The following is an 86,795-nucleotide window of genomic DNA, read 5'->3' as shown; positions in this document are numbered from 1 at the left end:
CGGCCCAGCCGGTCGGATCGGGGGCTGATCATCGGTGCCAGTGTCGCGTTTCTAACTGGCCGACAGCGTCGCAGCCCTATTCGGCTTTGACACATAACATTACATGGATACATTCTATTTCCAAGTGCGACATGCCAGAAAAAACAATGGCTTCCCTTTGGAGATTTTGGAATGTCCCGATGCTATTAGCAATTGACCCTCGCCGACCGACGTCGGCTGCACCAACTTGTGGAGCGCAAGGTTTCCACTCGGTGAACGAGCCGCCGACGCCGGGTGTCCGCGACTGGCAAGATATCACGTTGCTGGATTTGCACATCCGACGTCGGACGCATTGGAGTGGAGATAAGGCGTAGATTTCATCACCAAATGGTGCGATCTTAATGCCATAAGCAGGAAACTCAAACGATGCGATCGACTATCAATCTCGACGATACCCTCATGGAAAAGGCTAGGTCCCTAACCGGCACGAAAGAAACCGCCGCTCTGGTCCGCCAAGCGTTGGAGACGCTTGTTCGTGTGGAGTCGGGAAAACGTCTCATCGCGCTTGGCGGAACTATGCCGGACGCGGAGGCAGCCCCACGCCGCCGGAGCGCAGTTGCCAAGTGATACTTGCCGACACTTCCATCTGGATCGATCATTTCCGGCATGCCGATTCAGAGCTGCGTAGGATTATTGAGGACGATCGTCTCTTATGCCATCCAGCCGTGATCGGAGAGCTCGCACTTGGCAGCCTTCGGGATCGCAGTAGCGTGATAGCTTTCCTGGCGGCCCAGCGCGAAGCGTTCGTCGCGACCCACGACGAAGTCATGATGATGATTGATCGCCACGCCATTTTCAGTATGGGCATTGGCTACACAGATGCCCACTTGATGGCCTCAGTTCTCCTCGATCAACGAGCAGCCTTATGGACAAGAGACAAGCGCCTGCGGGCAGCAGCCGAAAAGGCGGGCGCTTCACTGCACACCCCTGCCAACGCGTGAAACTAAATACTGTATCGAAGCGCTCATGCTGGTCGTGAGCCGACTGAGCGCGGAGTTCCGATCGATCCATTACGCCACAATGACCTCCAAAGTTATCTATGAAGGCGTAACGGCAATCGTCATCATTGGCTTCGGAGCTCATCCAAGGCTTAGGCTTTTCATCCTCAGAGGTTAAACCAACCGTTCAAGCGAAGCCTTGAGCTTGGTGTTCTTTGCTTGTTCGTAATTCCTGAGACGCTTCTTCCTTTTCCTTTGTAATTTCCGACATACATTAAATATTATGTACGTTCCGCAGATTGTCGCGCGGGGATTAAGGTGTTGGCGATGGCAACCGCCAATCTTCACTTTGTTGTTTTTGCTGCTCTCAGCTTTTGGCTTCGCCGCACCGTCGGCGTCCAACCGCGCCGCTGTCGTCCTGAAGGTGAACGGCGCCATTGGGCCCGCGATCGCTGACTACGCAATACGAGGCATTCAGCGTGCTGGCGAACGCGGAGCGGTCTTGATCATTCTGCAAATGGACACACCAGGTGGCCTTGATACCTCCATGCGGGAAATCATTCGGGCGATCCTTGCCTCGCCGGTGCCTGTCGCGGGCTTCGTCGCACCAAGCGGGGCACGGGCTGCCAGCGCCGGCACCTATATTCTCTACGCAAGCCACATTGCGGTAATGGCGCCTGGGACCAATCTGGGTGCGGCGACACCAATCGCGCTCGGCGTCAAGCCTTTCGGCGGCGATGAGGAACCCGAAAAGAAGCCAAGCGAACCGAGCGGCAAGCAGCCAGAAGCTCCAGGCAATGCCAGCGAGGCAAAAGCCGTTAACGACGCAGTCGCTTACATTCGCGGGCTTGCGGAATTGCGCAGTCGCAACGCCGACTGGGCAGAGCGCGCTGTCCGCGAAGCTGCGAGCCTTTCATCCACTGCGGCAGTGCGCGAACGTGCCATCGATTTCATCGCCGTTGATGTCAACGACCTCCTTGCAAAGGCACAAGGACAGATGGTGCGGGTCGGTCAAACGGACGTCCGGCTCGATACCGCCGGTTTGGCCGTGCAGGAATTCGAGCCTGACTGGCGCACCCGCCTGCTTTCCGTCATTACCGATCCGAACATCGCAATCATCCTGATGATGGTCGGCATCTATGGCCTGGTCTTCGAATTTCTCGCACCTGGGACAATGCTTCCTGGCACGATCGGCGGCATCTGCCTCCTCCTCGGTCTCTATGCCCTGGCATTGCTGCCAGTGAGTTTTGCCGGCCTTGGGCTTATTTTCCTCGGCGTGGGATTGACTGTGGCCGAGGCGCATTCGCCAAGCTTCGGCGCTTTGGGCATTGGCGGCGGGATAGCCGTGATCCTGGGAGCAACCATTTTGTTTGATACCGACATACCCGGCCTGGAAGTGTCGCGACCCCTACTGGGCGCAATTGCATTTGCGACTCTTGCCTTTAGCCTTGTCGTTGCTCGCCTGGCATTCACCTCGCGCTTGCGCCAGGTTGCCACCGGCGCAGAGGAGATGATCGGCATTTCCGGTAAAGTTGAGAGTTGGACGGGGCTCACGGGGTACGTCATTGCGCATGGCGAACGCTGGAAGGCTGTTTCCGCCGAACCACTTGTTGCTGGTGACCCTGTCAGAGTGACCGGCCGCAATGGGCTGGCGCTCGAGGTCGCCAGCCGTCCTAAGGACACTTAACGGCACTCCGGAAGCAGGAGGAGAAGTCATGGATATGTTTGCAGATCTTGCCTTCTATTTGGTGGCCATTGTCATTTTGGTCGCCATCCTCGCATCCGCGGTTAAGATCCTGAGGGAATATGAACGCGGCGTCGTGTTCACACTTGGCCGCTTTACCGGAGTCAAGGGACCCGGCTTGATTCTGCTCATCCCCTATGTCCAGCAGATGATGCGGGTCGACTTGCGCACGCGCGTACTCGATGTCCCTAGCCAGGATGTCATCTCACATGACAATGTCTCGGTTCGTGTCAGCGCGGTGATCTATTTCAGGGTTATTGACCCCGAGAAGTCGACAATCCAGGTCGAGGATTTCATGATGGCAACAAGCCAGCTTGCCCAGACGACGTTGCGCTCCGTGCTCGGTAAGCACGACCTCGATGAGATGCTGGCAGAACGTGACAGACTCAACTCGGATATTCAGGAAATCCTTGACACTCAGACGGATGCTTGGGGAATTAAAGTAGCCACTGTCGAGATTAAACATGTGGATATCAACGAGTCGATGATTCGCGCAATTGCTCGCCAAGCGGAAGCCGAACGCGAACGCCGCGCAAAGGTCATTAATGCCGAAGGCGAACAGCAAGCTGCAGCGAAGCTACTGGAAGCGGCCGAAATTCTGGCCAGGCAGCCGGAGGCGATGCAACTTCGTTATTTGAGCACTTTGAACGTCATCGCCAGCGAAAAGACTTCGACGATTTTATTCCCCTTCCCGATGGAGTTCGGCAATCTGATGACCATTAAGCCGAAGTGATCGAACGGCACTGGCATTGATGATTGATCCAGGCTTAGCTGCGCGTTATTTCGGGCCTGATGAACAATTGCTCTTTGCGGCCCTCAAGGGCGGGCATCCTGCTGAACTCCGAAGGCGGCCGTCAAGGTCACACAACCCAATTCCCCGCAATGCCATTGCCGCTAACATCCGCCCACCACCAATGTTGAGCGCTTCGGCAATGGTGCGCTTGCGAGGAACTATGTTGATGCCAAGTCACTGCAGCTGCTGTCGGATAATCGGCAAAGCCAAGGTGAGGAGCACGGCGAAAACCATGACGACGCCATAAGGCACCTTCCGGCTCGCCCGGATTTCCGCGATGCGCATGAAAAAAGCGAGATGTGCGACGGGCAACGGCACCGGCAGCCGCAGGACCAGGAGCGTCACGATGCCGAGGACGAGGAGGAAAAACGAAAACGGCAGCATTCCGTGCCATCCGACAAAAAGGCCGATCGGCAGGAAAAGCTTGGCATCTCCTGCGCCGAACAGCCGGAGTGCCCAGAGCACCACCCCAAGCATGAACATCAGCAGGCCTGCCCCGACATCGCCGCCAATTCCGCTCGAAGCAAACAGCGCAGCGCCGACATCTTCGGAGCTGAGAATCACAGCCACCGCGCGCAATACATAGAGTGTTACGAGCGCAAGAACGACCGTGTTCGGGATCTTCCAAGTGCGGAAATCTGTCCAGGCGGCGTAGAGAAAAAGTAATACTGAAAGATAATTAATAACGACGACCAGTTTCAGCATGGATTGCAACCTCTTTGGGCTATTTAATCTACTTTCGCGTTCATTTTCATTCGTCGTCCGCGACGCTGGTTGGTATTTACTGCGAACTATTCGGACTTTGGTCTTAACCATAAAAGTATAGATGTATATCGTCCATGTATAAAACAATTGACTAATTTAGACTTAACAGATTATTAATACAACCAGTCGAAGGGGCGGTCTCGACGACAACGCCGCCGGGGGAAATACGGCGCACAACTTACCTGGGAGGTAATTCTCGATGAAAGCATTTGTAAACTGCGTACGCGCTTTCGCGCGGGAAGAAGACGGCGTCGCACTTACCGAATACCTCATTCTGCTTGCCTTGCTGGTCGGCGGCGTGATCGGGGCGGTGACATTGGCCGGCACCAATCTGGCAACCGTCTGGAACGGCTGGGCAGGCTGGTTTACGGCTAACCTGACCGCCCCAGCCGCAGCAGGCTGATATCGGTGTACGAAGAAGCGAGGGGTTTTGTTAACCCCTCTCTTCTAAATTAGAAGCAATGAATGGATGCGTTCCGTCCAGTGTAGCGAGTAACTGCGATGCGTTCTTCAACGATTTTAAGTCTCGTTATTGCGTTTGTCCTCGCAGCAGCAGCAGTTTTCGGCATGCGCGAGTATCTCTCCGATCAGAAGGCCCGGCTCCTGGCGATGAGCGGCGTGAAGGCCGAGGAGCGGACGCTCATCGTCGCCGCCAAACCGATGCGCTTCGGCGACCGGATCCGGCCCGAAAATCTCAGGGCCATCCCATGGCCCTCCAATGAAACACCCGCAGGCTCATTCGTCAGCATCGAGACGGTCGTCGGCAGCGATGCCCAGCCGCGTTATGCGATGGCGGCGATCGATCCCGGCGAGCCGGTACTCTCCTCGAAAATCACCGGCGCCGGCGAACGCGCCACGCTGTCGGCGGCCCTCGACCAGGGCATGAAGGCCGTTTCCATCCGTGTCAACGACGTGCTCGGCGTTGCCGGCTTCGTCAGGCCTTCCGACCGCGTCGATGTGCTTCTGACGCGGGTCGTGCGCGGGCCGGCCGGCAACGATCAGACCTTCGTCGACGTGCTGCTGCAAGGCGTCAAGGTGCTGGCGGTGGACCAGACGGCAGACGAGCGCAAGGACGAACCATCCGTCGTCAAAACCGTGACCTTCGAGGTCACCACCGATGAGGCCCAGCGCCTTACCCTCGGCTCCAGCATCGGCACGCTCTCGCTGGCGCTTCGCAATATTGCCTCTGCCTCCGTCGAGCAGACCCGGCCGATTACCGTCGCCGACCTCGGTGGCGGGGCGATGGCGACGGAGCTCGGCAATGATTTGGAAAAGAATAAGTTGCCAGAACCTGAAAAACAAGTGCAGATTGTAGAACAAAAGGTCGAACCGGTGTTGCCGGTTGAGCCGAAATGGGTGACGGTGGGGGTCTGGAACACGACGAAGCGCGAGGAGCACCGAGTCGGCCTGGTCCAGTGATGTTGTTTAGCCGGCATGCCGCAGATGCGGCCAGCCGAACGAGGGGGCTAAAGCAGGCATGGCGAATGGCAAGAGAAGAATCGCAGGGACGAAAAGCCTTGCGGCACTGGCGGCAGTATTTTCGGCCTGTGTGTGTCTAGGGCCCGGATTTGCAGGCTGCGCCAACGCACAGGAAAAATCGGTCACCTTAGGCAAATCGGTCCAGCGCGTGACCTTGCCTCCGAATGCGACGCTGACGCTCAATACCGGCCAGGCCTTCGGCGATCTCGTCATCGGCAGCGCCGATATGATCGACGTGGTGCCGCTTTCCGACAAGTCGCTGTTCATCCGCGGCAAGAAGATCGGCGCCACCAATATCTCGGTCTATGGCGACGACAAGTCGCTTCTCGGTGTCATCGATGTCCGGGTTGCCAGCGATTTCAGTGAGGTCGCTGCCGCCATTCGTTCTGCCGCGCCCTCGGCCCGGGTTATCGTGGCGAATTCCAGCGACCGCATTCGCCTGACAGGCATAGTCCGTGACGGCGTCGAATTGCAGCGGGTGATGGACATCGCCCAGTCCTATTCCGACCAGCCGGTGCTGAACCAGTTGCGCGTCAGCGACAGTCAACAGGTGATGCTGGAGGTCCGTGTCATCGAAGCCTCGCGCCAGACGGGTCGTGACCTGGGGATCGGTTGGTCCGGGTACGGCAATAACAACCGCATCGGCAAGGCAACGACCAGCCAGGGTATCACCGTGGACGATAGCGGCAACCTGGTCCGTACCCTCGTCGACCCCAAGGGTGCGGCAACGGGGGCGCTGCCCTTCGGTCAGTTGATCGCAAAGGTTCTGGAAATCTCGGGCGGCCACATCGACGTGGTCATCAACGCGCTCGAGCAGAAGGGACTGGTGCGTCGCCTGGCGCAGCCGAACCTCATCGCCATGAGCGGCTCGACGGCGAGCTTCCATGCCGGCGGCGAAGTGCCGATCCTGAAGACGACCAACAACGGCACGACAGTCGCCACCGAGACGGACTATCGCCCCTTCGGTGTGCGGCTGACCTTCAAGCCCGTGGTTCTCGATGATGGGCTCATCAATCTGGAGATCGAGCCTGAGGTTTCCGAGCTTGATCCGTCGATCAATGTCAACGGCAATCCGGGTTTCATCTCGCGCGCGGCCAGCACCACGGTCGCGCTTCGCGACGGCCAGAGCTTTGCCTTGGCGGGCCTGCTGCAGTCGATCAATGCCAAAGACATCCAGCAATTGCCGGGCCTCGGGAAGATACCGATCCTCGGTGCACTGTTCCGTTCGACGAGTTTCCAGAAGAAGGAATCCGACCTGGTGATCGTCGTCACCCCGCACATCGTGCGTCCGGCCCGTCCGGGGGAGGACCTCTACAGTCCGCTCGATCAGACGCGGTCGTCCAACGATGTCGAGCTTTTTGCGCTCGGCGTCCTGGAAGTCGACAAGGACATGCTCCGGCGCTTTCGCAACGGCGAAGGTGTGACCGGGCCTTATGGCCATCGTCTCGACCTGAACCAGGGAGGCCAGGTTGTTGCTACAAAACGCTAAGCGCGTCCTTCTCGTCCTTGCGGCCGCCGGCCTGGTTTCCGGCTGCGCCGACTACATGAACCATCGCGACACGATCACCTTCGGGGCCGGGAACGCCATGGAAGCAAACAAGGCCATCCATACCGAGGATCCGTTCCCGCCGGAAGCCCAGCGAACCCATATCGCAAGCGACGGCAAGGTGGTCCGCAGGGTGATGACTGAGTACCAGAACGGCGGGGTGGGGGTCATCGAGCCGTCGCCGGTCATGGGGGCTAATGGGGCGACCAACGGGGCGACCGTCAGCCAGTAGCTATTTGCAAGGCATGAACGGCGGCAGCGCGCCGGAAGGGAAAATGCACGAAACGGGGTCGTCACGGCGAAAGCCGTGATGGGGGTAGGTCAATGCTGAGCAGGGTTGTCAGACGATTCTGGAATGATCATCGTGGTTATGTCATCGCCTTGACGCTCATCGCCATGCCCATGCTTCTCGGCTTTTCGCTGCTGGTCATCGATGTCGGCCGCAGCAGCAACCTGCACACCGATCTCCAGAACGCGGTCGATGCGATGGCGCTGGCCGGAGCCCGCGAACTCGATGGCCGCGACGATGCCATTACGAGGGCGCAGACCGCGATCGAGAAAATCGCCAATAGCGCGGCTTTTTCCGGAGGCGGGGCCGGCATGTCGCTCGGCTCGCACATCAGCGTCACCTATAAGGCCGGAAACGACGCCGGCAGCACGGTCACCGTGTTTTTTCTGAAGAACATCCCGGCCAACGACGATACGCCGATCCCGGCTTCGATGAAAACGACGGTGGCCAGCGAAGCGTCCTACGCCTGGGTCATCGCCAAGCCGCAGGCGATGCAGACGATCTTTCCGGTCCCGGTCGGCTTCACCCGCAGCACGATCAACATCGCTGCCGATGCCGTGGCGGTATACCACGCCAGCGCCTGCGACGTGACGCCGATCTTTATCTGCAATCCCTACGAGCCGGCGGGCAATACGAACGAGGCCGCCAGCCAGCAGGCGGCGACGGATCTCCACACCAACTTCGCGGCTGGCAATCTCTACGGCCGGCAGATCGAAATGTACAGCACGTCCTCCGCCAATCCCGGGCCTGGCAATTTCGGATTCCTGCGGACACCGCTGGGCAATGGCGCGAACGTGATGGCAGAAGCTCTGGCCACCGGCAATCCGGGGGCCTGTTATACCCAGGACAGCCTCGATACCAAGACGGGTGCCATGGCCGGACCCGTTGAAGCTGGCGTCAATACGCGCTTCGGTATTTATGAGGGGTCGTTCAAGGGCTCGCGCGGGGACAGCCGCTATCGCCCGGCCCAGAACGTCCGCTCCGCGCAAAAGCAAACAGGGCAGAACGGCTGCAAAGGCTACGACCCGGCAATGGTCGGCAGCACGGTCGGCGATGTCACCAAGGCGGTGCCTTTGGGTTACGGCGCAACCATGGGCCCCCTCGGCGGCGGCAAGATCAGCACCGGCAACAATTGGAACTACGCAAACTACTGGAGTGTCGCCCAGGGAGGCACGGCGCCGTCGGTCAGCGCGATCCTCGGCAACTATTCCAGCTATCCCCCGGGGGCCACCGGAACGCCGAGCCGGCCCTCTGCCTATGATGTCTATCGTTACGAGCTCAATACCGCGGCGCTGCTCAACCATGCCTCTGCGAACGGCGAGGTCGGTACGCCGACGACGGGCGGCGGTCAGTGCTATTCGGGACCTGCTCTCTCGAACTACACGGGTAGCGAGTACAGTGATCGCCGAGAGATTTTCGCCGCAATCGTCAATTGCGGCTACGAGGCATCGGTCGGCCATCTGAATGGTCAGAAACAGACGCAGGCGGTTGCCTTTGCGCGCATGTTCATGACCAAACCGGCGATCAAGGCCGGTAGCGAGCGCTATCTTTCGCTCGAGGTGATCGACATATCAGGCAAGGGTGGTCGCGGTACGCTGGACGAATTCCTGCGGGAAGAAGCGGAACTTGTGAGATGATGGCGCTCCGCAACTTTATCCGGCATCGGCTTTCCCCAGGCTTCCGGCAGCAGGAGGAAGGCGCGGTGCTTGCCGAAGCGCTGCTCGCCATCCCCTTCGTGACGCTCTTTGCAGCTGGAATACTGGAGTTCGGCAGCATCTTCTGGGAGCGTATGCAGATCGACGCAGGCTTGCGCGATGCGGGGCGTTACCTCTCGCGATGCCGGCCGCTGTCGGGAACCTATGTGCCGACCTGTAATCAGGCGACTGCGAAGACGATCGCCTTTTACGGAACGCAAACGCCTGCGGCCGGCGCCACACCCCGCGTCCCCGGCTGGACCAACCCTGCCGACATCACCATCACCGCACCCGATGCGGATGGAAACATCACCATTTCCACCGCCCATCTCTACCGGAGCTCGCCGGTGTTCGGCTTTCTCGGAATCAACGCCATCACCATCAGTTCCTTCCATGAAGAGAGGTACATCGGATGGTGATCTCCAGGGCAATCAAGGCATTCTGGCAGGATAGCAGCGGCGTCAGCCTTGTCGAAGCATTGCTGACCTTTCCGATCGTCATGCTGGTGTTCGCCGCCTTCATCGAGTTCGGCTATGCCATGTCGCAGTGGAACCAGACGGTCAAGGCGCTGCAATATGGTGCTCGCCTGGCGGCCGTATCCGATCCGTTGACGACGAATTTCAATGCCGTTTTCCCAACCGACGCTGCCGATCCGCTCAACAACGGCAAAGCGGCGCCGAACGATGCCACGATATCCTCGACCTGCGGACCGGCTCTTGCGAACTGCAGCACGGCGGCATTGAACCGGATCGTGCTCGGAAGCGACGGCGTCTGCAACGCGGGAACCGATCCTCACCCCGGCATTTGCGACCTCAACTGGCGCATCACCCCGGATAAGCTGATGGTCACCTATCAGCGATCGGGGCTCGGCTATTGGGGCCGGCCGGACGGGCCTGTGCTGACGATGCGGCTGGAGGTGCGCAACATCACCTTCGATCTGCCGGTCCTCGGTGGCCTGTTGGGGCTGAACGACGTCACCATCCCGGCCCATCCGGTGACGATTACGACGGAAGATCTGAAGACGTGCTCCACCTGCTGACTCCTTAATTTACGCGTAGGAAAGCGAAAATGACAGCGCACATGAACATTGCCGCATCTACCAAGATCCTGGTCCTTTCCGACGACGCGGCTGCAGCGAGCTTCATGCTCGATACGTTCGGGTCGCTGTCGCGTTACGATGTCCGCCATCTCGCGCTGAAAGCGCTCGCGGAAAAGGGCCGGTTCGATCCGGCGCAGTTCGACCTGATCGTTCTCGACGTCGACAATGGGAAATTGCTGCAGCAGCCGGAGCTTTTCACGTTTCGCACCAGCTATCGGGACATTCCGCTGGTCGTCGTTTCCGAAGATCTGCCGGACGATATGATGCGGCTGCTCTTTCGCCTGAACGGCAAAGACTGGCTGAAGAAGCCGCTCGAGCGCCGCGCACTGATCGACATGATCTCGACCCATGCACCGGGCACCGGGGCGAGCGACAGCCGGGTGCATGCCGTGGTCTCGGCCGTCGGCGGCGCGGGCGCCAGCGTGATCGCCTCGTCGCTTGCGCATGTGCTGGCCCAGCCGACCAAGAATTACACGCCGCGCATCGACTTGTTCGACACGGATTTCTGCTCCGGAACGCTTGGCTATTACCTCAACCTCGTCAACGACTACGACTTGAAACCGGTCATCGCCAATCCGTCCCGGGTCGATCTGGAATTCATCGATCTGGTCAGAAAGCGGCATTCGGGCGGCTTTTCGCTGCTGTCCTTCAAGCAGCCATCCGTCCTTCTGGCGCCGAAGGGCCGTGAACTCGTGCTGCGCATGCTCGACGTCGCCGCCTTCGAGAGCGACCACACGATCATCGACGTTCCCTATTATGACACGCCGTGGAAATACGAGGTGCTCACGTCGGTCAACAGCGTCTGCATCGTCACTGAAATGACGGTGCCCGCGCTTTCTCAAGCCAAGGATCTGTTTGCCAATCTGGTGCGGCTGCGGGGCAGTGCGGATCAGATATTCATCGTCATCAACAAATACCGCTCCAAACTTTTCGGCCTCGGCCTGCGCCGGCAACAAACGGAAAAGATATTCAAGGAGATCCCGACGCATGTCATCGGGGATGACTGGGAGACTTTGAGCGAGGCGGTCAATCGCGGCGTGCTGCCATTTCAGGTGAATTCCCGGGCGCGCTTCTGCGGCGCGGTCGGCAAACTTGGAGCGCTGGTGCGATGAAGGCGATCGACCGTGGGCGTATAAGATCCCGTGCCGCCGGTGCCGGCCTTGCCGTTCTGACAATTCTGGCCGCTGCCGGAAATGCCGCGGCAGCCGGGCTTGTGCCACGCAGCCTCGGGCCGACGACAAGCGCCGTGGTGACGATCGAAAAAAGCTACGCGGCCGGGACGATCGTCATCGTCAGCAGCAACCGCACGCTGGACCTCGTCATCTCCGAAGGACGCGCTATTCGGTACAAGATCGGCGTCGGACGAGACGGGTTTCGCTGGAGCGGTACCGTCAAGGTCGGGCGCAAGGCAGAGTGGCCCGACTGGCGCCCGCCTGCCGAGATGAAGGCGCGCGCAGCCGGACTTCCGGATCTGGTGCCCGCCGGGCCGCTCAATCCTTTGGGTGCTCGCGGGATCTATCTCTACAAGGGCGGGGCCGACACGCTCTACCGCATTCATGGAACGAACGAGCAGTCGACGGTCGGCGGTTTCGCCTCATCGGGCTGTTTTCGCATGAGCAATGCCGACGTCATCGATCTCTATGAGAGGGTGAAGGTCGGTTCCACGGTCATTGTAAAATAGTTCAGGGGTGGGACGCATGGCGAGCGGTATCATGGGGCGTTTCTACAGGCAGGAGCCGGAAAAGCGGGAACATCCGGAGGCGGCCGAACTGTCTTTGATCGGCTCGGCTCAGGCCATGCCCGCCCAGCCGGCCTCCGAGGGGGCCATGGCGAGTGAGGAAGAGGCTTCGCTCGGGCCGGACATGGTTTCCGAGCGGGTCAATCTGCACCGTTACCTGCTCGATCGCATCAATCTCGGGATCCTCGACACACTCGACAACGAGGAGATCGCCACCGAGATCCGGCCATTGGTCAAGGATTATATCCGGACCAACAATTTTCCGCTGAATGCCAAGGAAATCAATGATCTGATCCGCGATATCACCGACGAGATGCTGGGGCTCGGACCGATCGAGCCGCTGCTGGCCGACGACACCATCGCGGATATTCTTATCAACGGCTATAACAGCGTCTATGTCGAGCGGAGCGGCAAGCTCGAGAGCACCGCCGTGCGGTTCAAAGACGAGGACCATCTGCTTCGGGTGATCAACAAGATCGTCTCGGCGGTCGGCCGCCGCGTCGACGAGTCGACGCCGATGGTCGACGCCCGCCTCAAGGATGGCTCGCGTGTCAACGTCGCCATCCGGCCGATCTCGGTCGATGGACCGCTCGTTTCCATCCGCAAATTCACGCGCAAGCCGCTGACGATGGAGCGCCTCGTGCAATATGGCGCCATGGCCGATGCGATGCGCATTCTTCTCAGCGCCGCGGTCAAGGGCAAGGTGTCGATGGTCATCTCGGGCGGCACCGGTTCCGGCAAGACCACGCTTCTCAACGCGCTTTCGTCGCAGATTTCTCCGAAGGAGCGCCTGATCACCATCGAGGATGCGGCCGAGCTTCAACTGCAGCAGCCGCATGTCGGGCGTTTGGAGACCCGGCCGCCGACGCTCGACGGACGCAACGAGATCCGGCAACGCGAACTTTTGAAAAACGCCCTGCGCATGCGTCCCGATCGCATCATCGTCGGCGAAGTCCGCGGCGACGAAGCCTTCGACATGCTGCAGGCGATGAATACCGGTCACGAGGGGTCGATGACGACCATTCACGCCAATACGCCGCGCGACGCCGTCGGCCGGCTTGAGCAGATGGTCGGCATGGCCGGGATGCCGATGTCGCAGGTCAGCATTCGCTCGCAGATCTCGTCGGCCATCACCATGATCGTGCAGGTCCAGCGCCTGAGTGACGGCACCCGCAAAGTTGTCTCGATTTCCGAGATCACCGGCATGGAAGGTGAAGTCGTGCAGATGCAGGAGATTATGAAATTCAAGAAAATCGGCACCGATGAAGGCGGGCGGATCCATGGAGAATTCCGCGCCACCGGCATCCGGCCGCGCTTCGTCGAGGAATTTGCCGAACTCGGGATCGAGATCCCCTCGACGATTTTCGATCCCGGCAAACCGCTGCAGACGGGACCTGTTCAATGATCCTGCTTCTCCTTTACGCTGCCGTTTTCACCGCCGCCCTGATAGCTGTCGACGCGGTACTGCGCGGCTACTTCAAGACATCCGAACGCCATCGCGCCGTGAACCATCGGCTGAGCTTGCTCGAGGTCAGCGATGATCATCGCAAGACCTATAGCGATATGCTGAAGGAACGCGGCGCTGCAACCAGTTGGCGGCAAACCCCGGTGATGCAGCGGCTGCTGCGGTTCTACGCCCAGTCGGGGATCAAGTTCGATGCCAGGCGATTTGCTCTCTTCGCGATCGCGGGCGCACTTTTGACCTGGCTGGTCGTTCAGTTCCTCGTGCCGAGCACGCTGTTCAGGATCCCTGTCTTTCTCCTCGTCGGCCTCCTCGTCCCTGCACTCGTCGTCTGGCGTGCCCGGGCACGCCGCATGAGGAAATTCGAACAGAAGCTTCCCGAAGCGCTCGATGTCGCCAATCGCAGCCTGGCCGCCGGCCACCCGCTGCCGGCGGCGATTTCTCTGGTGGCGCGCGAGATGCCCGATCCGATCGGCACCGAGTTCGGTCTGCTCTCGGATGAACTCACCTACGGCGTGACGCTGGACGATGCGCTGGTCAATCTGGCGGACCGGGTCGGCGTCGAGGATCTGAACCTGCTTGCGATATCGCTGAGCGTCCAGGCGGGAACCGGCGGAAACCTCGTGGAGATCCTGCAGAATCTCTCGAAGACGCTGCGAGACCGGTCGATGCTGAAGGCAAAGGTCAAGGCGATTTCCTCGGAAGGGCGCATCACGGCGATCTTCATGTCGATGTATCCGTTTCTGCTCTACGCGATGATCAAGGCGTTGTCTCCGACCTACTTCGATCCCGTTTGGGAGAGCGGCCACGGAACCGTCGTGGTGACCGTCCTGCTGGCCGTCATGGCGATCGGGAATGTCATTCTCTACAAGATGGTCAACTTCGAGTACTGAGGCGGTCATGTCGAGTGAGTATGGAATTTATCTCATCGTCTTCTTCGCAGTGCTGATCTTTACCGCGGCCGCCTCGGAATTGTTTTTTCGCCAGCGCGAGGTCTCGGTTCGGGTGTCGAAAAGCTCGGTGGCAGCCCGCGAGGAGCTCCACCTTGGCGATACGACGATTGCCGATCTCGGCGAAGCGGAAAACCGCCTGATCCGTCGCTATTTCGAGATTACCCGACGTGACACCAATGTGAACTCCACCCAGAACCGGCTGATCCGGGCGGGCTATTTTGCCGCCGGCGCCGTGACCACCTTCCAGGTGGTTCGCGCCGCGGTCTGCATCGGCGTGATGGTCGCGACGGTCTGGGTTCTCAATTGGGCCGTGCCTAATATGTCGGGGGTGGCGACATTGATCGCCGCCATGTTTGCCGCGGGCTCCACCTTTATTCTGGTCAACATCTATATCGACCGGCGCGGCACCGCCAAGGAGAGGGAGTACCGCCGCCTCTTTCCCGATTTCATGGATATGCTGATCGTCTGTCTCGATGCGGGGATGAGCATTGAGGCGGCGGCGAACCGTGTTGCCCGGGAATTCGTCGACAAGCGCCAGGATTTCGGCCTGCATCTGTCGATCATGATGCTGGAAGTGCGGGGCGGCCGGCGACTGCGCGAGGCGCTCGCCAACCTTGCCATCCGCCTGAGGATTGACGAAGCCCGAGCCCTATCCGTTTTGTTTCGCCAATCGGAGGAGCTTGGGACCAGCGTCACGCAGACGTTGCGGGTCTACTGCAAGGAAATGCGCGATATCCGTATTGTTCGCGCCGAGGAAAAGGCAAACGCCCTGCCGGTCAAAATGCTGCTGCCGCTCGGCGCCTTCCTTTTTCCGGTCAGCCTCATCATCGTTCTCGTTCCCGTCGTTATGCGTGTCATCAGTCTTCTCATCAGTATGAATCCCGGCGGTTGAGCCAAGCGAGGTCGTATGCAGTATCCGCTCGAACAGAACCGAAACGACGCCATCATTTCCCTCGATCCGCGTATGCCGATAGCGCCGGCAAGCATGGAGCAAGCCGGACTGGATCCGTCTTTCCTGCTTCGGCTGGCGGCCAAATGCGCGGCCGAGCAGGATACGACTACGGCCTCTCACCTGGCTGAGCGCATGAAATTGCCGAAAGTGATCGCCAATATCCTGATCAAGGAATTGGTGAAACTCGCATATCTCGAGGCGCGCGGCCTGGCTGGCGAGGATGTGAGATCCGATATTCGATATGCGCTTTCCATGAAGGGGCTTGAATATGCCCATACGGCGTCGCGTCAATGCCAATATGTCGGGCCGGCGCCGGTGTCGCTGGACGCTTTCTGCCGGCAAGTCGGTCTGCAGTCCATCCACGACGAGCGCGTGACCCCGGAGCGGCTGACCGACAGCCTTGCCGGGCTGGTGCTCTCGCACACCCTGGTCGAAAAGCTCGGCCCCGCCATCAATTCCGGCCGCTCCATCCTGCTTTACGGCCCACCCGGAAACGGAAAGACCAGCATCGCCGAGCGGACGTCGCAACTGTTTTGCCAAACGATCTGGGTGCCTTACGCCATCGAGGTCGGCGGCCATGTCATCGGTTTCTATGACGAGGCCGTGCATCAGCCCATATCGGAGACTGGTACGGAATCCCATCCGAAGGCCGATCAGCGATGGATCGAATGCCGCCGTCCGGTGATCAAGACGGGTGGGGAATTGACCCTCGATCAGCTCGATCTCACCTTCAACGGCGGACCGAATGTCTATGAAGCGCCCATACACTTGAAGGCGTCCGGCGGCGTTTTCATCATCGACGACTTCGGCCGCCAGCAAGTGGCGCCGCAGGCGCTGATCAATCGCTGGATCGTGCCGCTTGAGCGCGGATATGATTTCCTGACGCTGCACACCGGCAAGAAGTTCAAGGTTCCCTTTGACGAACTTGTGGTATTTTCGACCAATATCGCCCCGAAGGACCTTTCCGACGAGGCCGGCTTGCGGCGCTTGAAATACAAGATCTTCGTGAACACGCCGTCGCGCGACGAATATATCAGGATCTTCAAATCCTATGCCAGCGGCAACGGATTGGCTGTCTGCGATCCAGACCTGAACCTGTTCTACGATCGCAAGTATAACGGCGATATGCCGGCCTCTTGCTATCATCCGAAATATCTTTTGGATTTCGTCGGTTCTTACTGCGATTTCAACGGAATAGCCAAAAACGCATCGCTCGACATGCTCGAACGGGCATGGGAAGGTGTGTTTACATCGGAATGATTTGCGGGCCTGGCGCCAATCACGGCCAAGGCAGATTGAATGACTTACGGGGGAGTAAACGAATGACCAGCATTCCGAGCATCGAGGTCGAAGCAGAACGCCCAAAACCAGGCAATGTGCGAACCGTAGAACAGAAAGGCTCAAAAAGCCCGCTGCTCGTCGGTTTGCTCCTGATGCTCCTGCCTGTGAATGCCGGCGTTCTCATCTATACCGCCAAAAACTCGGCGGATGTTCGTGAGAGCCGCGAGACCATCGCCGCACTGAAAAGGTCCATCGACGGCCTGAGAGGACAGATGGAAAAGCAGTCCGGCAAGATCGACGACAATGCCAAGGCCGACGACGTCGCAGTGATTCGCCAGCAGATGGATGAGCTGCAAAAGGCTGTGGTGAACGAACGGCAGAACGACACAAGCAATCTTCGGATGGGTTCGGCTTTGGTCCTGCGCGCGCCCGGCAAGGAACCGGCACAATTTTTCGCACCCCGTGCCGCGTCGGTGGAAACTCAAATGCCGGACAGCAGTCTTGCGTCGATCGCAGCCGGGGGCATTGCCGTCAACGACCTGCCGCGTTACGAACGAACGCTCTCGCCGGAAGGCCAGCTCATCCTTCGGAAGGCACGTTAGAGCATGTCGCGCAAAAGTGTGCCGCGGTTTTGCGATAACGACATGCGTAAAAACAAAAACCTAAAGCGCGAGGAGCGAATCTGAAAGATCGCGACGCGCTTTAGATAAAGGCTTCACCTGCAAAGCACGTCGCATCAGACGTGCTTCATGTGACGGGCTTTGGGTCTTTGCATTTACGCGATGTCCCTGCCGCAAAACCGCTGGACAATTTTGTGCGACACATGCTTGAAAGCAATCGCTGGACGCTGCCAAGGGGCGTCGCGCCGATGCTCGCAACGCGGCAACGGCCCTCTCATCCCCACGCAGATCGCTGAAAGGCTTATCAGCGCTGAGCGTAATTTACGCTATTCTTCATCAATTCGAGATTGCGGGCTGTGACTTCGTTTCCGGGATCAAGCTCATAGGCTTTCAAGAAATACCGTCTGGCAGTGCGCAAATCACCGCGTAAAAGGTGAGAATATCCAATATTGTTGTAGTAAACCGGGGTGTTGCCGATCATGCGCGAGAGCTGCTGGTAGGCGCGGTCGGATGTGTCGAAGCGGGCAACCATGTCGGCGGAGGCTGCAAAACCCAGCCAGGCGGCCGGATCTTCCGGAAAAACGTCAACCGCCCGCTTGTAAATGGCGTAGGATTTTCCGTAGTTCTTTTCCTGAAACTGCAGTTTTCCGGTGGTTATCAACTCGTCGTTCTTATAGAAGGCGACGGCTGAGTCATCCTCGAGCGTCTTTGCGCTGTCCCCATAGGCAGCCAGGCCATCAGTGGCTGACTGGCAACCGGCTAAAATTGCTCCAGTCGCTATCAAAAACGCAATGCATTTAGTCCCAGCTCTGATTTGCAACATTCAACTTGATCCCCCATCAGACATTCTTGCCTAAAATTCGGATGCGTTCACCCGAAATCATCGTCAAAAAAAGCTAACAACTCAAGAATTTGAGCAAATAGCCGCAAAAAAGCGACAAACCCGGTCTTCGCCGGAATGCGCCGGAGCGATGAACGCCACCTATTCACGGTAGTAACATGCACCCGGCGATTCTTAGAGTGGAAATGTTGCGCAACGGAACATTGTGACGGTGGCATGTGCTAACGATCGCCGACTCCGACGTGGAGACCAGCCAGGGGCATTTCACTTCAAACCTTATCGAACTTTCAACGATAACACCAAGGTCATGGGGTTCGCCGGCGAGGCCGTAAATCCATAATGCTCATAGAAGGCCTTGGCCTCGTCGGAGATCGCGTGAACCAGAAGGCCGCGGATACCCATGATATGGGCTGCCTGTCCGGTGCGCAGCACGGCGTCCTGCAACAGCGCGGCTCCGATGCCTTTTCCCTGCCAATTGCGGTCGATGGCCAGACGGCCCAGTACCGCCATGGGAACGGGGTCCGGCATATTGCGCCGGATTGCGCCCGGCGCATCCGCGACGGCGAGCGCTCCCGAGGACAGACAATTATAACCGACAACGCGCTCGCCTTCACAAACCACATAGGTTCGCGATGCGCCGCTGACCTGATTGGCCCGCGCCCGGCGGCGCAGCCATTGATCGAGACTGTCGTGCCCGCTGTCGAAGAGCTGGAGATCATGCGCTTCGCCGAGAAGCGCCGGCGCTGACAACATTACGGCTGCCAGGGTTTAGGAGCGTTCATCAGCCGCTCGAAACCTTCGCCGCTCGGCGGCTGGTCGAGGACGGAGAGATAATGTTTATAGCTGTCGGGATCGACCTGCACCAATGTCTGATCGAGAAGCGCGTCTTCGGCGGCGCGTCGCGCCGCGTCGATCATGAAATCCGAACGGGTTTTGCCCTGGGCCTTGGCGGCCCGGTCGATCAGGACGCGAATATCCTCACGAACCTTCAAATTGACAGGGCGTTTATGGCTATCGGCGGTATTTTTACTGACCATGGTATTTTTCCTTCAAGATCAGCATACCACGGGCGCATACACAATGTGTATCCATTAATTGATGTATCGCGGGTCAATGGCTTAAGCCGCCCTTTCAGCTTCGGCCTCGCAGAAGAGTGTCGAAACCAAGCTGATTTGGGTCGGCTGGAAGGGATCGGCGTTTCATGGCTTGGTCCCTCCCCATGCCGCTACTGATACGAGAGCTCGGCTCAGATATGCAGGGCACTCCCCAAAGCCTTCAGCGCCGCCTCCATGATCGCCTCGCTGCGGGTCGGATGCGCGTGGATGGTGCCGGCGATGTCTTCGAGGCGCGCACCCATCTCGATCGCCAGCGCAAAGGCTGCCGAGAGTTCGGAGACACCTGCCCCAACCGCCTGCAGGCCGAGAACGAGGTTGGTGTCGGCGCGGGCGACGACGCGCACGAAGCCCTCTTCGGACAGCATCGTCATCGCCCGCCCATTGGCGCTGAAGGGAAACTGGCCGGTGCGGATTTCATAACCTTGCGCCCGGGCTTCGGCCGGCGAAAGGCCGGCGCTGACGATCTCCGGATCGGTGAAGCAGATGGCGGGAATGCAGCGCTTGTCCCAGGCCCGTTTCTTGCCGGCGATGATCTCAGCCACCATCTCGCCTTGCGCCATGGCCCGGTGGGCCAGCATCGGTTCGCCGGTCACGTCGCCGATCGCATAGATGCCGCGCATGGAGGTGCGGCAGCGATCGTCGATCCTCAGATAAGGGCCGGCGCGATCGAGATCGAGCTCTTCGAGACCGGAGCCTGCCGTCCGCGGGCGGCGGCCGACCGTGACGAGGATACGGTCGGCCGGCAGGGTCTCCCGCCGGCCGTCGGAGGTTTCGACGAGCAATGCCTCGCCACTGTCGGCAAGACCCATGGCCTTCGCGCCTGTAAGCACCCGGATCCCGCTTTCGGTGAGCCTGCGCAGGACGGGCCGCACCAGCTCGGCGTCATAGAGCGGCAGCACCTGTTGCGTCGCCTCGACGACCGTGACTTCCGATCCCATTTTGGCGAAAGCCGTGCCGAGCTCCAGGCCGATATAACCGCCGCCGACCACGACCAGCTTTTTCGGCAGCTCCTTCAGCGACAGCGCCTCGGTCGAGGAAATGACGGAGCCACCGAATGGCAGGTTGGAAAGCTCCACCGGATCGGAGCCGGTGGCGATGACCACGGTCTCGGCGCGGATGATCTGCTGGCCGGTTTCCGTCTCGACCTCCACCGTCTTGCCGTCGCGAAAGTGCGCCCGGCCATGGACGATCTTGACCCGTGCCTTCTGCAAGAGCCCGGAGACGCCGCCCGTCAGCCGGCCGACGATGCCGTCCTTCCAGGCGATCGTCCTGCCAAGATCGATCGAGGCCGCTTCGACGCGGATGCCCATTGGGTTCCTGCCGGCGAGCATCTTCTGCGTCGCGTCGAATTCGTCGGCCGCATGGATCAGCGCCTTGGAGGGAATGCAGCCGACCGTCAGGCAGGTGCCGCCCGGCTTTCCCGCCTCGACGATGACGGTATCGATGCCGAGCTGTCCGGCGCGGATGGCGCAGACGTAACCGCCCGGGCCGGCGCCGATGACGAGGAGCTTGCAGAGAATTTCTTTCATGGCTCAGCCTTCGATGAAAATGAGCGCCGGCGTTTCGAGCAGCGTGCGGATGCGCTGCACGAAGGTCGCCGCGTCCCAGCCGTCGATGATGCGATGATCGAAGCTGGAGGAGAGGTTCATCATCTTGCGCGGCACGAACTGCGCGCCGTCCCAGACCGGCCGCGTGGCGATCTTGTTGACGCCGATGATCGCCACTTCGGGATGATTGATGACGGGCGTCGAGACGATGCCGCCGAGAGCGCCCAGCGAGCTGATGGTGATGGTCGAACCCAAAAGCTCGTCGCGCGTCGCCGTGCCCGCGCGCGCCGCGTCCGCCAGCCGGCTCATCTCCGTCGCGCAATCCCAGATGCCGCGCGCCTCCGCATGCCGTACCACCGGCACGGTCAAACCGGCCGGCGTCTGGGTGGCGATGCCGATATGCACGGCGCTGTGACGGGTGATGATGCCGGCATCGTCGTCGAAGGTGGCGTTGACGTCGGGCTGCTCGGCAATCGCCTTGACCAGCGCCCGCATCAGGAAGGGCAGAACCGTCAGCTTCGGATGATCCAGCCGGCGGTCGCCGTTCATGGTGGCGCGCAGTTCCTCGAGCGCCGTCATATCGACTTCCTCCACATAGGTGATGTGGGGAATGCGCGAGGTGGACAGCACCATCTTCTCGGCGATGCGGCGGCGCAGGCCGGTGAGCTTGATCTCTTCGGTCGCCGTCTTCCTGGCGAGACCATTCTTTACCGTTGCGGGCGCTGCTCCCTGAGACAGAAACTGCTCGACATCCTCGCGCAGGACGCGCCCGGCCGGTCCCGTCGCCTGCACTTGCCGGAGATCGACGCCGCTTTCCCTGGCGAAGAGCCGCACGGAAGGCGCGGCGAGCGGCTTTTCGGCCGGTGCAGCCGTGAAAGTCGGCGCTGCCGCGGCAGGCTTCGCAGTCTCGACTTTCGTCGTTTCCGCAACCGGCGCCTGCGAGATCTGCACGGGCTGAGCCTCGCCGACATCGCCCGCCGTCTCGATCCGCACCAGCGGCGCCTTGACCGCGATACGGTCTCCGACCTCGCCGGCGAGCCAGATAACGGTGCCGTCGACAGGAGAGGGAATTTCAACCGTTGCCTTGTCGGTCATGACGGCGGCGATCACCATGTCCTCGCGGACCGGATCTCCCGCCTTCACGTGCCATTCCACCAACTCGGCCTCGGCGACCCCTTCCCCGACATCCGGCATCTTGATGATGAATTCGCCCACGGCTCAGGCCTCCATGACTTCGGCAAGCGCCCGCCCGACCCGGCCGGGACCGGGGAAGTAGTCCCACTCCTGCGCATGCGGATAGGGCGTGTCCCAGCCGGCGACGCGCACAACCGGCGCTTCGAGATGATAGAAGCAATGTTCCTGCACCAGCGACACGACCTCGGCACCGAAGCCCGACGTCAGGGTCGCCTCATGGACGACGACGCAGCGTCCCGTCTTGGAGACCGATTTGACGATCGTATCGAGATCGAGCGGCAGCAGGCTTCTCAAATCGATCACCTCGGCGTCGATGCCGGCATCCTCGGCCGCGGCAAGCGCCACATGCACCATGGTGCCGTAGGCGACGACGGTCACCGCCGACCCCTCGCGCCGCAGTTCGGCCTTGCCGATCGGGATGGTGTAGTGGCCGTCGGGCACCTCTCCCAGAGCATGTTTCGACCAGGGTGTGACCGGCCGCTCGTGATGGCCGTCGAAGGGACCGTTATAAAGCCGCTTCGGCTCCAGGAACATCACCGGGTCGGGATCCTCGATCGCCGCGATCAGCAGGCCCTTGGCGTCGTAAGGATTGGAGGGAACAATCACCTTCAGCCCGCAGACATGGGTGAAGAGCGCTTCCGGGCTCTGGCTGTGCGTCTGGCCGCCGAAGATGCCGCCGCCTGTGGGCATGCGCACGACGATCGGGCAGGTGAAATCGCCGTTGGAGCGGTAGCGGATACGCGCCGCCTCCTGTGTCAGCTGGTCATAGGCCGGATACATGTAATCGGCGAACTGGATTTCGACACAGGGCTTCAGCCCATAGGCCGCCATGCCGATCGCCGTGCCGACGATGCCGGATTCGCTGATCGGCGTGTCGAAGCAGCGTGTCCTGCCATATTTCGCCTGCAGGCCCTGTGTGCTGCGGAAGACGCCGCCGAAGTAACCGACATCCTCGCCGAAAACCACGACATTGTCGTCCTTCGCCATCGAGACGTCCATGGCGCTGCGCACCGCCTCGATCATCGTCATTCTGGCCATGTCAGTACCCCGCCTTCTGCCGCTGACGGCGGATATGCGCCGGCATCTCGGCATAGACGCCCTCGAAAATATCGCGCACCGAAGGCTTACCGCCCGCATGCAAGGTGCCGTGCGTCTCGGCCTGGCGCTGGGCCTCGATCACCTCATCCATGATTTCGGCTTCCGCCTGCACGTGCCGCTCCTCCGACCATGCGCCCTTGACGATCAGGTGTTTCTTCAGCCGCAACACAGGGTCGCCGAGCGGCCAGGCCTCCGATTCCGTCTTCGGCCGATAGGCGCTCGGATCGTCGGAGGTCGAATGGGCGCCGACGCGATAGGTGACATATTCGATCAGCGTCGGGCCGAGATTGCGCCGCGCCCGCTCGGCCGCCCAGCGGGCGACGGCGTGCACGGCGAGATAGTCGTTTCCGTCGACCCTGAGCGCCGGAATGCCAAAGCCGAGGCCGCGGGCGGCAAAAGTGCCGGAGCCGCCGCGGGCAATGCCCTGGAAGGTGGAGATCGCCCATTGATTGTTGACGATGTTGAGAATGACAGGCGCCTTATAGGTCGAGGCGAAGACGAGTGCGGAGTGGAAATCCGATTCCGCCGTCGATCCGTCGCCGATCCAGGCGGCGGCGATGCGGCTGTCGTTCTTGATCGCCGAGGCCATCGCCCAGCCGACGGCCTGCACATATTGGGTGGCGAGATTACCTGATATCGTGAAGAAGCCGTGCTCCTTGGAGGAATACATGATCGGCAGCTGCCGGCCGCGCAAGGGATCACTCTCATTCGAGTAGATCTGGTTCATCATCTCGACCATCGGATAGTCGTCGGCGATCAAAAGGCCCGCCTGGCGATAGGTCGGAAAGTTCATGTCTCCCTTATTGAGCGCCTTGCGGAAGGCGCAGCTGACGGCTTCTTCGCCGAGATGCTGCATGTAGAAGGAGGTCTTGCCCTGGCGCTGCGCCATCAGCATGCGGGCGTCGAAAGCGCGCAGCTTCATCATGTTGCGCAGCCCGGTCAGCAGTTGCTCGTCGGAGAGCGACCCCGCCCAGGGGCCGACCGCCTCGCCATCACGGTTCAAGACGCGGATGATCGAATAGGCGAGATCGCGGATGTCCTCCGAAGCGACATCCACCTCCGGCCGCGGCACGGCGCCGGCCTTGGCGATCTTGACGTTGGAGAAATCAGGCTGACCGCCCGGACGGACGGCGGGTTCGGGGACGTGCAGGCTCAAACGAGCGGAATCCACCATATTTTTCTTTCCTCCCTTTGCCGGCCACACCCCTCTCCCCGGGAGCGGGCCGGATATGATTCTTATAGATTGCGGGCGATCACCATGCGCTGCACGTCACTCGTTCCCTCATAGATCTGGCAGATGCGCACATCGCGATAGATGCGCTCGACCGGATAATCGGCCATGTAGCCGTAACCGCCATGGATCTGGATCGCATCGGAGCAGACGCGCTCCGCCATTTCGGAGGCAAAAAGCTTTGCCATCGAGGCTTCCGACAGACACGGCAGTCCGGCCTCTCTCAAAGCGGCGGCATGAAATACGAGCTGGCGGGCCGCCTCGATTCGCACCGCCATATCGGCAAGGCGGAAGGCGACGGCCTGATGCTCGAAAATCGGCTTGCCGAAGGCCGTGCGCTCCTTGGCGTAATCGCGCGCCGCCTCGAAAGCCGCCCGCGCCATGCCGACAGCCTGTGCGGCGATGCCGATCCGCCCGCCCTCGAGATTGGCAAGCGCGATGCGATAGCCTTCGCCTTCCGCACCCAATCTCAAATCCGCAGAAATGCGCATGGCGTTGAAGGCGATCTGGCAGGTATCGGTGGAATGCAGCCCGAGCTTTTCCTCGACGCGGATCACCTCGTAGCCCGGCGTGTCCGTCGGCACGATGAAAGCGGTGATACCCTTCTTGCCAGCGTCAGGATCGGTGACGGCAAAGACGATGATGACATTGCCGTTCTTTCCCGAGGTGATGAACTGCTTGGCGCCGTCGATCACGTAGTGGTCGCCGTCGCGGCGCGCCCGGGTTTTCAGGTTCGAGGCATCGGAACCCGCCTGTGGCTCGGTGAGCGCGAAGCCGCCGATCCATTCGCCGCTTGCTAGTTTCGGCAGGAAGCGCTGCCGCTGTTCTTCCGTACCGAATTTCAGGATCGGTACGCAGCCGACGGAGGAGTGCACGCTCATGATCGTCGAACACGGCCCGTCGCCGGCGGCAATCTCTTCCAGGGCGGCGGCATAGGCGGTGACACCGGTATCCGAGCCGCCATAGGCCTCCGGCACCAGCATGCCGAGCAGACCGAGCTCGCCCATTTCCTTCAATTCCTCGCGCGGGAAGAGATGCTCCCGATCGCGCTTGGCCGCCCCCGGCGCCAAGCGGTCGCGGGCAAAGTCGCGGGCGAGATCGGCGATCTGCTGCTGAAGGTCGGAAAGGATCATCTGTTTTCCTCCCCTAGTGCCGCTCGATGGCGACGGCCGTCGCTTCGCCGCCGCCGATGCAGAGTGCTGCCATGCCGCGTTTCAGGCCGTAGCGCTCCAGCGCCGAAAGCAATGTCACCAGGATCCGGGCGCCCGACGCGCCGATCGGATGGCCGAGCGCGCAGGCGCCGCCATGCACGTTCACCTTTTCATGCGGCAGGTCGAGATCGCGCATCGCCGCCATGGCGACGACAGCGAAGGCCTCGTTGATTTCGAAGAGGTCGACATCCGAAAGCGCCAGGCCGGTCCGATCGGAGAGCTTCTGCAGTGCGCCGATCGGCGCGGTGGCGAAAAGATTAGGCGCCTGCGAATGGGTGGCATGGCCGAGGATGGTGGCGAGCGGCGTCAGGCCGCGATGCTCGGCCTCGGAACGGCGCATCAGCACCAGCGCTGCCGCGCCGTCGGAGATCGAGCTGGAATTGGCGGCCGTCACCGTACCGCCGTCGCGGAAAGCGGGTTTCAGCGTCGGAATCTTGTCGAGCCTGGCCTTTTCAGGCTGTTCGTCGCGGCTCGCCACCTGCTCTGATTTGCCCGATTTCACCGTGACCGGCACGATCTCGCTGTCGAAACAACCGTCCGTGATCGCCTTCTGCGCCCGCGTCAGCGAGGCGATGGCGTAATCATCCTGCGCCTCGCGCGTGAATTGATAGGCCTCGGCGCAATCCTCCGCGAAGCTGCCCATCAAGCGTCCCTTGTCATAAGCATCCTCCAGCCCGTCGAGGAACATGTGATCCACGACCCGCCCATGGCCGAGCCTGTAGCCGGCACGGGCTCGATCAAGGAGATAGGGCGCATTCGTCATGCTTTCCATGCCGCCTGCAACGGCTATCGAGCCACTGCCGGCGGCAATCAGGTCATGCGCCATCATGACAGCCTTCATGCCGGAGCCGCACATCTTGTTGACTGTGCTTGCCGCTGTCGCGAAGGGCAGGCCGGCATGGATCGCCGCCTGACGTGCCGGCGCCTGCCCCTGCCCTGCCGGCAGTACGCAGCCGAAGACCACTTCCTCGATTGCCTCCCTCTCGACGCGGCTGCGTTCAAGGGCTGCGCGGATCGCCGCTGCTCCGAGCTCGGGTGCCGCCGCCGCCTTCAGCTCTCCCTGAAAGCTGCCGATCGGGGTGCGCGCCGCACCGGTGATGACGATGGGATCCTGCAAAACCATTTTTCCTCCTCGGGCGACGCTCACCGCGCGCCCATCCGCAATGCGCCGTCGAGGCGAATGACCTCGCCGTTCAACATGTTGTTTTCAAAGATATGGCGCACCAGCCCGGCAAATTCCGCCGGCCGGCCGAGCCGCGGTGGAAAGGGTACGCTCTTGCCGAGCGCTTCCCGCACCTCGGCCGGCATGTCAGCCATCATCGGCGTCTCGAAAATGCCGGGCGCGATCGACACGACGCGGATGCCGTAGCGGGCAAGCTCGCGGGCCACAGGCAAGGTCATCGCCGCCACGCCGCCCTTGGAGGCGGCATAGGCCGCCTGGCCGATCTGTCCGTCGAAAGCAGCGACCGAAGCCGTATTGACGATGACGCCGCGTTCACCTTCCGCATCCGCCTCCGCATTCTGGATGGCGGCGGCAGCAAGCCGGATCATGTTGAACGTGCCGATGAGATTGATGCCGATGGTGCGGGCAAAACTCTCCAGCCGATGCGGCCCGTCGCGGCCGATCACCTTTTCAGCCGGCGCCACGCCGGCGCAATTGACCAGCCCGCGCAGGCTGCCGAAAGCTTCCACCGCTGCGGCAACGACGGCAGCTCCCGCTTCGCCATCGGTGACATCCGCCTGGACGAAGCGGACATCGCGCCCGTATTGCCGGGCAATCTCTTCGCCCGCCTGCGGATTGAGATCGGCGATCGTCACGCGCCCGCCCGCCTCGACCAGCGCGCGCGCCGTTGCCGCGCCGAGCCCGGAGCCGCCGCCGGTGACGATGAAACTTGCACCCGGGATTAGCATGAACCTGTTCCTCCCGCCGCCGCGCCGTCCTCCAGGCACAACCGGCAGCCGCGATTCTATGCGCTCCACCTATTGCAAGCGATGACAGAACTGCTCCATTATCTCGGCCAGTTTTGCCATAGCGGGGATTGATATGGCCGAGATCGAGCGACGCATGATCGCGCCGGGTTTCGTGGAGGAGGCACTCGACAGCCTGCGGCGGTTGGGCAAGCCGACGGCGCCGATCCTTGCCCGCGTCAAGCTTCCGCCTGTCATCGACCAGCCGGTTTCGGCGGAGACCTATGGCGCGCTTTGGCTAGCGATCGCTGCCGAGCTCGACGACGAATTCTTCGGCATGGGCGCACGGCCGATGCGCAGCGGCAGCTTCACCCTGCTTTGCCATTGCGTGCTGCATGCGCCGACGCTCGGTCACGCGCTACGCCGGGCGCTGCGCTTCCTCGATGTCGTCCTCGACGATCCCCGAGGGCAGCTCGTCGTCCGCGAGGGCCTTGCGGAGATCGAACTCCGCGATGCCCGCGATCCGCGTTCGGCCTTCGCCTACCGCACCTACTGGATCATCCTGCATGGCATCATTTGCTGGCTGGTCGGCCGGCGCATCCCGATCAAGCTCGTCGATTTCCGCTGCGCCGAGCCCCGCCAAGGCGCCGACTACCAGCTATTCTTCGGGGCACCCGTGCGGTTTTCTCAAGCCATCAGCCGGCTCGGCTTCGACAGCGCCCTGCTCGACCTGCCGATATCACGCAGCGAGCAGGCGCTGAAACAATTCCTGCGCGGCGCGCCCGCCAATATTCTGGTGCGCTACCGTTACGATGCCGGCATCGCCGCCGCCGTCCGCCGGCGCTTGAACCTTGCAACGCCCAATGCCTGGACGAACTTCGCCAAGCTCGCCGCCGATATGCGCATGCCGCCCTCGACGCTCCGCCACCGTCTGCACGATGAGGGGCAAAGCTATGCGGCCATCAAGGACGACATCCGCCGCGACCTTGCCGTCGAACTGCTGCTGAGCACATCGAACACCATCGGCGAGATCGCCGTGCAGCTTGGCTATTCCGAACCCAGCGCCTTCTTCCGGGCTTTCCGGAAATGGATGGGCAAGAGCCCGGAGGTTTTCCGGCGGGAGGAAGCGGAAAATCGAAGCTAAGTCAGTCGAACCGCTTGACGCGACCCGACTGGCTTCGCGCTTCTGCGAACGTCGCGGCAATCTTCATCACGAAGGATTTGCTGAAGCGACCAAGAATCTCTTGATGCGACTCAATCTACCATGAGTGACACCACGTCCCCGGGGCGAAACTCATGGCTCATCGCCGTAGCCTTCACCCTTCGCCAGCCGCTCGATCGCCTCGCCGAACAACTTGGCATCTCCGAGATTTGATGGGCACGACGCGGATCCATGCCGCTGCGCATGCGCTCGTAATGTTCATAGCTCATCAGCACGAAACGCGGCTTGTTATGTCGAGTGAGAACGATCGGTTCCCGGCTTGCAGCATCGGTGACGTCGCCGACCTGCTTGTTGAGATCCCCTGTCGTGAAATGTCGCATGATATAATCTCCGGCTTTGTTTCCATATATTCCATATTTTCCAGAAACCGGCACCGCTTCGATCGAAGGCTCTCACCCGCATCCAAATCAGAGACACTTTGAACCTGCCGCAACCCGCGCTACATATTTCAGCGGGAGGAGTGCCATGTTTGATTTTTCGCTCGGCGACACCGCGGACGCGATCCGTGAAACGACGGCGCGGTTTGCGGCCGATCATATTACTCCGCTGGCTGCGGAGATCGACGAAAGCAACACGTTTCCGCGCCAGCTCTGGCCCCGGATGGGCGCGCTCGGCCTGCATGGCATCACCGTCGAGGAGGAATTCGGTGGCGCGGGTCTCGGTTACCTCGAGCATGTCGTCGCCATGGAGGAAGTTTCACGCGCTTCGGCCTCGGTGGGCTTGAGCTACGGCGCCCACTCCAATCTCTGCGTCAACCAGATCCGCCGCTGGGCCTCGCCGGAGCAGAAACACCGCCATCTGCCGAAGCTGATCTCCGGCGAGCATGTCGGCTCGCTTGCCATGTCCGAGGCCGGCGCCGGTTCCGATGTCGTATCCATGCGCCTGCGGGCCGAGAAAAAGGGCGGCCGCTATCTCCTGAACGGCACCAAATTCTGGATCACCAATGCGCCGCATGCCGACGTGCTCGTCGTCTATGCCAAGACCGATCCCGCCGCCGGCGCGAAAGGCATTTCCGCGCTCATCATCGAAAAAGGCATGCCCGGCTTCAGCGTCTCGAAAAAGCTCTCCAAGCTCGGCATGCGCGGCAGCGACACGGCCGAACTGGTCTTTGAGGATTGCGAGGTGCCGGCCGAGGCGCTGATGGGCCGGGAGGGGGAAGGCGTGAAGATCCTGATGTCCGGCCTCGATTACGAACGCGCCGTGCTTGCCGGCGGTCCGCTCGGCATCATGCAGGCATGCCTCGACGTCGTGCTGTCCTATGTGCGCGATCGCAGGCAGTTCGGCAAACCGATCGGCGATTTCCAGCTGATGCAGGCAAAGATCGCCGACATGTATGTCGCGCTGAATTCGGCGCGCGCCTATGTCTATTCCGTCGCCCGCGCCTGCGATGCCGGCCGCGCCACCCGCACCGACGCGGCCGCCGCGATCCTTTTTGCCAGCGAGAACGCCGTGAAGGTCTCGCTGGAAGCGATCCAGGCGCTCGGCGGCGCCGGCTATACCAAGGAATGGCCGGTCGAGCGTTTCCTGCGCGACGCCAAGCTCTACGATATCGGCGCCGGCACCAATGAGATTCGCCGCTATCTGATCGGCCGGGAGCTCATCGCGTCATGACGGTGATTTCGACTGCGATCGACCGCGAGAGCGACAGCTACAAGGCCAATGCCGGCAAGAACAGAGCCCTGATCGACGAACTCCGCACCCGTTCGGCGAAAACGCGCGAGGGCGGATCGCAAGCGGCGCGCGAGCGCCACACGGCCAAGGGCAAGCTTCTGCCGCGTGACCGCATCCAGCTGCTTCTCGATGCCGGCAGCCCTTTCCTTGAGATCGGCACGCTGGCCGCCAACGGCATGTATGGCGACGAGGCGCCGGGCGCCGGCATCATCGCTGGCATCGGCCGCGTATCCGGTCGCGAGGTGATGATCGTCGCCAATGACGCGACCGTGAAGGGCGGCGCCTATTACCCCCTGACGGTGAAGAAACATCTGAGGGCGCAGGAAATCGCCCTGCAGAACCGGCTGCCCTGCCTCTATCTGGTTGACAGCGGCGGCGCCAATCTGCCGCACCAGGCCGAGGTCTTTCCCGACCGCGACCATTTCGGCGCGATCTTCTACAACCAGGCGCAGATGTCGGCCGAAGGCATTCCGCAGATCGCCTGCGTCATGGGAAGCTGCACGGCCGGCGGCGCCTACGTGCCCGCCATGTCCGACGAAACGGTCATCGTGCGCAATCAGGGCACGATCTTTCTGGCCGGCCCGCCGCTGGTCAAAGCCGCAACCGGCGAAATCATCTCGGCCGAAGAGCTCGGCGGCGCCGAAACCCATGGCCGCCGCTCCGGCGTCGTCGACCATGTCGCCGAAAACGACGAACATGCGCTGCTGCTGGTGCGCGATATCGTCGCCAGCCTCAACAGCGTCAAATCGGTCGATATCGACATTCAGCCTCCGCGTCCCCCGAAGCTCGACGTCGAGGACCTTCACGGCATCATTCCCGAGGACGTGCGCTCGCCCTATGATGTGCGCGAGGTGATCGGCCGCATCGTCGACGGCTCGGAACTGCATGAGTTCAAGCCGCTCTACGGTTCGACGCTCGTCTGCGGCTTCGCCCGCATCTGGGGCATGCCCGTCGCCGTCATCGCCAATAACGGCGTGCTCTTTTCCGAAAGCGCGTTGAAGGGCGCGCATTTCATCGAGCTCGCCTGCCAGCGCCGCGTGCCGCTGCTCTTCCTGCAAAACATTTCCGGCTTCATGGTCGGCGGCCGCTACGAGGCCGGCGGCATCGCCAAGGATGGGGCAAAGCTGGTGACGGCGGTGGCGACCGCCACCGTGCCGAAAGTCACCGTCATCATCGGCGGCAGCTTCGGCGCCGGCAATTACGGCATGTGCGGGCGCGCCTATCGCCCGCGCTTCCTGTTCACCTGGCCGAACAGCCGCATCAGCGTCATGGGCGGCGAACAGGCGGCTTCTGTGCTCGCCACCATCCGGCGCGACGCGATGGAGGCGCGCGGCGAGGATTGGCCGGCCGACGCGGAAGAGGCCTTCAAGGCGCCGATCCGCGCCGGCTACGAGGCCGAGGGCAATCCCTATTATGCCACCGCCCGCCTCTGGGACGACGGCATCATCGACCCGCGCCAGACGCGGGATGCGCTGGGCCTTGCCTTTTCCGCCTGCCTGAATGCGCCAATCCCGAAAGGGCCGCGCTTCGGCCTGTTCAGGATGTGAGGCGCGCTATGATGGAAAGTCTTCTCATCGCCAACAGGGGCGAAATCGCACGCCGCATCATCCGCACGGCAAAGACGCTCGGCATCCGCACCATCGCCGTCTATTCCGAGGCCGATGCCGGCCTGCCCTTCGTCAGGGAATCCGACGAGGCAATCGCCATCGGCCCGCCCCCGGCGCGCGACAGCTATCTCTCGCAGGAACGCATCCTGGAGGCTGCCCGCAAGTCAGGTGCTGCCGCCATCCATCCCGGCTACGGTTTCCTGTCGGAAAATGCCGATTTTGCCGAAACGGTGGAAAGGGCCGGTCTGATCTGGGTCGGCGCGCCGCCGGCCGCCATCCGCGCCATGGGGCTGAAGGACGCCGCCAAGGAATTGATGCAGGCGGCGGGCGTGCCCGTCACCCCCGGTTATCTCGGGCCGGACCAGAGCGAAGCAAGGCTTGCGGCCGAGGCCGATACGATCGGCTATCCCGTGCTGATCAAGGCCGTTGCCGGCGGCGGCGGCAAGGGCATGCGCCGCGTCGACCACGCGCAGGATTTCGCCGAGCTTCTCGCCTCTTGTCGCCGCGAGGCAACTGCCTCCTTCGGCGATGACCGCGTTCTGATCGAACGTTATATCGCCAATCCGCGCCATATCGAGGTGCAGATCTTCGCCGACAAATCAGGCAATTGCGTTCATCTCTTCGAACGCGATTGTTCGCTGCAGCGCCGCCACCAGAAGGTCATCGAGGAGGCTCCTGCCCCCGGGCTTGATACCGCCACCCGCGCTGCGATCTGCGATGCCGCGGTGAAGGCCGCGAGAGCGGTGGATTATGTCGGCGCCGGCACGATCGAATTCATCGCCGATGCGTCCCATGGGCTGCATCCCGACCGCATCTGGTTCATGGAAATGAATACGCGCCTGCAGGTCGAACACCCTGTCACCGAGGCAATCACAGGCGAGGATCTGGTGCTATGGCAGTTGAAGGTCGCGAGCGGCGAGCCGCTGCCGAAAAGCCAGGATGAGATCGCCATGAACGGCTGGGCCTTCGAAGCCCGGCTCTATGCCGAAAACCCCGCAGCCGGCTACTTGCCCTCGACCGGCCGGCTCGACCATCTCAAGCTACCGAAGACCGTCCGCGTCGACAGCGGCGTCGTTGAGGGTGATGAGATCACCGCCTTCTACGACCCGATGATCGCCAAGATCATCGCGCATGGGCAAAACCGCGAGGCTGCCCTCTCGAAGCTCGCCGTCGCCTGTGCCGGCATCGAGGTCTGGCCGGTCAGATCCAATGCCGGTCTTCTGACCCGCGTCGCCACTGACCCGGATTTTCGCGCGGCCCGGATCGATACCGGTTTCCTCGACCGCCACGGCGAAAGCCTCGTGGCCAGCGAACCTGATGAAACCGTCATCGACAAAGCAGCCACGGCACTGTCGAAGGACGTGGATGGCGATCCGTGGTCTGCGCTGACAGGCTTCCGCATCGCTGGGCCAAGCGATAGCCGCGTACGTGTGCGCATCGACGGTCATATCTATTGGGGACGCGCCCGCACCGAACTCGAAGCGAATGCCGTCGGGATGGACGAGGCGACGGTGCTTTTCGATGCGGGCAATGCCTGGTCGATCGGGTTGCCCCATGCGGGCGAGGTTGAAGCAGATCACGGCGTGGGCGACGGCGCAATTCTTTCACCCATGCCGGGCCTCGTCATTTCGGTGGATATCGCCGAAGGCGATCGGGTAGCCAAGGGGGACCGTCTGCTGACGGTCGAAGCGATGAAGATGGAGCATACGCTGCGGGCGCCCTTCGACGGCATCGTCGGCAAACTACAAGTCGCTCCCGGTGTCAGGGTCTCCGAAAACCAGCTCGTCGTCACCGTCATGAAGGGAGAGGAGTGATGGTCGGCCGCTATTTCGACGAATGGGCAATCGGCGACCGGATCGCCCACGACATCCGCCGCACGGTCACCGAGACCGACAACCTGCTCTTTACGACGCTCTCCCACAATCCGCAGCCGCTGCATCTCGATGCCGAATATGCGGCCGGCACCGAGTTCGGCCGGATCGTCGTCAACGGCACTTTCACCTTCGCGCTGACCGTCGGCCTTTCGGTCGGCGACACCACGCTCGGCACGCTCGTCGCCAATCTCGGTTATGACAAGGTGACGATGCCGAAACCGGTCTTCATCGGCGATACGCTGCGGGTGGAAACCGAGGTGACGGAGCTGCGCCGCTCGAACTCCCGCCCCGATGCCGGCATCGTCACGTTTCGTCATATCACGCTGAACCAGCGCGACGAGATAGTCTGCCAGTGCCTGCGCACCGCCATGCTGAAGGTGAAGCCGTCATGAGGCTGCGCTCCCTGCTCTTCGTGCCCGGCGACCGGCCGGAACGTTTCGAAAAAGCGCTCGCCTCGGGCGCCGATGCCGTCATTCTCGATCTGGAAGATTCGGTTTCGCCTGTGAATAAACCAATCGCGCGCGCGAGTGTGCACGAATTCGCCCTAAGCCATTCCAACGAAACCGCTCTCCTAATCCGCATTAATCCCCTCACCTCTCCTGAATTCGAGGACGACCTTGCCGCTCTGAGCGGCCTTCACCCTTTCGCGATCGTGCTGCCGAAAGCCGAGGGCGCGGCTTCCGTGCTGACGCTTGCAGCCTCTCTCGCCTCTGCCATTCCCATTCTGCCGATCGCGACGGAAACGCCGTCCGCGATCTTCGAGATCGGCAGCTACCGGCAGGTTTCGGCCCATCTCTGCGGGCTGACCTGGGGTGCCGAGGATCTGCCGGCTGCGATCGGGGCTTCGACCGCGCGCAGGACGGACGGCCGTTATACGCCGCCTTACGAGCTTGCCCGCTCGCTCACCCTGTTCGGGGCGCAGGCCGCTACCGTTCCGGCCATCGAAACCGTCTATCCGGATTTCCGCGATCTGATCGGTCTGAGGGCCTATGCCGGCCGCGGCCGGCGCGACGGCTTTTCCGGCATGATGGCCATCCATCCAAGTCAGGTCGAAGTGATCAATCAGACCTTCACGCCGGATGCATCGGAAATCGCCTGGGCCGAGAAAGTCGCGGCCGCCTTTGCGGCCAGCCCCGCCGCCGGCGTCATCCAGCTGGACGGTCACATGCTCGACCTGCCGCATTTGAAGCTCGCGCTCCGCATTCTGGCGAGCGCCGGACGATAGGTCAATCAGCCCGACTTTGCGGTTGGCTTGGAGGCGACCTGCTCCGGCTCGAGGTAACCGGCACCGATGGCGACATAGAGGTCGACATAGTCCTTGGCGACCTGCTGCACGGTGGCGGCAAGGCTCGCCTCAGCATCGGAGACCGTACGCTGCGCGTCGAGGATATCGAGCAGCGACGAAGCGCCATCCCTGTAGCTTGTCGTCGAAAGCGCCAGCGATTCCTGCGCCGTCTCTACCTGCCGGCGCAGCGGCTCCAGCGTCTGTGTGTCGCGACGAACGGCCGTCAGGGCGTTTTCGACCTCTTCGACGCCGTTCAGCACCGCCGCTTTCCAGGCAAGATACTGGGTCTTCGCGTCGGATTTTTCGATATCGACATTCGCCCGCAATGTACCGCCATCGAAGATCGGCAGGCTGAGGGACGGGCCGAAAGACCAGCTGGTCAGGCTTGCGCCGCTGGCGCCCGACGATTTGACCCAGCTCGGCGAGATCGAGCCGGAAAGCGAGATCGACGGATAAAGCTGGGCTTCGGCGGCGCCGATATTGGCAACGGCCGCCGCCAGCTCGCGCTCGGCCTTGCGGATATCGGGACGGTTGCGGATCAGATCGGCCGGAATGCCGGCGCGAAGATCGCCGCGGAACACCGGCTGGCCCGCACTCTTCTGCAGCTCACCCATCAGCGCAGACGCCGGCATCCCGATGAGCGTGGCGATGTGATGAGCCGATTCCGTGAAGCTCTTTTCGAGGCCGGGAATGTCGGACTTTGTCGATTGCACCAGGCCTTCGGCCTGCACGACGTCGAGGCGGGAGGCCGCACCGGCTTTCAGCTGCAGCTGCGTCAGTTCGTAAGTCTGCTGGCGGGATTTCAAACTCGCCTGCGACAGAGCGATGCGCTCCTGATAATAGCGGGCGTCGATATAGCTCTCGACGAGGTCCTTGAGGAAAGTGAGCTTGGCATTGTCGGCCGTCGCATAGGCGGCCCCAAGCGAGGCGATCGCGCTCTCCCTGGAGCGGCGATACTGGCCGAAAAAGTCGAGCAGCCAGGAAAGGCTGGCGTCGCCGCCTGATGTGTTGGTGGTGCCGACCGTCGTGCGGAGCTTGCCTTTCTCGCCGGACAATGTGTGCGACGCGCCGACAGTCAGGCTCGGCAGGCCGCCGGCGCCAGCGACCGTGACGTTGGCCGCAGCCGAGTTGATGCTTTCGAGCGCCTGCAGCACATCGAGGTTCTCGCTGAGGCCATGCGCCACCAGGCCATCGAGCCGCTTGTCGCGATAGGCCGTCCACCACTCCGCTGTCACGACATTGCCATTGCTCTTGCTGCCCCCTTCTTCGAATTTGGCGGGAAGCGGCATTTGCGGGGGAACGTGATCCGGACCGCTGACGCAGCCTGCGAGCAGCAGTGTGAATCCGGATGCGGCGTAACGGAGGAACGATAATCTTGTGCGAAGCGACGTATTCACGGGCGAGCCTTCTGAACCGGGATCATGCGTTCAGGCTTAGCGGCGCCAGCGTTAATGGCGGTTAAGAAACTGTAAAGTTAGGTAAAGTCCGGCCCGCCCCTGCAGAGGTCGGGATCAGGTTTCTCCACCGGCCGCACCATAGGGCGTCGGCCTCCTCGGAAGCTCCAGGGTGATCGCCAGGCCGCCGGCATCCGGCAATGACGCATGCACGCGCCCGCCATGGCGTTCGATCGCCTGCCGGGTGATGGCGAGACCGAGGCCGTACCCGCCTCTCGGCACGGCGTCCTTTCCGCGTGAGAACGGCTGGAAGATCCGTTCGAGTTCGTCCCGCCCCACGCCTGGTCCCTGATCCGCGACGCCGATCGTCAGACGGTCGGCCATCGCCTCGCAGGAAACCGATATTTGCGAATGCTCCGCCGTATGTTTGACGGCGTTGCGGACGACGTTTTCGAGCGCCCTATAGATCAATTCGCCTTCCACCTCGGCACGGAAGATGCCGTCGACGCCCGTCGTGATCGAGACCTCCCGCGCCTGGGCTTCGAACGCCGCGTCGCCGAGGATTTCGTTGAGGAGTTCGATGACGTCGAGGGTCTGCGTCTTCAGCGGCAGGCTGGATCCCGCCGTCAGCCTGGCAAGGGTCAGAACCTCACCCACCAGCGTATCGAGCCGTTCGACCTCACGGTCCATGCGGTCCAGCATGGCAGCGAGTTTGGCCGGGTTCTGCCGGAGCACGCCGACGGCCGCCTGCAGGCGGGACAAGGGTGAACGCAGCTCGTGGGAGACGTCATGGAACAGCCTCTGCTGCGCATCCTGAAGTTCCTGAAGCCGGGCGGCGCTCGCATCGAAATCATAGGCAAGTGCCGTGACTTCATCCTTTCGCCCGGCCATTTTATCGCCGATGCGGAAGTCGAAGCGGCCATGGGCAAGCGCGCTCAGGCCGTCACGCAGATGCACGACGGGGCGAATGAGGTATCGGGCGAGCGCGCCCGCCGCGATCGTGCTCGCAACCAGGATGGTGAACCATGGTAGGAATGGGCCAAGATTGTCGAAGGTGGAACCGGCCGGAGCCGACACGGAAAGCCGATAGCAGATCCCATCCTTCGACACGGACCGGGTGGTGATCGTGTTCTTCTCAGCGCAGGCGTCGGCCTCCGCAGGCTTCGCCAGGGTGAGGCCGAGCGGCTGTGTCTTTTCGCTCGTGGTCACGAAACGCGCGGCGGCGGCTTCGCCGTCCGCGACCAGAATGTTTGCTGTCAGGTTCAACACAAGGGTGCGCCGCTCCTGCTCCAGCTCGCTTGCGAAGGGAACCGCCTGAAGGAGTTTGACGATAAGGATAATGACGGCGAGGCTTGCCGCCAGCGTCAGCCAGATGATCCTGAAGAATTTCCAGAAAAGCCGGGGCATGGTCAGTCCACGAGAAGTTGATAGCCCTGGCCGCGAACGGACTGGATCCAGGATTGCCCGTCCTCCCGCAGCCCGAGCTTCTGGCGAACACTGCTGATATGGACGTCGATGCGGCGGTCGAACGGCGTGAGCGGCTTGCCGAAGGCCCGCTTCGAAATCTCCTGCTTCGACACCAGTTGGCCGGCACTGCGGGCGAGAACCTCGAGCAGGCTGAATTCGGTGCCGGTCAGCTCCAGGGTCTCGCCGCGCCATTCGGCGCTTCTGCTGCCGGAATGGATCACGAGCTGCCCTGCCCTGATCGTATCGGTCGACACACCCGCCGCCGGCTGGCCCGCGCGGCGCAGAATGGCGCGCAGCCTCGCCGCCAGTTCGCCCGGCGAGCAGGGTTTCGGCACATAGTCGTCGGCGCCGAGATTGAGGCCCGATATCCTGTCCACGTCATCGCCTCTTGCCGTCAGCATCAACACGGGGACCTGGCTCAGCTTCCTGATCCTCTGCAGGACCTCGATGCCGTTCATGCGGGGCATCATGATGTCGAGCACGATGATATCGACCGTATTGCCGGCAGCCGCGGCAATAGCGGCGCGGCCGTCCGTATCCGTGACGACATCATATCCTTCCTCGACCAGATATTCCTGCAGAAGCGTCGTCAGCTCGGCATCGTCATCGATGAGGAGAACCTTGTTCATTCGCATTATCCGTCATTAGAACAGGATGATTTTAGACCGGGCCGGCCTAAAATCTGATTCCTGTTCTAGATTAAGAGTTAGAGCATGATGTCATGAGAAAACCGCTCACATTTTTCGGCATCATGCTCGAATCCGGGCCGGCCATACAGCACAACCATGCTCACGCCGCCAAGTTTTACCTAACTTAACACTAACTTGACCGCGCTTAACGTTCGCCCCGTTACTTATCCTGCCATGACATGGACGCGCCAGGACCGGCCGCCTCGACATGAGCGGCAGTCCTTCGTCGCGTTCGCGCGGATCGCAAAGGCACCGATGCCTTTGACCACAAGGAATGCTTTGTTGAGAAAACCCTCCAGAATACTTACCGCGGCGCTTGTTGCGGCAGCGCTAGTTTCCCCCGCTAATTTTGCCATGGCGGAACAGGCCGCTGCAACCGCTCTGACAGTCTCTCTGACGGCGCCGGCGCAGCGGGACTGGCCGGAGACCGTTCCCGCGAGCGGCTGGCTGAAGCCCTGGCAGGAAGCAATCATCGCCTCCGAAACGAGCGGCCTGAGGATAACCGACATCCTGGTCGACGTCGGCTCCGTGGTCACGAAGGGACAGACGCTCGTCCGGCTTTCCCAGGAAAGCGTACTCGCCGATCTCCGCAAGCAGGAGGCCGCCGTCGAGAACGCCAAGGCAAGTCTTTCGAAGGCCAAGGCCAATGCCGACCGGGCGCGGCAGTTGCGTCCTTCCGGCGCGCTGTCCGACGAGAAGATCGTCGAATATCTGGCCGACGAGCAGACGGCGACGGCAAGCCTTGCATCCGAAGAGGCCGCACTCGACAGCGAAAAGATCAAGCTTGCGCAGACCACGATCACGGCCGTCGACGACGGCCTCATAACCTCCCGTTCCGCCGATCTCGGCGCCGTCGTCTCCGCCGGCACCGAGCTGTTCCGCATGGTCCGCCAGCAGCGTGTCGAATGGCAGGCCGAGATTTCGGCGCGCTATCTCCTGCGCATTTCGGAAGGCTTGAGCGTGAGGATCAACGGGCCGGACGGCAAGGTCATCGACGGCAAGGTGAGGCTTGTCGGGCCTTCGGTCAGCACCGATACCAGCCGGGCAATCGTCTATGTCGCGCTTCCCGCGGACGTGCGTCCGCGCACCGGCCTTTACGTCACCGGCAACATCGAACTGCAGACCTCTCCGGCGCTGACCGTTCCCGAGACCGCGATCGTGTTCCGGGACGGCATCAGCTACCTCTTCACTTCAGGCGAGGATCAGCGGGTGCAAAGGGTCCGGGTGGAAACGGGCCGCCGCAACAATGGCGAAGTGGAAATCGTCTCCGGCATCGACCGCTCGTCGAAAGTGGTGACCACGGGCGGCGCATTCCTGTCGGACAACGACCTCGTGAAGATTGCGGAGAAAAGCTGATGAACTTCTCAGCCTGGTCGATCCGCAATCCCGTACCGGCGATACTGCTGTTTGTGATGCTGACCGTCGGCGGCCTCCTGGCCTTCAAGCAGCTGCCGATCCAGAACTTCCCCGATATGGACCTTCCCACCATCAACGTCACCGCTACGCTCGAGGGCGCCGCCCCGGCACAGCTCGAAACCGAGGTCGCCCGCAAGATCGAGGATAGTCTTGCAGCACTCAGCTATCTCGACCATATCACCACGACGATCACGGACGGCAGCGTTTCGATCAAGGTGTCCTTCAAGCTGGAAAAAGACAGCGAAACGGCCCTGAACGAAGTCCGCAATGCCGTCGACAGCGTCAAGGGCGACCTGCCGGCGCAGATGGAAACACCCAGCGTCAGCAAGGTCACCGTACAGAGTTCCCCGCTGGTCACCTATGCCGTCCGCTCGACCGCTCTCAACGAGACGGAACTTTCCTGGTTTGCCGACAATGACCTGACCAAGGCGCTGCTGTCGGTGCCCGGTGTCGGGCAGGTCAACCGCATCGGCGGGATCGACCGCGAGGTTCATGTGGATCTCGACCCCTCGACGATGGCGTCGCTGGGCGTCAACGCGGCCACCGTATCGTCGCAGCTGAAGGCCGTGCAGACGGATACGTCTGGCGGCCTCGGCGAAATCGGCGGCACCCGCCAGACCTTGCGCACGCTCGGCGCCCTGCCGTCGGTCGAGGCGCTGAAGGGGCTGAAAATCCCGCTGGCAAACGGCCAGCAGGTTCGCCTCGACGACGTCGCATCCATCACCGACAGCTTCGCCGAACGCTCCTCGATGGCCTATCTCGACGGCAAGCCGGTGATCGCGGTCGAGATCAAGCGCTCGAACGGCTTTTCCGACAGCGGTGTTGCCGCCGCCGTCGACCAGGCGATCAAGGCGTTCGCAGCCAAGCATTCCAATGCTCAGATCGACGAGGCTTACAGCACGATCGGACCGATCATCGGCAATTACGATGGTTCGATGCATATGCTCTACGAAGGCGCGATCCTGGCGATCATCGTCGTCTGGCTCTTCCTCCGGGACTGGCGGGCGACGATCCTGTCGGCCGTGGCGCTGCCTCTGTCCGTCATACCGACCTTCCTTGTGATGTATTTCGCCGGCTTCAGCCTGAACATCGTCACGCTGCTTGCGCTGTCGCTGGTGGTCGGCATCCTCGTCGACGATGCCATCGTCGAGATCGAGAACATCGCCCGCCACCTGCAGATGGGCAAGCGGCCGCTCGACGCCGCCCTCGAAGCAGCCAACGAGATCGGACTTGCCGTCATCGCGACCACCTTCACGCTGGTCTCGGTCTTCCTGCCGACGGCCTTCATGAGCGGCATACCGGGCCTCATATTCCGCCAGTTCGGCATCACCGCCGCTGTCGCCGTGCTTGCCTCGCTCGTGGTCGCGCGCTTGCTGACGCCGATGATGGCCGCCTATTTCATGAAAGCCCATCCGACCGAGGAGAAGGATGGCCGGATCATGCGCGCCTATATATCAATCGTGAAGGCCGCCATGAACCGCAGAAAGACGACCGCGGCCGTCACCGCCGTCGTCGTGGCGCTCTCGCTTTCGACCATCCCCCTGTTGAAATCGGGCTTCCTGCCCGCTTCCGACGATGCACGGACCCAGATCACCCTCACCATGCAGCCGGGCGCCACCATCGAGCAGACGGATGCCACGGCCAGGAAGGCCGCGGATATTATCGGCAAGCTTCCCGACGTCAGGCATGTCTTCTCGGCCGTCGGTTCGACCTCCTCGGGCGGCGGCCCCGACGCCAGCACTACGAGCGATGTCGGATCGGCGACGATCGTGGCCGTGCTGCCGCCCATCGACGAGCGCGACCGCAAGCAATCGGAAATCGAAAACGACATCCGGCAGGCGCTCTCCGTCCTCCCGGGCGTGCGCGTGGAGGTCGGCGGCGGCGGCAATGGCACGAAGCTCGAGATCACACTCGCAAGTGACGATGCCAACGTGCTCGACAGCGCAAGCACGGCGCTTGAGGAACAGCTCCGCTCGCTGCAGGGCATCGGAGCGGTGACGTCGACCGCGGCCCGACAGGCGCCCGAGATCCAGATCACACCCGACTTTGCGCGCAGCGCCGCGCTCGGGGTCACGTCGAGCGCCATCGCCGAGGCCGTGCGCGTGGCGACGAACGGGGAATATTCCTCCGATCTGCCGAAGCTCAACCTGCCGCAGCGGCAGATTCCCATCGTCGTCCGCTTCTCGCCTGAGGCGCGCACCAATCTGGACGATATCAAGAACATGCGGGTGGCGGGAACCAACGGCAACGTCGATCTCGGATCGATCGCCGATGTCAGGATCGGCGGCAGCCCGTCTGAAATCGACCGCATCGATCGGATGCGCAACGTCACCCTGTCCGTCGAACTCAACGGCCGCATCCTCGGCGACGTCAACCGCGAGGCGCAAGCGCTGCCGGCGCTCCGGCATCTGCCGTCGGGCATCACCCTGGTCAGCCAGGGCGAACTTCAGCGCAGCTCGGAACTGTTCCAGAGCTTTGCGCTGGCAATGGCGATCGGCGTCTTCTGCATCTACGCGGTTCTCGTCGTGCTCTTCCACGATTTCCTGCAGCCGCTGACCCTTCTGATGGCTCTGCCGCTCTCGCTCGGCGGCGCGTTGGTGCCGCTCGTGCTGACCGGAACGAGCTTCTCCATGCCTGTCGTCATCGGCCTGCTCATGCTGATGGGCGTCGTGACGAAGAACTCCATCCTGCTCATCGAATATGCGATCATGTCGCGCCAGCAGGGCATGGCCAGGTTCGACGCCCTGGTGGATGCCTGCCACAAACGGGCTCGGCCGATCGTCATGACCACCATCGCCATGGCCTCAGGCATGCTGCCGGCCGCGCTCAGCCTGATGGGCGGCGATTCGAGCTTCCGCCAACCGATGGCGATCGTCGTGATCGGCGGCGTGGTGATGTCGACGCTGCTGAGCCTCATCGTCATCCCCGTCATCTTCACCTTCGTCGACGATCTCGAACAGCTCCTCATAGGGTTGCTGCGCCGGATCGGGCTGGCTGAGGAAACCGCTGGTGACAAGCCGAATGCATCCAACGATCACGCGGCGATCGCCTTCCACCCCGAGCAATCACGGCGGGGGCACGGTCAGAGATGATCTTTGCTGCCCTCCCGTCAGCAGCCGGTGACGGCAACCTCTTCGGTCGTGCTCCCTCCCCCACGGGAACAAGACCGCGGGACGTGTTCCCCCGCAGGCGGCCTCAAGCCGCCTGCGCGTCCTGCACCCAATCAGGAGCTACAAAAATGGTTCGGAAAGAGCGTGATACTCTGCCGGAAGACATTTCCATTGGTGGAACGGGGTGATCGACGACATGCCTCGGTGATCAGATCGAACAGTTCAACAGAGCAACACTGCTATCCACGCGGAATGTTGGCAGCTCTCACGACAATGGCTTCATCGATCCGAAATCGGGCAAAGCCCCGCTCGCGTAGCCGACGGCCCCGAGCGAAGCGATGGCGATCCGGCCGTCGCGGATCGACAGGAGCGGCCCGTCCCGCCCCTGCTCGTAGAGATCGGGATGGGCGGCGGCAAAGCGCGCTTTCTCCACCTGCGGCGCGCCCTGCATGCCGGCCACATAGTGATGGCCATTGCGCTCGACATGGGAGAGGCCGAGAAGCGAGACCAGCGCCAGATCCTGCTGCACGGCAAGCCCGGCCTGGCAGGTCAGATCCTCACCGGAGAGGAACAATCCCGACACGCCTGTCGTCCTGATGCGGATCGCCTTGAGGAGCGAGCGGTAAATGCCCTTGCAGGTTTTCGAGGAGACGCCGGTATAGCCGAGCTCGCGGGCGTCGGCGAAAGCCTCGTCGCCATCGTCGCTCTCATCGATCAGGAAGGGCAATTGCGTCGCCAGATCCCCGAGCGGCGTCTGCATGGTGATCGCGCGCGAGAACGGCTGTTCGACGAAGGCAATGGCCGCGCGTAGCCGCGCCAGCCGCGGCATGGCCGCGATCCGCGCCAGCAGAGCGGCAAACTCGGCGGCGGCGGCGAATTGTTCGTTGCCATCAACCGTCACCCGGTAGTCTGGCAGACGGTCCAATACCGCGGCGATCCGCGACAGCCTGTCAATATCGGCATCGACCGCGCCCGAAAGCTTGATCTTGAACCAACGGTTGCCATAGCGCGCGATCACGGCCTCGAGGCTCTGCGGCAGGCCGTCTCCGACGGGATCGACGATCTCGCTCTCGGCGATCGGATCGAGAAGCCCGATCGTATGCCGGGCTGCAATAGAACCGGCGGGGCGAAGGCCGGCGAGCACAGCTGACGCCGCATCCGCATTGATATCGCCGGGCAACATCGAACCGCCGATGCCGACGAGATTGCCACGCACCGCATCGAAGAAGGAAATTCCGGCGAGACGGCAATAGGCATCCAGCGCGGCACGGGCGATCAGCGAAGGGCCGAAACCGACGGCCAACGGATTTCCAGGCAGGCGGCGGGCGGTTTCCATCTCGTTCAGCCTGGCGGCGGCAAACAATGTCGTCGGGGTGGGCGCTTCGAACGACGCAGCGGCCGCGGCGCGGATCGAGCCGCGCAGTTGATCGACATTCTGCGCCGGCGTCAGCGCGGGATTTTTGTCGAACCATTTCGGCACCATCATTTCGGCGGCAGCACCGATAGCGGTTTTCCCCTGTCCATCCTCGACGCGCACTCTGAGGAAGGCCTGCGGCGCCTTTTCGAGCGTTGCCGCACCGAAGCGGAATGGCAGGCGCAGGCTGATATCGCGCTCGAAGGCATCGATCTCGACAATTCTGATGCGCGGCGCCGTCACGGAACCTCCAATGCTTCTGCCCGTATTCATGCCATCCGCTCCAGCATGGCACGCGACACTTCGTGATGGAGCGGTTCTTCGCGCAGCAGCCGGCCGATCTCGTCCACCATGGCCTGCCCCTGGGCAAAATGCGCCTCTTCGGTGTGGCCGGCGGCATGCGGCGAAATAGTGACATTGGTGAGCCCGGGATCGCGGAACGGACTGTCCTGAGGCAGCGGTTCACTGTCGAAGACATCGAGAGCCGCCTCGATACGGCCGGACCGGATCTCGGCAAGCAATGCGGCTTCGTCGACCAGCTCGGCCCGTGCGGTGTTGATGAACAATGCGCCGGGGCGAAGCAGCGCCAACTCCTGGGTGCCGATCATGCGGCGCGTTTCGGCCAGGACGGGCGCATGCAGGGAAATTACATCGCTTTGCGCCAGTGCGTCGTCCAGTCCTGTCCTGACGACGCCGAGTGCTGCGGCCTCGCTGTCATTGAGATAGGGATCGACAACAAGCACGCGGCAGCCGAATGGCACGAGCAGGCGCATGACTGCCCGCCCGACATATCCGGCGCCGACGATGCCGACCGTTCTGGCGCCGAGCAATCTTTGCGGCACGGCAGCGCGGACGTCGAGCCATTCACCGCCGCCACGCAATTGATGATGCAGCCGGTGAATGCCGCGCATCGCGAGAAGCGCTTCGGCGACGACGAACTCGGCAACCGAGGCCGCAATTTTCGAGGCGGCGTGGCTGACGCGAAGGCCGTCATCGAACAGGCGCGCCGGAACGAGCGTGCGGATGCTGCCTGCTGAATGAGCCACGAGAGAAAGGCGCGGATGCCGCTGACGCAGGACGGGATCGAAGGGCGGCGTACCCCATCCGGTGAGGCAGGCCGTGGCGCCTTGCAGCAGCCGGTCGACATCGGCAGCGTCGATCGTGGCGCCGGCCGGCCAGCGCACCTCGCCGAGGCCGTTCAACCGGGCGGTCGCCGCATCGTCCAGCATCATGCGGCGGGTCTTTTCGGTCAAAAGGACGGCAATGACGGGAGCCCGTTTGCTCATGGTTCTACTCTTTCGCTGCGGCGACGAGGCGCCTGAGATGGGCAAGATCGGCGCGGGCCTTGTCGAGCGCCTGGTCCCGGGGAAGGCGGTATTGCGAATGCACTGAGAGCACGCCGGCAAATCCGGTGGCAACCAGATGCGGGACGACGTCGTTCCAGGGCACCATGCCTTCGTCGAGCCCGTACCAGTCCGAATGCCATGCACGCTGGCCGCAAGCGCCGTAAGCGCCGGGAAACCAGCCACAATTCTTGACACCCATGCAGCAGAACCAGGGATCGAGAAGGTCGAGGGTCAGACGCCAGTCCTCGCTGCCCTCACGAATGAGCTGATTGGCCGGGTCGGGATAGGCGCCGATCCTTGAGGGGTCGCGCCCGGCCAGCAATTGCATCGCCAGCGCGCCGGAGCTGTGCAGGGTCCCGCCGTGCAGCTGGATCGTCAGCTTCATGCCGACCCGTTCTGCGAGGCCTTCAAAACCGTCGAGGTCACGCCGCGCCTCATCCATCTGCACCTTCCAGCGCCGCGACGGATCATAACGCCAGAAACCGAGCCGGACCTGGCCGATGCCGGCCTCGCCGCAAAAGCCGAGAAGACGCGACGCAGCATCGTCGGGCCGGATGGCGTCGATGGTCGCCATCGGAATGCGGAGCCCGGCTGCGGCAAAGAGCTTTGCGGCCTTGACGATTTGGTCAGGCCGGTCGGGAGAAACGGCATGGCCGTCGCGAACGAGAAGATCGGCACAGTCGAACCCGAGGCCCGCCGTGGTCTCCGCCGCCGTCTCCATCGGCAGGCCTTCCAGGGTCTTGGTGAAATAGGCGATATCCATGATGTCATTGCTCATCGACTGGAAATACAGAGCTCGCTTCCGCGACCGAAGGCGTCGCGGGCGCGCACCGCATATTGCGCACCCGCAGGCGACGACATGTGCAGGAATGCCGTCGAGATCAGCGGCACCGGACTGACCTTTTGAAAGGTCTTGCCGTCGGTGCTTATGAGGACATCGTAGAAGATGGCGGGGCTGGTATCGCCGGCCGCCCAGAACAGCATGCGCTCCTCCCGACCGCTGAGACCGCGGTACCGCTCGATGACGAGACCGGTGGGGACGGCCGGCGGCGCGCCGATATCGGGGACGACGAGCACCTGCGTCAGCGACGGCAACGGCACATCGAGATCGACACTGATCCGGCCCTCGTCGCATTCGACGACGCTGATCGGATGCAGCAGGGCAGGCTCCTGGGCGCGGCGCAATTCGGCAAACTGTGCTTCATCAGGCACAGGCGGCGCGCCGACCGGCTCGAAGGGTCCGCGCGGGTTGCTTTCGTCGCGCTGGGCCTCCCAGACCTCCATCGGATTGGTGAATTCCTCATCGATGCGCAGCAGGCACAGCGCGTGGCGGCCGGGAGCGAGCCCGCTGACCTCAAGGCGCACGGCGGTCCGGCCCGAGCGGTTGATGGCATCGACGCTGTGGATGAGGCTGATCGAAACACCGCCGCCCGGCAGCCGCGTCGGCAGGATCGCCAACCCATCCTGATCCGGGGCCAGCGGCGGCTCGGCCGTCACCTTGCAGACGGTGTCGCCGAGCGTCGCCAAGAGTTCCATCGATGTGAAACCAGGCTTCTTGATGATGTCGAAGGGCGGCGCGCTGTCGATGTCGGTCACCAGCCTGTCCAGATCGGTCTTGTGCTCCCATTGCGCCTTGGTGAAATTGCGCGGGCCGAAATAGGCGAAGATCGTGCGCTGGCTCCAGCCGCCGATAAAGGCGTGGTCATTGCTGAGGAAGGTGAAATTCGCCGCTTTCGAGCCGATGATGCGCCGGTCGTGCTGCTCGATGATGCGGGCGATGATCCCGGCATAATAGGCCTTGCCGTGCCAGCTGTGATGATCGCTCCAGCCGAGCTGCGGATCGCATTCGTCGTTGACGATCGGCAGGCCGGCAAGCCTGGGATGGTGCTCTTTGAGATAATCGACGACGAGCAGCGTGCGGTCGACGATGGCGTTGGTCTTCGGCGTCAGGTCGTCCTTGCTGCCGTTGACGCCTTTTTCGTGGATCGAGATGTAATCGATACGCGGCGGGCCGTCCCCGGTCAGGCAGCTCGTGCCGCTGTCGCAATGGGCCATCAGGGCGCGAAAGATCGGCGAGAGCGTGCGGGCGGTACCTGGGCCACCCATCGGCAGGCTGGGATCGACCGCATCGAGCCCTGCGACGCAGGCGTCGTAATAGTTGGTGTAGCCCTTGATCCCATAGGTCCACCAGCCGGAATCGGCCTCGTTCGTCGTTTCGAAGTACCAGGTGCGCAATTCGTCCATGCCGTAGCGCGCGCCGTAGCGATCAGCCGTCACCGTCACCAGATCCCGCCAGCGCTTGACCTGATCCATGTCCTCATAGTCGTTGAAGAGGCCCGAGGGATTGCCCATCAGCTCGAAGAACGGCTTCAGGCGGTGTTCGATCATCACGTCGAGCGCCCGGTCGAGCAGGGACCAGTCATAACCCGCGCCGCCGGTCGAGCGCAGCAGATTGTAGAGATAATGGACGCGCAGATATCGGATGCCCTCGTTCGGCAGGCCGCCGATATATGCGAGCATCTGGCGCATTTCGGGTTCGAGCAGCAGCTCGGCCGGCGAAAATCCGGTGCCGCGCCAGAACCGGTTGAACGGGCGCACGGCCTGGCCGGCATCAACGTTTATTCGCGTACGCTCGCGCATGGATCGTCTCTCCTAGGACGGAAATCTGGCGGTGCCGACCGAGCCGGCACAGGCGGCCAATGGCCTGACTATTTGAATTTGTCGCGCATCGCATCGATGCCGGGGATGGTTTTGGTCAGATGCTGATGGGCGGGATCGAGCGCTGGATCAGTCCGCGGCGATGTTTGCCGACGAGGATGGTGAAGATGTAGCCGCGATGGCCGGGCGAGGTGACGGTCGGGTGGTAACCGCGATCGACCAGGACGGTATCGCCATCACGGGTCATGAGGATCTTGACCGGACCGTTATCGTCATAGGTGATTTGGCTGCCGAAGCCGGTCTCGGGCTGGAAGCGGTAGTGATAGAGTTCCTCGTGCAGGGTCTCGGCATCGCCGTCTTCGGTGTCGTGCTTATGCGGAGGATAACCCGACCAGCAGCCCTCGCCGGCATAGAGCTCGCTGACCAGCAGATTGCCGCAGCGCCCGTTCTGCCCTTGGCCGAGCAGGTGGACGATCCGCCGCTGGCTATGCGTATCGGGCGAGCCGACATTGACCGCGTCGACCTCGTCTGGCGTGACCCGGAACGGAGCGAAGCGCGTCTCGCACAGGCCGCCGGCGATGGCGACTTCCGCCGGGCCGCCACGAGCCGATACCCGGACGTTGGCGTTGACGGGCGCGTAAACCGAGTCCGCATCACCTTCCCAGATATCGGCTCGCCGGCCCACCGCCCCGAAGCTGACGTCATCCACCTCGATATCCACCTGCCCCGACAGCACGACGTAGAGGCTTTCGTGCAAGGGCAGCCGCCGCGTCTCCCGGCCATCCAACGGAAGCGCGAGGAGATCGAAGTAGATGAGATCGAGCGTCCTGGAGGAGGTATCCACAATGGGACGCTGCTCGGAGCGTGGAATGAATTCGGGCATCAATTGAACTCCGGAACGATACGGTCGGCGAAAGGATTGAGGGTCAGGGATTCGGCGTGATGGCAGGCCACTTCGTGTCCATCGGCGGTGACGCTGCGCAGCGCCGGCACCTCCTGCTTGCACAGCGCGGTGGCGTAGCGGCAGCGCGGATGAAAGGCGCAGCCGGGAGGCGGATGCGCGGGGTCGGCGACTTCGCCCGCCAGCCGGATGCGCCGGCCGTGGCGACGCAGCCTCGGATCGGCGATCGGCACGGCCGAAAGCAGCGCTTCGGTATAGGGATGGCGCGGGCACGAAAAGATCTGCTCGGTCGGCGCCTTTTCGACGACGCGGCCGACATACATGACGGCGATATTGTCGGAGATGTGCCTGACGACCGAGAGGTCGTGGGCGACGAAGAGATAGGTCAGACCGAACTGCTCCTGCAGATCCTGCAGCAGGTTGATGGTTTGCGCCTGCACGCTGACATCGAGCGCCGAGACGGCCTCGTCGGCGATGACAAGGCGCGGATCGGATGCCAGCGCCCGGGCAATGCCGATACGCTGGCGTTCGCCGCCGGAAAAAGCATGCGGATAGCGGCGCATATATTCGGGCCGCAGGCCCACACTCTGCATCAGCTCGGCGACCCGGTGCTCGAGCTCCCGGCCCTTGGCGATGCCGTTGACACCAAGCACCTCGCCGATGATGTCGATGACGGGAAGGCGCGGGTTGAGCGAGGATTGCGGATCCTGAAACACGATGCGCAGGTCGCGGTGGATTTCCTTGAGGGCGGGACCGGACAAAGCCGCGAGATCGACCGTGCCGCCGCTGCGGTCGCGATAGCGGATCGCGCCGCCGGTCGGCTGGTAGATTCGCAGTATCGTGCGGGCGAGTGTGGACTTGCCGCAGCCGGATTCCCCGACAATGCCGAGCGTCTCGCCGTCCTCGACGCGAAGCGAAACGCCGTCGACCGCCTTGACATGCCCAACGACCCGTCGGAACGCACCCTTGCGGATGGGAAAGTGCATCTTAAGATCGTTGAGTTCCAGCAGCGGGCTTGGCTGCATCACCGGATCGGCCATCACTGTCTCTCCTCGTAAAGCAGGCAGCTGGCGACGTGCCCGTCACCGATAACGACGGATCCGGGGTCCTTCCGATCGCAGAGGCCTGCTCTCGCCTCTCTGCATCGGGGATGAAAGCTGCAACCCTCCGGCCGCTCGAAACGCGAGGGCACCATGCCCTCGATGGTCGCGAGCCGTTCGCTCGGTTGCCCGTGCATACGCGGCACCGATTGCAGCAGGGCCTTGGTGTAGGGATGCACGGGCGCGTGGAAGATCGTGTCGACATCACCCGCCTCCACCACCCGGCCGACATACATGACGACGACCTCGTCGGCGATCTCCGCCACGACGCCGAGATCATGGGTGACGAACAGCACCGAGAGCCCGAATTCCGCCTGCAGCGAGGCGAGCAGGTCGAGGATATTGGCCTGGGTGGTCACATCGAGCGCCGTGGTCGGCTCGTCGGCGATCAGCAGTTTCGGACGACAGGCGAGCGCCAGCGCGATGCAGACGCGCTGGCGCATGCCGCCGGAAAACTGGAAGGCGTAACTTTCCATGCGCTCGGCCGGCCGGGGAATGCCGACCAGGGCGAGCGTCTCGATCGCATGCTCGCGCGCTTCCTTCTTTCCCATCTTCAGATGCAGGCGGATCACCTCCACCATCTGGTTGCCGATCGTATGGACGGGTGACAGGGCTGCCATCGGCTCCTGACTGATCAGGCCGATCTGGGCGCCGCGGATCGCCCGCATGTCGCGGCCACGCGGGTCGAGCGCCGCGAGATCGATGGCGGCGGCTGCCGGTTCGGGCCGGTAGCGGATCGCGCCCGAGACGATCCGCCCGCCGCGCGGCACCTGGTTGAGAATCGAGCGTCCGGTGATGCTCTTGCCCGAACCGGATTCGCCGACGACGCAAACCGTCTTGCCGCGCGGGATGGAAAAGGAGACGCCGTCGACCGCCCGCACTGTGCCCGCGCCGCCGAAGAAATGCGTCCTGAGCTCATCGACCTCGATCAGCGCGTCGCGATGCGGGGTCCGGCCGCCGGCGGCGGCGAAATTGGCGTCAGTATTCATAGGGATCTGCAGCATCGCGTAATCCATCACCAAGGAAATTGAGGGCAAGCACCGTGACGATCACCGCCAGGCCCGGGAGAAACAGCCAGGGCGCGCTCGAGACCGCGAGAATGTTCTGCGCCTCCTGCAGCAGCACGCCCCAGCTGACCACCGGCGGCCGCAGGCCGATGCCGAGGAAGGAGAGCGCGGTTTCGGCGAGAATCATCGTCGGAATGGCGAGCGTCACCGAGGCGATGATGTGGCTCATGAAGGACGGGACCATGTGCCGCCAGATGATGCGCATCCTGGAGCAGCCATCGAGATGGGCGGCGATGACGAAGTCCTCGGTCTTCAGCGACAGGAAGCGTCCGCGCACCACGCGCGCCAGATCGGTCCAGCCGATCAGCGACAGGATGATCGTGATCCAGAGATAGACGAGGATCGGATCGGCGCTGATCGGAACGGCAGCCGCTAGGCCCATCCATAGCGGGATGGTCGGGATCGAGTTGATGAGCTCGATGCAGCGCTGGATGACATCATCCACCCAGCCGCCGTAAAGACCGGAGATGCCCCCCAGGATGATGCCGAGGACGAGGCTGATCGCCACGCCGATCAGGCCCACGGACATCGAAACACGCGTGCCATGCACCGTCCGGCTGAAGACGTCGCGGCCCAGCCGATCGGCGCCGAACAGATAGAAGGGTTTGCCCGCCTCGACCGGGCCGATCAGGTGACGGTCGAAATCGAACAGTCCCCAGAACCGATAGGGCTCGCCTTTGACGAAAAAGCCGACGGGAATGACGACGGCCGGATCGGGCACGTAGGTGCGGCTGAGCGCGATCGGATCGACCTTCATCGAATAGCCGTTGACGTAGAGCGCATGAAACTGCCCCGCCGCGTCGTAACCGGCGACCTTGAGCCGCTGGGGCGGTGCATAGGTGTAGCGGGAATCGTAGGTCTGCGATGAAACCGGGGCGATCACCTCGGCAAACAGGGCGACCAGGTAAATCAGCAGGATGACGACCCCTGCCCCAAGCGCCAGCCGGTGGCGGCGGAAGCGGCGCCAGATCAGTTTCCACTGGCCGGCGATCGCATCGGAATTGCGAACACGTTCAGGTATCAGTGCGATGGCTTGATCGGTCATTGGGTTGGTCCTTCAGCCATTGCGAATGCGTGGATCGAGCCAGGCGAGCAGCAGATCGGAGATCAGGGTGCCGATCAGCGTCAGCATGCTCATCAGCAGGATGAACGTGCCGGCGAGATACATGTCCTGGGCAAACAGGGCGTTGAGCAGCAGCGGTCCCGTGATCGGCAGGCTGAGGACGATGGAGACCACCACCGAACCCGAGACGAGGTGCGGCAGCACCCAGCCGACCGTCGAGACGAAGGGGTTGAGCGCCACCCGCACCGGATATTTGAGCAGCAGCCGGATTTCGCTCAGGCCCCGGGCGCGCGCCATGTCGACATAGGGCTTGTTGAGTTCGTCGAGCAGATTGGCGCGCATGATGCGGATCAGCGCCGCCGTCGCACCCGTGCCGAGCACGACGACCGGGATCCACATATGCGAGATGAGATCTCCGAGCTTGGCCCAGCTCCAGGCGGCGTTGATATAGAGAGGCGAAAACAGCCCGCCGACGCTCTGGCCGAAATACTGCGCGGAGACGAACATCAGCACCAGCGCCAGCAGGAAGTTCGGGATGGCAAGCCCGAGAAAGCCGAAGAAAGTGGCGACGTAATCGCCCACCGAATACTGCCGCACCGCCGAATAGATGCCGATCGGAAAGGCCACCGCCCAGACGAAGAGCAGCGTGGTGACCGAAACCACCATCGTCAGGCCCATGCGCGCCCAGATCAATTCGCTGACCGGCTTGTTCCAATCGAGGGACTGGCCGAAATCGCCACGCAGCAGGATGCCGCTGATCCATTTCCAATACTGAACCGCCCAGGGCTGGTCGAGGCCGTAGCGCTCGCGCAGGCCGGCGATGACGCCGGGATCGATGGTCTCGTTCTGCGAGGCCAGACGTGCCGTCATCGCGGTCAGGAAATCGCCCGGCGGCAGCTGGATGATGATGAAGGTCACGACCGAGATCGCGACCATCATCGGGATCATGTAAAGCAGACGCCTGATGATGAAGCCGGCCATGTTCAAGCTCCTTCGACCGGCGATCGCCGCTCGGTCCGGGTGATGGGGCGGGGCTGCTGCCGGAATGGCGCCACGGACGCCATTCCGCCGATCGGATGTCTTATTGCTGGTAGTAGAAGGTCTCGGGCTTCGCCGGTCCCGGGGTCATGTAGAAGGACGTGCTGGGAATGACCTTCGGAACGTTGTGCATGTTGGTCTTGACGATGCCGACGCGGTCCGGCTCGAGATTGGTGCCGATCACGTAGAATTCGTCACGGGTGATGGCCAGCAGTTCCTTCATGGCTTCAAGCTGCTTTTCGAGCGTCGGGGCTTCCTGCACCTGCCGGTAGAGGTCCATCTGTTTCTTGGCGGCCGGGCTCGGCTCCTGAGCGTTCGGATCCTTGGGGTTCTGGTAGTAAAGACCCCATGCGGTGGCGAAGCTCGACTCGTATTCGTGCGGGAAATACCATTTGGGATCGAGCAGGCCGAGGAAGTCGTAGCCGCCGCCGCCGACCCATCCCAGGCCGTCATTGTCGTTGTTCTGCAGGCGGGAGAAGATCAGCGACCGTTCGGCCGGGCGGGGCTGCATGTCGATACCGACCGCCCGCCAGTAGCGTTGGATCATTTCCAGCGCGTCGACCTGGATCGGGCTGCCGGTCAGCGCATCGATCGCGAAGGTGATCCGCTTGCCGTCCTGACCGAGACGAAAACCTTCGGCGTCTTTTTTGGTCAGGCCGGCCTTGTCGAGATACTGGTTGGCGAGGTCGACATTATATTCGAGATACTGCGTCGCCATCTTTTCGTCGTAGAGGGCGCTGCCTTCGCGGGGTGCCGCCTGATAGGGCTTGGCCTGTCCGGCATAGATCAGCTGGTTGAGCTCCTCACGGTTGATGGCATGGCTGAGGCCGATGCGGAAATCCTTGTTGGAGAAGACGGCACGCAGGGCCGGGTTCTTGTGGGTCTGGTTCAGCGTGATCAGCAGCGCGTTCGACCAGGCCGGCCGAGCGATGAACAGGCCGTAGCCGCCCTTCTGCTGGTTCTGCACGATGACCGTGCGGGCGTCCGTCGTCTCGATGAAGCGGTTCTGCATGTCGATTTCGCCGCTGATCGCCTTCAGGATGATCGCCTGCGTATCCTGCATCACGTCGATGGTGATGCGATCGAAGTAAGGCAGCTGGTTTCCTGCCGTATCCACCTTGGCATAATAGGGATTGCGTTCGGCGACGACCTGGGTCGTGCCGTTATAGGGCGCGGTCAGCACCCAGGCATCGAGCGTCGGCCGGCCGAGATCGCGCCAGCGGCCGGGAAACCCGACCTTGTTGTTGAAGAGCTGGACCCAGTCGGTCGCCCCGGCCGCCTTCACCAGGGCATCGATGCCATCGGGATTGAAATCCTTGTGAAACTGCTTGAGATAGTGCGCGGGTGCCGCCGCCAGGATGTCGGAGCCGCGCACGGTCGCCATGTTCATCAGGAACAGGCCGTTCGGCGCGGCGAATTTGAAGACGACCTTGTCGTCGGCAAGCTTTTCGACCTTGACGGTCTCTCCACCGGCCGTCAGCCAGTCGGGCGCCGCCGGCGTGATCTTGGTGTTGCGCAGCACATTCTCGTTCCACCACACCAGATCGTCGGCGGTGAAGGGCTCGCCGTCCGACCAGCGCGTACCCTCGCGCAGGGTGAAGGTATATTCGGTGGCATTCGCGTTGACCTCGACGCCCTTGGCGATGTCGGGGATCACTTCGGTCCACTCAGGATTCCAGCGGACCAGCCTCGTATAGCCGATCGAGCGCTCGATCTCGCTGTCGCCGCCGCCAAAGGTCGCCGTACGCCAGGTGCCGCCATAGGTGCCGACCGATTCAAGCGGCGTCAGCACCAGCGGCTCTTTGGGCAGCCGCTTTTCCACCGGCGGCAGCTTGCCGGCATCGACCAGCGCCTTCAATTCCGGCGCCTCCTGAAAACCGAACGCAGCCCCGGCCCAACCGGCGCCCATGAGGATCGCCGCGGCAACGGTCAAAACAACCTGCCGCCGTAGAATTCTGACGTGTTGCATTTTGTCCTCCCTACATTTTGCTTAGGTTATCGTTAACGTATTCTCCTCAATTCCGAACGTTAACGTTATCGTTCTATCTTGTCAAAAAGATTCGCAACGATCCGATGAATGCCCATAAAGGCTTGGCTTTCACCTGATTTATGTTAGTTATCGTTATCGTAAATTTCTTGCCCTCTCAGAGACAGCCCTTGAGCAGCCCCAAAGAACCGGACTCCAAAATAACCATCGCCGATGTCGCCCATGCCGCAGGCGTGTCGCCGATGACGGTCTCGCGCGTGCTCAACGGCCGGGGCGGCGCCAGCGCCCAAACCAGTCAACGCATTCTCTCAGCGGCGAACGAGCTCAATTACCGCCCCAATCCTTTTGCGCGCGGATTGCGGTCCGACCGGTCGAAGACCATCGGCCTTCTTGTTCCCGACATCACCAACCCATTCTTTCCCGAGGTCATAAGGGGTGCCGAGGATGCGGCGAGTGCGGCCGGCTACAACCTGCTGCTGTCCAACGTCGTCGAAAACAGCAGACGGGAAGAGGAACTCATCGAAGCGCTGCTCAGGCATCGGGTCGACGGGATCATCGTCTGCAGCGCCCGGCTGCCCGATGCAGCACTTCACAAGGCGCTCGCACCCCACCGCGCCGTCGTGCTCATCAACCGCGAGGCGCCTCCCGAAATCGCCGGAACCATCGTCACGGACTACGAGACCGGCGCGTCGCGGGCCATCGACCATCTGGTCGAGCGCGGGCGCCGCAAAATCGCGATCGTCGGCGGGCCGCGCAGCTCCTTCGGCGGCAAGAGCCGCCTCGTCGGCTTCCGCAAGACGCTAGCAGCCCACGGGCTGAAGGCGCATGGCATCGTCTACTGTGACCCGACCGCGGCGGGCGGACAGACGGCGGCGGCGCAATTGCTGGCGGAAACGCCCGATATCGATGCCCTTATCTGCTACAACGACCTCAATGCGATCGGCGCCATGAAGGCCTGCCGAGCCGCCGGCATTGCGATCCCCGGACAGATCGCCCTCATCGGTTTCGACGACATTCCGGCTGCCGAACTGCTGTCTCCGGCCCTCACCACCCTGCGCGTGCAGAAACGGGAAATGGGAGAGGAAGCCGTGCGCCTGCTGCTCAGCCGCATCGCCACCAAGAACCGTCAGCACGGCATCGTCATCGTTCCCGAACTGATCGTCCGCGAAACGACCTGATCGACGTTAAACAGGAGGAATATTCGATGGATGCCGGCAATCTGCAGTCATTGGCCTTGCCTGAGGAGAAGAAGGCCTGGTTCGTTCACGACCGGTTCGGCATGTTCGTGCATTGGGGGCTCTATGCCCTGCCGGCGCGCCATGAATGGGTCAAAAGCCGCGAAGAGCTTGATGACGCCGACTATCAGAAATATTTCGATCATTTCGACCCCGATCTCTACGATCCCCGCGAATGGGCAAGGCGCGCCAAGGCCGCGGGCATGAAATATGTGGTGTTGACCACCAAGCATCACGAGGGCTTCTGCCTCTGGGACACCAAGGCCACCGACTTCAAGGTGACCAACACGCCCTATGGCAAGGATCTGCTGCGCCCCTTCGTCGACGCCTTCCGCGCCGAGGGCCTGAGGATCGGCTTCTACTATTCGCTGATCGACTGGCATCACCCGGATTTCACCGTCGATCCGCGCCACCCGCAACGCAATCATCCCGATGCAGCAAAAATCAACCACGGTCGGGATATGCAGCGTTATGCCGCCTTCATGCGCGAGCAGGTGCGCGAGCTGCTGACCGAGTTCGGCCGGATCGACATCATGTGGTTCGATTTCAGCTATCCGCAGTGGAAGCTGGGAGACTTGGTCGGAAAGGGCCATCGGGACTGGGAAAGCGAGAAGCTGGTACGCCTGGTGCGCGAACTTGCCCCCGACATCATCATCAACAACCGGCTCGACCTCGCCGGCCTGCAGCCCGATATCGTCACGCCGGAGCAATATATGCCGCGTGCCTGGCCGAAACGCGACGGCAGGCGCGTCGTCTGGGAAGCCTGCCAGACGCTGAGCGGTTCCTGGGGTTATCACCGCGACGAAGACACCTGGAAAAGCACGGAGCAACTGGTGCAGATGCTGGTCGGCACCGTCGCCATCGGCGGCAATCTGCTGATGAATGTCGGGCCGACGGCACGCGGCACGCTCGACCATCGGGCAATATCGGCCCTTGCCGCCTACGAGGAATGGATGGTGCTGCACGAGCGCAGCATCGTCGGCTGCACCCAGTCCGATTTCACCGCGCCGCCCGACTGCCGCCTGACCCAGAACGGCGATCGGCTCTACATCCACCTCTTCAACTGGCCCTACAAGCATCTGCATTTCGATGCGCTGGCCGGGAAGATCGAATATGCGCAATTCCTGCATGATGCCAGCGAAGTCACCTGGCTGCGCCCGTCCGCCAATACGCTCTGGACGAACACCCAGTTCCCCGTCGCCGAGGACGAACTAACTTTCGTCCTGCCGGTGCGCCGCCCCAAGGTCGTCGTGCCGGTCATCGAGGTCAAGCTGAAGGCGGGAAGTGCTGCTGGCGTTCAGGATTAAGGCGCAGTGCCTGAGCGGGCACGATATGGTGCCCGCTCAGGAGAACGGCTCGGTCGTCATCAGCCCTGTCTCGTGTCGTCAGACCCGATCAGACTGCTGCGGCTGACGAGCGACGGTATCTGGAGAATATGCTCGGCTGCGGTTCGGCCTTCAATTCTGGAAATGAGGGCCCGGGTCGCGATCTGGCCGAGCTCCCTGCCCGACTGATCGATGCTTGCGAGATTGACGAGGCCGAGGGCTGCGGTCGACGAGTTGTCATATCCGACGACGGCGAGCTCTTCGGGCACGCGCACGCCCATTTCCATCGCCAGGCTCAGAAGCGTGATGGCGTCGAGATCGCTCCAGCAGAACACGGCGCGCGGCCTGTCCTTCCTCGACAGGAATTTTCGCATCGCGGCTTCCCGCTTCGGCGGGGCGATCGGAATCTTGCCGATCGGCGCGGAGGGGCCGAGCCCGCCGCGCTGCATCGCCCGGCGGAAGCCGATCTCGCGCTGGCGAACGACGGACACTGCGTGCCCCTCGCGCTCGCCGAGACTGAGCATTTCGATATCGCGATAGCCGCGGGCAAGCAGTGCCTCCACCGCAATCTCCGCGCCGCGCTGATCGTCGGCATTGACGGTATCGAAGGCGGTGGCGCCGGCATCGTGGTAGCCGACCGCGACGATCGGGATCTGGGCCGCGAACTTGGCGAGGATTTCCGAGGGCAGGCGTGGCGCCACGAGGACGAGGCCGTCCATCTTGTAGTCGATCATCGACTCGATCAGCGACGTCTCCAGCTGCACGCGCGCATCGCTGACGCCGATCATCGCCTGATAATGCGACGGCGCCAGCACACCGTTGACGCCGGCAATCACCTCGGGAAGGAAGGGATTGCGAATGTCGATCAACAGCACGCCGATGGTGAAACTGCGGCCGCGCAGGCCCCTTGCTGCCCGCGAGGGGCGATAGCCCAGCGCCTCGATGGCATCCGTCACCCTGGCGCGCAATGCGTCACTGACGCCGTAGGCGTTTCGCATCACCTTGGAAACCGCCGCGACCGAGACGCCTGCATGCGTTGCCACCGTCCGGATCGTCACGCGATCGTTTCGCTGCGGCTTCTGTTTGTCTTCGACTGACATGGACTCTCTGGCTTGGGCTCTCTGGCTTGCGGCTGCGGGCCGCCAACAATCGCCCGCGGAACCACCATGGCAGACTGGCGATGAAATTTCTATTGCGCTTCCTAAAAAAATGTAGAACGTTATATGGAGAACGTTCTACAATTCATCGGGAGGATGTGATGAACTTTCAGCCGGCAGCCATCCGCGGCAATCTCGTTTCGCGCGCCTGGTCGGGGGAGATGATCGCGCCGCTGTCGGATGGCGGCCAGGGAACGCCGGCAAGCTTCGTCTCCCAGACCTTCGAACATGACGGCGCCGGGCGCCCGGTCGAACTGTTTATCTCCGCGCTCGGCCTCTACCGCTGCTTCGTCAACGGCGCCCGCGTCGGCGACGAGCTGTTGACGCCGGGCTGGACCAATTACGACGACCGCATCGCCTACCAGCGATATGATGTCTCGAACCTGCTCAAGCCCGGCCTCAATCGCATCGAGATCTGGCTTGCCGACGGATGGTACCGGTCGCCCCTGATGTGGGGCGCCGAGCCGATCCCAAACTGCTGGGGCGACAGGATCGGCGCCATCGCCGATCTGGTCGGGCCGGGCGGTCTCCTTCTTTCCACCGACACGACATGGCGCAGCGGTCTGCTGCCGATCCTGCAGTCGGGGATCTATTTCGGCGAGGTCTATGATGCCCGCGCGGAAAATCTCGTCGAGACGCATGGCACCGAGAGATTGCCGTTCGACAGGGCGCTGCTCGTCGCGCATGAAACCGCGGCGGTGCGGGAATTGCAGCCGCTTGCTCCCGTCGAAAGCTGGATCGACGATGACGGCAGGACCGTCTACGATTTCGGCCAGAATGCCGGCGGTTATGTCCGATATACGGTCCGTGGGGCGGCCGGCGCCGAAGTGCGGGTGGAGCATTCGGAAGTGCTCGGCCCCGACCGCCATTTCGATAATCGCAATTATCGCACCGCCGCGGCCCATACGCTCTACACGCTGCGCGGAGACGGTGACGAGATCTACGCGCCACATTTCACCTTCCACGGCTTCCGTTATGCCAGGGTGACGATCAAGGGCGATGCGGAGATTCTTGCGATCGCCTCCATACCGATCTCATCGGTGCCCGAGCCGGCCGGCGGCTTCACCTCGGGCAACCCTCTCGTCAACCGCCTTGTCCAGAATACCATCTGGTCGCAGCGCGCCAATTTCGTCGAAGTCCCCACCGATTGCCCGCAGCGCGACGAACGCCTGGGCTGGACCGGCGACGCCCAGGTCTTTGCCGCGACCGCCTGCTGGCTGAGCGACAGCCAGTCGTTCCTGAGGAAATATCTGCGCGATGTGATGGCCGATCAGCGCGAGGATGGCGCCGTGTCGCATTTTTCGCCGGACCCGACCCGTCTGCACCCCACCAACTTTCCGGGCTATGCCGGCTCGACCGGCTGGGGCGATGCGATCGTCGTCATTCCCTGGGTGCTCTACACCCATTACGGCGACCGGGCGGTTCTGGCGGAATGCCTGGCCTCGATGGCGCGTTGGGTCGATTTCATCTGGTCGATCTCGGATGGCCCGGTCGTGCGCCCACCGTCGCATTGGGGGGCACGCGGCTTTACCTTCGGCGACTGGCTGCAGCCGGTCGGCGACAACCGCAAGCCGCGCCCGACGATCGCCGACGACTGCGCGGCCACACTCTACCACTTCATCTCGACCGACCTTCTGGCGAGGATTGCCGCCGTTCTCGGCGAAGATGCGCTCGAAGCCGAGATGAAGCGGCGCGCCGGCGAGATCCGGCGGGCTTTTGCCGACGAGTTTATCACGCCGGCGGGGCGGCTCGCGCATAACGACCAGACATCCTATGCGCTGGCCTTCCTGCACGAACTGATACCGCAGGAACATCATGAGGCTGCCCAGCGGCATTTCCGACAGGTGGTCGTCGACGCCGATTACAGGATCGGCACCGGCTTCATCGGCACACCGGCCCTGCTGCCGGCTCTGACGAAGCTCGGGATGGACGATCTCGCCGAAAAGGTCTTCCTGCAGGAGGATGTGCCGGGCTGGCTCTATCAGGTTTCGAAGGGGGCGACGACGATCTGGGAGCGCTGGGATTCTATGGCGCCGGATGGCACCATCTACGAACCCGACATGAACAGCTACAACCATTACGCCTATGGCGCCGTCTGCCAGTGGCTGTTCGAATGCGTCGCCGGAATTTCGCCGAGCCCGAGCGCGCCCGGCTTTGCCGAGGTGATCGTCGATCCCGCGCCGATCCCCGGTCTCTCGCCGGTTGCGGCCCATCATGACGTCAGCCAGGGCCGCATCGAGGCCGGCTGGCATTGCACCGGCAACGAGGTCACCTATGTGCTGACGCTTCCGGAAGGCTGCATCGGCCGCTTCCGGCCCGGACGCCGGCACCAGAACCCGTCGCTCGACGGGCAGCCTGTCGTCGAGGAAGCCGTTCTGCCGCCGGGAACGCACCGGCTGATCTTTTCTCTACCCGATAGTTGAGGAGCATACACGTCACACCGTTCAGAGGAGGAACGTCATGACACATCGGATAAAGCGCATTCTCGCCGGCGCATCCGCGCTTCTGGCCTTGGTCGCGGCCGGCCCGTCGCACGCGGAAACCACCTTGTCTTTCCTGATCGACAACAATCCCGACACGGTCGCCGCGGCCGAGGCGCTGGTTGCCGCCTATCAGACCAAGGCGCCTGATGTGACGATCGAAATCGAGCAGCGGCCGGGCGGCGGCGAGGGCGACAACATCATCAAGACACGCCTGGCGACCGGCGAAATGTCCGATGTCTTCCTCTATAATTCCGGTTCGCTCTTGCAGGCGCTGAAACCCGCGCAGACGCTGGTCGATCTCACCAGCCTGCCGTCGCAAGCGAAAGTGGATCAGAGCTTCAAGGCGGTCGTCAGCGCCGACGGCAAGTTCTACGGCGTTCCCTTCGGCACGGCGATGGCGGGCGGCATTCTCTACAACAGGAAGATCTACCAGGAGCTCGGCCTCTCCGTTCCGAAGACATGGGCGGATTTCATGGCGAACAACACCAAGATCAAGGCGTCAGGCAAGGTCGCCGTGGCGCAGACCTATCGCGACACCTGGACCTCGCAGTTGTTCGTTCTGGCCGATTACTACAATCTGCATGCCGCCGTGCCGAACTTCGCCGCCGATTATACCGCCAACAAGGCGAAATATGCCGAGACACCGGCGGCGATGAAAGGTTTCGAGCGGCTGAAGGATGTTCATGATGCCGGCCTGATGAACGAAGATTTCGGCGCGGCAAGCTATGATGACGGCCTGAAAATGGTGGCGACCGGCGAGGCCGCGCATTATCCGATGCTGAGCTTTGCCGTCGGCGCGCTCAAACAGAATTACCCGGAGAATCTTGGCGATGTCGGCTTTTTCGCTCAGCCGAGCGACGATGCGGCGACGAACGGCCTGACGGTCTGGATGCCGCCGGGCCTTTATATTCCCTTGACCAGCCAGCATGCCGAGGAAGCGCGAAAGTTCGTCGATTTCGCCGGCAGCGTCGAGGGCTGCAAGATCATGGTGGAAACCAATGCCGTTCAGGGTCCCTCCCTGGTCGACGGCTGCGATCTGCCGGCCGACGTCCCGCCCGCGATCAAGGACATGCTTCCCTATTTCGAGGCCGAGGGAAAGACGACTCCCGCCTTGGAATTCGTGTCACCCGTCAAGGGGCCGGCGCTCGAGCAGATCACCGTCGAGGTCGGCTCCGGCATTCGCCAGCCCGCCGAGGCGGCGAAACTCTATGACGAGGACGTGCGCAAGCAGGCCAAGCAGCTCGGCCTGCCCAACTGGTAGTGGTCTTTCGGCAACCTCGCTCGCGAAGGGGCGAGGTTGCACCGATCGAAGAGATTGATATGACCGAGACACGTCCCCGCTCGCGCAAATCGCCCTACCCGCTGTGGTTTTTCATTCCCGCCGCAATCATTTACGGCGTGCTGTTTCTCGTCCCCACGGTATCGTCTCTGTGGTTCAGCCTGACGCGCTGGGATCTTTCGACGGCCGAATTCATCGGATTCGAAAATTTTCAGCAGTTCTTTTCCGAACCGTTCCTGGTCAAAGGGCTCATCAACACGCTGATCTACGCAGTGGCGACGTCGGGCCTGAAGACGGTCTGCGGGTTGCTGCTCGCCGTACTCCTGACCGGCAATATCTTCGCCCGCGGCTTGCTGCGCACGCTGGTCTTCTTTCCCGTGCTGGTCTCGACGATCGGCATCGGCATCACCTTCACGGTGATGATGCATCCAACCAGGGGCATCATCAATGTGACGCTCGAGGCACTCGGCATTCCGGGGCCGGGATGGCTCACCAACCCGGCGCTCGCGCTTTTTTCCGTGGCCCTGGTCGATGTCTGGAAAGGTGTCGGCCTTGCCACCCTGATCTTCATCGCCGGTCTTGCTGCAATCAGCCCCGATTATTACGAGGCAGCGAGAATCGACGGCGCGACAAGGCTCCAGCAATTTTTCCGGATCACCCTGCCGCTCGTGCGTCCCGCCACCATCGTCGTGGTGACATTGTCGCTGATCGGCGGGCTTCGGTCGTTCGACCTGATATGGGCGATGACCCGCGGCGGGCCGGGTTTTTCCTCGGATGTGATCGCCTCGGTCATCTACAAGCAGTACCAGGCCGGCTTTTATGGGCTATCGACGGCCGGAAACGTCATCCTGTTCGCGCTGATCGCCGTGATCATCCTGCCCATCACCTTATGGTTCAACCGGCGCGAGGTCGAAGAATGAGAAGCGTCCGCCCCTACGTCACCGGCACGATCGCCCTGGCCGTCGCGGCGGTGATCTTCGTGATGCCCTTCGTTTTCGTCGCTCTTCAGGCGGTCAAATCGAAATCCGAAGCCTCCCGCCTCGATTTCGAATTGCCCGGGCAATGGCTGTTCCGGGACAATCTGATCGCCGTCTTCAAAGCCCGCGACTACCAGCTCGTGCTCGCCTATTTCAACTCCACTCTGATCACCGTCGTCTCCGTCAGCATCCTGCTGCTGCTCTCGGCGATGGTCGGCTATGTGATGCAGCGGCGCAGGACCATCTGGAACCGGGTGGCCTCCGTTGCGCTTTTCATGGGCCTGATGATGCCGCCGGCCGTCGTGCCGACCATCGGCCTCCTGCAGGAGATCGGCCTCTTCAAGACCATGACCGGAATGATCCTGATCCAGGTCGCCTATAATCTCTCCTTTTCGATCTTGCTCTACCGGTCGTTCATCTCGACCATCCCGCGCGATCTCGACGAAGCGGCGCTGATCGACGGCGCCAAGCCTCGGCAAATCTTCTTCAGGGTCATCCTGCCGCTTTTGAAACCGGTGACCGTGACCAATATCGTCGTGCAATCGATCGCGATCTTCAACGATTTCACCAACCCGCTTTATTACCTTCCCGGCAAGGAGAACGTCACGGTGCAGCTGACGCTCTATAATTTCCAGAGCATGTATACGAGCCAGTACAACCTGCTCTTCATGAATATCCTGCTGGTGACGATCCCGCCGCTGATCGTCTTCATCTTCTTCAACCGGCAGATCGTCGCGGGCATGACTTCCGGCGCGGTCAAAGGGTAGCAAATGGCTGAGCTGACGCTGAAACAGGTCCGCAAGAGCTTCGGCGCGCTTGAGGTGATCAAGGGCATCGATCTGGAGGTTGCCTCCGGCGAGTTCGTCGTTTTCGTCGGCCCGTCGGGCTGCGGGAAATCGACGCTGTTGCGCATTATCGCCGGTCTGGAGGAGACGACGTCGGGCATGCTGACAATCGGCGGCAAGGACGTGACCCATGCCGAACCCTCCGAGCGCGGCATCGCCATGGTATTCCAGAGCTATGCGCTCTATCCGCATATGACGGTCGCCGAGAATATCGGCTTCGGGCTTTCGCTCGCCCGCCGCCCGAAGGCGGAAATCACAGCCAGGGTCAACGCGGCCGCCGAAACGCTGCAGCTCACCCATCTGCTACAGAGAAAGCCGAAAGCGCTCTCCGGCGGCCAGAGACAGCGCGTCGCCATCGGCCGCGCGATCGTGCGCGATCCCAAGGTCTTCCTGTTCGACGAGCCGCTCTCCAATCTCGACGCGTCGCTCAGAGCCCAGATGCGCCTTGAGATCGCCGATCTCCACGCCCGGCTGAAGTCGACGATGATCTATGTCACCCACGACCAGGTCGAGGCCATGACCATGGCCGACAAGATCGTCGTGCTGAACGGAGGCGCGGTCGAGCAGATCGGCAGCCCGATGGAACTCTACCGCAATCCCGCCACACCCTTCGTCGCCGGCTTCATCGGCAGCCCGAAGATGAACCTCTATGGCGGCGAGACGGCACGGCGGTTGAATTGCACGACCTACGGCATCAGGCCCGAGCATCTCCGGCTTTCGACGGATGGGGGGCAGTGGCAGGGCAGCATCCGGCATGTGGAGCGGCTGGGCGCCGATGCAATCCTCTATCTCGACGTTCCCGATTTAGGAGAGATGGTCGTGCGCGCCGATGGCGAGACGCCGTTTGCGCCTGGCATGACGGTCTGGGCTAATCCGGTCGAGGGTGCGGAGCATCGGTTCTGAACAGCGTACCGCCGGTGGCTCGCGGGGATCGATCTTCAGATCGTCAATCCGTGGAAAGATAGATAGATGCGGGTCGCTGGGTAGTAACGTCCGGCCGAACCTGCGCCAAACGTCCATAGCTCCGCCCAATGAAACATCACACGATGGAATCGCCGCCACCTCATCGATTCAGCATATTCATTGGACGTGTCGGTGCCAGGGTGGGATTCTTGCGGCATGACGCAAGCGAACCTTCCGACATTGCTTTTTCGTATAGACCCTGCGCAAAACATGGCGCGTTTCTATCTGCTGGCAATCGAACCGACTTTGTTCGGCGGCAGTTCGCTCATGCGCTGCTGGGGACGGATCGGAACAAAGGGACAATCGAAGATCGATCTGTTCGACACGGGCACAGAAGCCACCGAGGCATTCGGGAAGCTGGTGCGCGGCAAACTCAAACGCGGCTACTGGCGGAATGCTCCGGGACAATGCGAGCTGTAGGCTCGCTCAGAACCGGTCGGGACGCAGCGGCGCTAGATCGATACGGACTTTGTCCCGCGACAAGCTGGGAAACCAGATAGCTTAGGAAACTCAAGCCCTCAATTGCGGCAATGTATCACCAGCCAATGACAAGAGCGGCTCATAATCGGCTTCGGAAAGCACTGAGAAACCGATGAGGCCGAGCGTGGCGCGCGTGGCCGCGAGCGACGGCTCCTCGATGGCGGCGGCGAGTGCGCGGCGCAGAAGGCGGATTCTTTCGTCCGGCGCGTCACCGGTAGTGATGAATGGCAAACCCGGGCCTTTGGGCGTTTCGGAGATGATACGGAGCCCTTCGACATCTTCGGGACCGAAGCGGCGAATATTGGCATAGGTGACGCAATCGATGGCCGCACTGTCCGCCCTGCCCTCCGCGACGGCGGCGATGCTGCCGCCATGGCTGCCGGTCTCGATGATCCGGCCGAAGAAACGGCCGTTCCGAGCGAGCGGCGCGACGGCCGCGCGAAAGAAATTGCTGCCGGAATTGCTGTCGGGGCTGTTGATCGCAGCCGTGGTGCCGCGCAGATCCTCCAGCGAGCGAAGCGAAGAATCTTTTCGGACGACGACGAAGCTGCGCATCGCCGGACCGTCGCAGCCGGGATATTCATAGGCCGGCGTCGCCACCAGGCGGACCTTGCCGCGCAGGCGGCTGACAAAGGGATAACCGCAGGTCTGCGAGAGGAGAAGATCCGGCCTCAGCCAGGCCTCGTCATAGGGCAGCGTCCGATCGAGCGCCCCCGGCAGGTCCGTCAGGCCGGCCTGCGAGAGATAGTCCCGAAGGAACGACCAGAGCTCGGCCGTCGCATCCGCGAGCGGCCGGGATGTCAGATACATCGCGATGCTGACGAGATGCATTCCGGTCTTTCTTTGCGGACGAAGCGCAACTGTCTATCTCGTTGTTTTACGCAATTCCGGACGCAAAACCGCTTCACACTTTTGCTGGAATTGCTCTGAAATCAGGCAATGCCGCCGAGGCAGACATACTTGATTTCGGTATATTCGTCCAACCCGTGCTTCGACCCTTCGCGGCCGAGACCCGACATCTTCACGCCGCCGAACGGCGCCTCGGCCGTGGAAACGAGACCGGTATTGACGCCGACCATTCCATATTCGAGCGCTTCGGCCACACGGAAGACCCGCGACAAGTCGCGGGCATAGAAGTACGAAGCGAGCCCGAACTCGGTGTCATTCGCCTGCTCGATCACATCTCGCTCATCGCGGAAACGAAAAAGCGGCGCGAGAGGCCCGAAGGTTTCCTCGCGGGCGACCTGCATGCCGGCGGCGACATCGCGCAGAATGGTCGGCTCGAAGAAATGGCCGCCAAGCGCGTGGCGCTTGCCGCCGGAAACGACCCCAGCCCCTTTCGCGACGGCATCGCCGATATGGGCTTCGATCTTGGCAACAGCGTTGTCGTCGATGAGCGGGCCGAGGACAACGTCACTCTCCAGGCCATTGCCGACCTTCAGTGCCGAAACGGCCGTCGCAAGCTTGGCGGCAAAGGCCTCGTAGACACCGTCCTGCACATAGAGACGGTTGGCGCAGACGCAGGTCTGGCCGTTGTTGCGGAACTTGGCGATGATCGCGCCTTCGACCGCAGCGTCGAGATCGGCGTCGTCGAAGACGATGAAGGGTGCATTGCCGCCAAGCTCGAGGCCGAGCTTTTTGATCGTCGGCGCGCATTGCCGGTAAAGCAGCTCGCCCGTCCGCGTGGAGCCGGTGAATGTCAGCACCCGGATGTCACGGCTTGCCGTCAGCGTCCCGCCGATTGCGGCGGCTTCACCGGTGACGATGTTGAGCAGGCCCACCGGCAGGCCCGCGCGCTCGGCAAGAACGGCGATGGCGATTGCCGAGAACGGCGTCTGCGGCGCCGGTTTCAGAACAACGGCGCAGCCGGCGGCAAGTGCCGGGCCGACCTTGCGGGTGATCATCGCATTCGGAAAATTCCAGGGGGTGATCGCGGCCACCACCCCTGCCGGCTGGCGCAGCACGAGGATGCGTTTGTCTGGTTGGTGTCCCGGTATGGTCTCGCCGTTGATGCGCCTTGCCTCTTCGGCGAACCATTCGATGAAGCTCGCGCCATAGGTGATCTCCCCCTTGGCTTCGGCGAGCGGCTTTCCCTGCTCCAGCGTCAGGATCATCGCCAGATCGTCGCGGTTTTCGATCATCAGGCGGTGCCATGCCTTGAGAACGGCGGCGCGCTCGCCGGCGGTCTTCTTCGCCCAAAGCTTCTGGGCGATGACAGCGGCGGCGATGGCCTCCTCCGTTTCCACGGCCCCGAGGTCGGGGACGGCGCCGAGCGGCTCGCCGGTCGCAGGATTGCGCACCGTCGTCACCTGGCGGCCTTCCGCCTCGATCCAGCGGCCGGCGACCGGGCATGCCTGACGGAACAGCGAGGGATCACTCAGTTTCATAGGAAGACTTTCAACAGAAGACATGGGCCGCACCCGGATCGAAATCCAGATGCACCGTGTCTCCACGGCTGAGCCCGGTGATCGCCTCGTGACCGAACGGCAGGCGAACGGCCAGCGCCTCGCCCTTCGCCGTTTCTGTGGAGACGTGGATATTGTTGCCGAGGAAGGTAATGTCGCTGACGGTGGCGGCGAGACCCGCTCCCGCCTGGGCGCGCGACAGCCGAATGCGCTCCGGCCTCAGCATCAAGGCCGCTTTTGTGCCGGCAGCCGCTTTTCCATGCACCGGAATGCGGTTGAAGACAGTGCTGCCGCCGAGCGAAATGGTAGCCTGTCCGTCTGATGACGACAGCAGGTCGCAGGAAATGAAATCGCTGTCGCCGATGAATTCGGCAACGAAGCGCGTCTTCGGATTGGCGTAGAGTTCGGGCCCCGTGCCGATCTGGTCGATGACGCCCTTGGAAAAGACGGCGATGCGGTCGGAGAGCCGCAGTGCCTCTTCCTGGTCGTGGGTGACGTAGAGGATCGTCACTTCGGTCTGCTGATGGATGCGGCGGATCTCATGCTGGATTTCCTCGCGCAGTTTCTTGTCGAGCGCCGACAGCGGCTCGTCCATCAGAAGCACCGGCGGATCATAGGCAAGGGCTCTGGCAAGCGCGACGCGCTGCTGCTGGCCGCCGGACATCTGCGCCGGCTTGCGATCCTCGAAGCCTTCGAGCCGGACAAGGCGCAGCATCTCCTTCACCTTGCTGTCGATCTCCGCCTTAGACTTGCGCCGGACCTTCAGCGGAAAGGCAATGTTTTCACCGACCGTCAGGTGCGGAAACAGGGTGTAGCGCTGGAACACCATGCCGATATTGCGCTTGTGCGACGGCGTGGCAAGCAGGGTCTTGCCCTCGAGCGTGATGTCGCCTTTCGTCGGATTGTCAAATCCAGCCAGGATATAGAGCGTCGTGCTCTTGCCGGATCCGGACGGCCCGAGAAAGGTCAGGAACTCCCCGCGCCGAACGTCGAGGGTCACGTCATGCACGGCGACCACGGGGCCGTATTCCTTGCGTATGCCGCGGATCTGAAGGAATGGTTCGTTCATTGTTTCAGTACCTTACGCACGACGGCAACCAGCGCCATCAGGATGATCGTCAAAAGGATGAGAAGGGTCGACGCGGCTGCGACAACAGGCGTCAGGTCTTGCCGCAGCGTTGCCCATACTTTCACGGGCAGCGTCTGCAGGGTCGGGCTGGACATGAAGATCGCCACCACCACCTCGTCCCAGGATGTCAGGAAAGAGAAGACAGCCGCCGAAAACAGCCCGTGGCTGATCGCGGGAAGGGTAACCCTGATCTTTGCTTCAAGGGGCGAGGCGCCGCAAAGCACCGCCGCATCCTCGATCGACTTGTCGAAACCTTCAAGCGCACTCGATATCGACAGGATCGAGAAGGGCAGCGCGAGCACCAGGTGCGAAATGACAAAGCCGGTCAGCGTACCGCCAAGGCCGATCCTGAGGAAGAAGGCGTAGAGGGCAACCGCCAGAACCACGACCGGAAGGATCATCGGCGTCAGGAACAGCGCTTTCAGCGCATCCCGGAACATGAACGAACCACGCACCAGTCCGAAGGACGTCACAAGCCCGAGCAGCACCGACAGGATCGTCACGATGACTGCGATCTTGAAGCTCGTCAAAGCCGATTCCAGCCAGCGCGGGTCGGCGAAGAGCTCGCTGTACCACTGAAACGTCCATCCCGGCGGCGGAAAGATCAGCCACTGCGAGGAGCCGAAGGACAGCGCCGCGATGAAGACGATCGGCAGCAGCAGGAAAGCTGCGGTCAGAAGCGTTATGCCGAGAAGGATGTATTTCCACCAGCCGAGACGGTCGAAATTGAGCAACATATCAACGCCCTCCCGGGTTCTGGTTGCCGAAGAAGCGCAGCTGCACGGCATAAAGCGAGAGCGTCACCACCAAGAGAACCAGCGCCGCAGCACCGCCCATTCCCCAGTTGACCAGCGACTGCACGAACTGCGCGATCAGCTCTGCGAGCATCATGTTGGCGGTACCGCCGAGAAGCGACGGCGTGACGAAATAACCGAGCGACATGACGAAGACCATGAGGGCGCCCGCCGCCATGCCGGGTGTGGCCAACGGCAGGAGAACACGCGTCAGGCACTGCCAGCGGTTGGCGCCGCAAAGGGCGGCCGCCTGCAGGGTCGACGGGTCGATCTTCTTGATCACGCCATAGAGCGGCAGGATGATGAAAGGCAGCATGATATAGGTCATGCCGATCGTCACGCCGGTCAGATTATTGACGAGTGCCAGCGGCTGGTCGATCAGACCCATTCCCATCAGCATCTTGTTGATGAGCCCGGTCCGCTGCAGGAGCACCATCCAGGCATAGGTGCGGGCCAGGAGGTTGGTCCACATCGACAGAAGCAGGATCGCGAAGATCATCGAGGTCAGCCGGCCGGGCATGATCGCCAGCGCCCAGGCGACGGGAAAGCCGATCGCGAGCGAAATCACCGTGACGAGACCCGAGACGATGAAGGTGTTGGCGAAAATCTTGAGATAGGTCGAAGACCCGATCAACTGCGCATAGTTTCCGAGACCCGGCACGGGTTCCAGCACGCTTCGCAACAGCAGTATCGCCACCGGCACGACGAAAAAGATACCGACGAAGGCGAAAGCCGGAACGACCCCGCTGAAACCCGTTGGCCTGCGTATCTTCGGCAAGGGCGCAATTACGCCGGAGGCATCGCTAAACGTCGACATGACAGTCCTTCCCACCCGTCAATTTCCGCGGGGCGCTAAGTGCGATAGATTGGCACTGGCGCCGCGGGGGCACGGCGACCTTCGCCGTGCCCGTTGATCTCAAGCTTCAGCTTATTTCGCCTGCCAAGCGTACCACTTCTCGCCGATCGCATCGCGATTATCAGCCCAGTAGCCCATATCGGCATTGACCTGGCTTGCGGTCTGCTGGTCCGGCAGGGTCTTGGCCGTTTCCGGGTCCATCAGCTTGGCCGAGTCAACATTGATCGGCGCATAGCCGGTGGCCTTTGCCAAGGCAGCCTGCGGTTCGGCCGAGGTCGCCAGTGCAATGAACTTCATCGCGGCTTCGACATTCGGCGAGCCCTTCGGGACGACGAGCGCATCGGCGGCGGTGATGTTTTGCTCCCAGGAGGTTTCAACCTTGATGCCGGTCGCCGCAAGCGCTGTCATACGGCCGTTCCAGACGCTGCCGAAGGGCGCTTCGGCGGATGCCAGCAGTTGCTGCGACTGGGCGCCGCCCGACCACCAGATGATATCCGACTTGATCGTATCGAGCTTCTTGAAGGCGCGGTCGAGATCGAGCGGATAAAGCTTGTCGGCCGGCACGCCGTCGGCAAGCAACGCCGCTTCGATCACGCCGGGAGCCGACCACTTGTAGAATGTGCGCTTGCCGGGGAACTTCGCCGTGTCGAACAGGTCGGCCCATGTCTTCGGGCAGGCTTTGACGGCATCGGCATTGCAGCCGATGACGAAGGAATAATAGAAGCTGCCGACCGAATAATCGGTGACAAAGCGCGGATCGAGCTTGGACTTATCGATGACGGAGAAGTCGAGCTTTTCGAGCTGGCCGTTCTTGCCGGCCTGGGCGGCATAGTCGCCTTCGACGTCGACAACGTCCCAGGTGACTTCACCGGCCTCGACCATGGCCTTGAGCTTGCCGTAGTCGGTCGGGCCGTCCTGCACGACGGTGATGCCGGTCTTTTCGGTGAACGGGCTTGCCCACGCCGCCTTCTGCGCATCCTGGGTCGTTCCGCCCCAGCTCGAGAAGACCATGTTGTCGGCGTGCGCCGGCGCGGAGACCGCCACGAATGCGGCAACCGCCGCGAAAGCAAATGTCGTTTTCATGTTCCCTTATATCCCTGTTCTGGTTTGTCCTACGGGTTATGCCTTATGCCGTCAGTGCGCCTCGCCCCTGGGAGAAAAAGCTTGCTGGCTTCATAATCTTGTTTTCCGCCACCTCGATCAGGTCGCGAATCTTGGGCAGAAACGCCTGCCACCGGGGATCGGCCATCAGCCGCTGGCGCCTCGCCTCTCTGTCATCAAGGCTCGCAAAGGCCCAGATGTGGACGATCTCGTTGATCGTGCCGATCTCCGAGAAGAAATAGCCGACGAGCGTGCCGAGATGACTTTTCTGGATCTCGATCCCCTCTTCCTCGACCACCTTGAGATATTGCGGGATCGTTCCGTTCTTCAGCCGGTAGGTACGGATTTCGTAAAACATCGGCGTCACCTCATCACGAAGGGATCGGGGATCGGATCATCCGAGGTCCGGAGCCAGATCGTCTTGGTGCGAGTGTAATCGAGAGCCGCGGCCATGCCGCCTTCCCTGCCGTGACCCGACAGACCAAAGCCGCCGAAGGGCGCGATCGGCGATACGGCGCGGTAGGTGTTGACCCAGACGATGCCGGCGCGGATGCCCTTCATCAGCCGGTGCGCCCGAGTGAGGTTCTGGGTGAAGATGCCGGAGGCCAGGCCATAGCGGGTGTCGTTGGCAAGCCTCAGCGCCTCTGCCTCGGTCTCGAAGGAGACGACGGAAAGGACCGGCCCGAAGAACTCCTCGATCAGCGACGGCGAAGCGACATCGTCGCAATCGAGGATCGTCGGCGGGAAATAATAGCCTTCGCCATCGATCTTGCGTCCGCCGGTGACCAGGCGGGCGCCGCTTTCGATCGATCTTTCGACGAGAGCGCTAATATTGTCCTGCTGGCGCTTTGTGGCAAGCGGGCCGACTTCGGTCGCCATATCGAGCGGTGCGCCGATGCGGATCGCCTGTGCCTTCTCGCGCAGCAGCGCGACGAACCTGTCCTTGACGCTGCGTTCGACGATCAGGCGTGAGCCGGCAACGCAGCTCTGCCCCGTCGCCGCGAAAATGCCTGCGACCTGGGCGTTGGCGGCACTGTCGAGGTCGGCATCGGCAAAGACGATAAAGGGCGACTTGCCGCCGAGTTCGAGCGATGTCGAAGCGAGGTTTTCGGCCGAGTTGCGAACGACGTGCCGGGCGGTCTCCGGACCGCCGGTGAAGGCGACGTGGGCGACCTTCGGATGACGGCCGAGTGCCGCACCGCAGGAGGCGCCGAAACCGGTGATGATGTTGACGACGCCGGCGGGAAAGCCTGCCTCATGCACGAGGCGGGCAAATTCGAGAAGCGGCGCCGGGCCGTCTTCCGAGGCCTTGACCACCATGGTGCAGCCGGCGGCGAGCGCCGGGCCGATCTTGACCGCCGATAGGAACAGCTGGCTGTTCCACGGCACGACCATCGCAACGACGCCGATCGGTTCGCGGCGAAGCCAGACATCCATATCGGGCTTGTCGATCGGCAGGTAAGACCCTTCGATCTTGTCTGATATGCCGGCATAGTAACGATAATATTCGGCGACATAGGCGATCTGCGCTGAGGTTTCGCGGATGATCTTGCCGGTGTCGCGCGTCTCCAGTTCCGCCAGAATCGGGGCGTTGGCGGCAACCAGGTCGGCGAGCTTGTAAAGCAGCTTGCCGCGTTGGGTGGCCGTCATTTTCGCCCACGGGCCCTCATAAAGCGCCCTGTCGGCAGCGCTGACAGCCCGATCGACATCCGCTTCGCGGGCTTCGGGCATTTCAGCCCAGGCCGCGCCGGAGGCGGGATCGATGCTCGGATAGGAAGCCTCGCCATCGGAGAATTCGCCGTCGATATAGTGCTGGAAACGCCGCATGGTGCTACTCCTGAAATGCCGGCATGACCTCGGCGATGAAGCGCTCGAGCGACGCTTTCTTGCGCTCGAAACTCATGCCGGTGTCGATCCAGAAGGAATATTCGTCGTAGCCGAGGGCCTCATAGGCCTTGAGCCGGTCGATGACGGTCCGGGCATCTCCAACGACATTGTTGGTGCGCATGACCTGATCGGACAGCATCGCGTTTGCCCGGATCTGCTCGTCCGGAATCCGTTCGATCAGGCCTTGGGTAATCGGCTTCTCATTCTTGAACCAGGCGAAGAAGTAGTTGTAGTAAACGCTGAGTTCATGGGCCGCCTGAGCGACGTCTTCTTCCGACGAGCCGACATAGGTATGGCGCAGCAGCATGATCTTCGGCCGCTCGATATCGGGATTCTTGACGCAGGCATCGTTGAAGCGGTCCATCAGCGACTGGACCTCGTCATCGCCCTGCCAGAGCGGCGTCACCTGAACGTTGCAGCCGTTGGCGACGGCAAATTCGTGCGAGTTCGGATCGCGCGCGGCAACCCAGATCGGCGGGTTCGGCTGCTGCAGCGGCTTCGGCGCCGAGGTGGTCGCGGGGAATTTGAAGAACTCGCCGTCATGGGCGTAGTCGCCGTTCCAGATGCCCTTGACCGCCGGGATGAGCTCGCGCATGCGCTGGCCGGCGCCCCAGGCGTCGAGACCCGGCAGCAGGCGCTCGTATTCGAAGGAATAGGCGCCGCGGGCAATGCCGATATCGAGCCTTCCGTCGCAGATGATGTCGGTCATCGCAGCTTCGCCGGCAAGCTTGATCGGATGCCAGAAGGGGGCGATCACCGTTCCCGTTCCCAGCCTTGCGCGCGATGTGCGGCGCGCGAGATCGGCAATGGTCACGAAGGGGTTGGGGGCAATGGTGAAATCCATGCCATGATGCTCGCCCGTCCAGATCGCATGCATGCCGCCCTTGTCGGCGATCTCGCAGAGCGCGACGAACTCCTCATAGAGGCTCTTATGGGTCTGGCTGGCGTCGAGCCGTTCCATATGGACGAAGAGGGAGAACTTCATGCTTTTGCGCCCTTGGCTGGAATGGGGTGAATGGTGCCGCCTGTCTCGTCGCCGAAATAGACGCCGAAATTGCCGATCGAGCTTTCCATCGCGAAGCGGTTGACGATATCGGCGGTCGAACTGGTCTTGAATTTCGCCGCAGCCAGGGCGTCAGGTTTTACGAACCTGCCGCCGGCAGGCTCACCGTCTCCGGCAACGGCGTGATAGACGATGTGCTGCTTGCCGTCGCTCTTGCCCTCATAGACCGAATAGAGAAAGCCGATGCTGACCTTCAACCCGGTGAGCGTCTCCAGATATTCCTGCAACGCCTCGGTCGGGTTGCCGTCATGGGCGTCGACGCTCGGCAGGGAGAGCACATCGTCGCCAAGCAGCAGAACCTCTCCGCGGCGCTCGACGACGGCCGCAAGTTCGATATTGCCTTCGCTTGCCGCGGAAACCGCCTTGCTGGCGAGCGTCGGCGTGAAATAGCCGCCGCGGGCATAGCCGAGGCCGTTGCGGCCGCTATTGTCGAAGGATTCGATGCGCCCCATCAGGATGACATGGTCGCCGGCCTCAACGACCTCCTCCATGGCGCATTCGAACCAGGCGGCCACGTTCGAGAAGATCGGGCAGCCGGCCGATCCCTTGGCCCATTCGACCGCCGCAAATCTATCTTCGACCGGCCGCGCAAAAGTGTTCGACACGTCCTTCTGCGTTTCCGACAGCACGTTGATCGCGAAATGCGGCGTACCGGTCATGGTGGCGAAGTTGCGCGACGTCTTGGCAAGGCAAACGAGGAGCAAAGGTGGATTGAGCGAGACCGATGTGAAGGAGTTCGCGGTGAAGCCGATCGGATTTCCTTCCCCGTCGCAGGCGGTGACGACGGTCACGCCTGTGGGAAAAGCTCCGAATGCATCTCGCAATGCTCTTGGGTCGACAGTTTGCATCGTCATCGTTCATCCTCCCCGAACGACAGCCACTCGGCGAGCAGCGAATTTACGATATCAGGCGCGGTCAGGTTCACCATATGACGGTGACCGTCCACGATACGGGCAAAGCCCTTCGGCGCGAGCGCCGCCATTTGCGTCGCCATCAAGGGCGTCGAATTCGGATCGTCGGACCCCGTCAGGAACAGCGCCGGACCAGCCACGTCTTTCCAGCGGTCGGCATAGGTCTCGTCTCCGCCGGCAAAAGCGGCGTAAGCGACCGCATAGCCTTCCGGATCGACGAGATTGAGCCATTTCCGCGTCAATTCCCGCGCAACGACGCTATCGGGATCTTCGCCGAACCAGCGAGCCAGCGGGCCTTCCTTGTCCACGCCCGTCACCGGAATGGCCGCGGCCCGTGCGAGCACGGCAGCCTTTGCCTCAGGGTCGCGTCTGTAGACGCCGTTGAGGTAGGCGACACGGCTGATCCGTTCGCCGAACGTCGCCGCCGCTCCTCCCGATACCAGCGCACCCATGGAGTGGCCGGCAACATTCACAGTCTCGATCGCCATCTCGTCGAGAAAGCGCCCGAACCAGGCGACGAACTCCTCGAGGCGGCTGCCTACCGGCAGCTTTGCGCTCTCGCCATGGCCCGGCATGTCGACGGCGATGACGCGGTAGCCGGCCGACAGAAAGGCGATCTGCGGCGCCCAGGCTTCAAGCCGCATACCGACGCCATGGATGAGAACCAGCGGCTCGCCGCTGCCGGCCTCGTGATAGGCTGTTCCGCTTGCCGTCTTCTTTCGCGGCAAGTCGCCGGCGGCGCTCTTTGCTGCAGCGGCGCCCGAGATCGATCCAGCTGTCAGCATCTCAGCGCCCACCCCTTCAAACGCCCGCAGGATTGGCGACGTCCTGCCCAAGATCTTTCAGATCCTGATAACGGTCGCCAATGCGGTGATGCGGACGTCCGCCGACCGAAGCGCCGAGAGCCACGACGATCTCGTCGGCAGCAGGCGCGTCGGGGATCGAGGTCTGGATGGTCAGGTAGTGCGAACGGCGGCCTTCGTCATTCTTGTCCATCAGCGGGATCATGATCGGCGCATTGGCAGGACCGCGGGTGTTGCAGAAAGCGAGATAGGACTTGGCGCCGACGGCATGGCGATAAAAATTGCCGAAGCGCAGTGTGTGGATGAGCGCGGAGGCGTGTTCGATCTCGCCGTTCAGGCCAACGACGGCAGCCTTTCCATAGGCTTCCACAGCCTCGCCGGAGCCGACCGCATCGATGATCATCTTGGTCAGCAATTCGCCAAGAATGGGAGCCGCCGCATGGATTTCCGGCTTGAGGTTCTCGACAAAGCCGAGTCCCGCCCAGGGATTGTTCACGACCGCGAAGGCAGTGAACAGCTTCAGCGGCACTGCCGCGGCCTTGCCGCCCTCGATCAGCGTCGTTTCGATCTGCAGTCCCGTCTTGCGAATTTGAATGGCCATGGAACACCTCGTCTCTCTATCGTGTATTATGGTATACCATAATATATGAGTGTCAAGTTGGTTTCTGCGACGACGCAGATTGAGGTTCGATCTTTGAAAATCTGCGATTTTCCGCGCGCTCCCGAACGCTCGGAAGCGCTTCTTGTTTATCCTGCTGTCAGGAACCGCATGGCAGCACGGCCGTCCGCAGCGACGCGACAGGCCAGAACGCTTAAATATCCCCGGCCCATATGATACCGCCTTATATATTATTGATTATGGCATACCATCACATCGAGCAAAGACAGGTGTCAAGCTCGGAGTGTAGAGTTCCGGGGAACGTGATTGCGAATGCGCAGGAGGCATCGACAAATGACGATGCGACAACGCCTTGCCGGCGATCTGCAGCGGTCGCTAATGCAATGCGACGCGTTTTAAGGAATTATTCAGCAGGCTTCTGAGCGGACAACACCGCCTCGGCAATTGCGCTCGCCGCCGCGACATGATCCATCGCCGCCCGCTGGGCGCCCTCGCCGTCGCCGCGGCGGATGGCGTCGATGATCTTCGACATCTGCAGCGGCCCTTCGATGCCGCGCCGTTCCGTCTTGATCGTCATCGAGCGCAGGTGGTTGATGCGCACGGTGAGAAGGTTGACGACGCCCCAGGCGACATGCCTGTCGACCATGGTGAACAGCGTTTGATAGAAGGAAGAGGTATTGGCCAGCACGCCGGCCATATCGCTGTCGCGATAGCTGTTGCGGATTGCGGTCAGGGATTCCTCGAGCGCAGTGACGATCTCGGGGCTGCCGCGTTCGGCGCACAGCCGTGCCGCCATGCCTTCGAGCGCGCCACGGATCTCATAGATCTGTTTGGCTTCGTCGATATCGAGCTGGGCGACGATCGGTCCCTTGTTCGGCAGATTGGCGACGAGCCCTTCCGATTCCAGATGTCTCAGAACCTCGCGCACCACCGTCCGGCTGACGCCGAGCTGGGCGCAGAGGTCGCGCTCGACAAGGCGGTCTCCGGGACGGAAGTATCCGTTGACGATGGCCTCACGGACCTTGTCGAGCGCCAGTTCCCGCAATGTCTTCGCAGGACGCTCGACCCTGATTGTTGCGTCCTTCAGAGCACCGCTCATGCTGTACCTCAGTGTTGGGATTGACTTCGCAGGCTCAAGCTTTTGCTACGGCAGCCGAACTCGGGAATCGTATTATGGCCTACCAAATACTGTAGCTGTCGGCGGCCGGCAATTCAACAGCACCGTAGAGATCCGAGATTGCCAGCCTATGCGTCGGAATTGGGCCTCGTCCTGACGATCTCCTCGGCCACGGCCTTCGCCTGCAGCCGGATGTCAGGGACGGCGGTGATCTCCCAGAATTGTCCCGCCGTCAAGGCGCCGACGGCAAACAGCCGGGCCGGCGAGATCCGGGATGGGGCCGTCACCTCGGAAGCCGCATCCACTTGAATGCCGAGGCCAAGCGGGTCGGGAATGATCAGTTGAAACCGGCTCATTTCCTTTAACAGCGGTGAATGGCTGATCCCGGCTCGCTCCATACCGGTGCAATTGACCAGCCAGTCCGCGTTGATCTCGGCGATCTCACGCTTGGCTCTGACCCTGTATCCGGCGACGAGCCTCCCTTCCCTGACCTCGAGCGATTTCAGGAAGCCCGCATGAAAGCAAACGGTTCCGTCTAAGACCAGTTTCTCGAAGCCGGCGAACACGTCGGGCGCGACCCGGTGGCGATGGATATTCCACCAGGGAAGCGCATGCCGCAGGAAACGCGCCCGCTCTTCGTTCGAAAGCCGGTGCCAGAGAGCCTGCGTGACCGGCCTCAGGCCGTCCATCACGCTCCGCCAGTCGGCGACCGAGCTGCTCTTTTCCCGCAAGGTCTTCAAGATCCCGCTGATCGTGCCGGGAAGTGTGTGAACGTCGATCGGCAGAGGCGCGGGCGGCGTCTTCGCATGGCCGAGCGGCGCCAGGCCGCGCCGCGACAGCACGTCGATCCTGCCTCTATGGCCATGGGCGCGAAGTGCCAGAACCTGATCGATCATCGTCAGGCCGGAGCCGAGAATACAGACCGCATCGGACAGCGCGACGCGCCTCAGCCAGGAGAGCCGCCACGGGTTCTCGATGATCCGCGATCGCAGCGAGGATGGGACGCCGGCCGGATCGACGGGAAGGTTCGCATTACCGACGCCGAGACAGAGCACCACATTCTTCCCGGCGATCTCGTCGCCATTGCCGAGATGGAAGGCGAGCGTGCTCGTGTAGCGTTCCACGCATCCCGCCGCCTTGGCCTTGATGAAATCCACCCGGCAACGGCCATCCCGCTTTCGAAGCAGCCGCGCAAGCGTATCCCTGACATAAAGACCGTAATCGCTGCGCGAGGCGAAATCGCCCGCCTGCAACTGACGTCCATGGCTTTTCAGCCAGTCGACGAAATCGTGCGGATGATGGGGCAGCAGGCTCATGCGGCCGGCGGGAACATTGAGGCGATGGAGATAGAGCTCCGTCCTATATGCCGTCCCGCGCCCGAAACCGGGATCGTCGCCGACGACGGCAATCTTCGCCGAAGCGGGAAGCTGCTCGATGAGATTGCAGGTCACAGCGATGGCTGAAAAACCGGAACCGACCACGATCACATCGTATATCAATGCATTCTCCCTGAAGGCCCGTAACGCCGGTTCTTGTCGCTCACCCGCCCCAAGATCACCCAAGCAGCAGAATCACGAAAACAATTGTCCCTATAGTCTATAAATATAGTTTGTTATTTCTCCCGCCAGCCCCTTCTCGACGATTACCCTTTGAAGGTGAGATCAAGGGGCCGGGTGGCCCTCGAACAAAGGGGCTCAAGATGAATTTCAAAAAACTGATTGCCGCGATTGCCTTGGGCGTCGGCACTCTTGCAACGGCTGTTGTCGCTGAGGCGGCGGATAAAAAGGTCGTCGTCGGCTATCAAACCGATGCCTTGCCGTCTTCGGTGGCGATCGCCAACGGCGAATTCGCCAAGACGACGGGATATGAGATCGATTTCCGCAGGTTCAATTCGGGCGCCGAGATCTTTGCGGCCATCGCCTCCGGCGACGTCCAGGTCGGCTATGTCGGCTCCAGCCCGTTTGCGGCTGCGGTATCGCGCGGGCTCGAGGTCAAGGCCTTCTACCTCGCCTCCATCTCGGGCATCGACGAGGCTCTCGTGGTCCGCAACGGATCCGGCATCGAGAGCCTGAACGATCTGAAGGGCAAGAAGCTTGCCGCCGCGCCTGTTTCCACCGACCATTATCAGCTTCTGGCGCTGATCAAATCGCTGGGGCTGACCGAGAAAGACGTCCAGGTCTTCGCAATCCCGCAGCCTGAGATCGTCGCGAGCTATAACCGCGGCGATATCGACGGCGGCTTCGTCTGGGATCCGGCGCTCACCGAACTCAAGAAGAACGGCAAGGTTCTGGTGACCTCCAAGGACGTCGCGGACAAGGGTGCGCCGACATTCTCCGCCTGGGTTGCAACCTCGACGTTCGCGACCGAGAACCCAAAATTCCTGAAGGGCTTCGCCTCGGTCATCAACAAATACTACGCCTCCTTCGCATCAGATAAGGCCGCCTGGGGGCCCGACAGCGACAACGCCAAGTCGCTCGCCAAGCTTCTCGGCGGAACGGCCGAGCAGCAGGCCTCGGCCCTGAAGAACCTGACGCTGCTCACCCCCGAGGTCCAGGCATCGGACGCCTGGCTCGGCGGCGGTGAAAAGGCGGGCGCCGGCAAGATCCTCAAGGACACGGCCTCGTTCCTCAAAGAACAGGGCAAGGTGTCCGACGCGCTGGCAAATTACGGCGCCTTCGTCGCCGCAGACGCGCTTACCAGCGTCAGCAACTGATCCTCCCCGATGCCGGCGCGACCGTCGTCGCGCCGGCATCGACTTGCGAGCGCACCATGCTTAAAGTCGATCACGCCAGCGTTTTCTTTGCAGCCCGGGACGGGCGGACCGTCCACGCGCTCGATCGCGTTTCCTTCGATATCCCCGAAAAGGGTTTCGTCGTCGCTCTCGGCGCCTCGGGATGCGGCAAATCAACCCTTCTCAACGCTATTGCCGGTTTCCTTCCGTTGTCCGATGGCCGGATAACGCTCGATGGCCGCGCGGTCGAACGGCCGGGCGCCGATCGCGGCGTCGTCTTTCAGAAAGATTCGCTGCTGCCCTGGAAATCGGTGACCGACAATGTCGCTCTCGGCCTGAAATTTGCCGGCGTCAACCGCAAGGAGCGGCAAGCGCGTGCGCACGAACTGCTCCGGCTCGTCGGCCTTGACGAATTCGCCAATGCCTTTCCCTACGAGCTGTCGGGCGGCATGCGCCAGCGGGTCGGCATCGCCCGGGCTCTTGCGGCCAATCCTGATATCCTGCTCATGGACGAGCCGTTCGGCGCGCTCGACAGCCTGACACGCGAGCAGATGCAGGAACTGCTGGTTTCCGTCTGGAACAAGACGGCAAAGAAGATTTTCTTCATCACCCATTCGATCGAAGAGGCCCTGTTCCTCGGCACGCAGGTTCTGGTCATGTCGCCTCGGCCGGGGCGCGTCGTCGCCCGCTTTGATCTCGATTTCATCAACCGCTTCGCCGAAACCGGTGACGCACGATCGATCAAGGCGTCGCCGCAATTTGCCGAGTTGCGCGAGGAGATCCGCGCCATTCTCCATAGCAGCGAAGATTTGAGGAGTGTGGCATGAGCGATATCGTCCAGTCTCCGCCGATTGCGGCGCATAGAGGGGACCGTCAGGTCAAGCTGGTGAAGATGGCAAGCTTCGGCGCCGGCGAGAAATCCACGGTGGCGATCAGCGTCGCCACCGCCTTGGCTATTCTGCTGCTGTGGTGGCTCGTCTCCGCGCTCGGCCTCGTGCCGCATCTCTTCCTGCCGCGTCCGGACGAGGTGCTGACGCAGATCGGCCTCGTTTATCGCGACGGTTATGCCGGCGCATCGCTTTCCGAACATATCCTTGCGAGCCTGTTCCGCATCGTCGTCGCAGCGCTGATCGCCATCTCCGCCGGCATTCCCCTCGGCTTGCTCATGGGCCTGAACCGCTGGGCCAAAGGGGTGCTCGATGCGCCAATCGAGTTTTACTGGCCGCTTCCGCCGCTCTCCTACCTGCCGCTGATGATCATCTGGCTCGGTATCGGCGAAACGTCGAAGATCACGCTGCTGGTGCTGGCGATGTTCGCGCCGATCTGCCTCTCGGCCCAGGCCGGCGTTCGTTCGCTGCCGATCGAGCGCGTCAATGCCGCCCGGTCGCTCGGCGCGAGCCGGCTGCAGCTGTTCCTCGACATCGTGCTGCCGTCCGCCCTGCCCGAGATCCTCACCGGCATCCGCATCGCGCTCGGCGTCGGCTGGGGCACGCTGGTCGCGGCCGAGCTGATCGCCTCCACGCGCGGGATCGGCTTCATGATCATGTCGGCATCGCAATTCCTGGCAACCGACGTCGTCTTCGTCGGCATCGGCATCATCGCGATCTGCGCCTTCACCTTCTCGGCCGCCATCCGTTTCCTGGAGGCCTACCTTGTGCCCTGGAAAGGCAAGCTCTGAGGGAATGAGCCAATACAAAACGTCAAAGCGTCGTAGGTCTTAAAAAGACGCGTGGCGCTTAACGGCTTTGCGTGACCCCGTTGAAGCCGTGTATCGACAGGAGTTCGGCTGCGACGAGCTCCTGAAGCCGCCACAAATTGCGATCGCGGATGCCGCGTTCTTCCAGATGCTTGACCGTCAGATAGAGATATTCGGCGCAGGAGCCCATATGTCCGCAGGCCCTGGCAAGCACGCGCGCGACCGTCTCCAGCGGCAATTTGCGGGAAACGCGCTCCCCCTTCGGGCCGGCCCAAAAGACCAGGGCGCGCACGAAGCCATGTGCAGTTTCAACCGGAATCCAGCGAACCGTCGCCGCATCTTCGATCGTGCCGACCTCGCGGCGGATCAACCGCCGAATCTGGCCGAGCCGATCATCATCGGCAAGCCTGAACAGGATGCCGTTGCAGCGTCCGCCGCGATCAAGCGCCATCATGAGGCCGGGCTGAGCCCGGCTTCCCCGCCAGCGTGTCATCTTCAGGCAGAAGGACCGATGCCAACCCCTTGCTGCGCCACGCTGCCACTCGACGGCATCGAAGTCCGGCTTCCATATCAATGAGCCATAGGCGAAGACCCAGAGCGGCGCACTGTCGGATTCCTCGAGCAGCCGCCGGGCGAACATCTCCACCTCCATCTCGGTCAGCGGCGTCCGGTGCGGCTCGGGGCCGGGATCGAGCTCGGGGCGAAGGCTGAGCGATACCAGCTCGTCCGTGAGAGCCATACTGGTTGCGCCGGGCATCCGAACCTCGCTTCGCCGCATCCCGGCCTGCTTATGCTCGGTGATGTCCCTCACCTCAATGCACCGTAAATCTGGCCGCATCGGCCCGGCGCCGCTGCAGGCTGCGGATCAGCATCGCGGCCTCCCTGACGATCGCCGCAAATGTCGTATCGTCGGCCTCCGCGATCCTGCCCGTCATGTCGGAGATGATCGTCGTCAAATGGATGATCGAATGGCGATGTTGCGCCTCGTCCGGCCCGATTTCCGCGTCGGCCATGGCGAGCAGCGTCTGCACCAAGTGTTCCATGGTTTGCCGGCGCCGGCTTCGCGGGTCGGCATTCGGATCTTCGCTGAGGCGCAGGAGATCATCGACGATATCGGACATTCCGCTTCCATTCACATCGCGAAAGCCGGCCGCGCGGAAACGTTGCGCCTTCGATCGCCGGCGCGCATCTTCAGGGCATCCAGCAGCCGGTAGCCGGTTCGCCAGCGGCCAAAACCGCTGGCGATATTGATGTGGCCGGCAAGGCCAATATTCCTGGTTTCGGCCCTCCACAGGCGGCCAAACAAGGTCAGCCGATCGACCGTCATGTAGGCATCGTTCATGCTGCCGACGACGATGCTCGGAAATGGCAGAGGCGCCGTCGGCATGCCGCCGAACGAGATATGCCCGGGATGCAGAGTTTCCGTGGCCGGCAGATCGCAGGGAGCAATGAGCAATGCCCCTTTTACCCGACGGGCAGCGCTTCGCCCGGCCAGCCGGGCGGCGAGCAGACATCCGAGACTATGGGCAACCAGGTAGGCCTCACCGGCCTCTTCGAGCGCTCCCTCCAATCGCGGCAGCCAGTTGTCGAGGTCGGGATGGCTCCAATCGTCCTGAGCGACATAACGGCTGCCCGGCTGATCCTGCAGCCAGTGCTGCTGCCAATGCCCCTCTCCCGAGCCGAACAATCCGGGAAGGATGAGGACTTCGCTCATCGGATCAGCCCGATCACCAGCGCGAACAGGAAGGTGAAGGAACCGACAATCGTGCAGATCCCGGCGTCATGCCTGAACTGCGACATGACGCTTCCCGTTGTTCCTCTTGTTCCCTGCCGACGGAAGCCGGTCTCGACGACGATCGCCATCCCGCACCCCTCCTCAATACCAAAGTCCGGGCATCGCGCCCCAATAATGGAGTTCGTATTCGCGCGCCGACCGGTCCTGCTCTTCGTCGCGGGCAAGCCATCCGTTTACAGGCTGCCGCCCAGCCGGACTTTTCGGATCGAAAAAACGGCCGATCGCGCGTTTCAGCCGGAAATAGAAATCAAGCTTCATGCGAGCCTCCTGTCGGGGAGCGATGGTTAGGAAATCAGGCAGTGACGTCGGGCATTGGCAAGGAGTTCGCGAAGCGATGCGGTCGGGCCGTAGAGCATCAGCAAGCGGTTCTCTTCCCGTTTGGCGAGCCGATATCGCCGAGCGAATTCGAAGACGCTCCACAATTGCTCGCCTGGCCCTGATCCTTCCGCGCCGTCCATCGCTGTCTCCTGAGATCGAACCATCGCGATGCTCCTATTCGGCAGCCGCTATTGCCGGGCCTGCTCCCGGAAAAAAGGCCGCCAATTCGCCGATCACTTCGCTGATGCGGTTCGAAAGGGCATCGGACGAGACCGCGTAGTCCGTAAAATCGCGATCGGAGGCATAAACGGCCGTCGGCAGCGTATGGGCCATGAAAAAACCGAAGAGCGGCCGAAGCTGATGCTCGACCATCAGCGCATGCCGGTCGCCGCCGCCCGTCGCCGTAATGATGATGGGTTTTGCCCGCAGTTCCTGCGGGTCGATCAGATCGATGAGATGCTTGAAATGGCCGGGATAGGATCCCTTGTAGGTCGGCGAGCCGACGACCAGCACGTCGGCGCCCACGATCTCGTCGACGACACGCCTAGCCTGATCGTCGAGGTCCTTGCGCCACAGGGCGCTGCCCAGCGATGGACCGACATCGTGCAGATCATAGGTCTTGCTCGCAAAGCCGTATCGGATGCTTGCGCGTTCGGCGACGTGGCGGACCAGCGCCAATGTCTTCGATGGTCGGTTGAAGCTGCCAGCTATGCCGACGAGTTTGAAACCTGACATGGTTTTCCTCTCTGTAGTTACTTCAAATATTGTCTATAAAATTACTGGATTAAAGGAATGTGCGTCTCTCCTTCCGCGCTCGGTTGAAAAACCATTCGCCTGGATGATCCAGCCTCAAGGCCTGTCGCCGCCAAGATGGCGTTCCAGGAAAGGCAGATTGTCCTGTCCCCAGTAGATCTCGCTGTCATAGACATAGGTGGGGAAGCCGAAGACGCCGCTGTCGCGCGCATGCGTGCGGTCAGCCG

Annotated in this window: 82 protein-coding genes and 3 pseudogenes (1 of these 85 running past the window's edge); 37 read left to right on the top strand and 48 right to left on the bottom strand. The window is 62.2% G+C overall.

Annotation, left to right across the window (positions count from 1 at the left end):
* Positions 1 to 405: 405 nt before the first annotated feature.
* The 4 genes from BBJ66_RS30215 to BBJ66_RS30200 all read left to right on the top strand — a co-directional run bounded on the left by BBJ66_RS30215 (position 406) and on the right by BBJ66_RS30200 (position 3,454).
* Entirely contained in the window at positions 406 to 606 is a 201-nt protein-coding gene (locus BBJ66_RS30215) for a type II toxin-antitoxin system VapB family antitoxin (RefSeq protein WP_071092704.1), read from the top strand.
* Positions 603 to 980 (top strand): type II toxin-antitoxin system VapC family toxin, encoded by a 378-nt coding sequence (locus BBJ66_RS30210; protein WP_071092702.1) that lies wholly within the window; start codon positions 603 to 605, stop codon positions 978 to 980. Before BBJ66_RS30215 ends, BBJ66_RS30210 begins: the two co-directional genes overlap by 4 nt.
* Positions 981 to 1,260: 280 nt before the next feature.
* The gene (locus tag BBJ66_RS30205; protein ID WP_071092700.1) at positions 1,261 to 2,664 is read left to right on the top strand and encodes an NfeD family protein; all 1,404 of its coding nucleotides are present in this window, start codon (positions 1,261 to 1,263) and stop codon (positions 2,662 to 2,664) included.
* 28 nt (positions 2,665 to 2,692) lie between these two features.
* Complete coding sequence (locus BBJ66_RS30200) at positions 2,693 to 3,454, top strand: slipin family protein (protein ID WP_071092698.1); 762 nt, start codon at positions 2,693 to 2,695, stop codon at positions 3,452 to 3,454.
* 234 nt (positions 3,455 to 3,688) lie between these two features.
* Here the strand turns inward: BBJ66_RS30200 and BBJ66_RS30195 are convergent, their stop codons facing one another.
* Entirely contained in the window at positions 3,689 to 4,219 is a 531-nt protein-coding gene (locus BBJ66_RS30195; protein ID WP_071092696.1) for a prepilin peptidase, read from the bottom strand.
* A 259-nt stretch (positions 4,220 to 4,478) separates the two neighbouring features.
* On the opposite strand from BBJ66_RS30195, the gene BBJ66_RS30190 reads away from it, so the two are divergent.
* From BBJ66_RS30190 to BBJ66_RS30125, 14 genes are all read left to right on the top strand, one after another.
* Positions 4,479 to 4,682, top strand: a complete 204-nt coding sequence (locus tag BBJ66_RS30190; protein WP_071092694.1) for a Flp family type IVb pilin — start codon at positions 4,479 to 4,481, stop codon at positions 4,680 to 4,682.
* A 98-nt stretch (positions 4,683 to 4,780) separates the two neighbouring features.
* Positions 4,781 to 5,698 carry a Flp pilus assembly protein CpaB gene (cpaB, locus tag BBJ66_RS30185; RefSeq protein WP_071092692.1) on the top strand — a complete coding sequence of 306 codons (918 nt, stop codon included), beginning with the start codon at positions 4,781 to 4,783 and terminating at the stop codon, positions 5,696 to 5,698.
* Positions 5,699 to 5,756: 58 nt separating this feature from the next.
* On the top strand, positions 5,757 to 7,247 hold the full coding sequence (locus tag BBJ66_RS30180; protein WP_071092690.1) for a type II and III secretion system protein family protein: 1,491 nt from the start codon (positions 5,757 to 5,759) through the stop codon (positions 7,245 to 7,247).
* A complete protein-coding gene (locus BBJ66_RS30175) occupies positions 7,231 to 7,536 on the top strand; it encodes a hypothetical protein (RefSeq protein ID WP_071092733.1) in 306 nt (101 codons plus the stop codon). Before BBJ66_RS30180 ends, BBJ66_RS30175 begins: the two co-directional genes overlap by 17 nt.
* A 92-nt stretch (positions 7,537 to 7,628) precedes the next feature.
* A complete protein-coding gene (locus BBJ66_RS30170; protein WP_071092688.1) occupies positions 7,629 to 9,230 on the top strand; it encodes a TadE/TadG family type IV pilus assembly protein in 1,602 nt (533 codons plus the stop codon).
* Positions 9,227 to 9,706 (top strand): TadE/TadG family type IV pilus assembly protein, encoded by a 480-nt coding sequence (locus tag BBJ66_RS30165; protein ID WP_071092686.1) that lies wholly within the window; start codon positions 9,227 to 9,229, stop codon positions 9,704 to 9,706. The genes BBJ66_RS30170 and BBJ66_RS30165 overlap by 4 nt, the downstream gene beginning before the upstream one ends.
* Positions 9,700 to 10,326: a TadE/TadG family type IV pilus assembly protein gene (locus BBJ66_RS30160; protein ID WP_071092683.1), complete on the top strand. Its 627-nt coding sequence runs from the start codon at positions 9,700 to 9,702 to the stop codon at positions 10,324 to 10,326. Before BBJ66_RS30165 ends, BBJ66_RS30160 begins: the two co-directional genes overlap by 7 nt.
* A 29-nt stretch (positions 10,327 to 10,355) precedes the next feature.
* Entirely contained in the window at positions 10,356 to 11,498 is a 1,143-nt protein-coding gene (locus BBJ66_RS30155) for a response regulator/pilus assembly protein (protein ID WP_071092682.1), read from the top strand.
* Complete coding sequence (locus BBJ66_RS30150; protein WP_071092680.1) at positions 11,495 to 12,067, top strand: L,D-transpeptidase; 573 nt, start codon at positions 11,495 to 11,497, stop codon at positions 12,065 to 12,067. Before BBJ66_RS30155 ends, BBJ66_RS30150 begins: the two co-directional genes overlap by 4 nt.
* Positions 12,068 to 12,083: 16 nt before the next feature.
* Positions 12,084 to 13,529, top strand: a complete 1,446-nt coding sequence (locus tag BBJ66_RS30145; protein WP_071092677.1) for a CpaF family protein — start codon at positions 12,084 to 12,086, stop codon at positions 13,527 to 13,529.
* Positions 13,526 to 14,479, top strand: a complete 954-nt coding sequence (locus BBJ66_RS30140) for a type II secretion system F family protein (RefSeq protein ID WP_071092675.1) — start codon at positions 13,526 to 13,528, stop codon at positions 14,477 to 14,479. The genes BBJ66_RS30145 and BBJ66_RS30140 overlap by 4 nt, the downstream gene beginning before the upstream one ends.
* A gap of 7 nt (positions 14,480 to 14,486) precedes the next feature.
* Positions 14,487 to 15,431 (top strand): type II secretion system F family protein, encoded by a 945-nt coding sequence (locus tag BBJ66_RS30135; RefSeq protein ID WP_071092674.1) that lies wholly within the window; start codon positions 14,487 to 14,489, stop codon positions 15,429 to 15,431.
* A gap of 15 nt (positions 15,432 to 15,446) precedes the next feature.
* Entirely contained in the window at positions 15,447 to 16,751 is a 1,305-nt protein-coding gene (locus tag BBJ66_RS30130; protein ID WP_071092672.1) for an AAA family ATPase, read from the top strand.
* A gap of 62 nt (positions 16,752 to 16,813) precedes the next feature.
* A complete protein-coding gene (locus tag BBJ66_RS30125) occupies positions 16,814 to 17,374 on the top strand; it encodes a hypothetical protein (RefSeq protein WP_071092670.1) in 561 nt (186 codons plus the stop codon).
* Between the two features lie 322 nt (positions 17,375 to 17,696).
* Here the strand turns inward: BBJ66_RS30125 and BBJ66_RS30120 are convergent, their stop codons facing one another.
* The 10 genes from BBJ66_RS30120 to BBJ66_RS30075 form a co-directional block, all read right to left on the bottom strand.
* Positions 17,697 to 18,215 (bottom strand): tetratricopeptide repeat protein, encoded by a 519-nt coding sequence (locus BBJ66_RS30120; RefSeq protein ID WP_012555469.1) that lies wholly within the window; start codon positions 18,213 to 18,215, stop codon positions 17,697 to 17,699.
* A gap of 294 nt (positions 18,216 to 18,509) precedes the next feature.
* Positions 18,510 to 18,986, bottom strand: a complete 477-nt coding sequence (locus BBJ66_RS30115) for a GNAT family N-acetyltransferase (RefSeq protein ID WP_071092668.1) — start codon at positions 18,984 to 18,986, stop codon at positions 18,510 to 18,512.
* Positions 18,986 to 19,270 carry a type II toxin-antitoxin system TacA family antitoxin gene (locus BBJ66_RS30110; RefSeq protein ID WP_071092666.1) on the bottom strand — a complete coding sequence of 95 codons (285 nt, stop codon included), beginning with the start codon at positions 19,268 to 19,270 and terminating at the stop codon, positions 18,986 to 18,988. The genes BBJ66_RS30115 and BBJ66_RS30110 overlap by 1 nt, the downstream gene beginning before the upstream one ends.
* A gap of 209 nt (positions 19,271 to 19,479) precedes the next feature.
* Positions 19,480 to 20,877 (bottom strand): dihydrolipoyl dehydrogenase, encoded by a 1,398-nt coding sequence (gene lpdA / locus BBJ66_RS30105; RefSeq protein WP_071092664.1) that lies wholly within the window; start codon positions 20,875 to 20,877, stop codon positions 19,480 to 19,482.
* Positions 20,878 to 20,880: 3 nt separating this feature from the next.
* Positions 20,881 to 22,110 carry a dihydrolipoamide acetyltransferase family protein gene (locus tag BBJ66_RS30100; protein WP_071092662.1) on the bottom strand — a complete coding sequence of 410 codons (1,230 nt, stop codon included), beginning with the start codon at positions 22,108 to 22,110 and terminating at the stop codon, positions 20,881 to 20,883.
* A 3-nt stretch (positions 22,111 to 22,113) separates the two neighbouring features.
* The gene (locus BBJ66_RS30095) at positions 22,114 to 23,127 is read right to left on the bottom strand and encodes an alpha-ketoacid dehydrogenase subunit beta (protein ID WP_071092660.1); all 1,014 of its coding nucleotides are present in this window, start codon (positions 23,125 to 23,127) and stop codon (positions 22,114 to 22,116) included.
* A 1-nt stretch (position 23,128) separates the two neighbouring features.
* Positions 23,129 to 24,361, bottom strand: a complete 1,233-nt coding sequence (locus BBJ66_RS30090; protein WP_071092658.1) for a 3-methyl-2-oxobutanoate dehydrogenase (2-methylpropanoyl-transferring) subunit alpha — start codon at positions 24,359 to 24,361, stop codon at positions 23,129 to 23,131.
* A gap of 62 nt (positions 24,362 to 24,423) precedes the next feature.
* The gene (locus BBJ66_RS30085) at positions 24,424 to 25,551 is read right to left on the bottom strand and encodes an acyl-CoA dehydrogenase family protein (protein ID WP_071092656.1); all 1,128 of its coding nucleotides are present in this window, start codon (positions 25,549 to 25,551) and stop codon (positions 24,424 to 24,426) included.
* 13 nt (positions 25,552 to 25,564) lie between these two features.
* Complete coding sequence (locus BBJ66_RS30080; RefSeq protein WP_071092654.1) at positions 25,565 to 26,752, bottom strand: acetyl-CoA C-acyltransferase; 1,188 nt, start codon at positions 26,750 to 26,752, stop codon at positions 25,565 to 25,567.
* A 20-nt stretch (positions 26,753 to 26,772) separates the two neighbouring features.
* Positions 26,773 to 27,540: an SDR family NAD(P)-dependent oxidoreductase gene (locus BBJ66_RS30075; RefSeq protein ID WP_071092652.1), complete on the bottom strand. Its 768-nt coding sequence runs from the start codon at positions 27,538 to 27,540 to the stop codon at positions 26,773 to 26,775.
* 133 nt (positions 27,541 to 27,673) lie between these two features.
* On the opposite strand from BBJ66_RS30075, the gene BBJ66_RS30070 reads away from it, so the two are divergent.
* Positions 27,674 to 28,681, top strand: a complete 1,008-nt coding sequence (locus BBJ66_RS30070; RefSeq protein WP_071092650.1) for an AraC family transcriptional regulator — start codon at positions 27,674 to 27,676, stop codon at positions 28,679 to 28,681.
* A 150-nt stretch (positions 28,682 to 28,831) separates the two neighbouring features.
* Here BBJ66_RS30070 and BBJ66_RS30065 read toward each other — a convergent pair.
* Positions 28,832 to 29,079, bottom strand: a pseudogene (locus tag BBJ66_RS30065) (type II toxin-antitoxin system Phd/YefM family antitoxin).
* Positions 29,080 to 29,224: 145 nt separating this feature from the next.
* Between BBJ66_RS30065 and BBJ66_RS30060 the strand changes: the two are divergent.
* The 5 genes from BBJ66_RS30060 to BBJ66_RS30040 are packed head-to-tail and all read left to right on the top strand — an operon-like array spanning position 29,225 to position 35,136.
* Positions 29,225 to 30,370, top strand: a complete 1,146-nt coding sequence (locus tag BBJ66_RS30060; protein WP_071092648.1) for an isovaleryl-CoA dehydrogenase — start codon at positions 29,225 to 29,227, stop codon at positions 30,368 to 30,370.
* A complete protein-coding gene (locus tag BBJ66_RS30055) occupies positions 30,367 to 31,977 on the top strand; it encodes a carboxyl transferase domain-containing protein (RefSeq protein WP_071092646.1) in 1,611 nt (536 codons plus the stop codon). Before BBJ66_RS30060 ends, BBJ66_RS30055 begins: the two co-directional genes overlap by 4 nt.
* Positions 31,978 to 31,985: 8 nt before the next feature.
* A complete protein-coding gene (locus BBJ66_RS30050) occupies positions 31,986 to 33,851 on the top strand; it encodes an acetyl/propionyl/methylcrotonyl-CoA carboxylase subunit alpha (RefSeq protein WP_071092644.1) in 1,866 nt (621 codons plus the stop codon).
* Positions 33,851 to 34,303: a MaoC family dehydratase gene (locus tag BBJ66_RS30045; protein ID WP_071092642.1), complete on the top strand. Its 453-nt coding sequence runs from the start codon at positions 33,851 to 33,853 to the stop codon at positions 34,301 to 34,303. Before BBJ66_RS30050 ends, BBJ66_RS30045 begins: the two co-directional genes overlap by 1 nt.
* Positions 34,300 to 35,136, top strand: a complete 837-nt coding sequence (locus BBJ66_RS30040; RefSeq protein ID WP_071092640.1) for an HpcH/HpaI aldolase/citrate lyase family protein — start codon at positions 34,300 to 34,302, stop codon at positions 35,134 to 35,136. The genes BBJ66_RS30045 and BBJ66_RS30040 overlap by 4 nt, the downstream gene beginning before the upstream one ends.
* 5 nt (positions 35,137 to 35,141) lie before the next feature.
* Here BBJ66_RS30040 and BBJ66_RS30035 read toward each other — a convergent pair whose 3' ends face one another.
* From BBJ66_RS30035 to BBJ66_RS30025, 3 genes are all read right to left on the bottom strand, one after another.
* Complete coding sequence (locus tag BBJ66_RS30035) at positions 35,142 to 36,593, bottom strand: efflux transporter outer membrane subunit (RefSeq protein WP_071092638.1); 1,452 nt, start codon at positions 36,591 to 36,593, stop codon at positions 35,142 to 35,144.
* A 114-nt stretch (positions 36,594 to 36,707) separates the two neighbouring features.
* Positions 36,708 to 37,997: a HAMP domain-containing sensor histidine kinase gene (locus BBJ66_RS30030; RefSeq protein ID WP_071092636.1), complete on the bottom strand. Its 1,290-nt coding sequence runs from the start codon at positions 37,995 to 37,997 to the stop codon at positions 36,708 to 36,710.
* A gap of 2 nt (positions 37,998 to 37,999) precedes the next feature.
* Positions 38,000 to 38,686 carry a response regulator gene (locus tag BBJ66_RS30025; RefSeq protein ID WP_071092635.1) on the bottom strand — a complete coding sequence of 229 codons (687 nt, stop codon included), beginning with the start codon at positions 38,684 to 38,686 and terminating at the stop codon, positions 38,000 to 38,002.
* Positions 38,687 to 39,001: 315 nt separating this feature from the next.
* Here BBJ66_RS30025 and BBJ66_RS30020 point away from each other — a divergent pair, with 315 nt between their 5' ends.
* Positions 39,002 to 40,102, top strand: coding sequence for an efflux RND transporter periplasmic adaptor subunit (locus BBJ66_RS30020; RefSeq protein ID WP_190238052.1), 1,101 nt, complete (start codon positions 39,002 to 39,004; stop codon positions 40,100 to 40,102).
* A complete protein-coding gene (locus BBJ66_RS30015; protein ID WP_071092630.1) occupies positions 40,102 to 43,254 on the top strand; it encodes an efflux RND transporter permease subunit in 3,153 nt (1,050 codons plus the stop codon). The genes BBJ66_RS30020 and BBJ66_RS30015 overlap by 1 nt, the downstream gene beginning before the upstream one ends.
* Before the next feature lie 283 nt (positions 43,255 to 43,537).
* Here BBJ66_RS30015 and BBJ66_RS30010 read toward each other — a convergent pair whose 3' ends face one another.
* From BBJ66_RS30010 to BBJ66_RS29965, 10 genes and pseudogenes are all read right to left on the bottom strand, one after another.
* A complete protein-coding gene (locus BBJ66_RS30010) occupies positions 43,538 to 44,959 on the bottom strand; it encodes a mandelate racemase (protein ID WP_071092628.1) in 1,422 nt (473 codons plus the stop codon).
* Positions 44,956 to 45,972 carry a hydroxyacid dehydrogenase gene (locus BBJ66_RS30005; RefSeq protein WP_071092627.1) on the bottom strand — a complete coding sequence of 339 codons (1,017 nt, stop codon included), beginning with the start codon at positions 45,970 to 45,972 and terminating at the stop codon, positions 44,956 to 44,958. The genes BBJ66_RS30010 and BBJ66_RS30005 overlap by 4 nt, the downstream gene beginning before the upstream one ends.
* 4 nt (positions 45,973 to 45,976) lie before the next feature.
* Positions 45,977 to 46,795, bottom strand: a complete 819-nt coding sequence (locus BBJ66_RS30000; RefSeq protein ID WP_071092731.1) for a sugar phosphate isomerase/epimerase family protein — start codon at positions 46,793 to 46,795, stop codon at positions 45,977 to 45,979.
* An 11-nt stretch (positions 46,796 to 46,806) separates the two neighbouring features.
* Positions 46,807 to 48,672 (bottom strand): GH39 family glycosyl hydrolase, encoded by a 1,866-nt coding sequence (locus tag BBJ66_RS29995; RefSeq protein WP_071092625.1) that lies wholly within the window; start codon positions 48,670 to 48,672, stop codon positions 46,807 to 46,809.
* A gap of 68 nt (positions 48,673 to 48,740) precedes the next feature.
* Positions 48,741 to 49,573 (bottom strand): annotated as a pseudogene (locus BBJ66_RS29990) (5-deoxy-glucuronate isomerase).
* Positions 49,573 to 50,631, bottom strand: a complete 1,059-nt coding sequence (locus tag BBJ66_RS29985) for an ABC transporter ATP-binding protein (protein WP_190238053.1) — start codon at positions 50,629 to 50,631, stop codon at positions 49,573 to 49,575. Before BBJ66_RS29985 ends, BBJ66_RS29990 begins: the two are co-directional and overlap by 1 nt.
* Positions 50,631 to 51,695 (bottom strand): ABC transporter ATP-binding protein, encoded by a 1,065-nt coding sequence (locus BBJ66_RS29980; protein WP_190238054.1) that lies wholly within the window; start codon positions 51,693 to 51,695, stop codon positions 50,631 to 50,633. The genes BBJ66_RS29985 and BBJ66_RS29980 overlap by 1 nt, the downstream gene beginning before the upstream one ends.
* A complete protein-coding gene (locus tag BBJ66_RS29975) occupies positions 51,670 to 52,803 on the bottom strand; it encodes an ABC transporter permease (RefSeq protein WP_071092619.1) in 1,134 nt (377 codons plus the stop codon). The genes BBJ66_RS29980 and BBJ66_RS29975 overlap by 26 nt, the downstream gene beginning before the upstream one ends.
* Before the next feature lie 12 nt (positions 52,804 to 52,815).
* Entirely contained in the window at positions 52,816 to 53,802 is a 987-nt protein-coding gene (locus BBJ66_RS29970; RefSeq protein WP_071092617.1) for an ABC transporter permease, read from the bottom strand.
* 100 nt (positions 53,803 to 53,902) lie between these two features.
* Entirely contained in the window at positions 53,903 to 55,828 is a 1,926-nt protein-coding gene (locus tag BBJ66_RS29965) for an ABC transporter substrate-binding protein (protein ID WP_071092615.1), read from the bottom strand.
* Between the two features lie 188 nt (positions 55,829 to 56,016).
* Here BBJ66_RS29965 and BBJ66_RS29960 point away from each other — a divergent pair, with 188 nt between their 5' ends.
* Both BBJ66_RS29960 and BBJ66_RS29955 read left to right on the top strand, forming a co-directional pair.
* On the top strand, positions 56,017 to 57,024 hold the full coding sequence (locus BBJ66_RS29960; protein ID WP_083335653.1) for a LacI family DNA-binding transcriptional regulator: 1,008 nt from the start codon (positions 56,017 to 56,019) through the stop codon (positions 57,022 to 57,024).
* Positions 57,024 to 58,388 carry an alpha-L-fucosidase gene (locus tag BBJ66_RS29955; RefSeq protein WP_274534105.1) on the top strand — a complete coding sequence of 455 codons (1,365 nt, stop codon included), beginning with the start codon at positions 57,024 to 57,026 and terminating at the stop codon, positions 58,386 to 58,388. Before BBJ66_RS29960 ends, BBJ66_RS29955 begins: the two co-directional genes overlap by 1 nt.
* Positions 58,389 to 58,447: 59 nt before the next feature.
* Here the strand turns inward: BBJ66_RS29955 and BBJ66_RS29950 are convergent, their stop codons facing one another.
* Complete coding sequence (locus BBJ66_RS29950; RefSeq protein WP_071092611.1) at positions 58,448 to 59,506, bottom strand: LacI family DNA-binding transcriptional regulator; 1,059 nt, start codon at positions 59,504 to 59,506, stop codon at positions 58,448 to 58,450.
* Between the two features lie 158 nt (positions 59,507 to 59,664).
* Between BBJ66_RS29950 and BBJ66_RS29945 the strand changes: the two genes are divergently transcribed.
* The 6 genes from BBJ66_RS29945 to BBJ66_RS29920 all read left to right on the top strand — a co-directional run bounded on the left by BBJ66_RS29945 (position 59,665) and on the right by BBJ66_RS29920 (position 66,530).
* Positions 59,665 to 61,986, top strand: a complete 2,322-nt coding sequence (locus tag BBJ66_RS29945) for an alpha-L-rhamnosidase (protein ID WP_071092609.1) — start codon at positions 59,665 to 59,667, stop codon at positions 61,984 to 61,986.
* A gap of 37 nt (positions 61,987 to 62,023) precedes the next feature.
* On the top strand, positions 62,024 to 63,307 hold the full coding sequence (locus BBJ66_RS29940) for an ABC transporter substrate-binding protein (RefSeq protein WP_071092607.1): 1,284 nt from the start codon (positions 62,024 to 62,026) through the stop codon (positions 63,305 to 63,307).
* 59 nt (positions 63,308 to 63,366) lie between these two features.
* Positions 63,367 to 64,245 (top strand): carbohydrate ABC transporter permease, encoded by an 879-nt coding sequence (locus BBJ66_RS29935; RefSeq protein ID WP_071092605.1) that lies wholly within the window; start codon positions 63,367 to 63,369, stop codon positions 64,243 to 64,245.
* Positions 64,242 to 65,069, top strand: coding sequence for a carbohydrate ABC transporter permease (locus BBJ66_RS29930; protein ID WP_071092603.1), 828 nt, complete (start codon positions 64,242 to 64,244; stop codon positions 65,067 to 65,069). The genes BBJ66_RS29935 and BBJ66_RS29930 overlap by 4 nt, the downstream gene beginning before the upstream one ends.
* Before the next feature lie 3 nt (positions 65,070 to 65,072).
* Complete coding sequence (locus BBJ66_RS29925) at positions 65,073 to 66,050, top strand: ABC transporter ATP-binding protein (RefSeq protein ID WP_071092601.1); 978 nt, start codon at positions 65,073 to 65,075, stop codon at positions 66,048 to 66,050.
* 216 nt (positions 66,051 to 66,266) lie between these two features.
* On the top strand, positions 66,267 to 66,530 hold the full coding sequence (locus BBJ66_RS29920; RefSeq protein WP_071092599.1) for a WGR domain-containing protein: 264 nt from the start codon (positions 66,267 to 66,269) through the stop codon (positions 66,528 to 66,530).
* 90 nt (positions 66,531 to 66,620) lie between these two features.
* Here the strand turns inward: BBJ66_RS29920 and BBJ66_RS29915 are convergent, their stop codons facing one another.
* The 14 genes and pseudogenes from BBJ66_RS29915 to BBJ66_RS29850 form a co-directional block, all read right to left on the bottom strand.
* Positions 66,621 to 67,421, bottom strand: a complete 801-nt coding sequence (locus BBJ66_RS29915; RefSeq protein WP_071092597.1) for a phosphate/phosphite/phosphonate ABC transporter substrate-binding protein — start codon at positions 67,419 to 67,421, stop codon at positions 66,621 to 66,623.
* Positions 67,422 to 67,522: 101 nt separating this feature from the next.
* The gene (locus BBJ66_RS29910; protein WP_071092595.1) at positions 67,523 to 68,977 is read right to left on the bottom strand and encodes an NAD-dependent succinate-semialdehyde dehydrogenase; all 1,455 of its coding nucleotides are present in this window, start codon (positions 68,975 to 68,977) and stop codon (positions 67,523 to 67,525) included.
* A gap of 10 nt (positions 68,978 to 68,987) precedes the next feature.
* Positions 68,988 to 70,064, bottom strand: coding sequence for an ABC transporter ATP-binding protein (locus tag BBJ66_RS29905; protein ID WP_071092593.1), 1,077 nt, complete (start codon positions 70,062 to 70,064; stop codon positions 68,988 to 68,990).
* Entirely contained in the window at positions 70,061 to 70,861 is an 801-nt protein-coding gene (locus tag BBJ66_RS29900) for an ABC transporter permease (protein WP_071092591.1), read from the bottom strand. The genes BBJ66_RS29905 and BBJ66_RS29900 overlap by 4 nt, the downstream gene beginning before the upstream one ends.
* Position 70,862: 1 nt before the next feature.
* Positions 70,863 to 71,735 (bottom strand): ABC transporter permease, encoded by an 873-nt coding sequence (locus tag BBJ66_RS29895; protein ID WP_071092589.1) that lies wholly within the window; start codon positions 71,733 to 71,735, stop codon positions 70,863 to 70,865.
* A 111-nt stretch (positions 71,736 to 71,846) separates the two neighbouring features.
* Entirely contained in the window at positions 71,847 to 72,857 is a 1,011-nt protein-coding gene (locus tag BBJ66_RS29890; protein WP_071092587.1) for an ABC transporter substrate-binding protein, read from the bottom strand.
* A gap of 51 nt (positions 72,858 to 72,908) precedes the next feature.
* Positions 72,909 to 73,233, bottom strand: a pseudogene (locus BBJ66_RS29885) (NIPSNAP family protein).
* A gap of 5 nt (positions 73,234 to 73,238) precedes the next feature.
* Entirely contained in the window at positions 73,239 to 74,702 is a 1,464-nt protein-coding gene (locus BBJ66_RS29880; RefSeq protein WP_071092583.1) for an aldehyde dehydrogenase, read from the bottom strand.
* Positions 74,703 to 74,706: 4 nt separating this feature from the next.
* A complete protein-coding gene (locus tag BBJ66_RS29875) occupies positions 74,707 to 75,747 on the bottom strand; it encodes an LLM class flavin-dependent oxidoreductase (RefSeq protein WP_071092581.1) in 1,041 nt (346 codons plus the stop codon).
* A complete protein-coding gene (locus BBJ66_RS29870) occupies positions 75,744 to 76,679 on the bottom strand; it encodes a flavin reductase family protein (RefSeq protein ID WP_071092579.1) in 936 nt (311 codons plus the stop codon). Before BBJ66_RS29870 ends, BBJ66_RS29875 begins: the two co-directional genes overlap by 4 nt.
* On the bottom strand, positions 76,676 to 77,521 hold the full coding sequence (locus BBJ66_RS29865) for an alpha/beta fold hydrolase (RefSeq protein ID WP_071092577.1): 846 nt from the start codon (positions 77,519 to 77,521) through the stop codon (positions 76,676 to 76,678). Before BBJ66_RS29865 ends, BBJ66_RS29870 begins: the two co-directional genes overlap by 4 nt.
* 16 nt (positions 77,522 to 77,537) lie before the next feature.
* On the bottom strand, positions 77,538 to 78,140 hold the full coding sequence (locus tag BBJ66_RS29860) for an amino acid synthesis family protein (RefSeq protein ID WP_025417784.1): 603 nt from the start codon (positions 78,138 to 78,140) through the stop codon (positions 77,538 to 77,540).
* Between the two features lie 421 nt (positions 78,141 to 78,561).
* Positions 78,562 to 79,257 (bottom strand): GntR family transcriptional regulator, encoded by a 696-nt coding sequence (locus BBJ66_RS29855; protein WP_071092575.1) that lies wholly within the window; start codon positions 79,255 to 79,257, stop codon positions 78,562 to 78,564.
* A 146-nt stretch (positions 79,258 to 79,403) separates the two neighbouring features.
* Positions 79,404 to 80,774 carry an FAD/NAD(P)-binding protein gene (locus BBJ66_RS29850; RefSeq protein ID WP_071092573.1) on the bottom strand — a complete coding sequence of 457 codons (1,371 nt, stop codon included), beginning with the start codon at positions 80,772 to 80,774 and terminating at the stop codon, positions 79,404 to 79,406.
* A gap of 200 nt (positions 80,775 to 80,974) precedes the next feature.
* On the opposite strand from BBJ66_RS29850, the gene tauA reads away from it, so the two are divergent.
* The 3 genes from tauA to BBJ66_RS29835 are packed head-to-tail and all read left to right on the top strand — an operon-like array spanning position 80,975 to position 83,684.
* On the top strand, positions 80,975 to 81,988 hold the full coding sequence (gene tauA / locus BBJ66_RS29845) for a taurine ABC transporter substrate-binding protein (protein WP_071092571.1): 1,014 nt from the start codon (positions 80,975 to 80,977) through the stop codon (positions 81,986 to 81,988).
* Between the two features lie 56 nt (positions 81,989 to 82,044).
* Positions 82,045 to 82,833, top strand: coding sequence for a taurine ABC transporter ATP-binding protein (locus BBJ66_RS29840; protein WP_071092569.1), 789 nt, complete (start codon positions 82,045 to 82,047; stop codon positions 82,831 to 82,833).
* Positions 82,830 to 83,684, top strand: a complete 855-nt coding sequence (locus tag BBJ66_RS29835; RefSeq protein WP_071092566.1) for an ABC transporter permease subunit — start codon at positions 82,830 to 82,832, stop codon at positions 83,682 to 83,684. Before BBJ66_RS29840 ends, BBJ66_RS29835 begins: the two co-directional genes overlap by 4 nt.
* A gap of 58 nt (positions 83,685 to 83,742) precedes the next feature.
* On the opposite strand, the gene BBJ66_RS29830 is transcribed toward BBJ66_RS29835, so the two are convergent.
* The 8 genes from BBJ66_RS29830 to BBJ66_RS29810 form a co-directional block, all read right to left on the bottom strand.
* Positions 83,743 to 84,513, bottom strand: coding sequence for a gamma-glutamylcyclotransferase (locus tag BBJ66_RS29830; protein ID WP_071092565.1), 771 nt, complete (start codon positions 84,511 to 84,513; stop codon positions 83,743 to 83,745).
* Between the two features lies 1 nt (position 84,514).
* A complete protein-coding gene (locus BBJ66_RS29825) occupies positions 84,515 to 84,823 on the bottom strand; it encodes a hypothetical protein (protein ID WP_071092563.1) in 309 nt (102 codons plus the stop codon).
* Positions 84,824 to 84,834: 11 nt separating this feature from the next.
* Complete coding sequence (locus BBJ66_RS29820; RefSeq protein WP_071092562.1) at positions 84,835 to 85,416, bottom strand: RBBP9/YdeN family alpha/beta hydrolase; 582 nt, start codon at positions 85,414 to 85,416, stop codon at positions 84,835 to 84,837.
* Positions 85,413 to 85,565, bottom strand: coding sequence for a hypothetical protein (locus BBJ66_RS35120; RefSeq protein WP_190238055.1), 153 nt, complete (start codon positions 85,563 to 85,565; stop codon positions 85,413 to 85,415). Before BBJ66_RS35120 ends, BBJ66_RS29820 begins: the two co-directional genes overlap by 4 nt.
* A 13-nt stretch (positions 85,566 to 85,578) precedes the next feature.
* Positions 85,579 to 85,755: a hypothetical protein gene (locus BBJ66_RS35115; protein ID WP_190238056.1), complete on the bottom strand. Its 177-nt coding sequence runs from the start codon at positions 85,753 to 85,755 to the stop codon at positions 85,579 to 85,581.
* A 26-nt stretch (positions 85,756 to 85,781) separates the two neighbouring features.
* On the bottom strand, positions 85,782 to 85,979 hold the full coding sequence (locus BBJ66_RS34450; protein ID WP_116429681.1) for a hypothetical protein: 198 nt from the start codon (positions 85,977 to 85,979) through the stop codon (positions 85,782 to 85,784).
* A gap of 10 nt (positions 85,980 to 85,989) precedes the next feature.
* On the bottom strand, positions 85,990 to 86,550 hold the full coding sequence (msuE, locus tag BBJ66_RS29815) for an FMN reductase (protein ID WP_071092560.1): 561 nt from the start codon (positions 86,548 to 86,550) through the stop codon (positions 85,990 to 85,992).
* A 114-nt stretch (positions 86,551 to 86,664) separates the two neighbouring features.
* Positions 86,665 to 86,795, bottom strand: partial view of a 2-hydroxychromene-2-carboxylate isomerase gene (locus BBJ66_RS29810; protein WP_071092559.1) — the 3' end only. Its footprint extends 466 nt past the window's final position; only the last 131 of its 597 coding nucleotides appear in the window; its start codon lies off the right edge, out of view; its stop codon occupies positions 86,665 to 86,667.

Origin of the sequence: Rhizobium sp. RSm-3, assembly GCF_001854685.1 — a bacterium.
Taxonomy (GTDB): Bacteria; Pseudomonadota; Alphaproteobacteria; order Rhizobiales; family Rhizobiaceae; genus Rhizobium; species Rhizobium ecuadorense.
This window is presented reverse-complemented; position numbering and strand designations above follow the sequence as displayed.

What these genes read in the sequence shown, in the direction of transcription:
- BBJ66_RS30020 (WP_190238052.1), top strand. Translation starts at nt 39,002, where the DNA reads ATGCCTTTGACCACAAGGAATGCTTTGTTGAGAAAACCCTCCAGAATA.
- BBJ66_RS35120 (WP_190238055.1), bottom strand. Translation starts at nt 85,565, where the DNA reads ATGGCGATCGTCGTCGAGACCGGCTTCCGTCGGCAGGGAACAAGAGGA.
- BBJ66_RS30010 (WP_071092628.1), bottom strand. Translation starts at nt 44,959, where the DNA reads ATGAATACGGGCAGAAGCATTGGAGGTTCCGTGACGGCGCCGCGCATC.
- BBJ66_RS29980 (WP_190238054.1), bottom strand. Translation starts at nt 51,695, where the DNA reads ATGCTGCAGATCCCTATGAATACTGACGCCAATTTCGCCGCCGCCGGC.
- BBJ66_RS30195 (WP_071092696.1), bottom strand. Translation starts at nt 4,219, where the DNA reads ATGCTGAAACTGGTCGTCGTTATTAATTATCTTTCAGTATTACTTTTT.
- BBJ66_RS30070 (WP_071092650.1), top strand. Translation starts at nt 27,674, where the DNA reads ATGGCCGAGATCGAGCGACGCATGATCGCGCCGGGTTTCGTGGAGGAG.
- BBJ66_RS30085 (WP_071092656.1), bottom strand. Translation starts at nt 25,551, where the DNA reads ATGATCCTTTCCGACCTTCAGCAGCAGATCGCCGATCTCGCCCGCGAC.
- BBJ66_RS29985 (WP_190238053.1), bottom strand. Translation starts at nt 50,631, where the DNA reads ATGGCCGATCCGGTGATGCAGCCAAGCCCGCTGCTGGAACTCAACGAT.
- BBJ66_RS30145 (WP_071092677.1), top strand. Translation starts at nt 12,084, where the DNA reads ATGGCGAGCGGTATCATGGGGCGTTTCTACAGGCAGGAGCCGGAAAAG.
- BBJ66_RS29965 (WP_071092615.1), bottom strand. Translation starts at nt 55,828, where the DNA reads ATGCAACACGTCAGAATTCTACGGCGGCAGGTTGTTTTGACCGTTGCC.
- BBJ66_RS30110 (WP_071092666.1), bottom strand. Translation starts at nt 19,270, where the DNA reads ATGGTCAGTAAAAATACCGCCGATAGCCATAAACGCCCTGTCAATTTG.
- BBJ66_RS29895 (WP_071092589.1), bottom strand. Translation starts at nt 71,735, where the DNA reads ATGTCGACGTTTAGCGATGCCTCCGGCGTAATTGCGCCCTTGCCGAAG.
- BBJ66_RS30015 (WP_071092630.1), top strand. Translation starts at nt 40,102, where the DNA reads ATGAACTTCTCAGCCTGGTCGATCCGCAATCCCGTACCGGCGATACTG.
- BBJ66_RS29950 (WP_071092611.1), bottom strand. Translation starts at nt 59,506, where the DNA reads ATGTCAGTCGAAGACAAACAGAAGCCGCAGCGAAACGATCGCGTGACG.
- BBJ66_RS29910 (WP_071092595.1), bottom strand. Translation starts at nt 68,977, where the DNA reads ATGAAACTGAGTGATCCCTCGCTGTTCCGTCAGGCATGCCCGGTCGCC.
- BBJ66_RS30040 (WP_071092640.1), top strand. Translation starts at nt 34,300, where the DNA reads ATGAGGCTGCGCTCCCTGCTCTTCGTGCCCGGCGACCGGCCGGAACGT.
- BBJ66_RS29975 (WP_071092619.1), bottom strand. Translation starts at nt 52,803, where the DNA reads ATGACCGATCAAGCCATCGCACTGATACCTGAACGTGTTCGCAATTCC.
- BBJ66_RS29900 (WP_071092591.1), bottom strand. Translation starts at nt 70,861, where the DNA reads ATGTTGCTCAATTTCGACCGTCTCGGCTGGTGGAAATACATCCTTCTC.
- BBJ66_RS30075 (WP_071092652.1), bottom strand. Translation starts at nt 27,540, where the DNA reads ATGCTAATCCCGGGTGCAAGTTTCATCGTCACCGGCGGCGGCTCCGGG.
- BBJ66_RS29905 (WP_071092593.1), bottom strand. Translation starts at nt 70,064, where the DNA reads ATGAACGAACCATTCCTTCAGATCCGCGGCATACGCAAGGAATACGGC.
- BBJ66_RS29970 (WP_071092617.1), bottom strand. Translation starts at nt 53,802, where the DNA reads ATGGCCGGCTTCATCATCAGGCGTCTGCTTTACATGATCCCGATGATG.
- BBJ66_RS30180 (WP_071092690.1), top strand. Translation starts at nt 5,757, where the DNA reads ATGGCGAATGGCAAGAGAAGAATCGCAGGGACGAAAAGCCTTGCGGCA.
- BBJ66_RS30030 (WP_071092636.1), bottom strand. Translation starts at nt 37,997, where the DNA reads ATGCCCCGGCTTTTCTGGAAATTCTTCAGGATCATCTGGCTGACGCTG.
- BBJ66_RS29865 (WP_071092577.1), bottom strand. Translation starts at nt 77,521, where the DNA reads ATGCTGACAGCTGGATCGATCTCGGGCGCCGCTGCAGCAAAGAGCGCC.
- BBJ66_RS29825 (WP_071092563.1), bottom strand. Translation starts at nt 84,823, where the DNA reads ATGTCCGATATCGTCGATGATCTCCTGCGCCTCAGCGAAGATCCGAAT.
- BBJ66_RS30150 (WP_071092680.1), top strand. Translation starts at nt 11,495, where the DNA reads ATGAAGGCGATCGACCGTGGGCGTATAAGATCCCGTGCCGCCGGTGCC.
- BBJ66_RS35115 (WP_190238056.1), bottom strand. Translation starts at nt 85,755, where the DNA reads ATGAAGCTTGATTTCTATTTCCGGCTGAAACGCGCGATCGGCCGTTTT.
- BBJ66_RS30060 (WP_071092648.1), top strand. Translation starts at nt 29,225, where the DNA reads ATGTTTGATTTTTCGCTCGGCGACACCGCGGACGCGATCCGTGAAACG.
- BBJ66_RS30095 (WP_071092660.1), bottom strand. Translation starts at nt 23,127, where the DNA reads ATGGCCAGAATGACGATGATCGAGGCGGTGCGCAGCGCCATGGACGTC.
- BBJ66_RS30205 (WP_071092700.1), top strand. Translation starts at nt 1,261, where the DNA reads ATGTACGTTCCGCAGATTGTCGCGCGGGGATTAAGGTGTTGGCGATGG.
- BBJ66_RS30130 (WP_071092672.1), top strand. Translation starts at nt 15,447, where the DNA reads ATGCAGTATCCGCTCGAACAGAACCGAAACGACGCCATCATTTCCCTC.
- BBJ66_RS29855 (WP_071092575.1), bottom strand. Translation starts at nt 79,257, where the DNA reads ATGAGCGGTGCTCTGAAGGACGCAACAATCAGGGTCGAGCGTCCTGCG.
- BBJ66_RS29935 (WP_071092605.1), top strand. Translation starts at nt 63,367, where the DNA reads ATGACCGAGACACGTCCCCGCTCGCGCAAATCGCCCTACCCGCTGTGG.
- BBJ66_RS30135 (WP_071092674.1), top strand. Translation starts at nt 14,487, where the DNA reads ATGTCGAGTGAGTATGGAATTTATCTCATCGTCTTCTTCGCAGTGCTG.
- tauA (WP_071092571.1), top strand. Translation starts at nt 80,975, where the DNA reads ATGAATTTCAAAAAACTGATTGCCGCGATTGCCTTGGGCGTCGGCACT.
- BBJ66_RS30140 (WP_071092675.1), top strand. Translation starts at nt 13,526, where the DNA reads ATGATCCTGCTTCTCCTTTACGCTGCCGTTTTCACCGCCGCCCTGATA.
- BBJ66_RS30000 (WP_071092731.1), bottom strand. Translation starts at nt 46,795, where the DNA reads ATGGATATCGCCTATTTCACCAAGACCCTGGAAGGCCTGCCGATGGAG.
- BBJ66_RS29870 (WP_071092579.1), bottom strand. Translation starts at nt 76,679, where the DNA reads ATGACGATGCAAACTGTCGACCCAAGAGCATTGCGAGATGCATTCGGA.
- BBJ66_RS29930 (WP_071092603.1), top strand. Translation starts at nt 64,242, where the DNA reads ATGAGAAGCGTCCGCCCCTACGTCACCGGCACGATCGCCCTGGCCGTC.
- BBJ66_RS34450 (WP_116429681.1), bottom strand. Translation starts at nt 85,979, where the DNA reads ATGGTTCGATCTCAGGAGACAGCGATGGACGGCGCGGAAGGATCAGGG.
- BBJ66_RS30025 (WP_071092635.1), bottom strand. Translation starts at nt 38,686, where the DNA reads ATGAACAAGGTTCTCCTCATCGATGACGATGCCGAGCTGACGACGCTT.
- BBJ66_RS30165 (WP_071092686.1), top strand. Translation starts at nt 9,227, where the DNA reads ATGATGGCGCTCCGCAACTTTATCCGGCATCGGCTTTCCCCAGGCTTC.
- BBJ66_RS30090 (WP_071092658.1), bottom strand. Translation starts at nt 24,361, where the DNA reads ATGGTGGATTCCGCTCGTTTGAGCCTGCACGTCCCCGAACCCGCCGTC.
- BBJ66_RS30045 (WP_071092642.1), top strand. Translation starts at nt 33,851, where the DNA reads ATGGTCGGCCGCTATTTCGACGAATGGGCAATCGGCGACCGGATCGCC.
- BBJ66_RS30200 (WP_071092698.1), top strand. Translation starts at nt 2,693, where the DNA reads ATGGATATGTTTGCAGATCTTGCCTTCTATTTGGTGGCCATTGTCATT.
- BBJ66_RS29915 (WP_071092597.1), bottom strand. Translation starts at nt 67,421, where the DNA reads ATGCATCTCGTCAGCATCGCGATGTATCTGACATCCCGGCCGCTCGCG.
- BBJ66_RS29920 (WP_071092599.1), top strand. Translation starts at nt 66,267, where the DNA reads ATGACGCAAGCGAACCTTCCGACATTGCTTTTTCGTATAGACCCTGCG.
- BBJ66_RS29820 (WP_071092562.1), bottom strand. Translation starts at nt 85,416, where the DNA reads ATGAGCGAAGTCCTCATCCTTCCCGGATTGTTCGGCTCGGGAGAGGGG.
- msuE (WP_071092560.1), bottom strand. Translation starts at nt 86,550, where the DNA reads ATGTCAGGTTTCAAACTCGTCGGCATAGCTGGCAGCTTCAACCGACCA.
- BBJ66_RS29945 (WP_071092609.1), top strand. Translation starts at nt 59,665, where the DNA reads ATGAACTTTCAGCCGGCAGCCATCCGCGGCAATCTCGTTTCGCGCGCC.
- BBJ66_RS30005 (WP_071092627.1), bottom strand. Translation starts at nt 45,972, where the DNA reads ATGAGCAAACGGGCTCCCGTCATTGCCGTCCTTTTGACCGAAAAGACC.
- BBJ66_RS30125 (WP_071092670.1), top strand. Translation starts at nt 16,814, where the DNA reads ATGACCAGCATTCCGAGCATCGAGGTCGAAGCAGAACGCCCAAAACCA.
- BBJ66_RS29880 (WP_071092583.1), bottom strand. Translation starts at nt 74,702, where the DNA reads ATGCGGCGTTTCCAGCACTATATCGACGGCGAATTCTCCGATGGCGAG.
- BBJ66_RS30190 (WP_071092694.1), top strand. Translation starts at nt 4,479, where the DNA reads ATGAAAGCATTTGTAAACTGCGTACGCGCTTTCGCGCGGGAAGAAGAC.
- BBJ66_RS29840 (WP_071092569.1), top strand. Translation starts at nt 82,045, where the DNA reads ATGCTTAAAGTCGATCACGCCAGCGTTTTCTTTGCAGCCCGGGACGGG.
- BBJ66_RS30115 (WP_071092668.1), bottom strand. Translation starts at nt 18,986, where the DNA reads ATGTTGTCAGCGCCGGCGCTTCTCGGCGAAGCGCATGATCTCCAGCTC.
- lpdA (WP_071092664.1), bottom strand. Translation starts at nt 20,877, where the DNA reads ATGAAAGAAATTCTCTGCAAGCTCCTCGTCATCGGCGCCGGCCCGGGC.
- BBJ66_RS29925 (WP_071092601.1), top strand. Translation starts at nt 65,073, where the DNA reads ATGGCTGAGCTGACGCTGAAACAGGTCCGCAAGAGCTTCGGCGCGCTT.
- BBJ66_RS30055 (WP_071092646.1), top strand. Translation starts at nt 30,367, where the DNA reads ATGACGGTGATTTCGACTGCGATCGACCGCGAGAGCGACAGCTACAAG.
- BBJ66_RS30170 (WP_071092688.1), top strand. Translation starts at nt 7,629, where the DNA reads ATGCTGAGCAGGGTTGTCAGACGATTCTGGAATGATCATCGTGGTTAT.
- BBJ66_RS29890 (WP_071092587.1), bottom strand. Translation starts at nt 72,857, where the DNA reads ATGAAAACGACATTTGCTTTCGCGGCGGTTGCCGCATTCGTGGCGGTC.
- BBJ66_RS29940 (WP_071092607.1), top strand. Translation starts at nt 62,024, where the DNA reads ATGACACATCGGATAAAGCGCATTCTCGCCGGCGCATCCGCGCTTCTG.
- BBJ66_RS30120 (WP_012555469.1), bottom strand. Translation starts at nt 18,215, where the DNA reads ATGTTGCAAATCAGAGCTGGGACTAAATGCATTGCGTTTTTGATAGCG.
- BBJ66_RS29835 (WP_071092566.1), top strand. Translation starts at nt 82,830, where the DNA reads ATGAGCGATATCGTCCAGTCTCCGCCGATTGCGGCGCATAGAGGGGAC.
- BBJ66_RS30155 (WP_071092682.1), top strand. Translation starts at nt 10,356, where the DNA reads ATGACAGCGCACATGAACATTGCCGCATCTACCAAGATCCTGGTCCTT.
- BBJ66_RS29860 (WP_025417784.1), bottom strand. Translation starts at nt 78,140, where the DNA reads ATGGCCATTCAAATTCGCAAGACGGGACTGCAGATCGAAACGACGCTG.
- BBJ66_RS30160 (WP_071092683.1), top strand. Translation starts at nt 9,700, where the DNA reads ATGGTGATCTCCAGGGCAATCAAGGCATTCTGGCAGGATAGCAGCGGC.
- BBJ66_RS29995 (WP_071092625.1), bottom strand. Translation starts at nt 48,672, where the DNA reads ATGCGCGAGCGTACGCGAATAAACGTTGATGCCGGCCAGGCCGTGCGC.
- BBJ66_RS30050 (WP_071092644.1), top strand. Translation starts at nt 31,986, where the DNA reads ATGATGGAAAGTCTTCTCATCGCCAACAGGGGCGAAATCGCACGCCGC.
- BBJ66_RS30080 (WP_071092654.1), bottom strand. Translation starts at nt 26,752, where the DNA reads ATGGTTTTGCAGGATCCCATCGTCATCACCGGTGCGGCGCGCACCCCG.
- BBJ66_RS29875 (WP_071092581.1), bottom strand. Translation starts at nt 75,747, where the DNA reads ATGAAGTTCTCCCTCTTCGTCCATATGGAACGGCTCGACGCCAGCCAG.
- BBJ66_RS30215 (WP_071092704.1), top strand. Translation starts at nt 406, where the DNA reads ATGCGATCGACTATCAATCTCGACGATACCCTCATGGAAAAGGCTAGG.
- cpaB (WP_071092692.1), top strand. Translation starts at nt 4,781, where the DNA reads ATGCGTTCTTCAACGATTTTAAGTCTCGTTATTGCGTTTGTCCTCGCA.